A 115,343-nucleotide genomic window follows, 5' to 3' on the forward strand; every position below is an offset into this window, starting at 1 on the left:
GCGCCAGCGCCACGAAGCCGGCGCCCCAGCCGGGCAGGATCGCGTCCACCGCGGCCTGCGCGTAGCCCGGGCCTTCCTGCACCCCGCGCAGGCCGGCGAACAGGTGCTCGCCGCCGTCCGGCGCATACACGTTGTACTTGCCGGTGGCCAGGATCAGGAACGCGGTCGCGGTGCACACCATCATCGTGTCGAAATAGATCGCGAAGGCCTGCACGTAGCCCTGCTTGGCCGGATGCGAGACCTCGGCGGCGGCCGCGGCGTGCGGGCCGGTGCCCTGCCCGGCCTCGTTGGCGTAGATGCCGCGCTTGACCCCCCACTCCACCGCCAGGCCCAGCAGTGCGCCGAACGCGGCATGCGCGCCGAACGCGCTGCGGAAGATGATCGAGAACATCTCCGGCACCCGCTCGGCGTTGAGCACCATCACCACCACCGCCATCAGGATGTAGCCCAGCGCCATGAACGGCACCACGATCTCGGCGAAGTTGGCGATGCGCTTGACCCCGCCGAAGATGATCACCGCCAGCAACAGCGCCACCGTCGCGCCGATCCCCAGCTTCAGCGCCTGCACCGCCGGCAACCCCATCCACAGTCCGTCGAGCGGACCGCACAGCGGGCCGCCGCGGCAGGCGTTGACCACGCTGTCGGCGATCGCATTGGCCTGCACGCCGGGCATCAGGAAGCCGGTGGCGACGATGGTGGCGAACGCGAACAGCAGCGCGTACCACTTCAGCCCCATCGCCTTTTCGATGTAGTACGCCGGGCCGCCGCGGTAGCGCCCGTCGGCGTCCTTGACCTTGTAGATCTGCGCCAGGGTCGATTCGATGTACGAGGTGGAGGCGCCGAAGAAGCCCATCACCCACATCCAGAAGATCGCGCCCGGCCCGCCGAAGGCGATGGCGGTGGCCACGCCGGCGATGTTGCCGATGCCGATGCGCCCGGCCATCGACATCGCCAGCGCCTGGAACGAAGACACGCCGGCATCGGATTTCTGCCCGCCGATGGTCAACCGCAGCATCTCGACGAAGCCGCGCACCTGCATGAAGCGGGTGCGGATGGTGAAGTACAGGCCGGCGGCCAGGCACATGAAGATCAGCGCCTTGCTCCAGATCAAGCCATTCAATGCAGTGATGATCGATTCCACGCAGTTCCCCGAAGCGCAAGAAGGACGCCCCGCGAACGGGGCTGCCTCGATTGTGCATGAATCGGCGCTGACTGCGAAACGCAGGTCTCACTCTGGCCCGTGCAGGCGCCCGAACAGGTGCAGATCGTGCAGGCGTCCGTGCTTGCGCAGCGCGCCGCGGCGGATGCCTTCGCGGACGAAGCCGTTCTTCTCCAGCACCCGCGCCGAGGCCGGGTTGCTGTCCAGCACGCTGGTCTCGATGCGCAGCAGCCCGAGCGCGGGAATCGCCCAGTCCAGATAGGTGGCGACGATCCGCGTCATCCGTCCCTGGCCCCAGTAGCGGCGCCCCAGCCAATAGCCCAGTTCGGCGACATGCGCGCGCTCGCCGCGGCCAGGACGCAAGCCGATGCTGCCGCAGGCCTCGCCGTCGATCTCGATCGCCAGCACCGGGTGCGCCAGATCCACCACGCGCCCGCTCAGGAACGCCTCGCCGTCGGCACGGGTGTAGGGATGCGGAAAACGCTCGCTGAGGCCGCGCACCACCTGCGCATCGTCGGCATGGCGCAGCAGCGCGTCGAGATCGTCGCCGCGCCAACGGCGCAGTTGCATCCCGTCGATGCCAAGGCGCAGGTCGCGCCAGGCCGTGGCGCTGGGGTCATCGGGCATCGGCGGCGCTCCTGCAGGTCGGCAGCCGAGCATAACCGGCGATTGCGCGCAGTTGCCGCATTGCCGGTCGCTGCACGGCATGCGCGCGCCGCGCAGTGCAGCGCAACGACAAGCGGGCGCAATGACGTGCCGCCGCGGTGCGTCTTGCCGCGCGCCGGCGCGGTGCCGGCACGCACGACAGGCCGGCGAAAGGTTTGCGCGCGCTAATGCAGCGCGCCCCCTCCTCCGCGATCGTTACCGAGCCGTCCCGATGCATTCCGCGACCTCCCCCGCTGCGGCACGTATTCCGATCTTCATGTACCACAACATCGCGCAGGCGCCGCGGCAGCTGCAGGTGTACCGCAGCCTGTACGTCGCGCCGGCGCGTTTCGCGCGGCAGATGCGCCTGCTGCAGCGGCTGGGCTACCGCGGCGTGTCCATGTCCGACGCCATGCCCTACCTGCGTGGCGAACGCCACGGCCGGATCGCGGTGGTGACCCTGGACGACGGCTACCTCGACAACCTGCATGCGGCGCTGCCAGTGCTGCAACGGCTGGGCTTCAGCGCCACCGTGTACGCGGTCAGCGGCAGCATCGGCCGCCACAACACCTGGGACGCACAGAAACTCGGCATCGAAAAGCCGCTGATGAGCCTGGCCGAGCTGCGCCAGTGGCGCGCCGGCGGCATGGAGATCGGCGCGCACACGCGCTCGCATCCGCATCTGACCGCGTGCAGCGATGCCGAGCTGCGCGAGGAAATCGGCGGCTGCAAGCGCGCGCTGGAGGATCTGCTCGGCGAGCCGGTGACCCAGTTCTGCTATCCGTACGGCGACGTGGACGCGCGCGTCGCCGCGACGGTGCGCGAGGCCGGCTATGTCGCCGCGACCACCACCCGGCGCGGCCGTGCCGTGCCCGGGTCCGATCCCTGGCGCTATCCGCGCATCCAGGTGGCGCGGCATCACGTTCTGCCGCAGTTCGCGCTGCGCGCGCTGACCGGCTACGAGGATCGGCGCGCATGAAGTTCCTGTTCGTCGGCACCAATCCCGAGAACACCGGCGCGGCCACGCACTTCGTGGCGCTGGCGCAGGCGCTGGCCGGTGCCGGCCATCGCGTCGAGGTGATCGCCTGCCAGGGCGGACTGATCGCCGAGGAGTTGCAACGCAGCGGGGTGAGCGTGCATTTCGGCCACTTCCGCAACGCGCTGGATCCGGCCGGCTACGCGCCGCTGCTGCGCCTGGCGCGGGACCTGCAACCGGACTGGCTCGTCGGCAATTTCGGCAAGGAATACTGGCCGTTGCTGCTGGTCGGCCGCGCGCTCGGCATCCGCGTGGCGCTGTTCCGGCACCGCGCGCCGGCAATGCGCGCCTTCTCCGGCTACGCGATCCCGCGCCTGGCCTCGCGCTTCTTCGCGGTGTCGCGCTATGCACGGCAGGCCTACCTGGACCGCGGCGTGCCGGAGGCGCTGGTGCAGGTGCTGTACAACCCGGTGAACATGGACAACCTGCGCCCGGATCCGCGGCGCGGCCGCGAGATGCGCGCCCTGCTCGGGCTGCCCGAGGACGCGATCGTGATCGGCTACAGCGGCCGCCTGCAGCACGGCAAGGGCATCTTTCCGCTGCTGGAGGCGGCGTCTGCGGCGATGGCGATGGAACCGGCGCTGCACTGCCTGTGGCTGGGCGACGGCCCCGATGCGGCGCGCCTGCACGCGCATGCCGGCGGCCAGGCCACGTCCGCCCGGCACCGCTTCGTCGGCTGGGTCAACGACGCCACGCCCTACTACAACGCGATGTCGATACTGGCGTTTCCGTCGCTGGCGCCGGAAACCTTCGGCCGGGTCTCGGTGGAAGCGCAGGCCAGCGAAGTGCCGGTGCTCGCCAGCCGCGTCGGCGGCGTGGCCGAGACGCTGGATGCCGACGTCAGCGGCGAACTGCTGCCGCCGGGCGACGTGAACGCCTGGCGCGACGCGATCCTGCGCATGTGCGATGCGCAGCGCCGCCAGCGCATGGGCCAGGCCGGCCGCCAGTTCGTGCAGCGCCACTTCGCCGGCGCGGTGATCGCCGCGCAGTTCGTGCAGGTGCTGCAAGCGCCGCGCCGCGCGCCGCAGCGGCTGACCCAGGCGCAACCCGGCGCGCACTGACGCCAGCCGGCGGCGACCAGCGACGCCACCGCACCGGGCCGCACGCCAGCCGGCGCACCCCGCCTTGCTAGCCGCAGCGATCGCGACGCGCCGGCGCATGCGCGCCGCATGCCTCAGCCGGCGGCGGCACCGCGGCGGCGGGTGAAATACGGGTACGCCGCGACGAATGCCAGCGCAGAAGCGGTCCCGAACAGCGTGCGCAGCGCGCCGCCGACGGTGTGCGGGATCTTCCATGCATGCAGCGCGGCGTCGTACCAGACCAGCTGCAACAGCATCAGCCCGAACAGCGCCATCGGCACCCCGAACACCAGCCAGCCGAACGCCCGCACTGCCGGCCTGGTCGTGCGCTCCTGCAGCTTGCCGACGATTTCGGTCGTGGCCAGGTGGTACTGGAACGGATCGGCCGTGGAAGACAGGGGCCGCTGCGCTGGCGGCGGCTCGGGCCGCACCGGCTGGTGAGTCACCTGTTCCACCGCCGCCGGCGCGACCAGCTCGGTGACATTGGTCCTGGCCAGCAAGGCCTGCATCTTCGGATCCACGCGTTCCCCCTGAACGTTGCCGCAAGGATCCGGCCCCGGGGTGTCCCTGGATCCACACCGCCTCCCTGCATGCATAGGATGCGCACCGGCGCGGCGGCCGGCAACTCCCGCTGCGCCGCCGCGCCGCCGGCGTCCGCGCTCAGTCGTGCGCGTCCAGCCACCCCAGCACCTGCGCCGCCAGCGCCTCGGCGTTGTCGCCGTCCGCGCGCAGGTGCAGCTCCGGCTGCTCCGGCGCCTCGTACGGCGAATCGATGCCGGTGAAGTTGGGGATCTGCCCGGCGCGGGCCTTGGCGTACAGCCCCTTCACGTCGCGCGCCTCGGCCACGTGCAGCGGCACGTCGACGAAGACCTCGACGAATTCGCCCTCGGCGAAGCGCTCGCGCGCCATGCGCCGCTCGGCACGGAACGGCGAGATGAAGCTGACCAGCACGATCAGCCCGGCGTCGGCCATCAGGCGCGCCACCTCGGCGACGCGGCGGATGTTCTCCACCCGGTCCTCGTCGGTGAAGCCCAGGTCGCGGTTCAGCCCGTGCCGCACGTTGTCGCCGTCGAGGATGAACGTGTGATAGCCGAGCGCATGCAGGCGCTTGTCGACCAGATTGGCGACGGTGGACTTGCCGGCGCCGGACAGGCCGGTGAACCACAGCACCTTCGGCGACTGGCCCTTGATCCGCGCGCGCGCGGCGCGGTCCACGTCCAGGTGCTGCCAGTGCACGTTGCCGGCGCGGCGCAGCGCGAAATCCAGCGTGCCGGCGGCGACGGTGGCGTTGCTCTGCCGGTCGATCAGGATGAAGCCGCCGAGTGCGCGGTTGCGCGCGTACGGCTCGAAGACGATCGACTCGTCCAGCGACAGGTTGCAGTAGCCGACCTCGTTCAATTCCAGGCGCTTGGCCGCCAGCCGCTCCTGCGTGTTCACGTCGATGCGGTGCTTGATCTCGCTGACGCTGGCCGACACCGTGCGCGTGCCGATCTTCAGCCAGTACGGGCGCCCCGGCAGCAGTGCGGCATCGTCCATCCACAGCACGTGCGCGGCGAACTGGTCGGCCACCTCCGGCGGGTCGGCGGCGGCGGCGATCACGTCGCCGCGGCTGATGTCGATCTCGTCGGCCAGGGTCAGCGTCACCGCCTGCCCGGCCACGGCCCGGTCCACGTCGCCAGCGCCGTCGAGCACCCGTGCGACGGTGGAGCGGCGCGCCGACGGCAGCACCACCACCGCGTCGCCCGGCCGCACCTGGCCGGCCGCGAGCGTACCGGCGAAACCGCGGAACTGCTGGTTCGGGCGGTTGACCCATTGCACCGGCAGGCGCAGGCCGCTGTCGGCGTCGCGCGCGGCCAGGTCCAGACCTTCCAGGTATTCGAGCAAGGCCGGGCCGCCATACCAGGGCGTGCGCGCGGACCGCTGCGACAGGTTGTTGCCGTCGAGCGCCGACAGCGGGATGCAGTGCACCTGCGCGATGCCCAGTTGCGCGGCCAGCGCGCGGTAACTGGCGACGATCGCATCGAAGGTGGCCTGGTCGAAATCGACCAGGTCCATCTTGTTGACCGCCAGCACCACGTGGCGGATGCCGAGCAGCGAGACGATGTAGCTGTGGCGGCGGGTCTGGGTCAGCAGGCCCTTGCGCGCATCGACCAGCACCACCGCCACGTCGGCGGTGGAAGCGCCGGTGGCCATGTTGCGGGTGTACTGCTCGTGGCCGGGGCAATCGGCGACGATGAACTTGCGCTTGTCGGTATCGAAGTAGCGGTAGGCCACATCGATGGTGATGCCCTGCTCGCGCTCGGCGGCCAGGCCGTCGAGCAGCAGCGCGTAGTCGATCTCGCCGCCGCGGGTGCCGTGGCGCTTGCTGTCGGCGCTGAGCGCGGCGAGCTGGTCGTCGAACAGGCGCTTGCTGTCGTACAGCAGGCGCCCGATCAGCGTGCTCTTGCCGTCGTCGACGCTGCCGCAGGTGATGAAGCGCAGCAGCGGCTTGTGTTCGTGCTGCTGCAGGTAGGCGGCGACCGCGTCGCCGCCGGGATTCGGGATTCGGGATTCGGGATTCGCAACAGCGTCCCCACCCCTTCCTGCGTCCACGGCGGAAGACTGCCTTTCCGAATCCCCAATCCCGAATCCCGAATCCCGGCTCATCAGAAATACCCTTCCAACTTCTTCTTCTCCATCGACGCGCCCGGATCCTGATCGATCACCCGCCCCTGCCGCTCCGAGGTGGTGGTCAGCAGCATCTCGGCGATGATCTTTTCCAGCGTGTCGGCCTGCGACTCGACCGCGCCGGTCAGCGGATAGCAGCCCAGGGTACGGAACCGCACCTGTCGCCGCTGCGGCACTTCGCCGTCGCGCAGCGGCAGCCGCGCGTCGTCCACCAGGATCAGCGCGCCGTCGCGCTCCACCACCGGGCGTTCGGCGGCGAAATACAGCGGCACCACCGGAATCGCTTCGCGGTAGATGTACAGCCAGATATCCAGCTCGGTCCAGTTGGACAGCGGGAACACGCGCACGCTCTCGCCGGCATGGACCCGGGCGTTGTACAGATTCCACAGCTCGGGGCGCTGGTTCTTCGGGTCCCAGCGATGCTTGTCGTTGCGGAACGAGAACACCCGCTCCTTGGCCCGCGCCTTCTCCTCGTCGCGGCGCGCGCCGCCGATCGCCGCGTCGAACCGGCCCTGGTCCAGCGCCTGCTTCAGGCCCTGGGTCTTCATCACGTCGGTATGCACGGTCGCGCCGTGCGTGAACGGGCCGATGTCCTGGGCGATGCCGTCGGGATTGATGTGCACGCGCAGGTCCACCCCGGTTTCGGCGGCGCGGCGGTCGCGGAACGCGATCATCTCGCGGAACTTCCAGCGCGTGTCCACGTGCAGCAACGGGATCGGCGGAGGCGCCGGCGCGAACGCCTTCAGCAGCAGGTGCAGCAGCACCGAGCTGTCCTTGCCGACCGAATACAGCAGCACCGGATTGCGGAACTCGGCGGCCACCTCGCGCAGGATGTGGATGCTTTCGGCCTCGAGCCGGTCGAGGTGGGACAGGGCGGAAGAACGCATCGGGGACAACGCAAGGCTCGTTGGGAAGGGGTACGTACAGAGGGTAGCAGCGGCCGCGACGCCTGGGGCGACCGGGGCCGGCAGTGTGTGATGGGTCTGGCAGGCACTGAAATAAGCGGGGGGCATAAGCCGATAACCCCTGCTCCTTTCTGCCCCGCGCAACGAATCCCTAACATCGGTCATCCCTTCTTCCCACCCGGACCGGTCATGACCGCCGCCTCGCCCGCGTTGCCGCCCAGCCCCTTGCCCGACGAGCGCAAGGCGCTGCTGGCGCGGACGGTGGAGGGGCTGGATGCGGCCAGCCTGTGGTGGCTGTCCGGCTATGCCGCCGGCCTGGCCCAGGGCCAGGGCCATGCACCGCCCTCGCTGGCGGTGTTGCCGGGCGGCGCCGCGACCAGCCAGACCGCGCAGCGGCTGAGCATTGTCTACGGCAGCCAGACCGGCAACGCCCGCCGCGCCGCCGAGCAACTGGCGGCCGACGCCGAGGCCGCCGGGCTGACGGTCCGCCTGCTGCGCGCCGACGCCTACCCGACCCGCGAACTGGCCAGCGAGCGCCTGCTGTACGTGGTCATCAGCACCCAGGGCGAAGGCGATCCGCCGGACGACGCGATCGGCCTGGTCGAATTCCTGCAGGGCCGCCGCGCGCCCAAGCTGCCGGAACTGAAATACGCGGTGCTCGGCCTGGGCGATTCCAGCTACGCCGACTTCTGCGGCATCGGCAAGCGCATCGATGCGCGCCTGGCCGAACTCGGCGCGCAGCGGCTGCTGCCACTGGGCGAGGCCGACCTGGACATCGACACCGTGGCGACCCCGTGGCGCGCGCAGGCGCTGACGCAGGCGCGCGAGCTGCTGAAGAGCGCGGCCGCGCCGTCGGCGACGGTGACCCCGCTGCGCAGCAGCGCCGCGGCGGCGTGGAACCACGAGCGCCCGTTCGCCGCCGAGGTGCTGGCCAACCAGCGCATCAGCGGCCGCGATTTCAAGGGTCCGCGCTATGCCGCGCATGGCAAGGCCGACAAGGACGTGCGCCACCTGGAACTGTCGCTGGCCGGCAGCGGCCTGCACTACGAACCCGGCGACGCGCTGGGCATCCGCCACCGCAATCCGCCGGCGCTGGTCGAGGCCATTTTGACGGCGACGCGACTCGACGGTCATGCCGACGTCACCGTCGATGCGCAGACTCTTCCCCTGCACGAGTGGCTCGCCGCGCATCGCGAACTGACCCGGGCCTCGCGGCCGTTCCTGGCCGCGGTCGCCCGCCGCTCAGCCGCCCCGGCGCTGGAGCAGTTGCTCGACCCTACCCAGACCGCCGGTCTGGCGGCGTTGCTGGCCGATCACCAGGTGATCGACGTGCTGCGACGCTGGCCGGCGGATTGGGACCACAGCGCACTGCTGGAGGCGCTGCGGCCCCTGGCCCCGCGCCTGTATTCGATCGCCTCCAGCCGCAAGCGGGTCGGCGATGAAGTCCACCTTGCCGTCGACGTGCTGGCCTACCAGGCGCACGGCCACGCCCATGGCGGCGCGGCCAGCGGCTTTCTGGCCGCCCTGGCCGAAGGCGACAGCGCCCCGGTCTACATCGAACCCAACGAACGCTTCCGGGTGCCGGCCGACGCCAGCCGCGACATCCTGATGATCGGTCCCGGCACCGGCGTGGCGCCGTTCCGCGGCTTCGTGCAGGAACGCGCCGAGAGCGGCGCCGGCGGCCGCAACTGGCTGTTCTTCGGCGCCCGCCACTTCAACCAGGATTTCCTGTACCAGGCCGAGTGGCAGCAGGCGCTGCGCAGCGGCGAACTGCAGCGCCTGGACCTGGCGTTCTCGCGCGACGTGCAGCCGCTGCGCGACGGCAACGTGCCGGACAAGGTGTACGTGCAGCAGCGCCTGCGCGAACACGGCCGCGACGTCTACGACTGGCTGCAGAACGGCGCGCACCTGTACGTGTGCGGCGCGATCGGCATGGGCAAGGACGTCCACGCCACGCTGCAGCAGATCGTGATCGAGCACGGCGCGCGCAGCGCCGAGGATGCAGCAGCCTATCTCACGGCGCTGCAGCGGGAGGGGCGGTATGCGCGCGATGTGTATTGAGGCTGGGATTGGGGAGTCGGGATTGGGGATTCGTAAGAGCGCATTTCTGGAGTGTTGCGATCCTTTGCTGTGCTCACCCGTCGGTCCGCTTTACCAATCCCGAATCCCAAATCACGAATCCCTGCTGCCATGAGCCACTCCGTCGAAGACATCAAAGCCGAAAGCCGCCGCCTGCGCGGGTCGCTGCTGCAGAGCCTGGCCGATCCGGTCACCGGGGCGCTGCGCGAGGACGATCAGACGCTGATCAAGTACCACGGCAGCTACCAGCAGGACGATCGCGACCTGCGCGACGAGCGGCGCCGGCAGAAGCTCGAACCGGCCTACCAGTTCATGATCCGCACGCGCACGCCGGGCGGGGTGATCACTCCGGAGCAGTGGCGCAAGCTCGACGCCATCGCCACCACCTACGGCAACCACTCGCTGCGCATCACCACGCGCCAGGCGTTCCAGTTCCATGGGGTGATCAAGCGCGAGCTGAAGGCGACGATGCAGGCGATCAACGCCTCACTGATCGATACCCTGGCCGCCTGCGGCGACGTCAACCGCAACGTGCAGGTCGCCGCCAACCCGCTGGCCTCGCGCGCGCACGCCACGCTGTACGCCGATGCGGCGCGCGTGTCCGAACACCTGCTGCCCAATACCCGCGCCTACTACGAGATCTGGCTGGACGAAGAGCAGATCGTCGGCAGCGGTCAGGAACAGGAGCCGATCTACGGCGACACCTACCTGCCGCGCAAGTTCAAGATCGGCTTCGCGCTGCCGCCGATCAACGACGTGGACGTGTTCGCCAACGACCTGGGCTTCATCGGCGTGCTCGGCGCGGACGGCGAACTGGCCGGCTACAACGTCAGCATCGGCGGCGGCATGGGCGCCACCCATGGCGACGCCGAGACCTATCCGCGCGTGGCCAACGTGATCGGCTTCATCGCGCGCGACCAGCTGCTCGATGTCGCCACCGCCGTGGTCACCACCCAGCGCGATCTCGGCAACCGCACCGTGCGCAAGCGCGCGCGCTTCAAGTACACCATCGACGACCACGGCCTGGATGTGGTCGTCGCCGAGATCCAGCGCCGCGCCGGCATCGCGCTGCAGCCGACCCGCGCGTTCGCGTTCGAGCACAACGGCGACCGCTACGGCTGGAGCGAAGGCGAGGATGGCCGTGCGCACCTGACCCTGTCGCTGCCGGCCGGGCGCATCGCCGACCATGACGGCGGCGCGCGCCATCTCAGCGGCCTGCGCGAGATCGCCGAACTGCTGCAGCGCGACGGCGATGGCGCGCATTTCCGCATGACCTCCAACCAGAACCTGGTCATCGCCGGCATTCCGGCCGCGCAGCGCGAGGCGATCGACACCCTGGTGCGCGCGCACGCGCTGGACGCCGGCAACCAGGCACGCACCGCGCTGGCGCGCGCGGCGATGGCCTGCGTGGCGCTGCCGACCTGCGGCCTGGCGATGGCCGAGGCCGAGCGCTACCTGCCCGACTTCGCCGGCAAGCTGGAGCCGTTGCTGGACCGGCACGGGCTGCGCGAGGCGCCGATCCTGCTGCGCATCTCCGGTTGCCCGAACGGTTGCTCGCGGCCGTATCTGGCCGAGATCGCGCTGGTCGGCAAGGCCCCCGGCCGCTACAACCTGATGCTCGGCGCCGATCACCGCGGCCAGCGCCTGAACACGCTGTACCGCGAAAACATCGGCGAGCCGGAAATCCTCGACGCGCTGGATCCGCTGTTCGCGCGTTACGCCAACGAACGCGACGCCGACGAGGGCTTCGGCGATTTCCTGCACCGCAGCGGCCTGGTCGCGCTGCCTGCCTACCCCACCCACCGCCATCTCATTCCTTCGGAACTGCACGCATGAGCGCCCTGCCCGCCTCCGCCCACCACGATTCCGCCAACGCGCCGGCCACGGCATGGGACCTCGACGCGGTCAATGCGTTGCTGGCGCCTATGACCGCCGTGCAGCGCGTGGCCTGGGCGCTCGAACACGGCCCGGCCGAGGCCGCGCTGTCGTCGAGCTTCGGCGCGCAGTCGGCGGCGACGCTGCACCTGCTGACCCAGCAGTTGCCGGACATCCCGGTGATCCTGATCGATACCGGCTACCTGTTCGCCGAAACCTACCGCTTCGCCGACGCGCTCACCGACAAGCTCAAGCTCAACCTCAAGGTGTACCGGCCACTGGTCAGTCGCGCCTGGATGGAAGCGCGCCATGGCCGCCTGTGGGAACAGGGCATGGTCGGCATCGAGCAGTACAACAACCTGCGCAAGGTCGAGCCGATGCGCCGCGCGCTGGACGAACTGAAGGTCGGCACCTGGTTCACCGGCCTGCGCCGCAGCCAGTCCGACAGCCGCGCGCAGACCCCGTTCGTGCAGAAGCGCGGCGAGCGCTACAAGATCAACCCGATCGCCGACTGGAGCGACCGCGACCTGTGGCAGTACATGCAGCAGCACGGCCTGCCGTACCATCCGCTGTGGGAAGAAGGCTACGTGTCGATCGGCGACTTCCACACCACCCGCCGCTGGGAACCGGGCATGCGCGAGGAAGACACCCGCTTCTTCGGCCTCAAGCGCGAGTGCGGCATCCACGAGGACATCTGAGGCGAGCTTGTCGCAGGCCTCTGCGAGCCCGCGCCAGCTTTTCCTGTGGAAGCGACTTCGGTCGCGACGAACGCAGCAATGAACCTTCCGGCTTCGGGTACGGTCGGGACTGAAGTCCCTCCTACAGCGCACCCAGCAGACACCTCGCGCAGCCCCTGTAGGAGCGGCTTCAGCCGCGACAAACGAAGCGGTGAACCTTCCGGCTTCGGATACAGCCGGGACTGAAGTCCCTCCCACAGTGCACCTAGCAGACACCTCGCGTAGTCCCTATAGGAGCGGCTTCAGCCGCGACAAACGAAGCCGTGAACCTTCCGGCTTCGGATACGGTCGGGACTGAAGTCCCTCCTACAGTGCACCCAGCAGACACCTCGCGTAGCCCCTCCTGTAGGAGCGGCTTCAGCCGCGACAAACGCAGCGGCGAACCTCCCGACTTCGGACGCCGTCGGGACTGAAGTCCCTCCCACAGGGCACCCGGTGAGCCGACCGCGAGCCCCTTGTGGGAGCGACTTCAGTCGCGACGAGCAGAACGAGGAACCTTGCGGATTCTGATGCTGATGCCATCGGGACCGACGTCCTCACGCAGTACACCCAGCGAATTGGCTGCGAACCCCATGCGCCAAACAGCACCGCCTCACTCCCGCCGCAGCACCCACCACCAATCCACCGCCAGCATCAGCAACAGCGACACCCCGACCAGCGGGAACAACACGCCGCCGATCGCCAGCAGCACGAGCACGCCGCGCAAGGTGCGCCGGTCCGCCGGCAGCGGCGGCACGCCCAATCCGCCGGCCGGGCGCCGCTTCCACCACATCAGCGCGGCGCTGACGCACAACAGCAGGATGCCGATGCACGAGACGATCAGCAGCAGCTGATTGAACGTGCCGTATTGCTGCCCCAGGTGCACGTTGATACCCCATTCCAAGGCCTTCGCCATGGGCCCGTAATCGGCGTAGCGCATGTCCAGCAGCACCTTGCCGCTGTACTGGTCCAGGTGGATCACCCGCTGCTGTGCAAGATCCGGCGGATACACCGACGCGGTGTAGACACCGCGCACGCCACGCGGCAGCGCCACGCTGTAGCCGGCGGCGATACCCCGCGCCTGGAACCGCGCCACCGCCGCGTCCAGGCCGATGGCGCCGGGCGCCGGCGCCATCGCCTCCATGGCGTTCATCTCCATGCCGCCATGCGCGGCATGCTCCGCATGCGCATCGTTGCCGTTGTCCGCCACGCTCGATGCCGAAGCCGCAGCCGCATTCGCCGCCGCGGGCATCGGCATCGGCATCGCTGCAGTCTGCGGCAGCTGCGACTGCGGCAACCGCGCCTGGCGCAGCGACCAGGCCGGCACCTCTGCGTCGCTCAGGCGTTGCGTGGACATCGGCACGTCCACGCGCAGGCCAGCCGGATAGCCATAGTGGTGGCCATTGGCGAGACGGTTGACCTGCGCGCCCCAGAACCATGACCACGGCATCCCGGTCAGCGCCAGGAACAGCAGCATCGCGCCGACCACGCTGCCGGTCAGCGCATGCGTATCGCGCCAGAACACGCGTTGCGGCGGCCGTCCGCGCACCGTCGTGACGCCGCCGCGGCGGCCGCGCGGCCACCACAGGTAGACGCCAGTCAGCACCAGCAGGATCGCCCAGCCCGCGGCCACTTCGATCAGTGCGCTGGCCCACGGCCCGACCAGCGCGAGACTGTGCAGGCGCCGGATCGTCCACGCCACCGTGCCGTGCTCGGGCAAGCTGCCCAGCACGCGCGATCGATACGGATCCACGTACACCACCACGCGGCGGGCATCGGCGGTCCCCACGGTCACTTCCGCCGACGCGTCGCGCCGCAGCGGCGTGGTGTAGCGCAATGCCTGCCCAGGCTGCGCCGCCAGCGCCACCTCAAGCAGGCGCTGCGGCGCGACGGCCCGTGCCTGCGCCGGCACCTGCACCGTCTTAAGCGCACGGTGGAAGTAGCCATCGATCGGCTGCTGGTAGACGAAGGCGGCACCGGTCAGCGCCAGCCACGCCAGCAATGGCAGCACCAGCAGGCCGGCGTAGAAATGCCAGCGCCACACGGCGCGGTAGAAGCGCGCCGGCGGCGCCGCCGTCGGGTTCGGCATCGCCATCACCATCCCCAACTGAGGCTGGCGTACAACGCGCGGCCGTCGCCCGGCGAGTAGCCGGACGAGCCGCTGTCGTACCAGGCGTAGACGTAGTGGCGATCGGTCAGGTTCTTCAGCTGCAGCGACAGCTCGCGCTGCGCGCGCCATGCCCACGTCGCGCCGACATTGGCCAGCGCGTAGCCGCCGTAGCGGCCCAGCGTATTGCTGCGTTCCAGATAGTAGTCGCCCTGCGCATTGCCCCAGGCCGACAGCTTCAGCCGCGGCGTGGCCTGCCAGTCGATGCCGGCGGTGGCCAGGTAGTGCGGCACGTTCTCGATCTCCTTGCCGCGCGTGGCCGGCGCGCTCGGATCGGGCGTGACGATCAGCGCGCGCTGACGCGAATACGCCAGCCACAGCGTCCAGCGCTCGTCAGGACGCAGGGTCAGCTGCGCATCCCAACCGCGGGGCAAGGTCTTGCCGACGTTGCCGACCTCGCCGGTGCCGACCGTGCCATCGACGCCGAGGATGGTCGCCACCTCGTCGGACGCGCGCTGCTCCCAATAGGCGATGCGCGCGTCCAGTCGCTTGGCGTCGGCGAACTTCAGGCCGGCTTCCCAGCCGTCGTTGTACGACGGCGCCAGGTTGCCGGGCTGGCTGCGGTAGGCGCCGTTGCCGCTGCCGATCTGGAAGGTGCGGCCCAGGTTGGCATAGGCGCTGGTCTGCGCGGTCAGCGCGAACACCGCGCTGAGCTTGGGCTGCTTGATCGCGCCGTAGGCGTAGGCCGGGTAGCGCGCACCGCCGAGCCGGTCGCGGAAGCTACCGTCGACCCAGTCCACGCGGTAGGCCGGCACCAGTTGCAAACGCTCGAACGGGCGGATCACCGCCTGCACATAGACCCCGCGCGTTTCCAGATCGAAATCCCAGTCGCGCAGCGGCGCGGTGCGCACCCGCGCCACCGTGCGATAGCGTTGCGAGGTGTTGTCCTGCCATTGCCCGTCGACGCCGCCTTCCAGCGCGAACGACGTCGCCCAGTCCACTTCGGGACGCCAGCTGGCCTTGGCCAGGAAACCGCGCTGGGTCTCGTCGGTATCGCGCTCCTGCTGCGCGCCGGCGGCGGTGAAGCGCACCCAGCGCTGGTTCTGGTAGCGATTCCAGTACAGCGTGGCGCTGCCCTGCACGGCATCGGCCAGTTGCGCATCCAGGTGCAGGCTCACCTGCCCGGTCTGGCGTTCGCTGCGGTCGTCGCGCGCATAGTCGGGCGAGCTGCGCGATGCGCGTTGCGCGCTGGCGTAGTCCAGATAGCCCGCTTCCAGCGCTTCGTTGCGGTAGTAGCGCGCACTGAGCCCGGCCCGCCAGGCCGCGTCCGGCGCGGTGTAGAACCACTTGCCGGCGAAGGCCCGCTTGCGCGCGTCGGCATGGTCGCGGTAGCCGTCGCTGTCGCGCCAGGCGGCGAAATAGTTCTGGCTCCAGCCGCCACGTTCGATGCCCTGGCTGGCCTGCACCTCGCGCGTGCCGAAGCTGCCGGCGGTGACGCTGGCGCGGCCGTCGTTGCCACCGCTGCGGGTCAGCACATCGACGCTGCCGGCGATGGCGTTCAAGCCGTAGCGCGGATCGTTGGTGCCGCGCACGATCTCGATCGCGGCGATGTCCAGCGGAAACACCGCATCCAGGTACGGCATGCCGCCGGCGTTGTCGTTGCTGGGAACGCCGTCGATCAGCAGCTTGACCGCGTTGACCCGGCCTTCGCCGTTGAAGCCGCGGAACGAGAAACGGCCGGCGTCGGTGCCCATCTTGAACTGGGTGACCTGCACCCCGGGCGCGCGCATCAGCAGCTCCCAGCTGTAGTCCACATGCTGGTCCTGCAGCAGGTCGCCGCCGAGGATGTCCACGGAACTGAGAACGCTGCGCGCGGTCGGCAAGGACAGCGGATCGGCCCGGACCTGGACCTTGCCCAGGGTCAAGGCGGAATCGCCGACGGGCGGTTGCACGCCGCCGTCGCCGGCATGCGTCGGCAGGGAGACGCTGGCCGCGAAACAGGCGCAGCCGTACGCCGCCAGACGCGGCACGGAAAAGAAACGGATCATCGATGGCTCCATCAGCACGAAGACGCGCCGCGGCGACGCCACGGCACGAAAGAACAGCCGTTCGTGTTTCAGGAGTACAGCGGAGGCCCGCGTGCGGCGTGAGCGCGCCAGATGCCCGTGTCCACCACCGGCGCGCGCGGCGCGGCCAGCGGCACGCGCTGGCGCAACCACGGCAACACCAGCAACAGCAACGCCAGCAAGGGCAGCAGGCGCGCGGCCAGCAGGCAGTAATCGCACGCCTGCTCGTGCGCCATGCCGCCGTCGTCATGGACGCCGGCGTGGGCAGGCGACGACGCCGCAGGCAACGCAAGCACCGATTGCAGGCCGCGGCTGGTGCACAGCGCCTCCGCCGCGGCAGCGGCCCAGTCGCCGGACCGCGCCTGCTGCCAACGGCTCAGCAACGGCGCAGCCAGCATCAGCGCGATCGCCAGCAGGGCGAGCGTTCCCCAAAGCGACGTTGGCTGGCGGCGACGGATCACCGCCGCAGTCTAGGGCCTATTGCCGGGCTCGCGGAAGGCCCTGCGACAGCTTGACGCATGTGCGGCAAGGCGGGACGCGCGGTGTGCATGCCGCCGGGCGACCGCACACGGCGCGCCGATCCGGCCGCGGCAGTGACCCAGCCCCCACTTCGGCGACAGGAATCGCTTACAGCGTGGCGCGGTGCTCAAGCCCTGTGGTGCCGTGTCGATACCTGCACCGAAGCCACGCCTGTGCGTCGGCCATTCGAAGACTTCATCCGTGGAGGGACGAAGATGATTCCGAGTAAAAGCCATCCCAAGTGGGTTCCGCTGCTCCGCGGCGATACCAAGCTGCAGTTCAAGGTATTCGCCGGGAACATGATGCTGAGCCAGTGCGCGCGCAAGTTGAAAAGCGATGCGTCGCCGCAGACCGTACAGGCCTGCATCGACGAGGCGCACGCGTTCTTCAGCAAATACGAAAATCTCTACAAGGCCGAGCTGCAGGCCCACTTCTGAGGAGAAGCGACATGCTGATGACACGCGAACAAGCGGCGCAGAAGATCCAATCCGGCGCCACGCTGTACCTGGCCGGCGACCAGGCCCTGCTCGACAGCCTGCCCAAGGGCAACTGGATCGGCGGCACCATCCCCTATTTCATGGACAAGCAAGGCGGCACCCACAGCCGCGAACTGATCTTCGTCAGCGAGCAGGACCCTTGCGTCAGCGGCTCGAGCGTGCGCTGGTACGACGTGGGCGAACTGCCGTCCATCGCCAGCGACTCGCCCGATCACGGCTTCAGCGTGATCATCCTGCCGGCGACCAGCCAGGCGCACGTGCGCTATGCGCAGGATTCGCCCGACTACCCCGGACTGTTCATGAAGAACATCGTCGGCTGGGTGTCCGGCGTGGACCTGGCGGACCTGGGCAAGCTGGCGCCGCGCATCTACGACGGCACCAGCGGCAAATCCTACAGCGAAGGCTGCGTGGCGCTGCACGCGACGCTGCCGGAGGACAAGATGGTCTCGGTCGGGATCGTCAACTGCTTCGAGCAGGGCGACGGCGACGTGATCACCTTCGCGCAGGACGGCTTCGACGTCGGCCAGGCGCTGGTCAACGGCGAGCCGCGCGACTTCGCCGAGTACCTCACCGCCAACCAGATCGACGTGCGGCTGCCGCTGGTCGCCGACTACAACGGCGAGAAGATCAACGCCAGCATCCAGTCGATCGACCAGGACGGACGCAAGGTCACGCTGTACGCGCCGGTGTTCCGCGGCGTGGAGTACCGCATCGCTGCACCGGTGGCCAACTACGTCGAGGAATTCTCGCGGCAGTTGCCACAGACCGTGAGCAGCCCCGAGTTCAGCTGCAACTGCATCCTCAACTTCCTGTATTCGGAACTGGAGGGCAAGCGCACCGGCGAACTGATCGGACCGGTGACCTTCGGCGAAGTGGCCTACCAGTTGCTCAACCAGACCATGGTGTACCTGCAGATCGAGGACATGCCGACCTGAGCGCCGCACAACGGCTCCACCCGGCGGGCGCAGCGATGCGCCCGCCGTCGTTTGTGGAACGGGGCCACGCGCTTGCTTCATTTCGTAATTTCTGGAATTATCGAATTGATGGACGCCGACAGCACCGTTTCCGCCCTGCGCGCGCTCGCCCACGGGCACCGCCTGGCCGCCTACCGTGCGCTGGTCCAGGCCGGGCCGGACGGCATGGCGGTGGGCGAATTGCGCGCCGCATTGGGCCTGCCCGCGGCGACGCTGACCGCGCACCTGCACGTGCTGCGCGGGGCCGGCCTGATCGCCGACGAACGCCAGGGCCGGGTGATCCGGCTGCGCGCCGACTACGCGCGCATGTACGCGCTGATCGGCTTCCTGACCGAAAACTGCTGCGGCAATGGCAGCTGTTCCCCCGACGCTGCAGCGCCCGCCGCCGCGCGCGTGCCATAGCGCAGCGCCCTCCTCCCTATCGCACCGAGTCCCGATGAGCGCCATCACGATCTACCACAACCCCGCCTGCGGCACCTCGCGCAATGTCCTCGGACTGATCCGCAACAGCGGCGCGGAACCGACCGTGGTCGAATACCTGAAGACCCCGCCGGACCGCGCCACCCTGCAGGCGCTGATCGCAGCACTGGGCATCCCGCTGCGCGAGGCGATCCGGCAGAAGGGCACGCCCTACGCCGAACTGGGTCTGGACGACCCGGCGCTGAGCGACGACGCATTGCTCGACGCGATGCTGCAGCACCCGATCCTGATCAACCGGCCGATCGTGGTCACCGCACTGGGCACGCGCCTGTGCCGGCCGTCGGAAACGGTGCTGGAGATCCTGCCCTCGCCGCAGCGCGGCGCCTTCGCCAAGGAAGACGGCGAACCCCTGATCGACGCGGACGGCCGCCGTGTCGGTTGACCTGTCCGAGCTGCCGAACCTGGACCCGGCCGCGTTCGTGCGCCCGGATCCGCTGGCGCTGAGCGCCGCCCGCGCCACGCATCCGCCGCGCATCCTGCTGCTGTACGGCTCGTTGCGCGAGCGCTCCTACAGCAAGCTGCTGGCGCTGGAAGCGGCGCGGCTGCTGCAGGCGATGGGCGCGGAAACGCGCCTGTTCGATCCGCGCGGCCTGCCGCTGCCCGACGCCGCCCCAGACAGCGATGCGAAAGTGCAGGAACTGCGCGAGCTGACCCTGTGGAGCGAAGGCATGGTCTGGTCCTCGCCGGAACGGCACGGCGCGATGAGCGGCGTGCTCAAGGCGCAGATCGACTGGATCCCGCTCAGCCAGGGCGCGCTGCGCCCCACCCAGGGCAAGACCCTGGCGCTGCTGCAGGTGTCCGGCGGCTCGCAGTCGTTCAATGCGCTCAACCAGATGCGCGTGCTCGGCCGCTGGATGCGCCTGCTGACCATCCCCAACCAGTCGTCGGTGGCCAAGGCCTGGCAGGAATTCGATCCCCCCGGACGGATGCTTCCCTCGCCCTATTACGACCGGCTGGTGGACGTGATGGAGGAACTGCTCAAGTTCACCCTGCTCACCCGCGACCTGGCGCCGTACCTGGTCGACCGCTACAGCGAACGCCGGCCGGGCACCGATTCCCTGGCCGCGGCATCGGGCGCGGCACCGCCGGCGGTCGTTGCGTCGACGTGAAGACCGCGTCGTCAAAATGTGTGATCGGTACCATAGACTGAGCGACTCACCGTCGCCGAGCCGTTCGCATGTCTTCCGTCGCACCCGCTGCCGGCCCGGTCTATTGCGCCGCCAAGCCCGGCAACGAAACGCTGCGCCTGGACGCGTTGCATAGCTACGCGATCCTGGACACGCCGCGCGAGCCGGCCTTCGACGACATCACCCGCCTGGCGGCGATGATCTGCCAGACCCCGATCGCGGTGGTCAACCTGATCGACAGCGAGCGGCAGTGGTTCAAGAGCGAGATCGGCCTGGGCACCCGGGAAACCCCGCTGGCGACCTCGCTGTGCGCGCACGCATTGCTCGAGGACGACCTGCTGCTGGTGCCGGATACGCGCGAGGATCCGCGCTTCGCCTCCAATCCGCTGGTCACCGGCGCGGAACGCCTGCATTTCTACGCCGGCGCCTTGCTGAAGACCTCCGACGGCCTGCCGCTGGGCACCGTCTGCGTGCTCGACCGGCGCGCGCGGCAGCTGACCTACGAACAGATCGAAGCGCTGCGCGCGCTGGCGCGGCAGGCGATGGCGCAGCTGGAACTGCGCAAGGCACTGGCGCTGGCGCAGGAATCCAACCATTACCGCAGCCGCCTGCTGGCCATCGCCGGCCACGACCTGAAGACGCCGCTGCGCACGGCGTCCTATGCGTTGGCCAAGGTCCAGCGCCAGCTCGATGCGGTCGGCAGCGTGCCGCTGGACGAGGCGCGCAAGGCGCTGAACCAGGTCGCCGCCGGCCTGGACGATCTCGCCACCAGCGCGGTCGCCGGCGGTGAGCACAGCCTGCCGGTGCAGGGCGAGGTGGCCCTGGGCGAGCTGCTCGGCCCGATCCTGGACACCTGGCGGCCGCAGGCCGCGGCCAAGGGACTGCGGCTGCGCTACGTGCCGACCAAACTGCGCGTGCGCAGCCACGCCACGCTGCTGGCCACGTTGCTCGGCAACCTGCTCGGCAACGCGGTCAAGTACACCGAGCACGGCTCGGTGCTGATCGGCTGCCGGCGCCGGCGCGATCACGTGGTGGTGGAGATCATCGACAGCGGCATCGGCATGGACGGCGACAGCCTGCGCACCCTGTTCCAGGCGTTCCGCCAGGCCGATCCGCGCAGCGAAGGGCTCGGCCTGGGACTGTGGATCGTGCGCCGCACCGCCGAGACGCTGGGCTGCAGTGTCGAGGTGCGCAGCCGCCCGGGCCAGGGCAGCCGCTTCTCGGTCACGCTGCCGCTGGCGAGCGCGACCAAGGCCTGAGCGCCACCGCACCGCGCGCACCGTGGCGCGCGGCACTGCGGGTTATTCCTTCAGCACCATGTCGATGCACAACACCGCGGCCATGATCAGGATGCGCACGTCGTCCTCGCTCGGCACCGCATTCTCGATCGCGAGCATGTAGTTGTCGGCCGAGGTGAACAGCTCCTTGCCCAGCCCGGCCCACTTCTTGGACACCCGCGCCAGTTCGCGCTCGCCCTGCACGAAGCGGAAATCCCAACTGGTCCATTTGCCGCGCAGCGTGCACACCAGCTTCTCGCGCGCATCGAGCACGTCGAACTTGCCGCCGATGGAGAAGAACTTCTGGCTGAAGGAACCGACCAGGCGATCGTGCTCGTCCAGCACCTCGACCTTGGACAGGAACAGCGAGAAACCGCGCTTGACCGTCAGCACCTTCTGCCCGTTCGGGGTGCGCACCTCCACATGGAACGGGGTCATGCGCTTGTAGTCGCTGAAACGGAAGATCTTGGTGAACAGGCCCAGGTTCGGCTCGCGGCATTCGAGCACCTTCTGGTTGCTCTGCGGATCGAACACGTCGTAGTTGTTGGCGGCCTTGAACATGCCGACCTGCTCCTTGACGAAGAACAGGTTCTGCTGGAGGACGGGGTGCATGGACATCCTTGTTTCGGGTAAAAGAGCGCGCACCGTAGCGGCCGCGCGCAAGGATGGCAATGGCATGCCCGAACGGCACGGCATCGGCGCGCAGCGACGAGCGCGCCGTGTGCGCGGCGCCAGCGGCGAGCGCCGCTGCGGATATCGCCCGACTGGAGCGGCAAGCGCCAGGCGCGGCGAAGACGCCGCAGCAGCGCCGCTCAGCTGGTGATGGTCTGGGTCAGCTCTTCCCAGGTCGGCGGGGTCGGCCAGTCCGGCTCCTGGTTGCCTTCCATGACCCGGCGCAGGTCGCGGGTGTCGATCTGCGGCGCCAGCACATGCACCAGTTCCAGCGCGTAGTCGCGCAGCACGCGGTCGCGCGGCAGCACCGCCCAGGCGATGCACTCGGGGATCTCCGGCGGCGCCGGCCAGGCGCGCAGGTCGGTATCGCCGGCATGCACCGCCATTTCCGCGAGCAGGCCGACGCCGAGCCCGGCACGCACGTAGGTCTTGATCAGGTCCGCGTCGAGCGCGGTCAGGGCGATGCTCGGCTCCAGCCCGAGCCGGGCGAACGCGCGCTGCAACGAGGAGCCGGAGCGGGTCGAGGATTCGTAGCTGATCAGCGGCTGCGCTGCCAGCGCGGCCATGTCCGGCACCCGCTTGGGCACGTCCAGCGCATGCCCGCGCGGCACCAGCACCAGCCGCCGCCAGCGGTACAACGGCACCGCGATGCCGGCGCCCGGCTCGCTGCCGGCGGTGCTGACGATGGCGATGTCGGCGTCGCCCTGGCTGAGCAGGTCCAGCGCCGCGCTCTCGGCGGCCTGCTGCAGATGCACGCTGACCTGCGGATACGCCTGCTTGATCTGCGCCACCGCCGGCGGCAGCACGAAGCGCGCCTGGGTGTGGGTGGTGGTCAGGGTCAGCTGGCCCTGGCTCTCGCGGCGCTGGTTGGCGGCGTAGGTGCGGATGTTGTTGGCCTCGGCCAGCACCGCGCGGGCGCGCTCGATCACTTCGCGGCCGGCCGGGGTCACCATCTCCAGGCTGCGGCCCTTGCGCACGAACAGCAGGAAGCCGAGTTCGTCCTCCAGCTGCTTGAGCTGCTTGGACAGCCCCGGCTGGGTGGCGTGCACGCGTGCCGCGGCCAGGGTGATGTTGAGATCGGCATCGGCGATGGCGACGAGGTAGCGGAGTTGGGTCAGCGTCATCGGAGCGAGGGCGAGGCGCCGCCTGGCGGGAGCAGCCACGACTGTAGTGGAAATGGGCCTCTCACCTTATAACCGAAAGCTATCTGGTACAGGCATGAAGTCATTTCCGGAGGCTATAAGGCGGCGCTACGGTCACGCCTCCCACCTTCTTCCTGCGTTGCGACCGCCGTGAGCCCTGCCCCGATTGCGTTGTATCCGGACCTGCGCGAGCGGCCCGTGCTGGTGGTCGGCGGCGGTGCCGCCGCCGAACGCCAGGTGCAGGCGTTGCTCGCCGCCGGCGCGCTGCCGCGGCTGGGCGCGCCGGCACTGACGCCGGTGTTGCAGGCCTGGGCCGATGCAGGACGCGTCCAGTGGCTGCACGGCCGCTTCGATGCCGCCTGGCTGGATGCGGTGTGGTATCTGATCGCTGCCAGCGACGACCCCGCGGTGAACCGGCAGGCGCTGCAGGCTGCCGCCGCGCAGCGGGTGCTGGCGCAGGACGCGGTCGGCGCAGCCGATACGGCCGCAGCCACGGCGTCGGCGGACGATGCCGGCGACGGCATCGGCGCATCCGCGGCTGAAACGCAGGCGCACGCGATCCGTCCCGGCACGGTGACCCTGGTCGGGGCCGGCCCCGGCGATCCCGGCCTGCTGACGCTCAACGCGCTGCGCGCGCTGCGCAGCGCCGACGTGGTCCTGCACGACCGCCTGGTCAGCGCCGCGATCCTGGACCTGCTGCCTGGCACCGCCGAACGGATCGAAGTCGGCAAGTCGGCCAGCGGCCACAGCGTGCGCCAGGAGCAGATCCACGCGCTAATGCTGGAGCACGCGCGACGCGGGCGCCGCGTGGTGCGGCTGAAGGGCGGCGATCCGTTCGTGTTCGGCCGCGGCGGCGAGGAACTGGAATACCTGCGCGCGCACGGCGTGCCCTACGCGGTGGTGCCGGGCATCACCGCGGCGCTGGCCTGCGCGGCCTACGCCGGCATCCCGCTGACCCATCGCGAGCACGCGCAGTCGCTGCGCCTGGCCACCGCGCACTGCAAGGAATCGTTCGACACGCTGGACTGGGCCGCGCTGGCGCAGGAACGGCAGACCCTGGCGGTGTACATGGGCGTGGCCGGACTGGACACGGTGCGCGAACGCCTGCTGCGCGCCGGCCGCGCCGCCGACACGCCGTTTGCGCTGGTGGAAAACGGCTCGCGCCCGCAGCAGCGGGTGGTGGTCGGCACCCTGGCCGACCTGCCCGACACCGCCCGCGCGCACCAGGTGCGCTCGCCGGCGTTGCTGATCCTCGGCGAGGTGGCCGCGCTGGCGAGCCCCCTGCACTGGTTCGGCGCCGCACCGCTGACCGCACCGCCCTCACCTTTCCCGAAGCCGGCCGTGCCTACCCTGGCCCACGCCGCCTGACCCGCATCCCTTTTCCGGAGACCCTGCGCATGGCCATCTACGACAACATCCTCGACACCATCGGCCACACCCCGATCGTCAAGCTGCACCGCCTGCCGCCCGAGCACGTGAGCCTGTACGTCAAGGTCGAGGCGTTCAATCCTGGCGGCTCGGTCAAGGACCGCCTGGCGCTGGCGATCGTGCTCGACGCCGAGGCCAAGGGCCTGCTCAAGCCCGGCGATACGATCGTCGAAGCCACCTCCGGCAACACCGGCGTGGCCCTGGCGATGGTCGCCGCCGCGCGCGGCTACAAGTTCGTGGCGACGATGGTGGAGACCTTCTCGATCGAGCGCCGCAAGCTGATGCGCGCGTTCGGCGCCAAGGTGATCCTGACCCCGGCCGCCGAGCGCGGCAGCGGCATGGTGCGCAAGGCCGAGGAACTGGCCCAGCAGCACGGCTGGTTCCTCGCACGCCAGTTCGCCAACCCGGCCAACCCCGCCTACCACCGCAGCACCACCGCCGCGGAAATCCTGCGCGATTTCGCCGGCCGCCGGCTGGATCACTTCGTCAGCGGCTGGGGCACCGGCGGCACCCTCACCGGCGTCGGCGAAGTGCTGCGCGTGGCGCGTCCGGACGTGCGCATCACCGCCACCGAGCCGGCCGGCGCGGCCTTGCTGCAGGGCCAGGAGTGGAAGCCGCACAAGATCCAGGGCTGGACCCCGGACTTCGTGCCCGAGGTGCTCAACCGCGAGGTCTACGACGAAGTGCTGAGCGTGGAGGACACCGATGCGATCTCCGTCTCGCGCCGTCTTGCCGCCGAGGAAGGCATCTTCACCGGCATCTCCGGCGGCGCCACCGTGGCCACCGCGCTGCGCGTGGCCGAGACCGCGGCGCCCGGTTCGGTGATCCTGGCGATGCTGCCGGACACCGGCGAGCGCTACTTCTCCACCCCGCTGTTCGCCGACATCAACGAAGGCTCCGACGACGACTGGCTGGCCGGGCTGCCGTAACGGCGCGTGGTACGGCGCGGCCGCAGCGTGCGGCTGCGCTGGCCAGGCAAGCAGTATCACAGCGGCGAGGCGTCACGTAGGAGGAGCTTTCGGCTCCGCCCCGATTCCAGCGTCGGCAGGGTGCAATGTGGGAGGGACTTCAGTCCCGACGCTTTCCGGCATCGGAAAGAACACCGCTGCGTTCGTCGCGGCTGAAGCCGCTCCTACATTCGCCTTCGGACAGCCGGCGGGGTGCACTGTAGGAGGGGCTTCAGCCCCGACAGACTGAGTCCGAAGTCGAACCTCCCCACTTCGTTCGTCGCGGCTGAAGCCGCTCCTACATGCGCCTTAGGACAGCGGGCTGGGCGCACTGTAGGAGGGGCTTCAGCCCCGACAGGCTGTGCCCGAAGTCGAGCCTCCCCACTTCGTTCGTCGCGGCTGAAGCCGCTCCTACATGCGCCTTCGGAAAGCCGGCTGGGTGCACTGTAGGAGGGGCTTCAGCCCCGACAGGCTGTGTCCGAAGTCGAACCTCCCCACTTCGCTCGTCGCGGCTGAAGCCGCTCCTACATGCGCCTTCGGACAGCCGGCTGGGCGCACTGTAGGAGGGGCTTCAGCCCCGACAGGCTGTGTCCGAAGTCGAACCTCTCTCACTTCGTTCGTCGCGGCTGAAGCCGCTCCTACAATGGCAATGTCAGCGTGCGGCGTGCACGGCTTGAGGCAGCGGCAGCGCGTCCCTCTGCGCCTGATCCGCAATCGAACGCTGCGCCGCCAACGCCGAGGCGCGCAGCAACAGCTGCGCGACCACCGCCACCGCGATCACCGCCGGGGCCTTGCCGTCGATCCCGGGCAGGCCGATCGGACAGGTCAGCCGCGCCTGGGCGGCGTCGCCCAGGCCGTCGTGGCGCAATCGCGACAGGAACCGTGCGCGCTTGGAGGCCGAGCCGATCAGGCCGACGAAGCCGGCACGTCCGGCCAGCGCCGCGGCGGTGAGCCGATAGTCCAGCGCATGATCGTGGGTCAGGATCAGCAGCAGCGCGTCGTCCGACGCGGCGCCGGCGCACGCGAGCAATGCGGATTCGTCCAGATGCGCCGCGCCGGCGGCAGCCGCCAGCTCCGCGCGCGGATCGGACCAGTCCAGCGCGAACGGCAGGCCGTGCAGCGCATGCGCGATGGCGATGCCGACGTGGCCGGCGCCGAACAGATACAGCGGCGTGCGCCGTGGGCCGATCGCCTGCGCCAGCAGCGCACCGGCCGTGGGCGCCGGTGCACGCAGCGATAGCGCTTGCGGTGGCGCATCGCCGATGCGGTGATCGAGGCGGTCAGGCAGCAGACGGGTCAGCAACGTGCGTCCCAACGTCGCCTCTTGCAGCCAGTCGCTGCGCGCCGGATCCAGCCGCTCCAGCAGCAGGCGCACGCGGCCGCCGCAGCACTGGCCGAGCAGATCGTCGACCTGGGCGTGCGCTGCGCATTCGCCGCAACTGCCGCTGCAGCGCACGGCGCGCGCCGGCGCGGCCGCGCCCAGCGTGTAGTCCTGCACTCGCCAACTGCCCGGCGGTTGCGCCAGCAGTTCGCGCGCCAGCGCGCAGGCGCGCCACTCGAGCACGCCGCCGCCGATGGTGCCGATGCTGCCGTCGGCGCTCACCAGCATGCGCGTGCCGGCCTCGCGCGGGGTCGAACCGGCGGTGGCCAGCACCGTGACCAGCGCGGTCGCACCACGCGCCAACGCCGCCTCGGCCTGCAGGCTCCAGTCAGCGCGCATCGGCGTTGCCCGCCGCGATCGCGGCCAGGATCCGTTCCGGGGTGGCCGGCGCGTCCAGCGCCGGCACGCCCGCGCCCGGCACCGCCGCCGCCACGGCCTGGGTCAGCGCCGAGAACACCGAGATCGCCAGCATCAGCGGCGGTTCGCCGACCGCCTTGGAGCGATGGATGGTCGCCTCTTCGTTGCGGCCGGCCTGCCACAGGCGGATGTCCATCCGCGCCGGGCGATCGCTGGCGGTGGGAATCTTGTAGGTGGACGGCGCATGGGTCAGCAGCCGGCCGTGCGCGTCGTAGACCAGCTCCTCGGTGGTCAGCCAGCCCATGCCCTGGACGAAGCCGCCCTCGATCTGGCCCAGGTCGATCGCCGGATTCAGCGAACGGCCGACGTCGTGCAGCACGTCCACCGCCAGCACCCTGTGCTCGCCGGTCAGCGTGTCGATCACCACTTCGCTCAGCGCCGCGCCGTAGGCGAAGTAGTAGAACGGGCGGCCGCGGTGGCTGGCGCGATCGTAGTGGATCTTCGGCGTGGCGTAGTAGCCGCTGGCCGCCAGCGAGATGCGCGCCATGTGCGCCTGCCGGCACAGCACGCCGAACTCCAGTTCCAGGCTGCCGGCGACGACCTTGCCGGCAGCGAAGCGCACCTGCTCCGGCGCCACGCCGCCGCGCTCGGCGGCCAGCGCCGCCAGGCGCGCGCGGATGTCGCTGGCCGCGTTGTAGGCGGCCATGCCGTTGAGGTCGGTGCCCGAGGACGCCGCGGTGGCCGAGGTGTTGGGCACCTTGTCGGTACGCGTGGCGGTGATGCGCACGCGCTCGGTCTCGATGCCGAACACGTCGGCGACGATCTGCGCGACCTTGATCATCAGCCCCTGGCCCATCTCGGTGCCGCCGTGGTTGAGCTGCACCGAGCCGTCGGCATAGACCAGCACCAACGCGCCGGCCTGGTTGAGGTGGCTGGTGGTGAAGCTGATGCCGAACTTCACCGGGGTCAGCGCCAGGCCTTTCTTCAGCACCCGGTGGCGCGCGTTGAACGCGGCCACTGCCGCCTGGCGTGCGGCGTAATCGGTGCGCGCAGCCAGTTCCTCGATCAGCGCCGGCGCGACGTTGTCCTCCACGGTCATGCCGTACGGGGTGACGTTGCGGTCGGGCGCCGCGTACAGGTTGGCGCGGCGCACCGCCAGCGCATCGCGGCCCATCGCGGCGGCGACCGCGTCCAGCACCCGCTCGATCGCCAGCATGCCCTGCGGCCCGCCGAAGCCGCGGAACGCGGTGTTGGACACGGTGTGCGTGCGCAGCCGGTGCGAGACGATCTCCACCACCGGCAGCCAGTAGCAGTTGTCGGCATGGAACATCGCGCGGTCGTTGATCGCCAACGACAGATCGGTGGTGGCGCCGCAGCGCGAGGCCAGTTCCAGGCGCAGCGCCAGGATGCGGCCGTCGTGGTCGAAGCCGACGCTGTAGTCGACCAGGAAGTCGTGGCGCTTGCCGGTGATGCGCATGTCGTCGTCGCGGTCGTAGCGCAGCTTGGCCGGGCGCCCGGTCAGCGCGGCGACCAGCGCGCAGGCCGCGGCCGGCGCCGCCGCCTGGGTCTCCTTGCCGCCGAACGCACCGCCCATGCGCCGCACCTCCACGGTCACGTCGGCGCTGCGCAGCCCGAGCAGTTCCGCGATCAGGTGCTGCACTTCGCTCGGGTGCTGCGTCGAGGACAGCACATGCAGCTGGCCCTGTTCGCCGGGCAACGCCACGGCGATCTGCCCTTCCAGATAGAAATGCTCCTGCCCGCCGATCTCCAGCGCGCCGCTGCAGCGCCGCGGCGCCGCGGCCAGGGCGGCATCGACGTCGCCACCGCGCGCCATGCGCTGCGCCGGCTCCAGCACCGCACCGGCGGCGCGCGCCTCGGCGATGCTGAGCAGCGCCGGCAGCGGCGCGTACTCGACCAGCGCCAGCCGCGCAGCGCGCCGTGCCGCAGCGTGGCTGTCGGCAGCGACGACGAACAGCGGCTGGCCGTGATAGAGCACGTCGTCGCGCGCGAACAGCGGATCGTCGTGCGCGACCGGGGCGACGTTGTTCTCGCCGGGAATATCGGCGGCGGCGAACACCGCCACCACGCCGGGCGCCGCGCGTACCGGCGCCAGGTCCATGCGCAGCAGACGCGCATGCGCGTGTTCGCTCAGGCCGAACGCCAGGTGCAGCATGCCCGGCGGCTCGGGCAGGTCGTCGATGTAGCGCGCCTGCCCGCTGACATGCCCCTGCGCGCTGTCGTGGCGCAGCGAACGCTGCACCTGCGGCAAGGCCGCATCCGCGGTAGCCGGGACCTCAACCATCGACCAGTTCCAAGGCCAGCACCGACAGCGGTTCGTGCGGATGCGCATGCCCGATCCACAACCGCCGCAGCAGGTTCGCGGCCACCGCCAGGCGATACGCCGCCGAGCCGCGCGCATCGCTGAGCGGACTGAAGTCCTGCGCCAGCGTGGCCGCGGCGGCCTCGAGCGTTGCCTCGCTCCAGGGCTGGCCGCGCAAGGCCTGTTCGGCGCCGCGCGCACGCTGCGGAATGCCGGCCATGCCGCCGAAAGCGATCCGCGCCTGCGTCACCACACCATCGGCGATGCATAGCGCGAACGCGCCGCAGACCGCGGAGATATCGCTGTCGAAGCGTTTGCTGAGCTTGTCCACGCGATACAGCGTGGCGGCCGCCGGGCGCGGCACGTAGACGCTTTCGACGAACTCGCCGGGCAGCCGTGCCTGGCGGCCGTAAGCCAGGAAGAACTCCTCCAGCGGCAAGCTGCGCCGTGCGTCGCCACGACGCAGGGTCAGCGTGGCGCCGAGCGCGATCAGCGCCGGCGGCATGTCGCCGATCGGCGAGCCGTTGGCGATGTTGCCGCCGATGGTGCCGGCATTGCGCACCTGGATCCCGCCGATGCGCCGCAGCAGTTCGCCCAGCGCCGGGTGCAACGTGGCCAATGCGGCATGCGCTTCGCTGTAGCGCACGCAGGCGCCGATGTTCAGACCGTCGGGTGTTTCGTGCAATTCGCGCAACTCGGGGATGTCGCCGATGAACACCACATCGTCGAGCACGCGCTGCTGCTTGGTCACCCACAGGCCGACATCGGTGGCGCCGGCGACCAGGCGCGCGTCGGGACGTTCCAGCAGCAACGCCGCCAGTTCGTCGGCGCTGCGCGGGGCCACGCTGCGGCGCACGCGGCCGGCGGCCGGATCGGCGTGCGTTTGCGCCAGCGTGGTGCGGCGGCGCAGCGCGCGCAAGCCGGCGAGCGTGTCCGCATCGTCGCGCGGCGCGACCGGCACCGCCGCGCCGGCCTCCAGGATCGGGCCATAGCCGGTGCAACGGCACAGATTGCCGGCGATCACGTCGGCCACTGCCGCCTGCTCGGTGCCCAGCGCGCCGATGCTGCGCGCGTACAGCGACATCACGAACCCGGGCGTGCAGAAGCCGCATTGCGAGCCGTGGCGTTGCACCAGTTCGTCCTGCACCGGATGCAGCGCGCCCCCGGCGGCCAGGCTCTCCACGGTCAGCAGCGCCTTGCCGTCGAGCATCGGCACGAACAGGATGCAGGCGTTGAGCGCGCGCCAGCGCACCCGCTCGGCGCCGTCGGCACCGGCCAGTTCGCCGACCAGCACCGTGCACGCGCCGCAATCGCCCTCGGCGCAGCCTTCCTTGCTGCCGGTGCGGCCGAGCCGGTAGCGCAGCAGATCGAGCACGCTGGCGGTCGGATCCCCCGCATCCAGTTCCAGCACTTGCCCATCGAGCAGGAACCGCACCGCGTCCATCTCAGCTGCCCCGGTAGGTGGAATAGCCGAACGGCGAGACCAGCAGCGGCACGTGATAGTGCGCGGCATCGGCCAGGCCGAACGCGATCGGCACCACGTCCACGAACGGCGGCTCGGGCAAGGCCACACCCTGGCCGCGGAAATAGTCGGCCACCGCGAATTCCAGCCGGTAGCGGCCCGCCGCCAGCGTCAGTTCGCGCAGCGCCGGACAGCGCCCATCGGCATCGGTGACGCCGGCGTGCAGCAGCGTCTGGCCGGCGAACAGCCGCACCGCCACGCCGACGGCGGGCACGCCGCGGCTCAGGTCCAGCACATGGGTCGATAGCGTGCTCATCCGACGCGTTCCTCCAGTTGCGGCAGCGGCCATTGGCCGACGAATTCGGGTTCGGCGTAGTCCATGTAGGCGCCGACGATCGCCTCGCGGTCGTCCAGGAACAACTGGTCGGCGACCGCCTTCACCAGCCGCGGCAAGGCGTGCTTGAGTCCGGACAGCGCCGCCGCCGACAGGCCCAGGCTCAGCAGCGCGGAATAGTTGAACGCGAACAGGCCATGCAGCGCCGAAGCGTGCTCGGGCGCGCGCGGCAGCAGTTCGAAGCCCGGCCCCAGGTAGGGATGCGCGTCGAGCAGCGGCACCTCCTGCCCCTGCGGCGGACGGTAGCGGTCGCACCAGCGCGCGATGCCGTCGGCCACCGCGGCCAGCTCCGGGCGCAGCGCCGGATCGGTGACCAGGCCGGTGGACAGCACCACGAAATCGAACCGCAGGCACCCGTGCGGCGTGGTCACCAGCACGCCGTCGGCGTCCTCGGCCACGTCCTGCCAGGGGCTGCCCAGATGCAGGCGGAAATTGGGCCAGGCCGCGGCGCGTTCGAAGGTGTCGTTGGTCGGCGGCTGGTTGTGGCGGAAGAACGTGGACATCATCGCGTACTTGTCGGCATCGGGCAGCGCGGCGAAGCGCGGGATGATGCCGCTGCGTTCCATGTGCCGGATCGGGTTGACCCGCGGCAGTTCCGAGCGGCGCAGGAACACGTGCACTTCGCCGACGCCTGCGGCCAGCGCGTGCTGGGCGTTGTCGAACGCCGACGCGCCGCCGCCAAGGATGCCGATGCGGCGCCCGGCCAGCGCCGCGTAGTCGATCGCTTCGGAGGTGTGCGCGTAGCGCGAGCGCGGCAGTTTCTGCGCCACCAGCGGCGGCACGTGCCATTGCCCGCCACCCTGGATGCCGGTCGCCAGGATCACCTTGCGCGCGAGCAGGCTGTCGCCGCCGGCCAGGTGCAGCCGCTGCAGGCGCTGCGCCGGCAGCGGTTCGATCCGCAGCAGCCGCGCCTGGTTGCGCACCGGCAGGCCCAGCACCTCGCGGTACCAGCGCAGATAGTCCATCCAGTCCGCGCGCGGGATCTTGCCCAGCGCGTCCCAGCCCTGCGTGCCGTGCAGCGCTTCCCAGTAGGCACGAAAGGTCAGCGACGGCATGCCGAAGTCCAGCGCGCTCAGTTCCTTCGGCGTGCGCAACGTGACCATGCGCGCATAGGTGACCCACGGCCCTTCCAGTCCGGCGGGGTTCTCGTCGATCACCAGGAGATTGGCGATGCGCTCGCGGATCAGGCCGAATGCCGCGCCCAGCCCGCTCTGCCCGCCGCCGACGACGACCACGTCGTAGACATGCTCCGCACCATGCTGCTTCGGCCGAGTCCAATCGGAGCCGCCATGGCCAAGCCACTGCAGCTCGCGCGCGACCTGCGCCGACAACGCCTGCAAACCGCCGGCCGCCGCGGCGCTCATTGCAGGGCCTCCAGCCGCAAGCGCACGATCTTGCCGATCTCGTCGAGCGCGGTGGCGATCTCCGCGTCAGGCGTATTCGCCAGCCGCGCCTGCATCGCAGCGAGAATCCCGGCCTTGTCGGTCAACCGCACGCAGACGATGAACGGAAAATCGAAGCGCGCGCGATAGGCCGCATTGAGTGCATGGAAACGTGCGAATTCCTCCGCAGTGAGCCGATCCAGCCCGGCCTGCGCCTGCTCGGCAGCCGAGGCCGCGGTCAGGCTGCCGTCGATCGCGGCCTTGCCGGCCAGTTCCGGATGCGCGCGGATCAACGCCAGCCGCTCGTCGGCGCTGGCCGCGTGCAGCACCTGCAGCAGGCCCGCATGCAGGTCGGCGAACGGGCGCCGTGCCGCGGCCCGTTCCACCACCCACGGCGAATGCTCGAACAGCGCGTGCAGGCGCGCGACGAACTCGGCCTCGGGCAGCGCATTCCAGTCCACGCCGTTCATGCGTGGTCGCCCTGCAGCGACACATGCGCCGATACCACCTTCCAGCCGTCGGCGAAACGCACCCAGCTCTGGCTCTGCCGGCCGGGCCGGGTCGCGCCCTCGCGCAGGAATTCGGCATCGGCCGTGGCGAAGTCGCGCCCGTAGGCGACGATCTGCACGCGCAACAGGCGCCGCTGCGGCGACCCGCCGCGGCCGCGGCGGAATGCGCGGATCGCCTCGGCGCCGTACAGCGCTTCGCCGACGCCATAGCGCACCGTGGTCGGCGCATCGTGGAACAGACGGTCCAATGCGGCGACGTCGTCGGCCATCAGCGCACGCTCGTAGTCGGCGAACGCCGCCTGCACTTCGGCCAGCACCTCGGGCGCATCGACGATCATGCCGGATGCACCTGCTGCCAGTGGCGGGCGATGTCGATGCGCCGCGCGATCCAGGCCTGGCCGCTGGCCAGCGCATGATCGACGAAGCGGGCCAGCGCCAGCGCGCGTGCCGGACGTCCGGCGATGCGTCCGTGCAGGCCCACCGACATCATCCGCCCGCCTTCGGCGCACAGTTGCTCGAAGCTGTCGCGCAGGTAGCGGAAGAACGGTTCGCCGTCGGCGAAGCCGTTGTAGGCGACGAACTTCATGTCGTTGGCGTCCAGCGTGTACGGCACCACCAGCTGCGCGCGGCCGTGGCGGCGGTCGTAGTACGGCAGATCGTCGGCGTAGCTGTCGGCGTCGTAGACGAAGCCGCCCTCCTCGGCCACCAGCCGCGCGGTGTTGGGGCTGGTGCGGCCCTGGTACCAGCCCAGCGGGCGCGCACCGGTGACCTGCGTGTGCAGCGCGATCGCGGCGGCGATATGCGCGCGTTCGGTCGCCTCCGGCACCTGTTGGTAATCGATCCAGCGCAAGCCGTGGCTGGCGATCTCCCACTCGGCGTCGCGCATCGCCTGGACCGCTTCGGGATTGGCGGCCAGCGCCTGCGCCACGCCGAACACCGTCACCGGCACGCCGCGCGCGGCGAACAGCCGCTGCAGCCGCCAGAAGCCGGCGCGGCTGCCGTATTCGTACAGGCTCTCCATCGCCATCGCGCGTGCGCCAGGCTGGCTGTGCGCGCCGACCATCTCCGACAGGAACGCCTCCGAGCCGGCATCGCCATTGAGCACGCCGTTTTCGGCGCCTTCCTCGTAGTTGACGACGAACTGCAGCGCCACCCGCGCCCCGCCCGGCCACTGCGGGTCCGGCGGCTGCGCGCCGTAGCCGACCAGGTCGCGCGCCGCGCTCATCATCCCTGCGCTCCGTCGGCATGCCAGGCGGCCAGCGCCGCATCCACGCCGGCACCCGGTGCGCAGGCATGGCCCTCGGCGCGCAGCACCGCTTCTAGCGCGCCCAGGGTGATCAGCACCTTGTGCTTCATCGCGTTGTAGCCCATCGCGCCGATCCGCCACAGCTTGCCCTGCAGCGGGCCGAACGCGGTGCCGATCTCGATCTCGAAATCCTCGCGCATGCGCCGCCGCACCGCCTCGCCGTCGATGCCGGCGGGAATCGCCACACCGGTGACGTTGGTCATGCGGTAGCGGTCGTCGCCGAACACCTGCAAACCCAGCGCACGCGCGCCGGCGGCGACCGCGCGGCCGGCCGCGGCATGGCGGGCGAAGCGCGCCGGCAGGCCTTCCTGCAGCGCCACGCGCGCGCACTCGCGCGCCGCGTATAGCATGCTGGTGGCCTCGGTGTGGTGGTTCAGGCGCTTGTCGGACCAGTAGTCCATGACCATCGCCAGGTCGAAATAGTTCGAACCGATGCGCACGCCGCTGCCGTTGGCGATGTCGTCGCGGACGATGCCGCGCTCGACGTGGCGGCGCGCGAAGATCGCCTCGGCGGCGCGCGCGGACACGGTGATCGGCGCCGAGCCGGACGGCCCGCCCAGGCACTTCTGCAGGCCGCCGGTGACCACGTCCACGCCCCAGGCGTCGCTGGCGATCGGCATGCCGCCGATGGTCGCGGTGGCATCGACATAGGACAGCGCGCCGGCGGCGCGGCACAGCGCGCCGAGGCCATCCAGCGGCTGCGCCATCGTGGTCGAGGTGTCGCCATGCACGCAGGCGACCAATTTCGGCGCGAAGCGTTCGATCGCATCGGCCACCGCGTCCATCGGCACCACCTCGCCCCACGGCGCCTCCACGTTCTCGACCACCGCGCCGATGCGGCCGAGGATCTCGCCCAGCAGCAGGCCGAAGCGGCCGAAGTTCAGCACCAGCACGCGATCGCCCGGCGCCACCAGCGACACCAGCGCCGCCTCGATGCCGGCGCGCGCGGTGCCGTCGACCAGGAAGGTCCAGCGGTTCTCGGTCCCGAACAGCGGCCGGTACAGCGCCATCACCTGGTTCATGTAGCCGGTCATTTCCGGATCGAACTGGCCGAGCAGGTCGGCGGACATCGCGCGCAGCACGCGCGGATGCGCGTTGACCGGGCCCGGGCCCATCAGCAGGCGTTGCGGCGGATCGATTTCGCCGAACAGGTCGGCGTGCAGCGGGTCAACGGACAAGGGTGTCTCCCAGGGACTCGATGAAGTGCAGCATCGCCGCCACCGCCAGATCGGCATCGGCGGGATCCACGTGTTCGGCCGGGTGGTGGCTGACGCCGCCGGCGCAGCGCAGGAACAGCATCGCGGTCGGGCACAGCGCCGCCATCACCATCGCGTCATGGCCGGCGCCGGAGACCAGCCGCCGCGGCGCGATGCCCTGCGCGGCGATCGCCGCTTCCAGCGCGGCGACCAGGCGCGGAGCGCAGGGACTGGCCGGCAGGTCCTGTACGCAGTGCAGCTGCAACTGCACGCCGCGCGCGGCGGCGATGGCATGCAGGCGTTGCGTGATCGCCTCGGCCGCCGCATCGCGCACGGCGTCGTCGCCAGCACGCACGTCGATCGAGAATTCGACCCGCCCCGGCACCACGTTGACCGCGCCCGGCGCCACCTGCAGGCGCCCGACCGTGGCCACCAGGTCCGCAGGGCCGCTGCGCGCCACCTGCTCCACCGCCAGCACGCATTCGGCGGCGGCGGCCAGCGCATCGGCGCGCAGATCCATGCGCGTGGTGCCGGCATGGCCGGCGCGGCCGACCAGCAGCGCGCGATAGCGCCGCTGCGCGGCAATGCCGCTGACCGCGCCCAGCGCCAGGCCCTCGGCCTCCAGCACCGGCCCCTGCTCGATATGCGCTTCCAGATAGGCCAGCACGCTGTGCGGCGCGCGCGCCGCGTTAGGCACCATCGCAATGTCCAGGCCCCAGGCGGCTAGCGCATCGACCAGCGCGATGCCGTTGCCGTCGCTTACCTGCAGCGCCGCCGGATCCAGCGTGCCGGCGACGGCGCGGCTGCTCAGCATCGACGCCGGGAACCGCGAGCCTTCCTCGTCGCCGAAGGCGATCACTTCGATCGCGAACGGCAACCGGCGGTCCTGCGCATGCAGCGCAGCCACGCATTCGATGCCGAGCATGACCCCGAGCGGACCGTCGTAGCGGCCGGCATCGCGCACGCTGTCCAGGTGGCTGCCGATCAGCAGCGCCGGCGCCTGCGCGGCGACGCCCTCGTAGCGGCCGAGCAGGTTGCCGGCCGGGTCGATGCGGGTGTGCAGGCCGGCCTCGCCCATCCACTCGGCCACGGCCGCCACGCTGGCGCGATGCGCCGGGCTCAGCCAGCCGCGGAACAGGCCGTCGGCGGTGTCGCTATACGGCGCCACGCCGAGCGCGTCGCAGCGCGCGACCGCACGCAGGCCTGGGCGGGACCCCGGCATCAGCATGGCCGCTGCCGGCTCAGGTGCGGCCGCCGTGGTGGCCGGGATGTCGAAGGGTGTCGCGCATGACGGGGTTCGCTTGGAAGTCGGGCGGAACGGGACAGGCGATCGGCGGGAGCTTTCACCGGCGCCACGCGCGGAAAGAAGTTCTTTCAATTCAAAAACTTATTTCCAGGGAACACGGCTTTTGCCGGGCTCAATCCACTATACGAACCGCACCGAAACCGGGCAAACACCGTTTTCGCGCACAGGCAGTGCAAAAAATGCAACGCGACGACGGTCCGCGCGCTCATTCGCGTGCAGAGGATGGGATGCGTGTGCTGCGCTGTGGGCGTTCGAACGGCAGACCTTGGCTGGCGCCGGTAGGAATCGGTCGCGGCTGAAGCCGCTCCTACAGGGATGTCGTGGGCTGGCGGTGCGCGTGCCGGAGGGGCTTCAACCTCGACCGCGCTCCCGGCTAACGCGGCTCCAGGATCGCTTCCACCCGCGGCGCCAGCGCTTTCAGCATGGTCTGCGCGGCCTTGGACAGTTGCCGCTGCGGGGCCACGCACAGCGACAGCGTCATCGGCTTGGCCAGGCCTTCGCGCAGGGGTACGAAGGCCAGCCGCCCGTCGGCCAGATCGGCCAGCACATCCAGTTGCGACAGCAAGCCCACGCCCACGCCCTGGCGCACCAATGCGCGCAGCGTGCGCACGTCGTTGCAGCGGATGCAGCGGCGCGTGTCGATGTGCTGGCGCTGGTACACCACCTTGGCGTGTTCGTTGACGATCAGCGGCGCGGCCGGCAGCAGCAGGCGATGGTCGTCCAGGACCTCGTTCAATTGCAGGCTGGCCTTACCGCTGAGCGGATGCCCGACCGGCATGCAGATGCCCAGCGGAATCTCGGCGAAGGCGACCACCTCCAGATCGATGCCGCTGACCGGGTCCAACAGCAGGCCGAAGTCCACCTCCGCCGCAACGACCTTGTCGGCGACCTTCTGGTTGTCCTCGGTCTGCAGGCCGAAGGTCAGGCCCGGGTGCTCGTCGATCAGCTGCGCCAGCGCATCGACCACGATGCCCTCGCTCAACGCATCGATCATCGCGATCTCGACGTGGCCGCGGCGCAGGCCCTTCAGTTCGTCGAACTGCTCCAGCGTGCGTTGATAGCTCTTCTCCCAGCGCCGCACATCGACCAGCAGCAACTCGCCGGCGCTGGTCAGGCGCAAGCCGCTCGGCAGGCGCTCGAACAACTGCACACCCAACTCCTGCTCGGCCTTGAGGATCTGCCGGTCGATCGCCGACGCCGACACATGCAGCGCCTCGGAGGCGCGGCGGATGCTGCGCCAATGCGCCACTTCCATGAAATAGCGGGTGAAGCGGGAGAAGGTCGGCATGGCGGCTTCGGTTCCTGTGGGGCCTGGCGCTCGGCGTGGAAGCGGCTGCGTCGTCGCGCGACCGCCATAGTATGGAAGCGTCGGCGGCGGCGCGGCGTGTGCTCGCTTTGTCCCTCGCCGGCATGAAGCACACAGCGCTTCATTGCGCATGAGGATCGAAATAGGCTTCCCAGGTCGCCGCCGACCCCTGCAGCGTTGCCGCCTGCCGGAAGCGGTCCATGGCCTGGCGGCGCCTGCCGCTGTTGAGCAGCGCGACGCCGAGATTGAAGTAGGTGTTGCGGTCGTCCGAACGCAGCCGTACAGCGTGCTGCAACACCTCGACCGCATCGCCGTAGTTCCCCAGATCGCAGCGCACCGCGCCCAGGCAGGTGAGCAGCGCGATATCGTCCGGTGCCGACGCCGCTGCGGCGACGAGCAACGACTCGGCCTGTGCCAGATGCGCGGAGCAGCGCTGCGGATCGGTCATCGCCGCATCCACCAGCGCTCTGGCGCGGGCGAGGACTTCGCTGTGGTGGGACATTGCCATCGCAAGCCGCAGGCGCTGACTACCAGCCCGCGACCGCGCCATCGCTGCGCGGGTCGCTGGCGCCGCACAGCGTGCCGTCGGTCTCGCGTACCAGCGCGCCGGCGTGGCCCATCACCGACGTGAACGGCGGCAACAGTTCGACGACATGACCGGCCGCGCGCAATGCCTGCACCACGGCGGGATCGAACCGGTCCTCCAGTTTGAGCGTGGTGCTGTCCTCGCCCCAGGTGCGGCCGAGCAACCAGCGCGGCGCGCTGAGCGCTTGCTGCAACGGCATGCCGAAACGCGCATAGCGGCTGAACAGTGCCGCCTGGGTCTGCGGCTGGCCTTCGCCGCCCATGGTGCCGTAGGCCATGAGCCGGCCGTCGTCGAAGCGCGCCAGCGCCGGATTGAGCGTGTGGAACGGCTTGCGCCCAGGCGCCAACGCATTCCAACCGTCGGCGGCGAGACGGAAGCTGCAGCCGCGGTTCTGCCAGACGATGCCGCTGCGCGGCAGCACCAGCCCGGAACCGAATTCGAAATAGGTGGACTGGATGCAGCTGACCGCGCGGCCGGCGCCGTCGATCGCGCCGAACCACACCGTGTCGCCGGCCTGCGAGGGCTGCGGCCACGGCAGCGCGCGCGCGGGATCGATGCGTGCGGCCATCGCGTCGAGCGCGCCGGCATCGTCGAGCAAGGCTTGCGCGTCCAGCGTCATCCAGGCCGGGTCGCCGATGTGTGCGTCGCGCACCAGGAACGCCTGCTTGGTCGCTTCGATCAGCCCGTGCAGGTGCGCGTAGCCGTCTGCCTGGTCGACGGCCAGACGATCGAACAACGCCAGGATCAGCAGCGAGGCCAGGCCCTGGGTCGGCGGTGCGTGGTTGTACAGGCGCGCGCCGGCGATCGCCACCGACAGCGGCACGCTGGCCTCGGCTCGGTGCGCGGCCAGGTCGCTGGCGCGCAGCGGACTGCCCAGGGCCTGCAGATCGGCGGCGATGTCGGCCGCCAGCGCGCCGCGATAGAAATCGTCCAGGCCGTCCGCGGCCAGGCGCTGCAGCGTGGCGGCCAACTGCGGCTGGCGCAGCAGCTCGCCTTCGCGCAACGGCCGGCCGGCAGCTTCGAAGATCTCCGAATAGGCGCCCGGCTGCGCGCGCAGTTCGGCGCTCTTGGCCGCGGCGACGCCGGCACCGCCGAGGGTGACCGGCACGCCGGCCGCGGCGTGCTGGATGGCGTCCTCGAGCAGGCGCTGCAGCGGCAGCTGCGCGTCGCTCTGCTGCAATGCCAGCGCCCAGCCGGACACGGTGCCAGCGACGGTGTTGGCCGCGCCCGGACCGCGCCAGGGAATCGTCGCCTGCCCGGCATAGTGCTGCAGCGTGGCCGCCTGCGCGGCGCGGCCGCAGGCATCGATCGCCTGCACGCGGCCATCGGCTTCGGCGATCAGCCAGAAGCCGTCGCCGCCGATGCCGGTCATGTGCGGATAGACCACGGCCAGGCACGCGGCAGTCGCCACGGCGGCTTCCACCGCGTTGCCGCCGTCGCGCAGCACATCGCGCCCGGCCTGCGCGGCGAGATGGTGCGGCGCGACCACCATGCCGCGCCGGGAACGCAAGGTGTGCAGCATCAGCGCGGCTCCAGCGACGGCGGGGTCGAACCGATCAGGCCATCGCGTTCCAGCTGCGCGGCGAGCGCGAACAGGCGGTCCTCGCGTCCCGGCGCGGCGATCAGTTGCACGCCCAGCGGCAGGCGCCCGGGACGGTACAGCGGCGCGGCCAGCACCGGGCAACGCGCCAGGCCCAGCGGCTGGGTGAAGATGCCGAGGTTGGCGCGCGCCGACACCGCCACGCCGTCGATCTGGATCGTCTCCTGATCGATGCGCGGCGCCGCGCACGGCGTGGCCGGCGCCAGCAGCACATCGACCTCGTCCCACAGACGCTGCATCGCGCCAGCGAACCAGGCGCCGAAGCGCTGGGCATCGGCGATGGCCGCCGCCGGCAGCTGCAGGCCGGCGAGCAGGCGATCGCGCGTGGCCGGATCGAAACGCGCGCCGTGCGTGGCCAGCGCCTGGCGATGGCGATAGCCGCCTTCGGCCGCGGTCATCACGAACGCCGCGGCGCGCGCGCGTTCGGCCTGCGGCAGTTCGCGCAACGCATGGCCGCCGAGCGCGGCATGCAGCGCGGCCAGGCCGGCCTCCAGCTCCGGATCGAGGTTGCGCTGGAACCAGCCGCCCAGCCGCGCCACGCGCAACGCAGCGGTGTCCACCGGCGCCAGGCTGTGCCCGCGCATCGCCGCGTACACCGTGCGCAGGTCGGCGACCGAGGTCGCGAAGGGGCCGACCACGTCGAAGGCCTCGACGAACGGGAACACGCCGTCCATCTCCAGACTGCCGTGACTCGGGCGCAGCCCGTAGATGCCGCACAGCGCCGCCGGCACGCGGATCGAGCCGTTGGTGTCCGAGCCCAGCGCGAACGGCACCCAGCGCGCCGCCACCGCCGCGGCCGAGCCACCGGAAGAACCGCCGGCCAGGCGCTGCAGATCGTGCGGATTGGCAGTGGTGCCGTAGTGCGCGTTGACCGTCGCGAAGCCGTAGGCGAATTCGTCCATGTTGGCGGTGCCGACCAGCACCGCGCCGGCGTCGGCCAGACGCCGCACCACCGCCGCGTCGTGCGTGGCCGGCGGCACGGCGGCGCGCAACGCGGCGCCAGCCGTGGTCGGCAGACCGGCCACATCGAACAGGTCCTTGACCACGAACGGCACCCCGGCCAGCGCACCGCCCTCGCCGCCGCCGGCCAGCGCCGCCTGCACGCGCGCGGCATCGGCCTCGGCACGCGCCGGCAACGGCCGCGTCACCGCACACAACCGCGGATTCCCGCGTTCGATCTGCGCCAGCGCCTGCTGCGCGTGCCGCTGCGCGGCCGCGCCATCGGCGCGCGTGGCCGCGACCAGCGTGGCGATGGCGCCGGCGCCATCCGCGGTTGGCGGCAGCGGCGGCGCGGAGAACTCCTGCAGCAGTTGCGCGTAGCCACGCAACAGCTCGGTATTGCGCTGGATGCCGGCTTGCCACGTCTGTGGAATCTGCATGACGGTTGTCTCGATGAGTGGGGGCCGACGCGCGCTGTCGATCCGCAGAGTCGCCTGCGACGCGCGGTTCGCGCAAGACTCCCCCCTCTGCGAACAGTCGCGTTGGAACGCCTCAGCCCGGCAACGGCAGGCCCAGCGCCGGCGGCTGCGGCGCGGTCAGGCGTTCCACCAGCAGGCGTTCGATCGCGTCCACATCGACCTCGCGCACCACCTGCTGCGCCTGTTCGCCGAGGCCGGGCTGGTAGCCCGGCGCCCACGACAGGATGTCGCCGTAGCCGGCGCCGAACTCGGTGTTGGTGTCCACGTACAGCGTCTCGGTGACGGTGGCCAGTTCCGGATGCAGCCACAGCGCGGTGGCCAGCTCGTCCCACAGCGGGAAGCCGGGCTCGCGCCGGCGCAGCGCATGGCCGATCGGCGTGTCGGCGGCGCTCATCCGCGCCAGCAGCTGCGGGGTCAGCTCGGTGGCGGTGGACGGATCCACCGGCACCATCACCATCTTGCGCCACGGCGAGCGCATCACGATGCTCGCCGCTTCCGGATCCCAGCGGATGTTGAATTCGCGCCGCGGCGAATTGACGAACTCGCGCGCGAACTGCCGCGCCGACACGCTGTCGCGCCGCTGCCGCGGGTTGAGGCTGCCGCCCATGTAGACCAGTTCCTTGGCCAGCGACGCGAATTGCGGATCCAGCCGCTGCGCCAGCGCCAGATTGGTCAGCGGGCCGGTGGCGACGATGCTGACTCCGCCGGGAAACTCGCGCACCTTGCGGAGCATGAACAGCGCCGCCGGCTCGTCCGCGACGTGCACCACCGACGGATTGCCCAGCGCCAGGTCGGGCACCACGTCGTGCGCGTGGTAGCGCGGCGAACTCTGCACGGTGTCGTGCTCGATCCATTGCCGGGTCCACGCGCCCTTCCACAGCAGCTTGCCGTACAGCGCCTCCCAGCGCTCGGTGGCCAGCTCGCTGTTGAGCAGCGGATGCACCGGCCCGGGCAGCACCGGCACCTCGCCGCGCCCGGCGATTTCCAGCAGGCGGCGCGTGTGCGCCAGCGCTTCGTCGCGCCAGATGTTGCCGCTGACCACCGAGATGCCGAGCACCTCGACCTCGGGCGATTGCAGCAACAGCAGCTGCGCGGGAGTGAAGCCGTCGATGTCGTCTTCGAGGATGACGCGGCGGCGTGGCGCGAGGGAAGCAGCGGAAGCGGATGTGGGAGCGGGCATGGAATGCGTATTGGAAGAAGGAGGAAGGCGACGCGTGTACAGCGGACCAAGTGAACACCATTGCGCCAGCGCTGCACAGCCCGCGCGTTGGCGCATGCCTGCAGCGCACGCCGCCAGCAGACTGATCGCGGCCGCCGCGGCGAACGATGGCACGCTCCCCGGCTGACCTGCGGCGCGTTACAGTGGCGCTGCACGGAGCCTAGGGGACAGGAGAAGCAGGGTTGAGCGATCAAGCAAGCGGGCAGCGGCAGGACCGGTACGCGCGTATCCCGCTGCTGGTGCGCACCACATCGCCCGCGCATTTCATTGCCGCCATGCTGATCGGCGCATGGCTGCAGCACGCATTGACCCTGCCGCTGCCGCAAGGCCGTGCGCTGGCCTGGATGCAGCTGGCCGGTGGCGTGGTCGCCGTCGCCGGGCTGCTGCTGTCGCTGCTGTGTCTGGCGCTGTTCGTGCAGCGGCGCACCACCGTGCTGCCCGAACGCAATCCATCCAGCCTGGTGCTGCGCGGCCCGTACCGCTACACGCGCAACCCGATGTACGTGAGCCTGGTGCTGAGCTACGTCGGCCTGTGCGTGCAGATCGGCTGGCCGTGGGCGCTCCTGCTGCTGCCGTTGCCGTTGCTTGCCTTGCAACGCGTGGTGATCCCGTTCGAGGAGGCGCGCCTGCGCGCGCACTTCGGCAGCGCCTACGACCGCTATTGCGCGCAGGTGAGGCGCTGGCTGTAGGCTGCGCCGCATGGGGAATCGGATGCGTCGCGCTGGAGCGCAATTGCGCTCGCCTCGGCAAGTTTCCGACCCCACTACCTTGCTTGCAGGAGCGACTTCAGTCGCGACGGGCCTTGCTGGCGAAGCCCCTCGCGACTGAAGTCGCTCCCACAACCTGCAGACCGTCAGCAGAACAATCCCGCTAGCCGCGCCACCACCAGAAGGTCACCGCGGCGGCCACCAGCAGCACCAGCATGCCCCACAGCCACGCGCCGGGGCGATCGCCGCCGGCCACGGTCGGCGGCGTACCTGCGCGCGGCGCATTGCGGTCGCGGTAACGCTCGACCAATTCCTTGGCCTCGCGCAGGCGCATGCCCGGATGCTGCTCGCGGGTCAGCTTGATCGCCTGCAGCAGTTGCCCCTGGCCCAGCGCCAGCAACGCCGCCGGCGGCAACCGATCCGTGTCCGCGCGCAGCGATGCCCCGGTTGGGGTCTGGGCGGCGCCGGCGTGCCGGTCGAGCATCTCCGCGACCGCCTGCGCCGCCCCGGCCTGCAGCCACGCGTCCACCTGCAGCTTGGCGCTGCGCAGGTCCATGCCGCTCTGCGCGCGCAACAGCTTGATTGCCTTGACGATCTCGCCACGCGCCAGGGCCTCGGCGATGGGGGGTGACGGCTGGTTCCGGTTCATGTCGCAGGCGCTGAGATGAAGACGCTGCAGTCTTGCCGTTCGCCAGTTAAGCCGCCGTTGCATCGGCGCGGCGCGAACTCCACGTTCATCACGTTTCCATCATTGGAATCCCATAAAGATCCCGGCATGAAGATCGAAATCTGGCAAGGCGACATCACCGAACTGGACGTGGACGCCATCGTCAACGCCGCCAACGAATCCCTGCTCGGCGGCGGCGGCGTGGACGGGGCGATCCATCGCGCCGCCGGTCCGCAGCTGTTGGACGAATGCCTGCGGCTTCCGGAACTCAAGCCCGGCGTGCGCTGCCCGGTCGGCGAGGTTCGCGCCACCGCCGGCTACCGGCTCAAGGCACGCCATGTGCTGCACACCGTCGGTCCGGTATGGCGCGACGGCGCGCACGACGAACAGGCGCTGCTGGCCAACTGCTACTGGCGCTCGCTGCGCCTGGCCGAACAGATGGGCCTGCACTCGGTGGCGTTTCCGGCGATCAGCTGCGGCGTCTACGGGTATCCGCTGCACCAGGCCGCGCGCATCGCGGTGGCCGAAACCACCGCCTGGCAGCGCGCGCATGCGGTGCCGAAGCGGGTGATCCTGGTCGCCTACAACGAGGCCGCCTACAAGGCCTACCAGCAGGCGCTGATGCAGGTCTCGTTGCTGCAGGCGGCTCAGACACAGGTGGCCTGAGCCGCCCCCACGCTGCGACATCCGCTGGCAGGCATCGCGCTCATCCAACCTGGCCTGCATCCTGCCGTGTTTCCGCGATCGGTCCTGGCGTAGCCTGCCAAATACCTACCCAGGCCATGCGTATCGCGGTTGCCGAAAGACTCGGCACCCTACAGCAGGCATGCGGTACCGAAGCGGCGAGCCTACGATCACGCCGCCGCCAAGGTGTGGCATGCACACCGGCAGTTGGCTTACGCCAGCGACGGCCTGCAAGCTCCCCGCGCACAGCGTTGTGGCGCCATCCCCCGCTGCTCGCGCGGACATCGCCACTACCTCGCCATGCTTCGCACACTGCTGCGCAGGCGACGGCCTGAAACGTCCGCTGTAGGGATTTTCCCCTCACGCTGTCAGGGTGTGACAGCCTGCACGGGCGCGCGCTCAGATTTGCTCAGATTGGCGCGCAGTGGCGGCGATACATTGCGCCAACTTCACACTATTTTTACTTCACAATGACCAAGACCTCTTGCCGTCAGCCGCGTCCGAATGCGCTGGCGAAAGCCCTGTTCGTCCTGCCGTGGGCGACCAGCCTTGCCTTGGTCATGGCCTGCCCTGCCGCCTTCGCCCAGGATGCGAGCGCCGTCCCAACCAGTACGCCTGCCGCGGCGGCGGCGCCCATCGCCGTGCAGGCCATCCGCGTGACCGGCGTCGGCGAACATCCGCGCCAGGACATCACCCCGCAGCGCCTGCAGGCGCTGGCCGATGCGCGCCTGCGCGAACTCGGCGGCCAGGCGCTGCCGGCCCAGCTCAGCTTCGCCCAGCTGCAGCAGATCGCCGATGCCCTGACCCAGGCCTATCGCCAGGCCGGCTTCCTGGTCGCCCGCGCCTACCTGCCGGTGCAGACCATCGGCGCCGATCGCAGCGTCGAGATCCGCGTCGCCGAAGGCCGCGTCGGCAAGATCACCGTCGAGGGCACGCGCCGCTACGACGACCGCCTCATCGCCAGCCCCGCGCTGGCCCTGCAGGGCCAGATCCTGCGCCAGCAGGACCTGCAGTCGGCGCTGCTCTACGCACGCGACCTGCCCGGCGTGTCCGTCACCTCGGTGCTCAAGCCCGGCGCACAGCTGGGCGAGACCGACGTGGTGATCCAGGCCAGCGAGGACCGCCCGCTGCAGGTCAGCGTCGGCGCCAGCAACTACGGCACCGAGAGCATCGGCCGCTACCGTGCCCAGCTCGGCGTGGACTGGAACAATCCGCTCGGCCTGGGCGACCACCTCTCCGCCAGCTACGCCTATGCGCTGGATCCGGCCAACAACTGGCAAGGCAGTTTCGCCTACCAGGTGCCGATCGCCGACGTCGACGGCCTGAGCGTCAATGCCGCCTACACCCGCAGCCTGATCAACCTGGACACCGGCGCCTTCGCCGCGCTGGGCATCCAGGGCCCGACCCAGCAGAAATCGCTGGGCCTGGACTGGAAGTTCCGCAACACCGACGCCTGGCGCATGCAGGCCTGGCTGCACCTGATCCAGGAAAGCTCGCGCATCCAGGGCCTGGGCGTGCTGCTGTCCAAGCAGAAGTTCGACGTGGTCGAACTCGGCGCCGCCTTGCGCCATGACGATCGCCAGCGGCATGCGATCGACGCCCTGCAGCTCAGCGTGCGCAGCGCGCTGGACGACGACTCGCAACGCACCGACTACCTGTACGCGCAGCACGACCGCCACTTCCTGGTCGCGCGCCTGGCCTACACCCGCCTGCAGGGCCTGACCGCCACCCAGCGCCTGCAGCTGCGCCTCAACGGCCAATACAGCGACGATGCGCTCACGCCGCTGGAGCAGTTCTCGCTTGGCGGCCCGACCAGCGTGCGCGCCTTCGCGCTCGGCGGCGCGCTGGGCGACCGCGGCTTCGACTCCAGCCTGGAATACCAGATCGACGCGCCGGGCTTCGCCGGCGCCGCCTCGCCGTTCGGCGGCCGCCCCTGGGACGAACTGCTGACCGCCAGCGTGTTCTACGACTACGGCCGGGTCTATCCCAACGGGGCCAACCGTGCCGTCTACGACGCCGTCACCACCTTCCAGGGACCCGGCGTCGGCCTGAACTTCCGCCTTCCCCACTGGCAGGGCCTGTCGTTCGACCTGGCCGCGGCCAAGCCGACCGGCGGCACCGAGCCGGCCGACGGCAAGAACGTACGTTACTGGGCCCGCTTCGGCCTCACTTTCTGATCTGGGGAACGCCATGAACCGCATCTATCGCCTCGTCTTCAACCGCAATCTCGGCGTGCTCCAGGTCGCCTCCGAAGTCGCCGCCGGCCACGCCGGCGGCGGCACCTCCGGCGCCGCGCGCCTGCTGGCGCCGCTGCTGCCGCTCGCCCTGGCCTGGGCGCTGGCCGCGCCGGCGCACGCCAGCGGCCTGCCCTCGCTGTCCAGCGCCACCGGCGCCAGCGTGTCGCAGCACGGCAGCACGCTGACCATCGACCAGAACGCGGCCAAGGCCGTGCTCAACTGGAACAGCTTCAACATCGGCAAGGACGCCAGCGTGGTGTTCGCCCAGCCCTCCAGCTCGGCGGTGGCGCTCAACCTGATCGATGCCAGCCATGGCGCCAGCGCCATCGACGGCAGCCTGCGCGCCAACGGCAACGTGTTCCTGATCAACTCGGCCGGCATCCTGTTCGGCCGCCATGCCCAGGTCAATGTCGGCGGCCTGGTCGCCAGCTCGCTGGGCCTGGCCGACGACGACGGCGACGGCTACCTGCTCGGCCGCGGCGATGCCGCGGCCGCCAGCGTGATCAATCATGGACGGATCACCGCCGCCGACGGCGGCTCGGTCAACCTGGTCGGCAACCATGTCGCCAACAGCGGCACGATCAGCGCCAACGGCGGCGCCATCCGGCTGCTCTCCGCCGACCAGGTGCAGGTGACGATGGACGCGGCCGGCGCGATCGGCCTGCAGTTGCTCGCCGCCTCCACCCAGGCGGCGAGCGGCGCCGGCGCGGCCGTGGAGAACAGCGGCACGCTCACCGCCGGCGGCGGACAGATCTTGCTGCAGGCGGCCAGCACCGGCCTGTCCGAGCTGCTGGTCAACAACACCGGCGCGCTCGAAGCCTCCGCCATCGACACCTCCGGCGGCAGCATCCGGCTGGTCGCCAACGGCGGCGATGTGGCCAGCAGCGGCAGCATCGACGTCTCCGGCAGCCGCGGCGGCAGCGTGCAGGTCCTGTCCGATGCCGGCGTGACGGTCAATGGCCGCATCGATGCCCGCGGCACCGACGCCGGCGGCAGCATCCGCATCGGCGGCGGCTACCAGGGCGGCGAGAACCTGCTGCAGGCCAGCTCGGCCACGGTCGGCAGCGGCAGCGTGCTCGACGCCAGCGCCACCGCGCACGGCAACGGCGGCTCGATCGTGGTCTGGTCCAACGGCGACACCGCGGTACATGGCAGCCTGCGCGCCAATGCCGCCGGCAGCGGCGACGGCGGCAGCATCGAAACCAGCGGCCACCACGTGGACTTCGGCGGCATCGCCGTCGGCGCCAGGGCAGCCGGCAACGGCAGCGCCGGCACCTGGCTGGTGGATCCGGAAGACCTGACCGTGGACAGCGCCGCGGCCGGCACCATCGGCAGCACGCTGGACGGCGGCACCAACGTCACCCTGATCACCACCAGCACCACCGCCAGCGGCCCCGGCACCGTGACCAGCGGCAGCGGCGACATCAACGTGAACGCGGCGATCAGTTGGGGCGGCAACTCCACGCTGACCCTGGATGCCTACAACGACATCAACCTCAATGCCGCGATCACCGCCACCGGCAGCAACGCCGGCCTGGTGCTGAACTACGGCGGCTACACCGCCAACGGCGCCGCAACCAGCGGCAGCGACTACCGCGTCAACGCCCCGGTCACGCTCAGCGGCAGCAACGCCCAGCTGAGCATCAATGGCGACGCCTACACCCTGCTGCGCTCCCTGGACGATCTGCAGAACGTGGTGGGCAATACCGGCAACTACGCCCTGGCCGCGGACCTGGACGCCAGCGGCACCACCTACGGGTCGCCGATCATCGCCCGCACGGTCTCCGGCGAGTTCTCCGGCACCTTCGCCGGCCTGGGCCACACGATCAGCAACCTGAGCATCAACTCGGGGAACAACTACGTCGGCCTGTTCGGCTATGTCGGCACCGCGACCATCCGCGACCTGGGCCTGGTCAACGCCAGCGTCACCGGTAGCAACTATGTCGGCGCCCTCGCCGGCACCAGCCGGGCCACGCTCAGCAATGTCTACGCCACGGGCAGCGTCGGCGGCGCCAACTACGTCGGCGGCCTGGTCGGCTACAACGCCGACGGCACCATCACCGCCAGCCATTCCAGCAGCGCGGTCAGCGCGAGCGGAACCTATTTCGGCGGGCTGGTCGCCTACAACGGCGGCACCATCAGCGATGCGTACGCGACTGGCAACGTGAGCGGCACCTACCGCTACGCAGGCGGTTTGGTCGGGTCCAATACCGGCACCGTCAGCGCGTCCTATGCCACCGGCAATGTAACGGGCCAGGCCTATGTCGGCGGCCTGGTCGGCTATAGCTCCGGCGCCCTCGCCAACGTCTACGCCTCCGGCAATGTGTCCGCCTCCGGCAACAACGCCGGCGGCCTGGTCGGGCAGATCGTCGGCAGCTCGATCAGCGGAGCCTATGCGACCGGAAACGTCAGCGCGACGTCGGAGGTCGGCGGCCTGGTCGGCTATACCTACGAGGCGACTCTCGATCACGTCTACGCGACCGGCACGGTGACCGCCACCAATACGTCGGCGGCGTCGGTCGGCGGCCTGGTCGGCTACCACCGCTACAACTCGAGCCTCAGCAATGCCTACTGGGACGCGAGCAGTTCCGGACAGGCCAATGCGATCGGCTACAGCTTCGAGAATTCGACCTCGTCCAACGTCGCCAGCATCGGCAGCGGCAACCGCTATGCCCACGCCAGCTATGGCGCGCTGGGCACCTGGTCGCTGGTCGGCGGCACCAGCGACGTGTACGTGGCCACGGACAGCAACGGCACTGCGGCCTGGATCATGATCGAAGGGCAGACGCGCCCGTTCCTGGCCAGCGAGTACAGCACCCGCATCGGCAACGCCCACCAGTTGCAGTTGATGGCTTACAACCTGGCGGCCAGCTACACCGTGTCCACCGACATCGATGCCAGCCAGACCTCCGGCAGCAACGCCAGCGGCATGTGGAGCAGCGCCGGCTTCGATCCGGTCGGCGAAGCCACGCACGCCTTCACCGGCAGCTTGAACGGATACGGCCACACGGTGAGCGGCCTGAGCATCGCCCGCGGCGCCGAAAACAGCGTCGGCCTGTTCGGCGTGACCGGTAGCGGCAGCGCGATCCGCAATCTCGCGCTGACCGGCAGCAGCATCTCGGGCCTGGCCTATGTCGGCGGCGTGGTCGGCCAGAACGCCGGCACCCTCAGCGGCGTCTCCGCCGCGGGCAGCGTAGCCGGCACCGGCAACTTCGTCGGCGGCCTGGTCGGCTACAACGACGGCGGCGCGATCTCCGGCGCGCAGACCGCAGGCAGCGTCGTCGCCAGCGGCGGCGCATACAGCGGCAACTACGTCGGCGGCCTGATCGGCAGCAACAACGCCGGATCGGTGTCCGCCTCGTCGTCGACCAGCACGGTGTCCGGCGGCAGCACCGTGGGCGGCCTGGTCGGCAACGACTATCAGGGCACCTACGACGATGTCCGCGCCAGTGGCAACGTGACCAGCACCAGTTCCTCCACCGGCAACAACGTCGGCGGCCTCATCGGCAGCGCGACCCAGAGCAGTATCCAGAATGCCCATGCCAGCGGCGACGTCACCGCGACCACCGCCAGCGCAGGCGGCCTGGTCGGCCTCGCCGCGTCCAGCAGCATCCACAATGCCTACGCCAGCGGACACGTCTCCGGAACCAAGAGCGTCGGCGGCCTGGTCGGCCGCAGTTCCAGCACCACGATCGGCAACGTGTATGCGACCGGCGCCGTGACCGGTACCACCTACGACACCGGCGGCCTGGTCGGCAGCCTGTCCGGCGGCAGCATCGAATCGGCCTACGCCAGCGGCAACGTGTCGGGCGGGAGCTATGTCGGCGGCCTGGTCGGCTACAACGATTCGGCGAGCGTCGGCACGGTCTACGCCATGGGCAATGTCTCCGGCGACGATTACATCGGCGGCCTGGTCGGCTACAACGACGAGGGCAGCATCGCGACCGCCTACGCCACCGGCACCGCGACCGGCGACATGTATGTCGCCGGGCTGGCCGGCTACAACTACAACGGCACCATCGCCAACACCTACGCCAGCGGCAATGTCTCGGGCAGCGCGTATGTCGGCGGCCTGGTCGGCGTCAACTACAACAACACGCTGCGCGATTCCTATGCCACCGGCAGCGTGACCGGCAGCAATGCGGTCGGCGGCCTGGTCGGTTCCAATTCCAACGGCAGCATCGTCGCCAGCTTCTTCGCCACCACCGATGCCAACGGCAACGCGATCAACACCGGCTTGAACGTCGCCGGCAATGCCGGCGGCAGCATCGACGGCTACAGCGGCGGCAAGACCTGGAACCAGCTGACCACGTTGTCCACCTTCACCGACGCCGGCTGGAACATCGACGACAAGGGCGGGACCGGCCTGACCTGGCGCATGTACGAGGGCCATACGTCGCCGTTGCTGCGTGGCTTCCTGAAGTCGCTCACGGTCACCGCCACCGTCTCCGGCGCGGACAAGACCTACGACGGCACTGGCGTCAGCGGTACCACGTCCAGCTACACGGTGGGCGGCACCCCCAACAGCAACCTGGTGCTCGGTTCGTCGTTGACCTATGCGACCGCCGGCAAGAACGCGGGAACCTACACCACGGGCAATGGCGGTATCGCGGTCGGCGGGCTGTATTCCACCCAGCAGGGCTACGACATCGCCTATACGGCAACCGGCAGCATCACCATCACCCCGGCGAGCCTGACGGTCACCGCCAGCGACGCCGGCAAGACCTACGGCAGCACTGCCAGCCTCAACGGCTACAGCGTGTCCGGCCTGATCGGTGGCGACACGGTCTCCGGCGTGACCCTGAGCAGCGGCGGCTCGGCCGCCACCGCCGGGGTCGGCCGCTATGCCATCGGCGCCTCCGGCGCCAGCGGTTCGGGACTGTCCAACTACGTCATCCGCTATGTCGATGGCAGCCTGACGGTCGATCCGGCGACGCTGCGCATCGTCGCCACCGACGCCAACAAGACCTACGGCAGCAGCCTCGGCCTGAGCGGCTACACCGTGTCCGGCCTGCTCAATGGCGACGCGGTTTCCGGCGTCGACCTGAGCAGCGCCGGTTCGGCCGCCACCGCTTCGGTCGGCACCTACGCGATCGGCGCTTCCGGTGCCACCGGCGCGGGACTGTCCAACTACGTCATCCGCTATGTCGATGGCAACCTGCGCGTCGATCCGGCCACGTTGCGCATCGTCGCCACCGATGCCAGCAAGACCTTCGGCAGCAGCATCAATCTGACCGGCTACACCGTGTCAGGGCTGCTCAATGGCGACACGGTCTCCGGCGTCGGCCTGAGCAGCAGCGGTTCGGCCGCCAGCGCCGCGGTCGGCACCTACGCGATCAGCGCTTCCGGCGCCAGCGGTGCGGGGCTGTCCAACTACACCGTCAGCTATGTCGATGGCCTGTTGAGCGTGCTGCCCGGCGGCGATACCAGTCCCGGCACCGGCATTCAGTTGGGAAATTCGACGGTGCAGGCGATCAACAGTTCGGTCTCGGCGACCGCGCAAACCGGCACTACCGGCACCAGCAACGACGAGACCGCCAGGGAGCTGGCGGCGAGCGCCCAGGCCGCGGGCGGCAGCACTGCCACGGCCGCGACCGATTCCATCCTGATCGTCGATGGCGGCGTTCGCGTCCCCGCGCTCGCCTGCAGCCAGGGCAGCTCCGTCGCGCCTGCGGAAACCTGCATCATCCAGCAGTAGCCGGCAGCGGCCACGGACGCCTCGTCGAGGCGTCGCGAGGCCAGGCCGCCGCCATTCCCGCAACGCGAATGGCGGCGGTCTTCGCCAAACGGTTAAGGTCTGGCCGACAGGCACACCGTTCTCGCGCGGCAAGCCGGCGCGTGGGTTTGCCCCATCGTGTGCGGCCCGAATGTCGGCGCCGCCGCGCCGCGGAATCCGCGAGCGCGAGCGCGACGCTGCGGATCAGGCGTCGAACGCTGGCGGCAGCGGCTCGACCTGCGCCTGCGGGCGCCGCGGCAGCAGCAGCACGAAGCAGACCGGCGCGTCCGCAGCGTCCCCGGCCAGCCCCACCCAGCCGCCGAGACGCTCGGCGATCCTGCGCACCAGGTACAGGCCGAGCCCGGCGCCTGGCGTGTTCCTGGCGTTCTCGCCCCGGTAGTACTTCTGGAACAACCGCTGCCGATCGGCGGCGGCGATGCGCTCGCCCGCATTGGCGATCTCCACCCGCAGCGCTTCGCCGTGCCCGCGCACGCGGATACGGATCGGCTTGCCCGGCGGACAATGGCGATCGGCATTGGCGATCAGGTTGCGCAAGGCCACGCGCAACAGTCCGCTGTCGGTGACCAGGCTGTCGTCGTCGCTCTGGTAGTCGCAGACCACGCGCTGCGGCGGGAAGTCACGACACACCGCGTCCAGCAGATCGCGCAGCGCGCAGGGCTGCAGCCGCAGGTCCGCGGTGGTCGCGTCCATGCGGTCGGCGCCGAGGTACTCGTCCACCAGCGCCAGCAGTCGTTGCGCCGCGCCATGGATGTTGCCGCAGCGCGCGCGGTTGCGCTCTATCGGTCCCTCCAGCTTGCGCGCCAGTTGCTGCGCCGAGGTCATGATCACCGCCAGCGGCGTGCGGAATTCGTGCGACACCATCGCCACGAACTCGCGCTGCTCCTGCATCACCCTGCGTTCGGTTTGCAACGAGGCGCGCAGTTCGTCCTCCAGGCGTTGCCGCCTGCGGATCTGTCCATGCAGTTCGGCCGTGCGCAGCGCGACCTCGCGCTCCAGCTGCATGCCGTGCCGGCGCGCCAGTTCCGCTGCGGCATTGGCGTGGCGCCGCTCGCGGATGCGGCGCCGGCGCTCGTAGCGGCCAACGACCAGGAAACTCATCACGGTCATGTGCAGCATGGTGCCGACGGTGGTGGCGTACTGGGTCCACGCGTTCACCGGGACCAGGCCCAGATTGCGCAGGAATCCGAGCATCACCCCCAGGTAGAACGGGAAGAAGGCGAGCGCGAAGAACACCGCGGGCGGGTAGCGTTTCCACAGCAGGCGGAGCGCCAGCGCCGTCAGCACCGCGATGCCGAGCAAGGCCAGGGTCTGCACCGGCTGCATGCCAAGTGCGTAATGCCCGGTCGCGACGAGCGCGGCGCAGACCAGCGCGGCGGCGCACAGGAAGCGGATGGACCAGCGCGCAAACTGCGGATACAGGGCGCGCAGGTTCAACTGCCTGCTCGCGATCTGGAATCCCACCGGCAGGCTGCAGGCGATGCTGATCCCCAGCAGGCGGTCGCTCCACGCCACCGGCAGTCCCGTCACCTGCTGCACCAGGCCGATCGACATGGCCTCGTTGAGCACGCAGCCGCCGAGGTAGGCGACGAACAGGCCGCTCATGGGCGCACGCGTCACGCTCCAGAACAGCAGATGCAAGCAGATCAGCAGCAGGTAGAAGCCGAAGTACAGGCCGAACTGCAGCCCCTCGCGCCGCGACTGGTTGTCGAACGGCAGTCGCTGCCAGATGTCGAGGCGGGTGACCAGCGCGTTCTTGCTCTGCAGCCGCAGCAGGATCACGTAGTCGCCGGGACGCGACGGCGCGAACTGGAACACCGGGCTGCGGTAGTCCACTGGCCAAGCGTCGCGGCGGACGTTCTCGCCGCTATGGCCCAACGCTTGCCAAGCGCCGCCGTCGACGCTGGCGTAGGCCTGCGCATCGTCGATGACGGCATTGCTCAGTCGCAGCATCCAGCCCGCGGACGCTACACTGTCCACGCGCAACGGAACGCGCAGCCACACGGTGTTGGCGGTGAACCCGGCATTGAGACTGGCGGGCAGCCGGGTCCAGCCGGATGCCGCCGCGGCCTGGCGGGCATCCAGCCGGCCTTGCGGATCGTCCAGGCGCTGCAGGTATCCGCTCGCATCCAGATGCTCGGCCGCGGCGGTCAGCGGCAACGTTCGAGGCGGCGCCCATCCCGGTTGCGCCGCAACACAGGCCACCGCACCCCAGTACAGCCATGCGCCCACAAACCAGCGAAACCACTTCGCCATCATTTGCCATACCGCACGATCGCCGAACCCGCTTGAGTCACAGCGGCCAATGATGCACCAAGAGTTTGCCGCGATGGGCGAGGTGATCGTGCTGGAAGACGAACCCGTGCTGCGCGAGGAGCTCGGCGAGTTCCTCGCCGATCTCGGCTACGCCGCGACGTGCGCGGCCAGCGTCAGGGAATTCCGGCAACGGTTCGATCCGCTGCGCCATGGCCTGGCGGTGATCGACATCGGACTCCCCGACGGCAGCGGCCTGGACTTGATCGGCGAACTGCGGCAAGGCGCGCAACGGCTGGGCATCGTGGTGTTCAGTGCGCGCAACACCAGCCGCGATCGCGTCACCGGCCTCGACATCGGCGCCGACCACTACCTGGGCAAAGGCGCCGACCTGGACGAACTGGCCGCGACCCTGGCCGCGCTCGGCCGGCGTCTGGGCCTGCAAAAAGCGTGCTGGATGCTGGAGCTGGGTGCCGCGCGCCTGAACGTGCCCGACGCGCCGTCGGTTCCGCTCTCGCACCAGGATCTGCTGGTGCTCAAGTGCCTGATGAGCCGACCCGGCGAAAGCGTGGGCCACCGCGAAATCGCCGAGGCGCTCGGGGTGAACTTCCTCGACCACGACCGGCGCCGGCTGGACACGCAGATGTACCGGCTGCGGCGACGGGTGGAGGAGATCAGCGGGCGGCCGCTGCCGGTGAAGACGCTGCGCAACAGCGGTTACCGGTTTCATGCGCCGGCTGCGTTGAAGCCTTGAGTTCGCGGCTTGTGCGGTGTGTCGCGCCAACAAGATTTGTCAGGGACTGCGCTCCTTACCCTCCTCCGCCCCTTCGGGGCTCCTTCCCCCCGAAAAGAGTCATGGTCCCGATGGGAGAAGGAGCGTTGCAACGAAAAACGCCGGCGATGCCGGCGTTTTTCGTGGACTCTTTCTAGCGGGACCTCAGTCCTGCCACTTGCCCAGCGCGGCCAGGCCGTTTTCCTTGGCGCGGTCGTAGACCACCTGCTGCGCTTTGGCGAAGTTGCCCTTCATGTCCTGCGACCACAGCTTCAGCGCGGCCTGCTGCATCGCGCGGCCGTAGGAGAAGCTCAGCGGCCATGGCAGGGTGCCGATCTGGTTCATCGCATTGAGATGCGCGGTGGACTGCTCGTCGGTCTGCCCGCCGGACAGGAACACGATGCCCGGCAGGATCGCCGGCACGGTGCTCTTCAGGCACATCACGGTGGACTCGGCTACTTCCTCGACGCTGGCCTGCTCGTCGCAATCCTTGCCGGCGATGACCATCGAGGCCTTCAGGATGGTGCCTTCCAGCACCACGTTCTGCTCGTACAGCGCGCCGAACAGCGAACGCAGCGTGGCTTCGGTGACCTCGTAGCAGGTCTCGATGTCGTGGTTGCCGTCCATCAACACTTCCGGCTCCACCATCGGCACCAGGCCCTGCTCCTGGCACAGCGCGGCGTAGCGCGCCAGCGCGTGCGCGTTGGTCTCGATGCACACGCCCGACGGGATGTCCTCGCCGATGGTGATCACCGCGCGCCACTTGGCGAAGCGCGCGCCGAGCTTGTAGTACTCCTCCAGGCGCGCGCGCAGGCCGTCCAGGCCTTCGGTGATCAGCTCGCCCGGCATGCCGGCCAGCGGATGCGTGCCCTTGTCGACCTTGATCCCGGGAATGATGCCGTGCTCGGCCATGTACTTCGGGAACGGCACGCCGTCCTTGGTCTTCTGGCGGATGGTCTCGTCGTACAGGATCGCGCCGGAGATGTGGTCGCTCAGCTTCGGCGTGGTCAGCAGCAGCTCGCGATACGCGCGGCGGTTCTCTTCGACATTCTCGATGCCGACGCTGGCGAAGCGCTTGGCGATCGTGCTGGTGGATTCGTCGATCGCGATGATGCCCTTGCCCGGGGCGACCATCGCCTGTGCGGTTTCGGCAAGCTGTTCGATGCTCATGGAATTCCTATGGCACGGGGGGAAACCCGAAGTATATCGCGGCAAACGCTACCGATTCCTTCACGGAATGCCTGCAACCGTTTCCATCCGGTAGACGCAATCCGCGACCGCATGCGCAGTCGCGTGCACCGGCAGGCGACCGGCGGCGCCAGCCGGACAGGCAAAAAAAACCGCGCGCTGCAGACGCAGCGCGCGGTCGTGGGCCGGCGTGGCGGCGGCGCTGCGGCTACAGCTCGCCCAGGCCGCTGGCGCGGCCGTCGGGGCCGACTTCGAGCAGGCGCAGGGTGTTGGTCGCGCCATGCGTTTCCATGTGCTCGCCGCTGGTGAACACCACGCGGTCGCCGGGACCCATGCGCTCGGCCTCGACCAGCAGGCGGATCGCCGCACGCGCCGCTTCGCGCGGGGTCAGGCCGCGGCTGTCGAAGTTGATCGGGAACACGCCGCGCATCATCGCCATGCCGCGGCGCGCGCCGTCGTGGCGGGTGAACGCGTAGATCGGCATCTTCGAGCGGAACCGCGACAGGAAGCGCGGGGTACCGCCGGATTCGGTCAGGGTGACCACGCCGCTCAGGCCGATGTGCTCGGACAGGAACATGGTCGCCATCGCGATCGCCTGGTCGGCGCGCTCGAGGTTGCGCTGCGCGGCCTCGAAGTCGGTGTCCATCTCGAACTGGCGCTCGGCGCCCAGGCAGATCCGCGCCATCGCCTGCACCGCCTTGACCGGGTAGGCGCCGGCGGCGGTCTCGGCCGACAGCATCACCGCGTCGGTGCCGTCGATCACCGCGTTGGCCACGTCCAGCACCTCGGCGCGGGTCGGGATCGGGTTCTCGACCATCGACTGCAGCATCTGCGTGGCGGTGATCACCACCTTGTTCTGCGCCAGCGACTCGCGAATGATCTTCTTCTGCAGGCCCGGCAGCTCGGCATCGCCGATCTCCACGCCCAGGTCGCCGCGCGCGACCATCACCACGTCGCTGGCCTCGACGATCTCGCTCAGGTTCTCGATCGCCTCGGTGCGCTCGATCTTGGACACCAGCGCGGCGTCGCAGCCGTGCTCGCGGGCGATGCGGCGCGCGTCGTTCATGTCCTGCGCGTTGCGGCAGAACGACACCGCGATGAAATCCACGCCGATCTTGGCGACGATGCCGATCAGTTCCTTGTCGCGCTCGGTCAGCGCGCCCAGCGACAGGCCGCCGCCCTGCTTGTTCAGGCCCTTGCGGTCGGACAGCACGCCGTCGTTGAGCACGGTGTTGACGATGCGCGAACCGTCGACCTCGACCACCTGCAGCTGCAGCAGGCCGTCGTCGAGCAGCAGCACGTCGCCCGGCTTGACGTCGTTGGGCAGGCCCAGGTAGCTGACGCCGACCTCGTTTTCGTCGCCGGCCGGCGCGTTGGCGTCGGCGACCAGGTCGAAGCGCGCGCCGGCCTTCAGCGACACCTTGCCGGCGGCGAAGCGCTCGATGCGGATCTTCGGCCCCGGCAGGTCGGCGAGGATGCCCACTTCGCTGCCCACGCGCTGTGCGGCGGCGCGCACTTCGGCGGCCCGCTTGGCCTGGCCGGACGGGTCGCCGTGGGAGAAATTCAGGCGCACGACGTTGACGCCGGCGCGGAACAGGTCCTCGAGCACGCCGGGCGGATCCGTGGCCGGGCCGAGGGTGGCGAGAATCTTGGTGCGGCGCTGGCGTTCGATCATGAGACGTCGTTCCCTGGAAAAGCCGTCAAAACTAGCACAGGCGCCGCTACCGCAGGATGGCGAATCGGCATAGGCGGCTGCGGATTCATGCATGTCTTGCAGACAGTGCGGGACAGTATGCGGACTCGAGGCCGCGCCGGCGCCGCCTCGCCCGTGCCCAGCCGGCGGCGCGGGCGCGACGCCGGGCAAGCCCGGACTCAGCGCTCCTGTGCTGCTCCCGGCCCTGCCGGACGAAGCCGCCAACACCCGGACAGACACGCCACGCGGTGGCCTGGCGCTACGACCGGCGCACGCGACGCAGGCCGGCATCGCATCTGGAACCGGGAATGGAGGAAATGCGCGCGTGCCGCAGCGGCACCGCTTTTACGAATCCCCAATCCCAACTCCCCAATCCCCGCTGTCAAGCTGCCAAACCCGGCAACTGCGCCGGCACCTGCGCCAGCGCACTGGCGCCGGCCTGACGCAGCTCCGCCGCGTCGCCGAAGCCCCACAGCACGCCGATACTGCGCATGCCGTGATGGTTGGCGCCTTCGATGTCCATGCGCCGATCGCCGATCATCACGCACTGCGCCGGCTGCAGCGACAGCCGCCGCAGGGCCTCGGCGATCAGGTCCGGCTTGAAGCGGCGCTGGCCGTCGTCGCTGGCGCCGACGATCTCCTCGAAGTGCGCGGCGAACGGCAGCGTCTCGACGATGCGCCGGGCGAAGCGCTCGTTCTTCGAGGTCACCACCGCGAAGCGATGGCCGGCCGCGGCCAAGGCCGCGACCGCCGCGCCGATCGCCGGGAACACGGTGTGCTCGCGCCAGCCCTGCGCGTCGTAGCGCTCGCGGTACAGGGACAGCGCCTGCTCGACCAGCGGCGGATCGCCGTGGAAGTAGTCGTTGAAGCTGTCGCGCAACGGCGGCCCGATCCAGGCGCGCAGTTGCTGCGGCTCGGGCGCCGGGCGCCCGAGTTCGGCGAACGCGTGGCGGATGCTGCCGACGATGCCGGCCTCCGAATCGACCAGGGTGCCGTCCAGGTCGAAGAACAGGGTGTTGGCGCTCACGCGCCGCGCGCCTGCAGCGCCGCCACCGCCGGTAGGGTCTTGCCTTCCAGGAATTCCAGGAACGCGCCGCCGCCGGTGGAGATGTAGCTCACCTGCTCGGCGATGCCGTACTTGTCGACCGCGGCCAGGGTGTCGCCGCCGCCGGCGATGGAGAACGCCGGCGAGGCGGCGATGGCGCGCGCCAGGGTTTCGGTGCCATGCCCGAACGCGTCGAACTCGAACACCCCGACCGGGCCGTTCCAGACCACGGTACCGGCCTTGGCGATCAGGTCGGCGTAGTGCGCGGCGGTCTGCGGGCCGATGTCCAGGATCAGATCGTCGTCGGCGACGTCGGCCAGCGCCTTCACCGTCGCCTCGGCGTCGGGCAGGAACTGCTTGGCCACCACCACGTCGGTGGGCAGCGGGATCGCCGCGCCGCGGGCATTGGCGTCGGCGACGATCTTGCGCGCGGTGTCGAGCAGGTCCGGCTCGCACAGCGACTTGCCGACCGGATAGCCGGCCGCGGCGATGAAGGTGTTGGCGATGCCGCCGCCGACGATCAGCTGCTCGACCTTGTTGACCAGGTTCGACAGCAGCTCCAGCTTGGTCGAGACCTTGCTGCCGGCGACGATCGCCAGCAGCGGCTTGGCCGGGTGCTCCAGCGCCTTGGCCAGCGCGTCCAGCTCGGCCATCAGCAGCGGTCCGCCGGCCGCCACCGGGGCGAACCTGATCACGCCGTGGGTGGACGCCTGGGCGCGGTGCGCGGTGCCGAACGCATCCATCACGAACACGTCGCACAGCGCCGCGTACTTCTTCGCCAGCGCCTCGTCGTCCTTGCCCTCGCCGACGTTCATGCGGCAATTCTCCAGCAGCACGATCTTGCCGGGCTGCACCTCCACGCCGTCGACCCAGTCGCGCAGCAGCGGCACCTCGGTGCCGAGCAGCGCGGTCAGCCGCGCGGCGACCGGCGCCAGCGAATCGGCCTGGGTCCACGCGCCTTCCTTGGGCCGGCCCAGGTGCGAGGTCACCATCACCGCCGCGCCCTGCTCCAGCGCGTGGCGCAGCGTCGGCACCGAGGCCAGGATGCGCTGCTCGGACGTGATCTGGCCGTTGTCGTCGATCGGCACGTTGAGGTCTTGCCGGATCAGCACACGCTTGCCGGACAGGTCGAGATCGGTCATTCGCAGGATGGGCATTGTCGGTTGCTCGCTATCGTGGGGTTGCTGAGGAAGGAGGAGGCGGTGCGCAGCATAGGCGCGGCGATCGGAACGTCCGCTTTAGGCACGCTGGCGCCAGCGCGCGCGGGCGGTGCCGAGGCGGGCATTGTCCGGCGTCGGCCGCGCAGCGGCAAATCGAGACATCGCGCGGCGTGCGGCCGCGGCGCGACGGCGCGGGCAAAACCACGCGCGCACGGCGGTCGCCACGCCGCGACAGGCGCGTGGCGTGGCGGTGCCGAACCGATCAGCCCGCGCCGGGCGCGACCGGCTTGCGCAACAGGCTGAAGGCGAAACCGACCACGATCAATGCGCCGCCGACCAGCAGCGCCCACAGCAGCCAGGTCTTCCAGTCGCGCGGCGCGGCCGGCGCCTGCAGCGCGGCGGCGCCGGCCAGCGGGACCGCCGCGCCGAGCGTGGCGGTGGCCGGCGTCCATTGCGGGCCGCGTTGCGCACGCAGGGCCTGCAAGGTGGTCGCCAACGGCGCGGCAGCGCGCTGGGTGCGCGCGCTGCCGGCGGCCAGCGCATAGGGCGGCGTGCCCTGGGCCAGGAAGATCAGCGTTTCCGGCTGGTAGCCCAGGCGCAGCGCCGGCCGCTGCCGGCCCGGATCCTGCGTGGCCAGCAGCCGCCAGTAGCGGTCGCGCACCGGCTGGGTCAGCGCCTGCGGCGGCGAGCGGCTGGCGCCGGCGCCGACCTGGTAGGCCACCCACGGCCCGGCCCGGTCCTGCCACGGCGCCTCGGCACTGTCGCGGCTCTGCACGCGCCATTCGATCGCGCTGTTGCCGGGCAGCGCGATGTCGAGCTGCGCGACCGGATAGCGGCCGGGCGATACGAAGTCGAAGCTGTGCTGCGCCGGATCGGCGTGCAGCGCGTCCAGTTGCTGCCAGTGCCAGTCGGCGGCGACGGGCGCCGGCGCCAGTTCGGCTTCCACCCCGGTCAGTGTCGGCAGCGGCGGCGACGACAGCGGCAGCAGCCGCAGGTAGCGCACCTGGCGATCGATGGCGATGCGCAATTGCTGCAGGCGCTTGCCCTGGTTGGCCAGGTCGACCAGGGTCGCCTCCGGCACCAGCAGTTCCCAGTCGCGCAGATCGTCGCTGGCCTCGACCCGGTAGCGCGCCTGCCGCGGCTGCGCATCGGCGGCCCATTGCAGCGACAGCGCGCGCAACGGCTCGCGCAGCGCGCTGGCATCGATCAACCAACCCGCTTCGGCACTGGCCGTGGCGCTGCTGGCGATGCGGGTGCGGATGCGGCGCACGCTGCCGTCGGTATCGCGCTCGGCGATCAGCTCCAGGTTGTCCGCGCCGCCACCGGCCACGGCCGGCAGCGGGAACCAGGGCAGCGGCTGCCGGCGCGGCGTGGTCTCGGCCAGTTCGGCCGCGAACAGGGCCGCCGGCAGCGAGTCGCCGGCCGCGTTGAACACTTCCACGTCGCCCAGCGAGGCGAGGTGCGCGCTGCGGTACACCGCATCGTCGAGTTGCACGCGGTAGGCGCCGGCGGCCGGATCCTGCAGGGTCAGCGGCCATTGCTGCACGTAGTCGTCGCGCTGGCTGGCAGCGGAGGCCGCCACCGGCAGCAACGCCAGCAGCACAGCCGGAAAGATCAGGCGTTTCATGGATGGGCCTCCTCGGCCGGTTCGGTGGCGCGCGGCGGTGCCGGCGCGAAATAGCCGACCACGGTGCACAGCAGGCCGTAGGCGATGAACGAGGCGATGCCGGCGACGTTGCCGAGGTTGCCGCGATCCACCAGCAGCAGCTTGCCCAGCACCACCGCCATCAGCAGCGCGCCGGCCAGCCACAGGCCGCGCTGGCCGCGGCGCGAGCCGAGCACCCAGCCGAGCACGCCGAGCACGCTCCACACCACGGTCAGGCTGGTCTGCGCCACGCCGGCGGACAACAGCGACGCCCACGGCACCGGCGCCCAGTAGTGCACCGCATGCAGGGTCACGCTGGTGATCCACAGGAATCCGGCAGCGGCCAGCAGTTGCAGACGCTGGGCCCGCAACAGGGCCGGCGCGGTCGCCGACCACAGCCAGCGCGCGGCCAGCGCCACCGCCAGCAACTGGCTCAGTTCCAGCGGATTGAGCAGCGGCACCCACGGCAACGGCGCACTGGCGCCGGGCACGCACAGCGTCCACAGCCAGGCCAGGCCGAGCAGCCCGAAATAGCTGCCCTGCAGCGCCGTGCGGCAGCGGTCGAAGTCCGCCCCCAGCGGCGCGGCCAACCACGGCCAGCGCAGCAGCGACAACGCCGCCGCGGCCAGCCATGGCGCCAGCAGCAACGCCCATTGCCAGCCCTCGGCCAGGGCGAAGCGCTGCGCCAGCCAGAGGCCGAGCAAGGACAGCACCGACGGCCACACCAGCCACCAGGCGAATTGCGCCGCCCGCGCCACCCAGCCGCCGCTGCCGCGCAGGCAGATCAGGCTGCGTACGCCGAGCACCGCGAACAGGGTCCAGGCCCAGGCGCCATGCCCGGCGAACGGCTGGCCGTGCGCGTCCGCCTGCAGCACCGCCAGCGGCAACGCGAGCAGCAGCCCGCCGAGCGTGGTCGCGGCCAGCGCGCGCGCCGGCCAGCGGCGCTGCGCCTCGGCGGCCAGCCAGCCGCTGAGCGCGACGAACGCCAGCAGCAGGTCGGCCTGCGCCGCGGCCGCGACGAAGCGTTCGATCTCGGCAATGCCAATGCCGCACCACCACGCCAGGCCCCACAGGTAATAGGCCAAGGCCGGGGTGTCGGCGCCGGCACGGCGATAGCTCCAGGCGCTGGCGAGGCCGGCCAGGGCCAGCAGCGCACCGCTCATGAAGGTGGCATTGGCCACCGCCTGGGCGTCGTGCCAGGCCATGTCCAGCCCCAGCACGAAGCCGATCGCCGCGGCCAATTGCAGGCCGGCGCCGGTGAACTGCGGCAGCCAGCGCTGCTGGCGCAGTCCCAGCCACACCAGCGCCGCGCCTTCCAGCGCGAAGATGCTGGCGGTGGCGCGCGCGGACAGCGCCAGCGGCACCGCCAGCGTGGCGAAGCCCACCGCCAGCAGCGCATAGGCCTGGCCGAGCACCGCGAAGCGTTCGCGCCGGATCAGCGCCGCGGCCAGCAGCGCATACACCGCCGCCAGGCCAAGCGCGCACAGCGCCAGCGGCAGGCCTTCGCCGCGCAGCAGCCCGGCCTGCAGCGAGAACGCCACCAGCGGCGTGCCGAACACCAGGCTGCCGTCGATCAGGTTGCCGCGCGTGGCCGGCTGGCGCCGCGCGTACAGGATCGGGATCAGCAGGTAGAAGGCGAAGAACAGCAGCAGGAACGGCTCGGTGCTGGCGAACTTCGCCGGCTGGTATTGCAGCACGCCCCACAGCGTGCCGATGCCGAAGGTGAAGCCGAACCCGAGCAGGTTGAGCACCCGCCACGGCCGATACCAGGCGATCGCGAACACCGCCGCGTTCAACACCGCGTAATAGGAGAACAGCCCGACATGGTTGCCGCTGCCGGTGGACAGCCAGATCGGCGCCAGGAACCCGGCCAGCGTGGCCAGTACCGCCAGCGTGCGCGATTCCTGCACGACCGCCAGCACGCACATGCTGGCCACCAGCACGATGCTCAGCGCGAACGCGGCGCTGGCCGGAATCAGCCCGGACAGCTTGAACGCGGCGAACACCGTCAGCAGCAACACACCGATCGCGCCGCCCTGCAACGCCAGCGCGAAGCTGCGCTTGCGTTCGCGCTGGCGCCAGCCGAAGCCCAGGCCGGCCAACGCCGCGGCGGCGATGCCGGCATAGCGCAGCTGGATCGGCATGCGCAGCCAACCCTGGTCGCCGGCGTACTTCAGCAGCGCGGCGACGCCGGCCAGCAGCACCAGCATGCCGATCTTGACCGGCACGTTGCCTTCGGTGAACCAGCGCTTGGTGCCGGCCAGCAGCCGCTCGATCGGATCCGGACCGCGCGGTGCCGGCGGCAGTGGCGCGGCGACGGGATCCGCTGCCGCGTTCGCCATGGCGCTCGGCGCGAGGAACGGTGGCGGAAGCGGCGGCGGCGTAGGCGCTACCGAAGCGACAAAGGCGGCCACGGCGGACGGATGTTCCTCGGCAACACCGCCGTCGGCGAACCGCGCATCGCGCTCGCCACCGTTCTCGAAATCGGCATCGGTGTCATCGACATCGCCGGCCGCGTCGAATCGGGCTGCGGCGTGCGCCTGCGGCGCCGCGCCATGCAGGTGCGCCAGCTGCAGTTCCAGCGCCGCCACGCGCCGGCGCACGCCCGCCAGCGCCACCAGCATCACGATCATCAGGATCGGCACCGCCAATACCGCCACCACCACCAACACGATCAACGCTTCCATCCGGACTCCATGCCCAAGCCGGCACGGCGCTGGGCGGCGTACCAATGGTCCGGCGGCGCCGGTCCTGGGGCAGATGGTAGACGAGTTCGGCCTCGCCGCGGCCGCGCCGGCGGCGGCGCAACCCAGGCGCGGCAACGCATCCCGGCAATGCAGGCCGACGGAATCGGCGCTAAAGCCGGTGCATTCTCGGCCGCTACCTCCCTTATCCCACGTTGCGTCCGCTGTTCCCTCCCCTCCCACCGACAGCACCGATGAACCTGCCAGCCAAGCCCGCAGAAGCGGGAATCGACGACCATATCCGCTCCGTGGTCGGCCTGTCCGACCAACTGCTCGGGCAGCTGCGCCGTTCGTTGCAGCGCATCGACGAGATCAACCGCACCACCCATGTGATCTCGATGAATGCCCGCATCGAATCGGCACGGATCGGCCAGGCCGGGCGCGGCTTCAGCGTCATCGCGCAGGAAATGGACGTGCTGTCGCGGCGCGTCGCCGACGCCACCCAGGACCTGGACAAGGTCGCCGCCAGCACCAGCGCCGACATGCGCCACACCCTGCAGCGGCTGGAAGACGACGTGCGCCGCACGCGCCTGAGCGAACTGGCGCTGAGCAACATCGACCTGATCGACCGCAACCTCTACGAACGCAGCTGCGACGTGCGCTGGTGGGCGACCGATGCGGCCATCGTCGCTGCCGCGCGCCCTGGCCGCGGCGACGACGCACTCGCCTACGCGTCGCGGCGCATGGGCCAGATCCTGGATTCGTACACCGTCTACTTCGACCTGGTGCTGGCCGGCACCGACGGCCGCATCCTCGCCAACGGCCGGCCGCAGCAGTACGCCTCGGCCGGCAGCGACGTGTCCGGGCAGGCCTGGTTCGAAGACGCCACGCGTACCCGCAGCGGCGAGGAATTCGGCTTCCAGGACGTGCACGCCAGCACCCTGGCCGATGGCGAACGCGTGCTGGTGTACTCGTGCACGGTGCGCGACGGCGGCCGCGTCGACGGGCGCGTGCTGGGCGTGCTCGGCATCGTGTTCCGCTGGGACGCGCTGGCGCAGACGGTGGTGCAGCGCACCCCGCTGTCGGAGCAGGAATGGGGCCGCAGCCGAGTGTGCATCGTCGACCAGCGCGGCCAGGTCCTGGCCGATTCGGCCGGCCGCATGCTGCAGGAACGGATCGACTTCCCCGGCCGCGAAGCGCTGTTCAAGCAACCGCGTGGCGCGGTGCTGAGCGACCTCGACGGGCGTCCGCACTGCATCGCGCACGCAGCCTCGCCCGGCTACGAAACCTATCGCACCGGCTGGCATTCGCTGATTCTGCAGGCGCTGTAGCGCGACGCGGGCGGGCCGGCCAACGCTCAGCGCTGGCCGACCCTGATCACCACCTTGCCCTTGGCACGTCCGCGCTCGACGTAGGCCAGGGCCTGCGCGGTCGCCTCCAACGGGAACACCCGATCCATCACCGGCCTGATGCTGCCGGCCTCGATCAACGCGCCGATCTCGCGCAACTGGTCGCCGTTGGCGGTCATGAACAGGAAGGCGTAGCCGACCCCGTGCCGCCTGGCCTTTTTGCGGATGCCGCTGCTCAGCAGACGGATCGCCTGCCGCAACGGCCACGCCAGGCCTTGTCGCACGGCGAAGTCCGGGTCCGGCGGGCCGGAGATGGAAATGAGCTGGCCGCCGGGCTTCAGCACGCGCAGGGATTTCTCCAGCACGTCGCTGCCCAGGCTGTGCAGGACCACGTCGTAGCCGTGCACGACGGTCTCGAAGTCCTGCGTGCGGTAGTCGATGACGAGGTCGGCGCCCAGCGCCTTCACCCAAGCGACGTTGCCGGTGCCGGTGGTGGTCGCGACGAAGGCGCCGAGGTGCTTGGCGAGCTGGATGGCGATGCTGCCGACGCCGCCGGAGCCGGCATGGATCAGCACCTTCTGTCCCTTCTGCAGCCGCGCCATCTCCACCAGGGCCTGCCACGCGGTCAGCGCGACCAGCGGAACCGAGGCGGCCTCCTCCATGCCGAGGTTGGCAGGCTTCAATGCCAGCGCGCTTTCCTTGACCACGATACGTTCGGCGAAGCTGCCGATGCGGTTGGCACGCGCGTACACCGCGTCGCCGGGCTTGAAGCGGCGCACGCCGGCCCCGACCCGCAACACCACGCCGGCCACGTCGTGACCCAGCACCAGCGGAAACCGGTGCGGCAGGATCAGCTTGAACTCGCCCTTGCGGATCTTCGCGTCGAGCACGTTGACGCCAGCGGCATGCACCTCCACCAGCACATCGTCGTCGCGCACCTCCGGTTCGGGCAGCTCGCCGATCCGGCCCGGGTGCCTGTTGCCATAGCCGTCGATAAAGAACGCTTTCATGATGTTTCCCTGACCAGAACGAACCCGAGGACGAACACGATTTCGAGCATCACCGCGACCAGGATCCCGCGGCCGGCGTGCCCGCTGGCCAGTTCGCCGATGCCCAGCGCCGCCAGCAACGTACAGGCGGTGACGAAGCCCGCCACCAGCGCCGAACGCGCCGGCGACGGCGCCGCGCCGCGTGCCATGAAGAACATCACGCTCAGGCCCGCATACAACGCGGCCCCGCGTCGCGCCATCAGCTCGGCCGAAGGCGAAGCGCCGACGTCCCAGTTCGCCAGCATCGCACCCGGCGAGAACATCCAGGTGCAGGCGATCGCCAGGAACAGCAGCGAGGTCAGCACCGACAGCGAGCGGAAACCCGGGCGCATGACCATCACCGGTTGAGGATGCGCGACAGCACGGCCTGGTGGATCCAGCGCGGCGTCGCCCACATGAAGACCGCGTTCAACTTGTTGATCAGCCCGGGCACCACGCTGATGCGACCGGCGTCCAGCGCGCGCATGCCGGCACGCACCACCGGCGGCGTCTGCATCATCAACGCCGCGAGCTGCGGCGTGATCCGCTGCTGGGCGACGCGCGCGAAGCCGGTGTCGGTCAGCCCCGGGCACAGCGTGGTGACGGTGACGCCATCGCGCGCGAACTCGCGATGCAGCGCCTCGCCCAGGCGCAGGACATAGGCCTTAGCGGCCGAATACACCGCGAAGTCTTCCACGCCCTGGTAGGCCAGCAGGCTGGCCACCTGCAGGATCTTCCCGTGCCGGCGCCGCTGCATGTCCTGGCCGAACAGGTGGGTCATCGCGGTCAAGCTGGCGATATCCAGCTGGATCATCGACAGCACCGGCTCCAGCTCGGCCGCCAGGAACCGCCCCTGCAGCCCGTGCCCGGCATTGTTGATCAGCACCTCGACGTCGATGCCGCGCGCCTGCAGGCCGGCGTGGAGCCGGCGCACCGCCGCGATCTGCGACAGATCCACCTGCTCGACGAGGATCTCCACGCCGTGCCGCTGCCGCAACGCCTGCGCCAGCGCATCGAGCCGGTCCAGGCGCCGCGCGACCAGGATCAGTCTGTGGCCGCGTGCCGCGTACTGCCGGGCGAATTCCTCGCCGAATCCACTCGATGCGCCGGTGATCAGCACCCAGCTGTCGCGTTGCGGTTTCATGGTGATGGTCTCGATCGCGACAGGTGAGGGGCTGCAGGCTTCAGGCCGCCGGCCGGTAGCGTTCCGCGGCATTGGCCTGGCGGATGCTTCCCAGCAGCGCCTGCCTGGCGCCGTCGAGGGTGTCCCAGCGGTCGGCGTCGTGCAGCGGCGGGATGGTCACCAGTTCGCGGCGATCGAAGCCGATCAGCGCCGCATCGACCAGTTCCTCGACGTCCATCACCTCGGGCAGCGTGTTGACGTCGATGCCCGCGCGCTCCCAGATCTCGGTGCGGGTGGCCGCCGGAAGCACCGCCTGCACGTACACGCCCTTGGGCGCCAGTTCCAGGTTCATGCCCTGCGACAGGAACAGCACGAAGGCCTTGGTCGCGCCGTACACGGTCATGCCGAATTCCGGCGCCAGGCCGACCACCGAGCCGATGTTGACGATCGCGCCGTCGCCGGACTGCGCCAGCCGCGGCGCGATCGCCACCGCCAGCCGTGTCAGCGCGGAGGTGTTGAGCGCCAGCAGGCGTTCGACGCCCTCGCCCGTCTGCTCGGCGAAACCGCCGGACTGGGCCATGCCGGCGTTGTTGATGAGGATGCCGATGCGCGCGTCGTCGCGCAGGCGCGCTTCGACCTGCGCAACGTCGGCCGCTGCGGTCAGGTCAGCCTGCAGCACGTCGACCGCGACGTTGTGCTCCGCGCGCAGGCGCGCGGCGAGCGCGTCCAGGCGGGTCTTGTCGCGTGCGACCAGGACCAGGTCGTGGCCGCGCTGGGCGAAACGCTGCGCGTAGACGGCGCCGATGCCGCTGGAGGCGCCGGTGATGAGGACGGTGGAGGTGCTGCTCATGCGAGTGGTCTCTTCGGATCGGAAGGGAAAGTGCGGCCACGACGACGTGGCCGGTGGGACGACGGTGCCGCTCAGGCGCTGGCGCTTTCGGCCAGCGTCGGGTAATCGATGTAGCCCTTGGCACCGCCGCCGTAGAGCGTGGCCGGATCCGGGGCGGCCAGCGGCGCGCCGGCCTGCAACCGCTCGACCAGGTCGGGATTGCCGATGAACGCGCGGCCGAAGGCGAACAGGTCGGCGCTGCCGGCGGCGAGGCTGGCGCTGGCCAGCGCCGGGTCGTAGCCGTTGTTGGCCAGATAGGTTTGCTTGAAGCGGCTGCGCAGCGCCGCGTAATCGAACGGCGCCACGTCGCGCGGCCCGCCGGTGGCGCCCTCCACCACATGCAGGTAGACGATGCCCAACGCGCTGAGTTGCGCGGCGATGTAGTCGTACTGCGGCTGCGGATCGCTGCAGGAGATGCCGTTGGCCGGCGACACCGGCGAGATGCGCACGCCGGTGCGCTCGGCACCGATGGCCTCGGCTACCGCCGCGGCGACCTCCAGCAACAGGCGCGCGCGGTTCTCGATGGAACCGCCGTAGGCGTCGCTGCGCTGGTTGGCGCCGTCCTTGATGAACTGCTCCAGCAGGTAACCGTTGGCGCCATGCAGCTCCACCCCGTCGAAGCCGGCGGCGATGGCGTTGACCGCGGCCTGGCGGAAGTCGTCCACGATGCGTGGCAACTCGTCGCGCTCCAGCGCGCGCGGCGCGGACACGTCGGCGAAGCCGTTGTTGACGAAGGTCTTGGTGGCGGCGGCGATCGCCGAAGGCGCCACCGGCGCGGTCCCGCCGGGACGCAGGTCCACGTGCGAGACGCGGCCGACGTGCCACAGCTGCACGAAGATGCGCCCGCCCTTGGCGTGCACCGCATCGGTGACCGCGCGCCATCCGTCGATCTGCGCCGGGGTGTAGATGCCGGGCGTGTCCTGGTAGCCCTGCGCGTCCGCCGAGATCTGCGTCGCCTCGGTGATCAACAGGCCCGCGGACGCGCGCTGGGCGTAGTAGGTGGCGGCCAGTTCGCTGGGCACCAAGCCCTTGCCGGCGCGGTTGCGGGTCAGCGGCGCCATGACGATGCGGTTGGCGAGCGTCAGCGGGCCCAGCGGGTACGGCGTGAACAGTGCGGTGTCGGACATGGTGGCGTTGGTTCTCGAAGGTGGAGGCGTGCCGGCGGCGCGAAGATCGGCACCGCAATGCGGCGCGCCGCGGCGATGGACGGGCGCCCCCGGGAAACAGGTGAATCGAAGCAGCCACGTAATGATGACGAACATAATCTAACTTGTCAACGTTTTGATGATGACCAGCATCAATGTATCCTTGACCCTGGAAAAGGCGACACTGGAGGGCATCCGCGATGAAGGTCAGCAAGGCGCAGGCGCAGGCGAACCGGGCGCATATCGTCGAAACCGCGTCCGCGCTGTTTCGCGAGCGCGGCTACGAGGGGATTGGCGTGGCCGATCTGATGGCCGCCGCCGGTTTCACCCACGGCGGCTTCTACAAGCACTTCGCGTCCAAGGCCGACCTAGCGGCGGAGGCGACGGCATGCGGGATCGCGCAGACGGTGGCCCAGGTCGGTGGAATCGATACGCCGGAATTCGTCCGCCGCTATGTGTCGCGCGCGCACCGCGATACCCGCACGGTCGGCTGCACCATGGCCGCGCTGGGCGGCGACGCCGCGCGCCAGCCGGAGGCGGTGCGGGCCGCGTTCGCGGACGGCATCGAAGGCGTATTGGCGGCCCTGGAACGCGAGGACGCTGCAGCGACCGACGGCGGCCCCAACCAAGCGCGCGCCAAGCGCCTGGACATGCTGGCGCACGCCCTCGGCGCGATCGTCATGTCGCGGGCCTGCCCCGACGATTCGCCGCTGGCGGACGAGATCCTCGCCACCTGCCGCGCCACCCTGCTCGCATCGTTGGACCCGGGCCTGGAGACAGACACGCGCGGCGCGGCGTGATCGCGGCGATCGCGCGCCACACCCAGGCGCCGCGACGTCGGCACCCGGAAAACCCTCGCGAGCAGTGGGAACGGCAGGTCCGCATCTGCATCGCGGCCGTCGGTCATGGACGTTGCGTACCGAAGCGGATGCACTGGGCGCGCGGCCGGCGTGTCATCAGGCAAAAAAAAGCCCGGGCGCGTGACGCGGCCCGGGCCTGCTGCTGCGACCGCTTATTCGCGGTAGCCGCTGTCGTTCTTGTTGTGGATGATCCAGATCAGGTTGCCGCCGCTGCCCATCGACTTGCCGGCGAACACCAGGCGGCCCTGGCCCTTGTAGGCCAGTTCGTAACGGTAGCGGTCGCCGCCGTAGAAGAACGGGATGAAGGCCTTGCCGGTGACGTAGGACCCCTGGTCGGTCGGTTCGCCGATCAGGTCGGTCACCTGCTTCATCGGCATGCCGATCTTGAGCTGGGTGAACTTGCTGTCGGGTGCCGGCTTGCCGGTGATCTCGCCTTCGTAATCGTTGACGCCCTTGACGGTCTCGCCGTAACCAGCCTCGACCTGCGAGGAATTGGTAACTTCGCCATCGGCGTTCATCCAGCTTGGCGTGCCGCTATGCTTCTTCGCCATCGCCTGCATCGGCAGCGCGGCCGCCATCGCCACGGCCAGCACCAGGGCTCCCGTCCATACACGGTTGATCTGCATCTTTTCGCTCCTTGCATCCATTGAGTGCCCCCTGTCCATCGTCTGTCATGCCAGCGCGGGAACATCCGCTGGCCAGCGCCGCATTAGTGCATGCGTCGGCGCCGATGTCCACGCCTGGCGGGCGCCGCCATCGACGCTTGCCTGCATCCGCCGGGCATGCTAAAAAACGCGCCAGCGTGATGCGCATTCCAGGCGCAAGCCCATGGATCAGGCGCCACCGCCCCACCGCAAGGACGTGCCGTAATGCTCACTTACCGTCGCCCCCGTGTCCTGCCCGCGCTGTGCGCCCTGGCACTGCTGGGGAGCGCGCCGCTGGCCTCGGCCGACATGTTCGGCAGTCCCGAAGACATCGCCCGCAGTTGGCTCGGCCACGACGCCGCCGAGTTGATGATGCAGTGGCCGGTGGACCGCGGGCTGTACACCTCGGAGAACACCGAGACCCACGAAACCGCCTACACCTATAACTTCGGTGTCGAGGAGCATTACCGGACCGACTACTGGACCGAGCAGGGCGGGGTGATCGGCATGGCCCCCGGCGGCAACGGCGTGGCGCCCACGCCGATCTTCGAGCAGAACCAGCGCAGCCAGACCGTTTTCGTGCCGGCCGAACACCACTGCGAGATCACCTTCGTCGCCGATGCCGAAGGCATCATCACCCGCTACGATTTCGCCGGCAGCAAGTGCCAGCCGTATATCCGCAGCTGGGGCCGGCCGAAGAAAAAGAAATAGTCGCCGCGCGCGTTGCCGGCTTTCGATTCGCACACACAGGGGAACATCCGATGAGCGCAAAGAATTCACTCGCCCGTGTCGCCTGGTCGGCGATCGCATTGACGCTGCTGGCGCTGAGCGCCCCGGCGCTGGCCGCAGGTCCGCGCCATGGCGAGATCGTGGCGCTGGAGCCGATCGAGAACAAGAATACCGACGTGCCCGAGCGGACCAAGACCATCAAAAATGCCGCCGCCAGTCTCGGCGGCCTGGCCGGCGGCTTCCTCGGCCTGAAGAGCAAGAGCTCGGTGGGCGTCGGCACCGGGCAGGCGGCCGGCGCCGCCGCCGGCGAAACCGTGGGCGCCAAGATCGCCGGCAACGGCCCGGCCGCGCACTACATGGTGAAGATCCGCTTCGACAACAAGTCGCAGACTGTGGTGTCCAAGCCAAGCGCCGAAGTGGCCGGGCTGGCGGTCGGCAGCCGGGTCAAGGTCACCGGCAGCGGCGAGGACATGCGCATCGAGGCCGAGTGAGCAGCACCGGCGCGGCCACTGCGCCCGCGCCGCTCGGCAAGCAAAAAAAAGCGCCCTCGGGCGCTTTTTTTGTGGGCGGCGCGGCGGCTTACTTCGCCACCACCTTGACCATTTCCAGGCACTTGTTGGAATAGCCCCACTCGTTGTCGTACCAGGACACCAGCTTGACGAAGGTGCTGTCCAGGGCGATGCCCGCGTCGGCATCGAAGATCGAGGTGCGCGCGTCGCCGCGGAAGTCGGTGGCCACCACCTTGTCTTCGGTGTAGCCGAGGATGCCCTTCAGCGCGCCTTCGCTCTGCGCCTTCACTTCGGCGCAGATCTCGGCGTAGGTCGCCGGCTTGTCCAGCTCCACGGTCAGGTCGACCACCGACACGTCCGAGGTCGGCACGCGGAAGCTCATGCCGGTCAGCTTCTTGTTCAACTCCGGGATCACCACGCCCACGGCCTTGGCTGCGCCGGTGCTGGACGGAATGATGTTCTCCAGGATGCCGCGGCCGCCGCGCCAGTCCTTGTTGCTGGGGCCGTCCACGGTCTTCTGCGTGGCGGTGGCGGCGTGCACGGTGGTCATCAGGCCGCGCTTGATGCCCCACTTGTCGTTGATCACCTTGGCCAGCGGCGCCAGACAGTTGGTGGTGCAGCTGGCGTTGGAGACGATCGCCTGGCCGGCATAGGTGGCGTGGTTGACGCCGTACACGAACATCGGCGTGTCGTCCTTGGACGGGGCCGACAGGATCACCTTCTTGGCGCCGGCGTCGATGTGCTTCTGCGCGGTGTCCTTGGTCAGGAACAGGCCGGTGGATTCGATCACCACCTCGGCGCCGACCTCGTCCCACTTCAGCGCCGCCGGATCGCGCTCCTGGGTCAGGCGGATCTTCTTGCCGTTGACCACCAGGTGATTGCCGTCGACCGACACCTCGCCGTCGAAGCGGCCGTGCACCGAATCGTACTGCAGCATGTACGCCAGGTAGTCGGGCTCGAGCAGGTCGTTGATGGCGACGATCTCGATGTCGCTGCCGAAATTCTGTACCGCCGAGCGCAGCACATTGCGTCCGATGCGACCGAAACCGTTGATGCCAACCTTGATTGCCATTTCAGTAGCTCCTGCGGCCGCGCCAGACGCGGCGGATGGAAGGGGGCGAGCATTCTATCAGGCCGGCCGCATCGCGCCCGGCATGCGCTTCGACGCGTTTGATCAGGATCAAGGCGGCGCGGCGACGCCGGCAGGACACTGCGCCCACACCCAAACGAGACACCCATCATGCGCAAGACCTCCCCTCTCCTGCTGTCTGGCCTGGCGGCCGCCCTCGCGCTGTGCGCCCTGCCGGCGCTGGCGCAGTCGCAGGGCGACTGGACCGTGGGCATCGGCGCCCACCAGGTCAACCCGAAGTCCGACAACGGCAAGCTGGCCGGCGGTACCCTGCCGCTGAGCATCGGCAGCGACATCAAGCCGACCGTCACCTTCGAGTACTTCGTGCACCAGGACCTGGGCATCGAGGTGCTGGCCGCGCTGCCGTTCAAGCACGATATCGACGTCAAGGGCGTCGGCAAGGTCGGCAGCACCAAGCAGCTGCCGCCGGTGGTCTCGCTGCAGTACCACTTCAACAGCGCCGGCAAGGTGTCCCCGTTCGTCGGCGCCGGCATCAACTACACCACCTTCTTCAGCGAGGACACCACCGGCGCGCTGGCCGGCACCAAGCTCAAGCTGGAGGATTCCTGGGGCCTGGCCGCGCACGTCGGCGTGGACGTCGCGCTCACCGACAAGTCCGCGCTGCGGGTGGACCTGCGCTGGGCCGACATCGACAGCAAGGTCAAGGTCAACGGCGCCAGCATGGGCACCGCGAACATCGATCCGCTGGTGTACGGCCTGGCCTATGTGATGAAGTTCTGAGGCTGCGCGGGCGCCGCGCTTCTCTGGCAGACTACGCTCCACAAGGATGTGGATCGGTCGCCGCCGGGCCGACACTGGGATTCGCATCCGCCCATTCGCCGTCACCGGGGTCCCCAATGAAGCCACGCCTGTTCCGCCGTCTCGCCGTCGCCGCCCTTGCCGCCATCGCCCTGCCCGCCGCGGCGCAGTCGGCCGGCCACTTCACCACCAGCTACGGCATCCACGGCATGGTGCCAGGGTCCTCGAACGGCACCCTGAGCGGCAGCGAGCAGCGCTTCAGCGCCGACACCGCACCGGCGCTCTCGTTCAGCTACGAATACTTCTTCCGCGGCAACCTCGGCGTGGAGATCCAGACCCTGGTCGGGCAGCAGAAGATCGGCCTGGAACAGGGCGGCGATATCGGCAGCGCCTGGGCGCTGTCGCCGACGCTCTCGCTGCAGTACCACTTCAACGGCAACGGCGACATCTCCCCGTTCGTCGGCGTGGGCCTCAACTACACCACCTTCCTGGGCGCCGACGGCAAGGGCGCGTTCTCCCGCGACGACGTCAAGTTCAAGGACAGCGTCGGCCCGGCCGTGCATGCCGGCGTGGACTTCGCCATCGGCGAGCGCAGCGCGCTGCGCGTGGACGCGCGCTGGACCAGCATGCGCAGCGACGTGGAAGTGGACAGCGGCACGCTCGGCAAGGCCAAGCTCGACCCCATCACCTACGGCCTGGCCTACCTGCTGTATTTCTGATCCGCAGGGCCCGCAGCCGCGTCCACGCGGGCGAGGCTTAGCGGTTGCGCAACGGCGCGATGACGCGGCCATGGCAACGTCATCGGCGCCGGCTAGAATCCGCGCATGAAATCCTCTCTCTTCGTTTCCGCCGCGCTCGCCGCGGCACTGGCCGCCGCGCCGTCCGCCGCCTTCGCCTGGGGCCCGCTGGGCCATCGCTTGGTCGCAGATCTCGCCGATGCCCAGCTCACCCCGCAGGCCCGCGCGCAGGTGCAGCAGTTGCTGCAGGGCGAACCCGAGCCGACCCTGGCCGGCGTCGCCAACTGGGCCGACCAATTGCGCGAAAGCGACCCGGACATGGGCAAGCGCACCGGCCCCTGGCACTACGTCAACCTCGGCGAAGAGCAGTGCCACTACGAGGAAACCCGCGATTGTCCCGACGGCAACTGCGCGGTCGAGGCGCTGCGCCGCCAGGCCGCGATCCTCGCCGATCGCAGCCAGCCGCAGGCGGCACGGGCCCAGGCGCTGAAGTTCGTGGTGCATTTCGCCGGCGACATCCAGCAGCCGCTGCACGCCGGCTACGCCCACGACAAGGGCGCCAACACCTTCCAGATCCAGTTCGAGGGCAAGGGCAGCAACCTGCATTCGCTGTGGGACAGCGGCCTGCTGCGCAGCCGCGGCCTGGACGAGGCGCACTACCTGGCGCAGCTGCAGGCGCAACCGCTGCCGGCCCCCTCGCCTGCCGGCAGCGCGTTGCCGCCGCCGGCCGCGGCCTGGGCCGAAGCCTCGTGCCGGATCATGCTACGCCCGGGCTTCTACCCGCCCGGCGCCAAGCTGCCGGCCGACTACGTGGCGACCTGGCGCCCGGTCGCCGAAGCGCAACTGCGCCAGGCCGGCGCGGATCTGGCGGCGACGCTGAACGCTGCGCTGGCGAAGTAACGCGCGGCCCCTGCTTTTTGTAGGAGCGGCTTCAGCCGCGACAGGCCTTCCCGATAGATCCTGTCGCGGCTGAAGCCGCTCCTACAGGGATACAGGAATACAGGAATGCTGCGGGATTGCGCGGGGCCGGACCTAGCCGGCATGCCCTTGCGCCCAGCGCACGATCTCGGCAACACCGATCGCACCGCTGTGCCGCGCCAACTCGCGGCCATGCCGCAGCAAGGCCAGGGTCGGAATGCTGCGGATGCCGAAGCGCCCCGCCAGCGCCGGCTGCGCCTCGGTGTCCAGCTTGCCCAGGCGCATGCGCGGTTCCAGGTGTGCGGCGGCCGCCTCGAACTGCGGTGCCATGGTCCGGCACGGGCCGCACCACGGCGCCCAGAAGTCCACCAGCAGCGGAATGTCGCTGCGCTCGGCATGGGCGGCGAAGGTGTCCGCGGTCAGCGCGACCGGCGCGCCGACGAACAGCGCACGATGGCAACGCCCGCATTGCGGTGCCGCCGCCAGGCGTTCGCCCGGCACCCGGTTCAGCGCCTGGCAGTGCGGGCAGGCGATGTGCAGCGGATCGCTCACGCGCCGGCCTCGATGCTCTTGTCGCCGAGCAACACATTGCCGTGCGCGTCCTTGACCGTGACCTGCACGTCGATGCCTTGGCGCACGCTCTGGGTGACCACGCAGAACTGCTCGAACTGGTCGAGGATGCGCTGCAGCTGCGCGTAGTCCTGGTTGCCATCGGGCAGTTGCAGTTCCACCGATGCCTGCGGAATGCGCCAGAACCCTTCCGCGTTGCGCATCGGCGTGGCGGTGATGTGCGCGGCCACCCCGACCGGATCGTTCTTGAACTTGCGCAGCGCGAACAGCAGGCTCGCCGCCAGGCAGTTGGCGATGCTGGCCAACAGGATGCGCGAAGGGTTGGGCCCGCGCTCGTGGCCCAGCGGCGCGGTCTCGTCGCCCAGCCACGGCGCCAGATCGGTTTCGTCGAACTGGATGCGGAACGCGAAATCCGCCTCCTGTTCGAGGGTGACGCGGATCGGATCGCCGATGGTCATGCAGAACTCCTCATGCAGGTCTCCAGTGACACAGACAGGGGGAATGCCGACTCTACGCCGGCACCGGAAAGACCGCGTGGACGCGCATGCGCATCTCGCTCACGCCGGCTTGGCAGCGCGGCGCGCCAACGGGTAGTACAGCAGCGGGATCACCAGCAGGGTCAGCGCGGTACTGATCAGGATGCCGAAGATCAGCGCCACCGCCAGGCCGTTGAAGATCGGATCGTCGAGGATGAAGAAGGCGCCCAGCATCGCCGCCAGCCCGGTCAGCACGATCGGCGGCGCGCGCACCGCGCAGGCCTCCACCACCGCCTGCTCGGCGCTGCGGCCCTGCGCCAGCGCCTGGCCGATGAAGTCCACCAGCAGGATCGAGTTGCGCACGATGATGCCGGCCAGCGCGATCATGCCGATCATGCTGGTGGCGGTGAACTGCGCGCCGAGCAATGCGTGCCCCGGCAGCACCCCGATCACCGTCAACGGGATCGGCGCCATGATCACCAGCGGCACCAGATAGCTGCGGAACTGCGCCACCACCAGCAGATAGATCAGCAGCAGGCCGACCGCGTAGGCGATGCCCATGTCGCGGAAGGTCTCGTAGGTGATCTGCCACTCGCCATCCCACTTGACCGCGAAATCGCCGCTGTCGAGCGGTTGCGCGATGAAGGACTGCGCCACTGCCTGCCCGCCGACGCGCTGTCGGCGCAGCTGCCCGACCAGGTCGAACATGCCGTACAGCGGGCTGTCCAGGCGCCCGGCCTCGTCGCCGGTGACGTACACCACCGGCCGCAGATCCTTGTGCCAGATCGCACCGTCCCACGGCAGCCGCTGCACCGCGACCAGTTCCGACAACGGCACCAGCTGGCCGTCGCCGCCGCGCACATGCAGCGCCAGCATGCGCGCGACGCCGGCCTGGGCGGCCGCGGCCAGGCGCAGCCGCACCGGTTGCGGGTACTTGGAAGCGCCATCGTGCAGCCAGGTCGCGTCCACGCCCTGCACCGACGCCGCCAGCGCATCGGCGATCGCCGACTGGGTCACGCCCAGCCGCGCCGCGCGCACCCGATCGACCACGAGCGCCTCGCGCGTCGCCGCGCTTTCCACGCTGGTATCCACATCGACCACGTTCGGCGTGCGCAGGAAGCGCCGCTCCAAAGCCAGCGCCAGCTGGCGGCTGCGCGCGTAGTCCGGGCCGTACACCTCGGCCACCAGCGGCGCCAGCACCGGCGGGCCCGGCGGCACCTCCACCACCTTCAGCGCCGCGCCGTGGCGGCGCGCAATCGCCGCCAATGCCGGACGCAGCGCGCGCGCAATGGCGTGGCTTTGCCGCGTGCGCAGCTGCTTGTCGACCAGGTTCACCTGCAGATCGCCGACGTTGTTGCCGCTGCGCAGGTAGTACTGACGCACCAGGCCGTTGAAATTGACCGGCGCCGAGGTACCGGCATAGCCCTGGTAGTCGTGCACGTCCGGGGTGCGGTCGAGCACGCCGGACAGTTCGACCAGCAGCGCATCGGTGTCCTGCAGGGTGCTGCCTTCGGGCAGATCGACCACGATCTGCAATTCGGACTTGTCGTCGAACGGCAGCATCTTCATCACCACCCATTGCAACCCGACCAGCGACACCGCCAGCACCAGCAGCGCGGCGATGCCGGCGAACAGCCAGCCGCGCCGCCGCGCGCCGCGCTCGGGGGCGAGGAAGGGGTGCAGCAGTTTCGAGAAGAAGCGCTGCAGGCGCGGCGATGCAGATGGCGTGGCGCCGTCGGCAGCGGCTGGCGCCGGCGCATGCCGCGCCAGCAGCTTCAGCGACAACCACGGGGTCACGATCAGCGCGATCGCCAGCGACAGCAGCATGCCGACCGAGGCGTTGATCGGGATCGGCCGCATGTACGGCCCCATCAGCCCGCTGACGAAGGCCATCGGCATCAGTGCCGCGATCACGGTGAAGGTGGCGAGGATGGTCGGCCCGCCGACCTCGTCCACCGCCGGCGGGATCGCCTCGCGCAGGGTCTTGCCGCCGGCGCGCATGTGCCGGTGGATGTTCTCCACCACCACGATGGCGTCGTCGACCAGGATGCCGATCGAGAAGATCAGCGCGAACAGCGACACCCGGTTGAGGGTAAAGCCCATCGCCCACGACGCGAACAGGGTCAGCGCCAGGGTCAGCACCACCGCGCTGCCGACCACGACGGCCTCGCGCCAGCCCAGCGCGAACAGCACCAGCAGCACCACCGAGCCGGTCGCGAACACCAGCTTGTGGATCAGCTTGGCCGCCTTGGCGTCGGCGCTGGCGCCGTAGTCGCGGGTCACCTCGGCGTGCACGCCTTGCGGGATCGTCTCGCCGCGCAGCTGCTGCAGGCGCGCGGCGACGGCGCGGGTGATCGCGGCGGCATCGCTGCCGGGCTGCTTGGCGATGGCGAGGGTCACCGCCGGCGCGCGGCCCTGCGCCGGACCGCCGCGGCCCGCCGGTGCGCCGTACCAGACATAGCTGCTCGGCAGGTCGGCGCCGGCGCGCACCTGCGCCACGTCGCGCAGATGCAGCGGCTGGCCGTCGTGCACGCCGATCACCAGCGCCGCCACCGTGTCGGCATCGGCCAGGAAGGTGCCGGCGGCGACCGGGACCGCGCGACCGCCGCCGATGCGCTCGCCGAGCTGGCGCACCGCATTGGCCGCCTGCAGCGACTGGCTCAGGTCGGACACGGTCAGGCCGTAGGCGGCCAGCCGCGACGGATCCAGGGTCAACGTCAGCACCCGCTGCGGCGCGCCGATGCTGTAGATATCGCGCGTGCCGGGGATGCGCTTGAGTTCGCTTTCCAGGGTGTGCGCGACCTCGCCCAGGTCCACCGCGCTGCGCTGCGGATCGTCGCTCCACAACGTCACCGCCATCACCGGCACGTCGTCGATGCCCTTGGGCTTGATCAGCGGGGTGCCCACGCCCATGCCCTGCGGCAAGGCATCCAGGTTCGAATAGACCTGGTTGTACAGCCGCACCAGCGCCGCCTGGCGCGGCACCCCGACCTGAAACTCGACGGTCAGCAGCGCCTGCCCCGGGCGGCTGACCGAGGTCACGTGCTTGACTTCTTCGATCTCGGCCAGCTTCTGCTCCAGCGGCGTGCTCAGCAATTGCTCCACTTCGCGCGCATCGGCGCCGGCGAAGGCCACCGATACGGTGGCCATGGTCACGTCGATCTGCGGCTCTTCCTCGCGCGGGGTGATCGCCACCGCGGCCAGGCCCAGCAGCAGGCCCAGCAGCGCCAGCAACGGGGTCAGCGGATTGGCCTGGAACGCCGCTGCCAGACGCCCGGACACGCCCAGTCGCGCCGCCATCTCAGCGCTCCGCCAACGCGCGCCGCTGCGCGGCCAGCGCCTGTCCGGCGGCGACCGGATCGCGCGCCACGCGCTCGCCGGCCTGCAAGCCAGCCAGTACCTCGACCCGCTGCGCATCCTGCCGGCCCACGCGCAGCTGGCGCAGGCTCAGCGTGCCGGCGGCGAGCACATAGGCCGCGCTGAGTTCGCCACGCTGCAGCAACGCCGCGCGCGGGATCCACAGCGTGGCCGTGGCCGCGTCGGCGCCAGCGTCGGGGACGGCGAACGCGGCCTTGGCGGTCGTCCCCGGCGCCGGTGCCGGCGCCAGCGCGGGCAACGGCACGCGCACCGTCACGCTGTGGCTGTTCGGATCGGCGGTGGGGAACACCACCACCTGCGGCACCGTCAGCGCGCGGCCATCGTCTAGCCGCACCTGCGCGCGCGGCGCGGCGCGGATCGCCGCGGCGTCGGACTGCGGCACCTGCACGTCGATGCGCTGCGCGCCAGGCGCGTACAGCGACAGCAGGGCCTGGCCGGTCGCCACCGCTTCGCCCGGCTGCACCTGGCGTGCGCTGACCACGCCGGCGAACGGCGCGCGGATCACCGTGTAGTCGGCCGGCTGCCGCGCCTGCGCCAGTTGCGCGGCGGCGGACTGGCGCGCCGCGACCGCGGCATCGCGGGTGGCCCGGGCCTGGTCCAGTTGCGCACGCGACACGTACTGCGCGCCGGCCAGCGCGGCGTAGCGGCGGTAGCTGGCCTCGGCCTCGTCGGCGCTGGCCGCGGCCGAACGCAACTGCGCCTGTGCGCTGTCCACGCTGGCGCGCTGCTCCACCGCGCTGAGCCGCAGCAGCACCTGGCCGGCGGCGACGCGATCGTTGACGTCCACGCGCACTTCGAGCACCCGCCCGTCGGTCTGCGCCGACAGGTCGGCATGCTCCACCGCGGCGACCACGCCGTCCCAGGCGCGCGCGGCGGGATCGGCGAACGCCACCGTGTCGGTCTGCAGCGCGGGCAGCGGCGGCGGCACCGCCGAGGCGGATTCGTGGCGGCACGCCGCGAGCGACAGGCTCGCGGCCAGCGCGATCGAGAGGGCAAACGGCTTCACGCGGCGGCTCCAGGACGAGGGTTCGACGGAACCCGGTCGGTGCCAGCGAACCGTCGCTGGCTGCGAGATAAATTAGAATTTTCTTATATTAGAGTCAACTGATATTATGAGCGCCGTTCATCCACCGGAGCCCCCAATGCCCCATTCCTCCGCACAAGCCCTGGTCGACAGGGCACGCCCGCAGATCCACGAGGTCGATACCGACGCCGCCGCCACGCCGCTGCCCGGCGAATGGATCATCGACGTGCGCGAACCCGGCGAGTTCGCCGTCGGCCACCTGCCCAACGCGATCAACATTCCGCGCGGCATCCTCGAATTCCGTCTCGACACCGACCCGGCGCTGGCCCGGCGCGACCAGCCGATCCTGCTGTACTGCGCCAGCGGCGGCCGCTCCACGCTGGCCGCGCTGAGCCTGCAGCACCTCGGCTACAGCGCGGTGCGCTCGTTGAACGGCGGCTTCCTCGGCTGGACCGCGGCCGGCCTGCCGGTCGCCTTCTGAGTCCGATGGCCCGCCGCCTGCAACCCGCGATGGATCCTGCGGCGATGCGCGCGCACGCCGGCGAGGCCGCGCGCCTGCTGAAGGCGCTCGGCAACGAGAAGCGGCTGCTGTTGCTGTGCCTGCTGGTGGACCACGAACACTCGGTGGGCGAACTCAACACGCGCCTGGACCTGAGCCAATCGGCGCTGTCGCAGCACCTGGCGGTGCTGCGCGAGGACGGCCTGGTGCAGACCCGCCGCGACGGGCAGACCATCTACTATTCGCTGGTCCCCGGCCCGGCGCAGCGCATCCTCGATACCTTGCACGGCATCTATTGCAGCGCCGGCCCTTCCTCTCCCGCCAAGGCAGGCCCATGAGCCAGGTTCCCCACGTCCACCCCTTCCACCACGCCGGTTCCGGCACCTGGAGCTATCTGGTCGAAGACGGCCACGACGCCGCGGTGATCGATCCGGTGCTGGACTTCGATGCGGACACCGCCACCCTGCGCGAGGCGCCGGTGCAGGGCCTGGCCGAGCTGCTGTCCGCGCGCGGCCTGCAACTGCGCTGGATCCTGGAAACCCATGCCCACGCCGACCACGTCTCCGCGGCGCAGTGGTTCAAGCAACGCTGGCCGCAGGCGACGCTGGCGATCGGCGCCGGCATCCGCGCGGTGCGCGCGCGCTTCGCGCCGCAGTTCGGCCTGGCCGAGGACACCGGCGACGGGCGCTGCGGCTTCGACCACCTGTTCGCCGACAGCGAGCGTTTCGCGATCGGCGCGCTGCAGGCGCAGGTGATCGCGGTGCCCGGACATACCGACGACAGCATCGCCTACCTGATCGGCGACGCCTTGTTTCCGGGCGATTCGCTGTTCATGCCCGACAGCGGCACGGCACGCTGCGATTTCCCTGGCGGCGACGCGGCCACGCTGTTCCGCTCGATCCAAGCGCTCTACGCACTGCCGGCCGCCACCCGCGTGTTCGTCTGCCACGACTACGGCGCAGGCGGCCGCGCGGTCGCCTGCGAAACCAGCATCGGCGCGCAGCGCCGCGACAACATCCATGTGCGCGACGGCATCGGCGAAGCCGAGTTCGTCGCGTTGCGGCGCGCGCGCGACGCGACCTTGGCGCCGCCGCGGCTGATGCAGCCGTCGGTACGCGCCAACATCCAGGCCGGCCGCACCGACGACCTGCACGCCGCGCCGCAGTGAAGGCGGTAGGATGCGGGCATGCCGCGCACGATCGCATTGCGCTAGCGACGGCCTGCGCGCCGTGCGCGCCAGGCCAAGCCGATCGCCGCCCGTCCCCCTGATTCCCGGAGCGCCTCCATGTCCCGTTCGCTACTCCGCCTGCTGTGCCTGCTCTCGCTCGTCGTCGCCCTGGCCGTGCCGCCGGCCTGGGCACAGGCGCCGCTGACCGTGTTCGCCGCCGCCAGCCTGAAGGAATCGCTGGACGAGGCCGCGGCCGCCTACCAGCAGTCCAGCGGCACGCCGGTGCAGGTGTCGTACGCGGCCAGCTCGGCGCTGGCGCGGCAGGTGGAACAGGGCGCGCCGGCGGACGTGTTCTTCTCCGCCGACCTGGAGTGGATGGACTATCTGCAGCAGCGCCGGTTGGTGGATCCGGCGCAGCGCCGCAACCTGCTCGGCAACACGCTGGTGCTGGTCGCGCCGGTGGCGAGCGCCGCCAAGGTCGATCTGCGCAAACCCGGCACGCTCGCCGCCGCGCTCGGTGCGCAGGGCCGCCTCGCGGTCGGCCAGACCAGCAGCGTGCCGGCCGGCAAGTACGCGCGCGCCGCGCTGCAGAAACTCGGCCAGTGGGACGGCGTGCAGACGCGCCTGGCCGAATCGGAAAGCGTGCGCAGCGCGCTGATGCTGGTCGCGCGCGGCGAGGCCCCGCTGGGCATCGTCTACGGCTCCGACGCCAAGGCCGAACCGAAGGTGCGGGTGGTGGCGGTGTTCCCGGCCGACAGCCATGCGCCGATCGTGTATCCGGTGGCGGCATTGCGCGCTGGCAAGAATCCCGCCGCAGCCGACTTCGTGCGCTGGCTGGGGACCGCGCCGGCGCAGGCGATCTTCCAGCGCCGCGGTTTCTCGCTCGCGCGCTGAGCCATTGCCGTTGTTCGCATTCACGCCGCAAGAGCTCACCGCGATCGCGCTCAGCGTCAAGGTCGCACTGGTCGCGGCCTTGGGCAGCCTGCCGTTCGGCGTGGCCTGCGGCTGGCTGCTGGCGCGGCGCCGTTTCCCCGGCAAGGCGCTGCTGGATGCGTTGCTGCACCTGCCGCTGGTGATGCCGCCGGTGGTCACCGGCTATGTACTGCTGATCGTGCTCGGCACGCAGGGACCGGTCGGCGCGTGGCTGCTGGACCACCTGGGCGTGCAGTTCGCATTCCGCTGGACCGGCGCGGCACTGGCCAGCGCAGTCATGGGATTCCCGCTGATGGTGCGCGCGATCCGCCTGGCGCTGGAATCCACCGACCGCCGCCTCGAGGCCGCCGCGGCCACGCTCGGCGCCGGGCCATGGCGGGTGTTCTTCAGCATCACCCTGCCCCTGGCCTGGCCGGGGCTGGTCGCCGGCACCGCGCTCGCCTTCGCCAAGGCGCTGGGCGAATTCGGTGCCACCATCACCTTCGTGTCGAATATCCCCGGGGAAACCCAGACCCTGTCGTCGGCGATCTACGGCCTGCTGCAGGTGCCCGGCGGCGAATCGGGCATCTGGCGGCTGGCGGCGGTGGCCCTGGCGATCTCGCTGGCCGCGCTGCTGCTGTCCGAATGGCTGGTGCGGCGCCAGCGTGGGCCGGAGGCGGACGCGTGAGCCGGCGCAGCGCCGCTGCAGGCAGTCGGCCAGCGGCGAATGTCCGCGGCGCGCCGCATTCGCCGCACGATGCGAGCGTGCGCCGATGCTGAGCATCGATATCGAAGTGCAGCGCGGCCGCTTCCAGCGCCGCTTGCGGGTCGAGGAAACGGCGCGCGTGGTCGCGCTGGTCGGCCCGTCCGGCGCCGGCAAGACCAGCATGCTCAACGCCATCGCCGGCGTGCTGCGGCCGCGCAGCGGACGCATCGTCATCGACGACCGCGTGCTCTACGACAGCGCCGCCGGCATCGACGTGCCCACCCACCGCCGCCGCATCGGCTACGTGTTCCAGGACGCGCGGCTGTTCCCGCACATGGACGTCCGCCGCAACCTCGGCTACGGCCGCCACGGTCGTGGCCAGGCCGAGCGCTTCGGCTTCGAGGCGGTGGTGGAACTGCTCGGCATCGCGCCGCTGCTGGCGCGGCGCCCGGGCAATCTGTCCGGCGGCGAGGCGCAGCGCGTGGCGATCGGCCGCGCGCTGCTGTCGCAGCCGGCGATCCTGCTGTTCGACGAACCGCTGTCGGCGCTGGACGCGCAACGCCGCGGCGAACTGATTCCGTACCTGCAGCGCGTGCGCGACGAGGTGCGCCTGCCGATGCTCTACGTCAGCCACCAGGCCGAGGAAGTGGAACGCATCGCCGACGCGATCCATCGGCTGGAGTAGCGCGCCGACGCCGCGTTCACCGCCGATGGCCAGACTGTGCGCCATCGCAACGAAGCCAGGCCGCCGCCGTGCGCCGCTACCGCAAGCACGATTTCCCGCTCGACCAGGTGCGCCGGTTCCTGGAACCCGGCCCGGTGGTGCTGGTCGGTTCGGCGTGGAAAGGGCAGCGCGACATCATGACCATGGGCTGGCACATGGTGCTGGAGTTCTCGCCGTCGCTGATCGCCTGCTGCATCTCCAGCGCCAACCACAGCTTCGAACTGGTCCGGCGCAGCAAGCAATGCACGATCAACCTGCCGACCGCTGACCTGCTCGACACCGTGGTCGGCATCGGCAACAGCAGCGGCGCGCAGCTCGACAAGTTCGCGCACTTCGGCCTGACCGCGGTGGCCGGTACGCACGTCGATGCGCCGTCGATCGCCGAGTGCTATGCCAGCTTCGAGTGCCGCCTGCACGACGGCCGCCAGATCGCCAGGCACAACCTGTTCGTCTGGGAAGTGGTCAAGGCGCATGTCGCCACGTCGCCGAAACTGCCCAGGACCCTGCACTACCGCGGCGACGGCAAGTTCATGCTGTCCGGCGCGGAAGTCTCGCGGCGGCGCCTGTTCAAGCCGGAGATGCTGTAACGCGGCGGCGATCCTGCCGCCGCCCACATGGGGCATCTCTCTCGAGACGCTGCCCTTGCAGGAGCGGCTTCAGCCGCGACAGGCTCTACCGGCGACGTCTATCGCAATCGATGGCAAGCACGAATCGCTTCCGCACCCCGCAACCATGACAGCAAGACCTTCCAGCGCTCACGGTGCGGCAGCAGCTCACGCATTCAACGCGCGCTTCGACCGCCCACGCGCCCTGCCTGCACGCTGGCCTTGCCCTCGCGCACCTCGAAGGTGAACGCGTAGGCCAGCGTCACCGGCACCTCCTCCACCGACACGGCATCGTCGCAGCGTCCCTCCACCGCCGGCCGCTGCGCCGGATCGGCATAGGTGCAGATCGCCGCGGGCACGAAGCGCCAGCGCGCGACCTCCTGCTGTACCGCCTGCAGCAGATCGGCGTTGTCCGCCAGCGCGCCGGCACTGCATTCCTCGCGGTCGCGCAAGGGCTCGCTGCGCTGCACCGCGCCTTGCGCAGACAGGATCACGCGCACGCACACCGTGGTCGGCGCCAGCGTGCGCCGTGGCGAATCGGCCGGCAGCTGCGGCGTCGCCGCGTCCAGTGGCTGCGGCATGCGGAACACCTGCTGCGGCTGCATCGTGTAGGCGGTGATGGCGCCGCCCGGGGCACCATCGCCGCGTGGCGCAAGCAGGCGCTGGTCCACGGAATCCAGCCGCTGGGTCTGCTCGCGCTGCGGCTGGCTGGCGCAGCTGGCCAGGCACAGGCACGCGCTGGCCAGGCAGATCCTGTGCAGACTCATCGCTTGGCAGTCTTCAGGGACATGCCGCAATACACACGTTGGGTCGGTCCTTGTCCATCGACGGAGACAACGTCGCAGGTCTGCTCAGGCGCATCGTCCGACGTCGTATTCACCAGATACCAGCGGTAGTCCGATGCATTGGCGGCTCCTGGTGGCGCGTCCGCAGGCGTCCTCCCGGATTCGAAGGTGACCGGTATCTCCAACCGCGATGCAACGGCCCGTCCCTGCTTCTGCGCCGGAACGAAGCGCCACTGCCTGGCGGCGGCAATCGCCGCCTGGTCCAGCGCCGCATGGCCGGTGCCACGACCACGCAACTGCACGTCGCTGGCGGAACCGGTAGCGTCCACGCTGACCAACAGCGTCAGTTTTCCCGAGGCGCCCTCGTCCAGTGCGTCGCGCGGATAGGCCGGTGGCGGCATGGCCAGCGGTTTGGCCGGTGTGGCCGCATGCTTGGCGGATGTGGTCGCAGCCTCGGCTGCCGACGCGAGCAGCATTGGCGAGCGCGTTTCAGCGTTGGCCGGCGCCGCGCCTACCGCGGAAGCGGTCCCCGCCTGCGCGCCCGCATCCGGTGCTTGCGCATCCGCCAGCGCGGGCGCAATGCCGCTTCCTGCCAACGCGGACGCCGGCAGCGGTTGCAACGCCCATGCCGCGCCACCGCCGCAAAGTGTCGCCATCGCCACCACGGCGATGCCCGCACGCCGCCGCCAGCCGCTCACGGCCGGCCGCTGCAGCATCCCGATCCGCTGCCGCAAGGTATGCCCCGCCTGCCAGTGGCAGCCGACCGGCAACGCGATCGCATCCAGCTGGGTCTGCAACATCGCCTCGGCGTAGCTGCGCCGCGAGGCCGGGTGCCGCGCCAGTACCGCCGCATCGCAGGCCAGCTCCTGGTCGAAGCGGAACCGCGCCGCGGCCCAGTGCAGCAGGGGATTGAACCAGTAAGCACAGCGCAAGGCGGCCAGCAACAGGTTGTGGCGGGTGTCGCCGCGGGCGATATGCATGCGCTCGTGGGCCAGCACCAGTTCCGACTGTGCGGCCGGATAGCGCCTGGCGAAATCCATCGGCACCACCACGCGCGGCCGCCAGGCGCCGAGCACCAACGGACCATGCACCGCGTGCTGCGCGTACAGCACCCCGTCGGCGCCGAGCGACAGCCGCCCCAGGCTGCGCCGGTAGCGCTGCTGCTGCCGCCACAACGCGGCGGCCATCGCCGCCGCGCCAAGCAGCCAGAGGGCAGCGATCCACAGAGCGGCATGGTTGCTCGCCATCGTCATCGCACCCGCAGCGCCAACCGCCCCCTGCGGCAGCCCGACCCAGACCTGCGGCATCGCCAATGCCGCCGGCAGTGCCGGACGCACATCGGCGGGCAGCAGCACGGCGAGCATCGCCATCGGCACCACGCCCCACACTGCGTAGGCGATACCCGCGCCGAACATCCGCCGCAACGGCGCGCGCAGCGCCAACACCGCCACGATCGCCGCGCTGCCGGACAGCGCCGTGGCCCACATTCCCGCTACGAAGGTATCAACGCTCATCGTCCAGCTCCTGGATCAGTCGTTTGAGTTCGGCGATATCGGCGTCGCTGAGCTTGCCGCGTTCGCTGAAGTGCGCCACCAGCGGCGCGACGCGGCCGCCGAACAGGCGTTCGAGCAGGCCTTCGCTCTGTTGCTGCACCCACTGCTCGCGCTGCAGCAGCGGCGAATACAGATAGCGGCGGCCTTGTTTTTCGGCGCGGATCGCGCCCTTGTTGAGCAGCCGATTGAGCAAGGTCTTGACCGTGGGTTCGGCCCAGCCGCCATGCCCGGACAGGGCCGCGAACACCTCCTCGGCACCGAGCGGGCTGCGGTCCCACAGCACCTCCATCACCACGGCTTCGGCATCGCTGATCGACATATCGTTTACGCATGTAATTTTTAACGATTACACGGGTAATCGAATCCATTGTCAAGCGCTTTCGCCAACCGCGGAAGCACGCGATCGCGGCGCTCGCCTAAGCTATGCCGATGACCGACTCCCTCGAAGACCTCGACGCCGCTGCCGAGCTGATCCTGCAGCGCATCCCCGGCCCACTGCGCATCGGCGCGCCGCTGGGCATCGGCAAGCCGCACCGCCTGCTCAACGCGCTGTACGACCGGGTCGCCGCGAATCCGCAGCGGCCGATGCAGCTCTACACCGCGCTGTCGCTGAACCCGCCGGCGCCCGGCGGCGGACTGGAAGGCCGCTTCCTGCGCCCGTTCGTGCAGCGCCATTTCGGCGACGACTTCCCGCAGCTCAAGTACGTGCAGGCCCTGCAGCGCGATGCGCTGCCGGCGCATATCCAGGTGGAAGAGTTCTACATGCAGTCCGGCGCGCTGCTGCGCTCGACGCAGGCGCAGCGCAACTACACCAGCCTCAACTACACCCATGCGGCCGATGCGGTGGCGCAGCGCGCGCCCAACCTGATCGTGCAGAAGGTGGCGCGCGAACCCGACGGCACCCGCCTGTCGTTCTCCTGCAACAACGACATCACCCAGGACACGCTGGACGCAGTGCGCCGGCGCGGCCTGCCGCGGCCGCTGCTGGTCGCCGAGGTGGATCCGCAGCTGCCGTGGATCGGCGGCAGCGCGGCGGTGGAGCCGTCGTTCTTCGACGTGGTGGTGAACCCGCCGGGTCCGTATCCGCGCCTGTTCGGACTGCCGCGGCAGCCGGTGGCCGACGCCGACTATGCCATCGGCCTGTATGCGAGCGCGCTGGTGCGCGACGGCGGCACGCTGCAGATCGGCATCGGCACCCTGGCCGATGCGCTGTGCCATGCGCTGGTGATGCGGCACACCGACAACGCGCGCTACCGGCAGGTGCTTGCGGCGCTGGATCCGGAACTGGCAACGCACCCCGCGGTCCAGGAATGCGGCGGGCTCGCGCCGTTCTCGATCGGCCTGTTCGGCTGCAGCGAGATGCTCAACGAAGGCTTCCGCCAGCTGGTCCAGTGCGGGGTGATCAAGCGCAAGGTGCTCGACGACGCCGCGCTGATGCAGCGCGTGACCGACGGCAGCGCCGATGCCGACGACCAGGCGCGGCTGCAGCGCGACGGCGAATACCTGCAGGGCGCGTTCTACCTCGGCTCGCCCGAGTTCTACGCCTGGCTGCGCGAGATGGCGCCGGAGGCGCGCACCGGCATCGGCATGCACCGGATCAGCGCGATCAACCAGCTGTACGGCGACGAGCGACTGCGCCGCCTGCAGCGGCGCGAGGCGCGCTTCTTCAACTCGTGCATGATGGCCACCGTGCTGGGCGCGGCAGTGTCCGACGCGCTGGACGACGGCCGCGTGGTGTCCGGCGTCGGCGGCCAATACAACTTCGTGGCGATGGCGCACGCCCTGGACGACGCGCGCAGCGTGCTGATGTTCCGCGCCGTCCGCGGCGAGGCGCCCGCGCTGCACTCCAACGTGCGCTGGAACTATGGCCACACCACGATTCCGCGCCACCTGCGCGACATCTATCTCAACGAGTACGGCATCGCCGACCTGCGCGGCCTGACCGACGAAGACTGCATCGTCGGCATGATCGGCATCGCCGATGCGGCGTTCCAGCCTGCGCTGCTGGCCGAGGCCAAACAGGCCGGCAAGCTGTGCGCCGACGTCCTCGCGCGACCGCACTGGCAGCGCAACCGCGCCGAACGCGTGGGCGCCGCGCTGGCCCCGTTCCGCGCCGACGGCACCCTGCCCGACTATCCGCTGGGCAGCGACTTCACCGAGGTCGAACAGCGCCTGCTGCGCGCGCTCACCTGGCTCAAGCGCAACACCGCAAGCACCGGCACGAAGCTGGCCACCGTGGCGCGCGCGCTGCTGTCGCGCGACCCCGGCGATCCGGCCAGCCTGCAACGCATGGCGCTGGATGCGCCGCGCGGCATCGGCGAGCGCATGGAGGCGCGCCTGCTGGCCTACGCCTTGCAGCAGACCAGGCCGCACTGAACATCGCGCCGCCGCGAGGCGGCGAAGCCGGCACCACGGCCGCACACCTCGGCCATCGCCGAGGTCACCGCATCGCCACATCCACTGCGTAAGGTGGCCTCGCCCGCAGGACGCGGCAACCAACGCCCGTCCACGACGGCCACTCCATCGGCATGCCGGCCGCGCTGCGCAACGTTTCGCTGCGCGTTCGCTGGCGTGCCGGATGGCGACCGGATGCCGGACGGGGGCAGCACTTCGCTCATCTCCCCCAAAGACCAAAGGCACCTCGTTCATGCGCGGATTCCGATCGCTCGCTGTGTTGCTTTCCCTGTTGTCGTGCAACTGCCTACCCGCCTTCGCCGGCACGCAAGCCAATGGTCCCGATTCCTACAGCGGCAGCTACGACCGTCCCGGACGCCCGGCCATCGTCGGCCATCGCGGCGCGGCGGGGATTCGCCCCGAAAACACCTTGTCTTCGTTTCGCGAAGCGCTGGAACTGGGCGCGGACGCGCTGGAGACCGACGTGCACCTGACCCAGGACGGCGTGTGGGTCATCAACCACGATTTCTTCCTGAATCCGGATGTCGCACGCGACGGCGACGGCCAATGGAATGCACCCAAGACCCCGCTGTCGGCCATGACCTATGCGCAGATCGAACGCTACGACATCGGCCGCGCACGCCCGGGTTCGGCCTACGCCAGGGAGCATTCCGCGCTGGTGGCGGTCGACGGCGAGCGCGTGCCCACGCTCGATCAGCTGATCGCGCTGATCCGCGGCCACGACGACACGACCCAGTTGTTCCTGGAAATAAAATCCTTGCCGATCGTTCCCGGCTTGAGCGCCGGCCCCGAGGTGCTGGCCCGCGGGGTGGTCCAGGCGCTGAGCAAGAACGACTTCAAGCAGCGCACCTATGTGCTGTGCTTCGACTGGAACGTGCTGCGCGCGATCCACCGCCTCGACCCGTCGATCCGGCTGGTGTTCCTGAGCCAGGACGTCAAGCGTGCGCTCGCCCGCGACGACGCGCGTGCGCTGACCAACAAGGACGCGCACAGCGTGATGCAGCAGATGAGCGGCCTGGACGGACTGGGCGGACGCTCGGTCGGCGAGGCGGTCCGCGACGAAGGCGGAACCATCTGGGACATCAACTATGCCGACATCACCGCCGCCGACCTGGCCCAGGCACGCCACGACCATCTGCGACTCGGCGCGTGGACCGTGGACGATGCCGACACCGCACGCCTGCTGTACAACCTGGGCGTGGACTACATCACCACCAATCGCCCGGACGTGATGCTGCAGGCGTTCGGCAAGGATGCCGCCGTGAACGCTCCTCTGCCGCCTGGCGCCTCGCGCTAGCCGACAACGCATCCCGCCCGTTGCGCCAGCGCGACGCAGCGGGCCATGCAGAGGGTGAACATGGCAACGTGTGACGCGGCGCGGCAACAAGACGGAAAGCATTGCGTCAAGCTGCATCGGGATGATCATCACATCTTGTTCTTCGGTCTTGCCGCATGCACCTCCGTTCATCCGCCCATCCGACGCCGGATAGGGCCCGTCGCTTTGCGGCGCATGGCGCCCTGGCCAAACGTATCGAACGTATCAAACGTGCACTGCTTGGCCTGTTGGCGCTCGCGCCGCTCGCGTTGCACGCCGCACCGCGGCTCAACGAACTGCAATACATCGGCAGCCACAACAGCTACCACGCCGGCTTCGCGCCCAGCGAAGCCGAACTCTGGAAACGCACCGATCCGGCCGTGTTCGCGACTCTGGATTACCGCCATCCGCCGCTGACGCAGCAATTCGACGACGGCGTCAGGCAGATCGAGCTGGATATCTATGCCGATGCCAAGGGTGGCCGCTATGCGCACCCGGCAATCGTCGGGCAGATCGCCAAGGCCGGCCTGCCGCCGGCGCCGGCCATCGCCGCGCCCGGGGTGATGGAAACGCCGGGATTCAAGGTCATGCACGTGCAGGACCTGGACCAGCGCAGCACCTGCCAGCCGCTGGTCGCCTGCCTGCAGCAAGTGCGCGCATGGTCCACACAGCATCCGGGCCATCTGCCGGTGTTCGTGCTGCTGGAAACCGAGGAGTCGTCGTTGCAGTTGGCGTTCCCGACCGTGCAGCCCGAACCCTTCGATGCCGCCGCGATGGATGCGCTGGATGCGGAAATCCGCTCGGTCTTCCGGCCCGACGAGTATCTGAGTCCGGACCAGGTGCGCGGCACGGCGCCCACGCTCAACGCCGCGATTCTTGCGCACGGCTGGCCGTCCCTGTCCGAAGCGCGCGGCAAGATCGTGTTCCTGCTCGACCAGCATTCGGTGGGCCGGCATTACCTGCCCGGCCATCCTTCGCTGCGCGGCCGCGTGTGCTTCACCAACGCCATTCCGGGCGAAGCCGATGCGGCCTTCACCGAGCGCAACGACGGCAGCGCGGAAGAGATCGCGCGCCTGGTGAAGGCCGGATATCTGGTGCGTACGCGCACCGATGCGGACCTGAAGGAGCCGGCGCGCGGCGACACCACACGCCGCGACAGCATGCTGGCCAGCGGCGCGCAACTGCTCAGTACCGACTATCCGGACCACGAACCGGCCGCCTCCGGCTATGTGCTGCGCTTCGCCGGCGACGCGGCGGCGCGCTGCAATCCGCAATTCCCGGCGGCGCACTGCGCCGGCTACGACCTGACGCACTAACCGCGGCGGCCGTTGCGCAACGCACGCGTGATCGCGATGGCGTTCGCCGCTGGACGCGTGCGCGCGATCGGGTCCGACCGATCCACCCAGACTCCCACCCGAGCTACCGACATGCAGCGCACCCACACGATCAGCCGCTTGGCCTGCTCCATCGTACTGGCGCTGTCCGCGCCGGCATTTGCGGACACCCCGGACCAGAATCCCAAGACCCTGGCGTCGGTCAATGTGGAAGCGGACCAGACCCCGGCGCCGGGGTCGATCAACGAACAGCGCCTGTCCAACAGCGTCAACAGCGTGATGGACAAGGAGCAGATCGACGCCATTCCGTCGGCCGGCATCGCCGACGTACTCGCGCACATGCCGGGACTGTCGGCCTACAGCGACATGCACCTGGGCCAGGCCGCCACCGGCGAGAACGCCTACGTCAGCATCCGCGGCATGGACGCCAGCTACAACGCCTACACCCTCAACGGCTTCGGCATGCCCGAAACCGATTCGTCGACGCGCGCGATCTCGTTGAACATGCTGGCACCGTTCGGCATCCAGTCGGTGCAGGTGTCCAAGGCGCCGACCCCCGACATGCCCGGCGATGCGATCGGCGGCGCGATCGACATGCGCACGCCCAGCGCATTCGACTTCGACCGCGATTTCTATGCCAAGACCACCGCGCAGGGCAAGCTGAGCGCACTGGCCTCGGACCTGGGCACGAAGGACAAGGGCGGCACGCTGCAGCAGGAACTGGCCTGGAAATTCGGCGAGCACCAGGCGTTCGGCCTCTACCTCTCCGGCTACTACGGCAAGTCGAACACCCTGGCGCAGGCCACCTCGCCCAACACCCCCTACACCCCGGTCGATCCGGCGCAGGCCGATGCCACCGACCTGCGCGCTGTCGGCCCGCTGGTCGACACGCAGTACAAGTACAGCCTCTATACCAACCAGATCGAACGCTACGGCGGCAACCTCGCGCTCGATTGGCAGGGCGAGCACAGCACGCTGTACGCCCGCGCGATCTATGGCGCCTACAACGTCACCGGACAACAGGATCAGGCCGGCGCCGCATCGGCGAGCAGCGGCGGCGCGCCGATCGCGGTACGCGGCGAATACTTCAACACGCGCGACATCCAGGAAAAGCTGGCGACGCTGCAACTGGGCGGCAAGACCACGCTCGACAAGCTGCAGTTCGACTACGGCACCTCGTTCGGCCGCGGCACCCGCAACCGTCCGGACTACGTCGAAGCGAGCATGTATGCGCTGACCGCCGGCAACTACGCGTTCGACCTCAGCGACCCGACCTATCCGAACCTGGCGCCCAGCTCCGACGCGCTGAAACGCTACTTCTACGACCTGGACACGCCACACTTCTGGAAAGTGCAGGGCCACGACGCTGGCAGCCACGACAACCGCGCCAACGCGCATGTCGACATCGCCTACCGCGTGGACGACAGCGTGCTGGAGAGCGTCAAGGTCGGGCTGTCCGCCGACCATTCCGAGCGCGGCGCCTACGATCACGCCTTCTTCCACAACGACAACAACTTCGTCTACGGCGGCCCCTACTTCGGCGGCCCCGACTATCCGTTCTATGCGGCCGGCGGCCCCACCCTGTCCGCGTTGCCCGGCAAGATCGTCAACGGCGGCTTCGACGGCAGGTTCGCCGGTCCGCTCAAGATCGTGGACCGCAACTGGGTGCTGGCGCAGGCCGTGCCCTACAAGTACGTCGACGATCCCAACGGCGCAGGCGTCTACACCGCCAACGACTACAACGCCAACACCACCTCCAGTACCGAAGCGATCTATTCCGGCTATGCGATGGCCACGCTGCACCTTGGCGAGGTGACCGTGCTGCCTGGCGTGCGCTACGAACTGACCCGCTACTCGGCCGATTCCTGGCAATCCAACGGCGACGATGCCACCGGCCGCTTCGTCGGCACCGGCCGCACCTATGGCGAAGTGCTGCCGGGGATCAGCCTCAACTATCGCCCGGACGATCTCACCGTCTATCGCGCCTCGCTGCGGCGCAGTTTCAGCCGTCCGGCCTTTGGCCTGATTTCCGGCGAGACGGTGTACTCGATCGATGACACCAGCGGCAAGCTGCTGGGCATTTCCAAACCCAATCCGGATCTGAACCCGAGCAAGGCCGACAACGCCGATCTGTCCGCGGAGTTCTACGACGCGCACGGCGGCATGCTCAGCGCCTCGACCTACTACAAGCGCATCACCGGCTTCGTCTACACCTCGCAATCGTCCACCAGTAACGACAACACGCTCGGCGGCCTGGTCCCTACCGGCACCACGCTGGAAAACGGCGTGCCGGTGACCATGCCGCAGAACGGCGGCACCGCCAAGCTCTACGGCGTGGAACTGGCGTTGAGCAAGCGCCTGCAGGATTTGCCCGGCATCTGGGGCAATTTCGGCGCCACCGCCAACCTGACCCTGCAGCACAGCTCGGCCGACAGCAAGCGCGCCGACCAGCCGGAGAACACCTGGTTGCCGCGCGCACCGGAGCGCATCTACAACCTGGGCCTGTTCTACGACGACGCGCAACTGCGCGCCGACCTGAGCTACAACTACACCGGCCTGCAGCTGCTCGGCCTGACCAGCGACCGGCTCAACTACTACCTACAGCCGGTGAAGTCGCTGGACTTGAACGCCACCTACCACCTGCCGCACGGCATCGACGTCGGCGTGTCGGTCAAGAACCTGCTCGACGAAGCGACGTTCTACGAAACCCAGGGCAAGTCCAAGCGCTACCTGGCCTACGATCCCGGCGCCGACGGCGCCTACGTCGAGACCGGGCGGGTGTACATGCTGACGCTGGGCTACACCTACTGAGCGAGGCGTGCAGGCGCTGCAACGCGCTCGCGTTGTCGCGCAGCACACAGCACGCGCGAGGCGGATCTTGCGGCGATCGCTTGCCACGGATGGCACGCGCGCCGATCGAGCGGCGCCATCGCAACTGCGGCAGCGGCCTTACGCATGGCGAACTGTCGCAATGCATGACGCCGTGTGGCAACAAGATGGAAAGATGCGCGTCAAGCTGGCGGCTGATGATAGCGGGGTCTTGTTTTCCGGCTTTGCCGCATGCGCCCCTTTTCATCCGTACTGCAGGCGCTGGAATCGGTCTGTTTCACCGCACCGCCAGCGGCGCGCTCACAACGTCGCAAACGTATCGAAAGCGTCCTGCTCGGTCTGTTGACGATCGTCCCGCTCGCGCTGCACGCCGCACCCAAGCTCAACGAACTGCAGTACATCGGCAGCCACAACAGCTACCACGCCGGTTTCGCGCCCAGCGAAGCCACGTTCTGGAAACGGATGGACCCGGCATCGTTCGCGATGCTGGACTACCGCCATCCGCCAATGGCGCAACAGCTCGACGATGGCGTCAGGCAGATCGAACTGGATCTCTATGCCGATGCCAAGGGTGGCCGCTATGCGCACCCGGCGATCGTGGAACAGATCGCCAAGGCTGGACTGCCGCCAGCCCCGGCCATCGCTCCCGCCGGCGTGATGGAGAAGCCCGGAATCAAGGTCATGCATGTGCAGGACCTGGACCAGCGCAGCACCTGCCAGCCGCTGGTCGCCTGCCTGCAGGACGTGCGCGCCTGGTCCAGGCGACACCCGGGGCATCTTCCGATCTTCATCCTGCTCGAAACCAAGCAATCGCCGCTGCAGCTCGGCTTTCCCACCGTGCAGCCCGAACCGTTCGATGGTGCCGCGATGGATGCGCTGGATGCAGAGCTGCGCTCGGTGTTCGCGCCCGGCGAGTATCTGAGCCCGGACCAGGTGCGTGGCGATGCGCCCACGCTCAATGTCGCCATCCTCGCCCGTGGCTGGCCAGCCTTGGCCGAGACGCGCGGCAAGGTCGTGTTCCTGCTCGACCAACGTTCGGCCGGCAGCAGCTATCTGCCTGGCCACCCTTCGCTGCGCGGCCGGGTGTGCTTCACCAATGCCGTTGCGGGCCAAGCCGACGCTGCCTTCACCGAACGCAACGACGGCAGCGCGGAAGAGATCGCGCGCCTGGTGAAAGCCGGATATCTGGTGCGCACGCGCACCGATGCGGACCTGAAAGAACCGGCGCGCAACGACACCACGCGCCGCGACGGCATGCTCGCCAGCGGCGCACAGTTGCTCAGCACCGATTTCCCCGCTCACGAAGCGGCCGCTTCCGGCTACGTGGTGCGCTTCGATGGCGACGCGGCCGCCCGCTGCAATCCGCAATTCCCGAACGCACGCTGCGACGGCGTCGATCTGACGCATTGAATCGACGCCGCTCGCCCCGTTTCGTACCGCACCACCTCCACACACCTGTCGCAATGGAACGCATGGGCGATGCAATCGCCTGCGCCCGCATCGCCGGGGCCAGGGTACCCAAGCTCACCAACCGCGAGTTCTCTACATGCAGTCCACCCGTTCCATCAGCCGCCTGACCTACGCCATCAGCATCGCCCTGACGTTCTGCGCACCCGCGTTCGCGGAGGACGCGAGCCCACGCACCCCCACCACGCTGGATTCGGTCAACGTGCAGGCCGACCAGGCGCCCGCGCCCGGTTCGATCAACGAACAGCGCCTGTCCAACAGCGTCAACAGCGTGATGGACAAGGAGCAGATCGACGCCATTCCCTCGGCCGGCATCGCCGACGTGCTCGCGCACATGCCGGGATTGTCGGCCTACAGCGACATGCACCTGGGCCAGGCCACCACCGGCGAGAACGCCTACGTCAGCATCCGCGGCATGGACGCCAGCTACAACGCCTACACCCTCAACGGCTTCGGCATGCCCGAAACCGACTCCTCGACCCGCGCGATCTCGTTGAACATGCTGGCGCCGTTCGGCATCCAGTCGGTGCAGGTCTCCAAGGCGCCGACACCCGACATGCCCGGCGACGCGATCGGTGGCGCGATCGACATGCGCACGCCCAGCGCGTTCGACTTCAACGGCGATTTCTATGGCAAGACCACCGCGCAGGGCCAGTTCAACGCGCTCGCCTCGGACCTCGGCGGCAAGGACAAGGGCGGCACGCTGCAGCAGGAACTGGCCTGGAAGTTCGGCGACAACCAGGCCTTCGGCCTCTACGCGTCCGCCTATTACGGCAAGAACAACAACATGGCGCAGGCGCCTGCGCCCAACAGCAAATACGTTCCGGCCGATCCGGCACAGGCCAATGCCACCGATCTGCGCGATGTGGGCCCCCTGGTCAGCACCCGCTACAAGTACAGCGTCTACACCAGCCAGATCGAACGCTACGGCGGCAACCTCGCGCTCGACTGGCAGGGCGAGCATAGCGCGCTATACGCCCGTGCCATCTACGGCAGCTACCGTGTCACCGGGCAGCAGGACCAGTCCAGCGCGCGCCTGGAAACCTATCTGAACCAGCCCACGGCCGTGCGCGGCGGCTACTTCAACACGCACGACATCGACGAGAAGCTGGCGACGCTGCAAGTGGGCGGCAAGACCACGCTGGACCGCCTGCAGTTCGACTACGGCAGCTCGTTCGGCCGCGGCACCCGCAGCCGGCCGGACTACGTCTCGGCCAGCCTGTACGGTTTCACCCCCGGCAGCTTCGCCTTCGACCTCAGCGACCCGACCTATCCGAGCATCGGTCCCAGCTCCGACGCGCTGAAGAACTATTTCTACAACCTGGATTCTGCATTGCTATGGAAGGTGCAGGGCCATGACGCCGGCAGCCACGACAACCGCGTCAATGCGCACACCGACATCACCTACCACGTGGACGACAGCGTGCTGGACAGCGTCAAGGTCGGGCTGTCCGCCGACCACGCCGACCGCGGCGCCTACGACCATCCGTTCTTCCACAAGGATGGCAACTTCGTCTCCAACGGCCCTTACTTCGGCGGCCCCAACTACGCCTTCCCCACCGCCGGCGGCCCGCCGCTGAGCGCGATCCCGGGGCGGGTGACCTACGGCGCCTTCGATGGCCACTATGCCGGCCCGTTCAAGATCCTGGACCGCAACTGGATGCTGGCGCAGGCCGTGCCCTACAAGTACATCGACGATCCCAAGGGCGCCGGCGTCTATACCGCCAACGACTACAACGCCAACACCACCTCCAGCACCGAGGCGATCTATTCCGGCTACGCGATGGCCACGCTGCACGTCGGCGACGTGACCTTGCTGCCTGGCGTGCGCTACGAGCTGACCCGCTACTCGGCCGATTCCTGGCAATCCAGCGGCGACGGCATCAATGGCCGGTTCGTCGGCAACGGCCGCACCTATGGCGAAGTGTTGCCGGGGATCAGCCTCAACTATCGCCCGGACGATCTCACCGTCTATCGCGCCTCGCTGCGGCGCAGCTTCAGCCGCCCGGCCTTCGGCCTGATTTCCGGCGAGACGGTGTACACCATCGACCCCAACAACACGGTCATCGGCATTTCCAAGCCCAATCCCGACCTCAATCCGAGCAAGGCCGACAACGCCGACCTGTCCGCGGAGTTCTACGACCATCATGGCGGCGTGCTCAGCGCGGCGACCTACTACAAGCGCATCACCGGCTTCGTCTACACCTCGCAGTCGGCCACCAGCAACGACAACACGCTCGGCGGCCTGGTTCCCACCGGCACCACGTTCGAGAACGGTGTGCCGGTGACCATGCCGCAGAACGGCGGCACCGCCAAGCTCTACGGCGTGGAACTGGCGGCCAGCAAACGCCTGCAGGACCTGCCCGGCATCTGGGGCAATTTCGGCGCTACCGCCAACCTCACGCTGCAGCACAGCGAAGCGGACAGCAAGCGCCCGGATCAACCGGAAACGACCTGGTTGCCGCGCGCGCCGGAACGCATCTACAACCTGGACCTGTTCTACGACGACACGAAGCTGCGTGCGGACCTGAGCTACAACTACACCGGCCTGCAGCTGCTCGGCCTGACCAGCGACCGGCTCAACTACTACCTGCAGCCGGTGAAGTCGCTGGACTTGAATGCCACCTACCACCTGCCGCACGGCATCGACGTCGGCGTGTCGGCCAAGAACCTGCTCAATGCGGCCACCTTCTACGAGACCCAGGGCAAGTCCAAGCGCTACATGGCCTACGATCCCGGCGCCGACGGCGCCTATGTCGAGACGGGCCGGGTGTACATGCTGACGGTGGGCTACACCTACTGAGCGCGGCCTGCCTCCGGCCAAGCGCGCCGGAGGCGTCGCGGCTCGGTTCTTGGAAGCGAGACGGTTGCGCGGCCCGGCAGTGCCGGCCGCGCTGCGGTCAGCGGGCAGCCAGACATTTCACGCTGGCTAGTCGCGACGCTTAGGCATGGTGGCTGCAATTCATGCCGGAGTCGCCGATGTCCCGCCTATCGCTTCCACTCGCCTGCCTCGCCGTGCTGTTCGCGAGCGCCGTCGGCACTGCATCGGCGCAGCCGCCCGCCAAGGCCGCGGCCTCCACCGCAGCCCCGGACAGCGGCGAACGTTCGCCGCTGCGCGCACAGGTGCTGCTGGACCGCGCGCACTTCTCCCCGGGCGAGATCGACGGCCAGCCGGGCTCCAACCAGCGCCGCGCGGTCTCCGGCTTCCAGCAGGCGCGCGGACTGACCGCAAGCGGCGAACTCGACGACGCCACCTGGCAGGCGCTGGCGCAGGACAGCGCGCCCGCGCTGATCGCCTACACACTCACCGCCGAGGACGTGGCCGGTCCGTTCCCCAAGATCCCCGAGGACACCGCGGAGAAGGCCAAGCTGCCGGCGCTGGGCTACGAATCGGTGGAAGAGCGCCTGGGCGAACGCTTCCACGCCGCGCCTGCGCTGTTGCGCGCGCTCAACCCGTCGGTCGACTTCAGCCAGGCTGGCGCCAGCGTGCAGGTGCCGAACGTGCTCGGCACCGCGGCGCTGCCGAAGGCGGCCAAGCTGGTGGTCGACAAGTCCGATTCCACCGTGCGCCTGCTCGACGCCGGCGGCGCGATCCTGGCCCAGTTCCCCGCCTCCACCGGCAGCGAGCACGATCCGCTGCCGATCGGCGACTGGAAGATCAAGGGCGTGGTGCGGCAGCCGACCTTCCACTACAACCCCAAGCTGTTCTGGGACGCCGACAAGTCGGACAAGAAGGCCACGTTGGCCGCAGGCCCGAACAATCCGGTCGGCGAGGTGTGGATCGACCTGTCCAAGGACCACTACGGCCTGCACGGCACGCCGGATCCGGCGCGGGTCGGCAAGGCGCAATCGCATGGCTGCGTGCGCCTGACCAACTGGGACGCGCTGACCGTGGCCGCCGCGGTGAACGCGTCGGTGCCGGTGACCATGCAGGAGTGAGCGGATGAAGACCGTGCTCAGCCTGGCGGCGCTGGTAATGGCGGTAGCGCTCGGCTACTGGGTGCTGCGCGCCGGCGTACAGGTGCGCCCCAGCGCAGCCGCGGCCGGCGACGCAGCGGCCACGCTCGCAATGTCCCCTGCCACAGCGCCAGCAGCGGCACCGGCACAGCGCGAGGCGACCGCGCCGGCGCCTTTGCCAATGTCGATAGACACCCCGCCGGCGGCGGCGCCTGCCGCGGCCGCAGCGCCCCCCGCGGCCACGTCGGCGAACGCTTCCGACGACCTGCTGATCCCCGTACAAGGCGTGCGTCGCGACCAGCTGCAGGACACCTTCACCGACGCGCGCAGCCAGGGCCGGCACCACGACGCGATCGACATCCTGGCGCCGGCCGGCACGCCGGTGCTGGCGGTGGCCGACGGCAGCGTGGAAAAGCTGTTCGACAGCGAGCGCGGCGGCCTCACCGTGTACCAGTTCGAACCCAGCGGCCGCTACGCCTACTACTACGCGCACCTGCAGCGCTACGCGGATGGACTGGCGGAAAAACAGACGCTCCGCCGCGGCCAGGTGCTCGGCTATGTCGGCAGCACCGGCAATGCCGATCCTGGCGCGCCGCACCTGCATTTCGAGATCCACCGGCTGGGCCCGGAAAAGCAGTGGTGGAAGGGCGAATCGCTCAATCCGTATCCGCTGCTGCGCGGCGAGCAGCGCCTGTAGGCGCAGGCGCGGCCCGACGCTGCGTCTCGGGAGGCTGCGCGATCGCAGGCGCCTCCGCATCACGCCTGGACCTGCCGACGGCTCGATGCCTTGACTCGCGGGCCTCAGCCCCACCCCGCCAGGCCGGGGCGTGCCAGGGCTGGCGGCAACCCGGCAACGGCAGCTTGAACCGCACCGGACCGGCGGGGCGGCTTTCGGGCCGCCGCCGGGGTTGCCGGCCGGCCCGCCATGTCATTCGCGTGTAAAATTCCCGGTTTTACCCAGAAGCAATGGCGAAAGCTCTTCCACGGCCGCCTGTCCCGGGCCCGGCGTTCATTCGCCTCCTCGCACGTCTCACCGACGCCGACATCGCGCCGTCCAGCCCCGCGCTGGCCGACCGGCTCGGCCAATGGATCGACTGGACGCGCGCCGTGGCCGTGTCCAGGGCGCTGGACGGGAGGCTGCCCGCGATCGACGCCGACGCGCCATTCGAGGGCGCCGACGCGCACGAGTGCGCACGCGTGCGCCGCGCGCTGGAGGAGGCGATTTCCAGCGACACCGCCGCGGACGCCGGCAAGCAAGGCCCCCGGCCTGGCCATGCCGCCGACGCGAACGCGCCGCTCGACTACGCGCCGTTCCGCCAGCGTTACCTGTCGCTGCAGCGGACGATGCTGACCGCGACCGGCCGCCTGCGCGGCCAGCTGCGCGACACGCTGGCGCGGACGTCGGCCGACATGGCGCGGCTGGCGGAGGTGGATGCGGTCATGGAGCTGACCCTGAGTCCGCGCGAACAGACCCTGCTGGCTGCCGTGCCGGCGCTGCTGCAACAGCATTTCGAACGCCTGCGCGAGACCGAGCCCACCGCGGCGGCCGACACGCACACGGCGGACACCGCTCAGGCACCGACCGCCAACGCCTGGCTGGACGTGTTCCGCCAGGACATGCGCAGCGTGCTGCGCGCCGAGCTGGATGTCCGCTTCCACCCCATCGACGCGCTGCTCGCAGCGCTGCGCCCCCGCTGACCGAGACCTCATGTTCAAGAACTTCTTCAATTCCGTCGTGTTCCTGGCCGGCCTCGCCGCCGTGTGCTGGATCGGCGTGGGCTATCTCGGCACCAATCCGCTGGGCGTCGGCTTCGCGCTGCTGATCGGCGCGTGCTACGTGGCCGGCGCGCTGGAGCTGTACCGCTACCGGCAGGCCACGGCCACGCTGGTCCACGCCGTGGCCGACGCGGACGCGGCGCAGTCCGACCTGGGCGGCTGGCTGCAGCGCCTGGATCCGAGCCTGCGCAATGCGGTGCGCCTGCGCATCGAGGGCGAGCGCGTCGCCTTGCCGGCGCCGGGACTGACCCCGTACCTGGTCGGCCTGCTGGTCCTGCTGGGCATGCTCGGCACCTTCCTGGGCATGATGGCGACCCTGCGCGGTACCGGCCTGGCGCTGGAAAGCGCGACCGACCTGCAGGCCATCCGCGACTCGCTGGCCGCACCGGTCAAGGGCCTGGGCTTCGCGTTCGGCACCTCCATCGCCGGCGTGGCCAGTTCGGCGATGCTCGGCCTGCTCGCCGCGCTGTGCCGGCGCGAGCGGCTGCAGGCGGTGCAAGGGCTCGACCTGGCCATCGCGACCACGCTGCACGTCCATTCGCAGGCGTTCCAGCGCAGTGAAGCGTTCAAGCTGCTGCAGCGGCAGACGGAACTGATGCCGGCCTTGATCGACCGGCTGCAGGCGATGGCGACCGGTATCGAGCAACAGGGCGCCGCCAGCGGCGAACGCCTCGCAAGCAATCAGGACGCCTTCCACGCCAGGACCGAGGCCGCCTACACGCGCCTGGCCGGCGCGGTGGAGCAGTCGCTGCAGGCCGGCGTCGCGGAGAACGCGCGCGCGCTCGGCGCGGCGCTGCAGCCGGTGGTGCAGGCCACCCTGGACGGCCTGGCGCGCGAAACCGCGACGCTGCACGAGCACGTCGGCCAGGCCGTGCAACGCCAGCTGGACAGCCTGGCCAGCGGCTTCGAGAACGCCGCCGCGCGCGCCGCACAGGCGTGGGATGCCGCGCTGGCCGGCCAGCGCGACACCAACCAGGCGCTGGTCCAGGATCTGCGCAGCGCGCTGGACGGCTTCGGCGACAGCTTCGCGATGCGCTCGAACGGCGTGCTGGATGCCGTGTCGGCGCGCCTGGACGCCACGGCGGACGGCGCCAAGCAGGCATGGAACGATGCGCTGTCGCGCCAGCAAGAGATCAACGCGCAATTGGCAGCGCGCAACGCACAGGCGCTGGATGCGATCTCGGTACGCCTCGACGCCACCGCCGATGGCGCCAAGCAGGCCTGGAGCGATGCGCTGTCGCGCCAGGAAGCGATCAACGAACAGCTGGCGGCGCGCAACGCACAGGCGCTGGATGCGATCTCGGTACGCCTCGATGCCACCGCCGATGGCGCCAAGCAGGCCTGGAGCGATGCGCTGTCGCGCCAGGAAGACGTCAACGCCGCCCTGGCCGAGCGCAACGCAAAGGCGCTGGACGCGGCCGCAGCGACGCTGGAACAACGCGCGGCGGCGCTGGTCGAGGTCATGCAGCACTCCCACGCGCAATTGCAGGACGCGCTGCAAGCGCGCGACCAGGCGCGCCTGGCCACGTGGACCGACACGTTCGCCGCGATGGTCGCCGCCTTGAACGCGGAGTGGGAGCGCAACGGCGAGCACATCGCGCAGCGCCAGCAGGACATCTGCGCCACCCTCGAACGCACCGCAGGCGCGATCGCGGCGCAGACCCAGGCGCATGCCAGCGAGACCATCGCCGAGATCTCGCGCCTGGTGCAGACCGCGTCGGAAGCGCCGAAGGCCGCCGCCGATGTCGTCGCCGAGCTGCGCCAGAAACTCTCCGAGAGCATGGTCCGCGACACCGCGATGCTGGAAGAGCGCAGCCGCCTGCTGGACACGCTGCACACCTTGCTCGACGCGGTGAATCACGCGTCCACCGAGCAACGCACCGCGGTGGACGCCCTGGTCACCACCTCGGCGGATCTGCTCGAACGGGTCGGCACCCGCTTCACCGACCACATCGAAGCCGAGACCGGCAAGCTCGAATCGGTCGCCGCGCAGGTCGCGGTCGGCGCCACCGAAGTGGCGAGCCTGGGCGATGCGTTCGGCGGCGCGGTGGAGGCGTTCGGCCACTCGAACGCGGCGCTGCTGGAGCGCCTGCAGGGCATCGAACAGGCGCTGGACAAGTCGCTCGCGCGCAGCGACGAGCAACTGGCCTACTACGTGGCCCAGGCGCGCGAAGTCATCGACCTGAGCATGCTGTCGCAGAAGCAGATCATCGAGGAGTTGCGCCAGCTGCCCGGCCAGCACGCCGACGGCGGAGCCGAAGCGGCATGAGCGACGAGCTCGAGATCGAAGCCGACGCCGGCGCGCCGATCTGGGCCGTGTTCGGCGACCTGATGTCGGTGCTGCTGGGCGCGTTCGTGCTGATCCTGATCGGCGTGATCGGCGTGCAGCTGCAGCTGTCGCACAAATTGGACGAGGAAGTCCGGCAGCGGCAGGCCGAGGCGCGGCAACGCAAGACCCTGGAACAGGCGCTGGCCGCGCCGCTGGCTGCAGGCCGGGTGACCCTGGTCGATGGCCGCATCGGCATTCGCGGCAGCGTGCTGTTCGCGCTCAATTCCGATCAGTTGCAGCCCGAAGGACGCGAAGTGCTGAAGAGCCTGGCCGCGCCGCTGGCCGGCTACCTCAAGGCGCGCGGCGAGATCCTGATGGTCAGCGGCTTCACCGACGACCGCCAGGTGCGCGACAGCAATCGCCAGTTCGCCGACAACTGGGAACTGTCGGCGCAGCGCGCGCTGACCGTGACCCGTGCGCTGATCGACGAAGGCGTACCGGCCGATGCGGTGTTCGCCGCCGCGTTCGGCGCGCAGCAACCGGTCAGCCCGAACACCGACGAAGCCGGACGCGCCAGCAACCGGCGCGTGGAAATGGCGCCGCTGCCGAAGCTGTCCACGTCTGCCGCCAGACCGCATGCGCGATAACGCGACATCCGCGAGCGAACTGCTCGGCGCATGGCGGCAGCGGCAGGCCGAGCGCCTGGATCCGCTGCGCTTCCGCTTCATCGAAGCACTGGCGCGGCGTGTCGATACGCATCATGGCCAAGCGCGGCGCCTGCTGGAGCAGAAGCTGTCCGCGCTGCTCGACGCCTATGCCGCGGACCTGGCCAGGATGCCGGCCGCGACAACCGCCGACGCCGAAAGCGATACCGACGACGGCACGGCCATCGCCGATACCGATACCGCGCCTCCCGCGACCGCGACTGCGACCGCGCGCAGCCCGCTCGGCGAACTGCTGCAGCGGTTCGCCGGCGGCGCCGCGCATGACGCGCATGACGCGAACGACACGGCAAACGCCATGCCGCCGCAGCCTGCGCAGCAACTGCCCGCACTCGACGATGCGCGCAGACTGTGGACCGAGCTGCGCAGCCGCAGCCAGCTGCGGCAATCGCTGCAGCAGGCCCCTGCCGATGCCGGCCCGCTGAATTCCGGCGTGCTGGTGCATCGCGCGCTGGCGCTGATGCGCACCCTGTCGCCGGGCTATCTGCAGCATTTCCTCGCCTACGTCGACGCATTGTCGTGGCTGCAACAGATGCACGACGATGATGTGCTCGCGACGCAGCAGAAACCCGGCGCGGATGTCGGCAAGAAGCCGACGCGCGGCAAGCCGCGCAAGCGCGGCTGAAACACGGCCCACGCGCTGGCCGCAATGCGTGCCCGGCGCACAATCCAATCCAGGCCGATAACGCCCCTGTAGGAGCGGCTTCAGCCGCGACAGGCTGCATCCGTAAAGCCCGTCGCGGCTGAAGCCGCTCCTACAGGGGACGCGCCTGAATTGCGCAACAACGCAAGCAAGAAAAAGGCCGGCTTGCGCCGGCCTTTCTCGTTGCCGCGGAAGACGCTGCGTTACAACGCCTTCGCCGCCGCGACCACGTGCTCGGCGGTGATCTCGAAGTACTTGTACAGCTCGTCGGCCGGTGCCGAGGCGCCGAAGGTGTCGATGCCGACCACCGCACCGTCCAGGCCCACGTACTTGCGCCAGAAACCGGTGACGCCGGCCTCCACCGCCACCCGCTTGCGCACCGCGTTCGGCAGCACCGATTCGCGATAGGCCGCATCCTGGCGGTCGAACACGTCGGTCGACGGCATCGACACCACGCGGGTCTTCAGGCCCGCGGCATCCAGCACCTTCTTCGCGTCCACGGCCAGCCCGACTTCCGAACCGGTGCCGATCAGGATCACGTCCGGCGCGCCGCCCTCGGCATCGGCCAGCACGTAGCCGCCGCGTTCGATCTGCTTGATCTGCGCGTCGCTGCGCACCTGGAACGGCAGGTTCTGACGACTGAACACCAGGCAGCTCGGGCCGTCCTGGCGGGTGATCGCGGCCTTCCAGCTCACCGCCGACTCGACCGTGTCGCAGGGGCGCCATACGTCGTTGTTGGGGATGTAGCGCAACGAGGCCAGGTGTTCCACCGGCTGATGGGTCGGGCCGTCCTCGCCCAGGCCGATCGAATCGTGGGTGTACACGTGGATCGCATGCGCCGGGTTCAACGCGCTCATGCGCACGCCGTTGCGCGCGTAGTCGCTGAACACCAGGAAGGTGGCATCAAACGGGATGAAGCCGCCATGCAGCGCAAGCCCATTGGCGATCGCGGTCATGCCGAACTCGCGCACGCCGTAGTACACGTAGTTGGCGTTCGGGTCGTCGGTGGCGACCGACTTGCTGGCCTTCCACAGGGTCAGGTTGGAATGCGCCAGGTCGGCCGAACCGCCGACCAGTTCCGGCAGCAGCGGCGCGAACGCCTCGATCGCCATCTGCGAGGCCTTGCGCGAGGCGATGGTCTGCGCCTCGCTCGCCTGCTTGGCGATGTAGGCATCGGCCTGGGCGATGAAGTCCTCCGGCAACTCGCCATGCGAGCGGCGGGTCAGCTCCGCGGCCTCGGCCGGGAACTGCTTGGCGTACTTGTCGAACGCCTGCTCCCACTCGGCCTGGCGCAGCGTGCCGGCGCCACCGGCGCGCCAGCCGTCGTAAATCTCCTGCGGGATCTCGAACGGGCCGTACGGCCACTGCAGCGCCTTGCGCGCGCCTTCCAGCTCGTCCTTGCCCAGCGGCGCGCCGTGCGAGGATTCCTTGCCGGCCTTGCTCGGCGCACCGAAGCCGATGGTGGTGCGGCAGCAGATCAGGGTCGGCTTGTCGCTCTCGCCGATGGCGGCCTCGATCGCGGCCTTGATCGCGTCGGCATCCTGCCCGTCGACATCGCGCAGCACGTGCCAGCCATAGGCCTCGAACCGCGCCGGAGTGTCGTCGCTGAACCAGCCGGCGGTGTTGCCGTCGATGGAGATATGGTTGTTGTCCCAGAACGCGACCAGCTTGCCCAGGCCCCAGGTGCCGGCCAGCGAGGCGGCTTCGTGCGAGATGCCTTCCATCATGCAGCCGTCGCCCATGAACACCCAGGTACGGTGGTCGACGATCTGGTGCTCGGGGCGGTTGTAGCGCTGCGCCAGCAGCTTCTCGGCCAGCGCGAAGCCGACCGCGTTGGCGAAGCCCTGGCCGAGCGGACCGGTGGTGGTCTCCACCCCGGGGGTCTCGCTGCGCTCGGGGTGGCCGGCGGTCTTGCTGTGCAGCTGGCGGAAGCGCTTCAGCTGGTCCAGCGGCAGGTCGTAGCCGGACAGGTGCAGCAGCGCGTACTGCAGCATCGAGCCGTGGCCGTTGGAGAGCACGAAGCGGTCGCGGTTGAACCACTTCGGATTGTTCGGGTTGTGGCTGAGGAAGTCGTTCCACAGCACTTCGGCGATGTCGGCCATGCCCATCGGCATGCCGGGATGGCCGGACTTGGCGGCCTCGACCGCATCGGCGGCGAGGAAGCGGATCGCGTTGGCGAGCTGGCGGCGGGTAGGCGTCGTCATGTGGATTCTATTGGACCGGGAGCGGGCGCGGGGGCGTCGGGTCCACCATTGTCCCACAGCCCGGGGCGCAGGACAGTCACCGGACCTGGACCCGCGGCGGCGGCGGCCTGGAACGCCGCCGCGACCGGCCGATCAGCCGACCGCGGCCGCCCGTGGCGCGGCGGCGTCCCCCTCACCCTTCGCCACCAGGGTGGTCAGCGCCAGGTCGCCGGTCACGTTCAGCGCGGTGCGGCACATGTCCAGGAAATGGTTGACGCCCAGGATCATGCCGATGCCGACCGGGTCCACCCCGACCATCGCGCAGATCAGCGCCACCACCGGCAGCGAGCCGGACGGCACGCCGGCGGTGCCGATGCCGCCGAGGATGCACACCAGCATCACCATGAACTGCTGCGCGATGCTCAGCTCCACGCCGAAGAACTGGGCCAGGAAGATCACGGTGACGCCCTCGAACAGCGCGGTGCCGTTCTGGTTGGCGGTGGCGCCGACGGTCAGCACGAAGCGCGACACCTTGCTCGGCAGGCCCATCTCGTCGGCCACGCGCAGCGCGGTGGGCAAGGTCGCGTTGCTGGAAGCGGTGGAGAACGCCATCACCGTGGCCTCGCGGGTGGCGCGGAAGAACGCCAGCGGCGAGCGCCCGGCCAACTTCACCGCCAGCCCGTAGGTCACCACCATGTGCAGGCCCAGCGCCAGCACCACCACGCCGACGTAGGCGCCGAGCCGGATCAGCAGTTCGAAGCCGAACAGCGCCGCCAGGTTGAACATGAAGCAGGCCACCGCGTACGGCGCCAGGCGGATCACCAGCCCGATCAGGGTCATCGAGATCTCGAAGATGCCCTCGATGCCGCGCCGCAGCGTCGCCACCTTGGCATCGTCGCTGAGCACCATGCCCACGCCGAACATCACCGCGAAGAACATCAGCGACAGGATCGCGCCGTTGCTGGAGGCGGCGGCGACCACGTTGTCGGGCACGATCGCCAGCAGCATGTCCATGCCGCGCGGCTGCTGCTTGCTCTGGTCGACGATCTGCGCGGCGCGCTCCGCGTTCTGCTGCAGCAGTTGCTGCGCCAATGCGTGGTCCACGCCGATGCCCGGCTTGAGCACGTTGACCAGCACCAGCCCGAGCAGCACCGCGATCCCCGACAGCACCACCGTATAGCCGAGCGTCTTCCAGCCGATCCGGCCCAGCGCGCGGATGTCGCCCATCTCGGAAATGCCCATCACCAGCGCCGAGAACAGCAACGGCACGATCAGCATGAAGATCAGGCTGAGGAACAGCTTGGACAACGGCGTGGTCAGGTAGGTGGTCAGCGCCTGCACCCAGGCCGCATCGCCGCCCACGCTCATGTGCACGGCCAGACCGAACACCAGCCCGACAGCGAAGCCGATCGCCATTTTCCAATGCAAAGGCATGCCGGTCTTGGCCTTCACGGGGGTGTCGGTCATGGTGTGCGCCTTGCAGAAGGGAACTCCGAGCTTAACAAACCCGCACCGGCGGGCCGCAAGCCCGCGCCACCTGGCGAGTGCGCTGCGGGCCGCGTCGCCCAGGCCCGCGACGACGCTGCTTACGCGTCGCGCGGATACAGCGGCGGCAGTTCGTCCTTGCCGTGCTTGCGCGGCGCATCGCGCCAGCGCGGCCCGGCCCAGAACGCCTGGCGCAGCGCGGCGCGCGCGCCAGGCACATCGCCGGCACCGCCCCAACGCGCGCGTTGCAGGCGCAGCACCGCCTCGCGTTGCGCCGGATCGTCCAGGCGGGTCAGCAGCGCATCGAGATCGGCGACGCCGGCCTGCGCGCACAGGATCGCCGCGACCTCGTCCAGGCCGCCGGCATCCAGTGCCTTGCGCAGGTCGGGCAGGCCGTAGCGGGCGCGTGGCGCAGCGCCCGCCGCAGCCGGCGCAGCGTGTGCGCCGGCCGGTGCACGCGCACCGCGGCTGCGGCGCCAGGCCCAGACCAGCGTCGCCAGCCACAACAGCGCGAACAGCGCGGCAAGCGCCATCCACAGCGGCAACGACCCGGCCCACCCGGACACCGCGTGGGTCGGTGTCACCGCGTTGCCGGCCGGCGCGGCGTCCACGCGCGGCACCGCTGCGCTGGCCGGCGCGGCCGGCGCGACGGGTGCGGCACGCCCGGGCAGCACCTGCAGGTCCAGATCGGGCAAGCTGGCCTCGCGCGCGCTGCCGGCCGCCACGTCCCACCATGGCACGCGCAGCCCGCTGACCCGCAACGGCCCCGCGGTTTGCGGCACGATCGAGTAGCGCCGGGTGATCTTCAGTTGCGGGCTGCCGTCGACGAACGTCTCGTCGAACTGCGGCGGCTCGGCGAACACCTGCGCGCCATCGACGCTCGGCGTCGGCAGTTCCGGGAACTGCGCCTGGGTGGCGCCGCGCGCGCTGGCCTCGACCACGATGTCGGCGGCCTCGCCCACCGCCGCACGTTGCGGCGTGGCGGTGTAGCGCAGGCGCAGGTCGTGCAGCGGCAGCCACGGCTGCGGCGCATTGGCCGGTTGCGCGCGCACCTGCAGGGTCTGCGCCGCACTGCGCGCGCTGAGGTCGCCGCCGCGGCCGAAATAATCGTCGAAGAAGCCGCTGGGGCCGCGGCCGCGGAAGCGCGCGCCGGGCAGCGACAACGGCCCGCTGCGCTCGGGCACCAGCAGGTAGCGGCGCTCGACGATGGTGAACATGCGTCCGTCGATCTCGCGCCGGCTCTGCACATCGTCGCCGATGCGCTGCAGCGCGGCGCCGGCGGGCGGATCCAGGTCCAGTTCGCCGGAGGTCAGCGGCACGCCCAGATACAGCCGCACCACCACGCCCACGCTCTGCTGCACATACGGCTGCGCGTCGTCGGCCACGGTCTGCACGAACACGTCGGCGTTGCCGAGCTGCGCCGGATCGCCGGCGCGGGTGCTGCCGGCCGGCGCCGGCGCGGCCGCGGCGACCTGCAGCCGCAGCGGTGCGGTGCGCTCGTTGCCCACGCGCAACGACGGGATGTCGAGCGTGCCGGTGCCGCGCGGGGTCAGCGCCACGCCGAACAGCGACTTGGCCGTGACCTGGCCGTTGACCATCTGCATCTGCCGGCTGTTGACCTCGTCGCTGAGCGCGAACTGCGCGCGCAGCGGCGCGTACTCCGGCGCCGCCAGGCCCTGGTCGGTCTCGATGTTGAGGGTGACGCTCTCGCCGGCGCCGATGCTGTCGCGGTCCAGCCAGGCGCGGGTGGCGGCCGCGGCCGGCAGCGCCAGCGCGGCCAGCAGCAGCCCCGCCCACAGGGTCAGCATCGCCGACCGCATCCGCGTGGCGGACGCGTCCCGGCGCCAGCGGCGTTGCTTGCGTTCGATCATGGTCCTTCCCGCTGCCTGCGTTCGTGTTCGAGCTTGAATTTGGCGCGCAGCAGGTTGCCCGGATCGTCCGGCACCCGCCGCAGCCACGCCTCCACCGCCTGGCGCTGTTCGCGCTGCTGCGGGGTTTCCGCGGCGGCCGCGGCGGCGCGTGCGGCCGCCTCCTTGCCTGCCGCGCCCTGCTGCGCCATCGCCTGCTGCATCTGCTGGCGCTGCGCCGCGTCGGCCTGCTGCTGCGCCTGCGCATCGCCCGGCTTCGGTGGCCCCGGCGGCGGCGCATCCTTGTCCTTGGACCCCGCCTGCGACGGCGCCTTCTTCTGTCCCGGCTGGCCTTGCGCATCCGCCGGCGACGGCGCCTTGGCCTGCGACGGGTCCTGGCCCTTGGGCGCGCCGCCGGCGCCCGGCTGCGGCTGGCCCTTCTGGTTCTGCTGCGATTGGTCCTTGCCCTGCTGTCCCGGCTTGTTCTGCCCGGAGTCGTTCTGCCCGGACTGGCGCTTGCGCGCGGCATCGACCGCGGCGCGGTTGGCGATCGCATCGGCCATCTGCGGATGCTGCCGCAACGCCTTGTCGTAGGCGTCGATCGCCTCGTCGTAGCGGCCCTGGCGGGCCAAGGCATTGCCCAGGTTGTACCAGCCCTGGTCGCTGTCGATGCCCTCGAACTGCTGTTGCGCGGCGGCAAAATCGCCCTTGCGATAGGCCTGCACGCCCGCGTCCAGACGCTGCTGGCGCACCTGGTCGGGACGCCGCCACCAATCGCCGCCGACCGCCTCGGCCGCCGCCGCACGCGCCGGCAGCGGCATCGCCAACGGCAGCAGCAACACCAGCAGCAACGCAGCGCCACCGCGGCGGCGGAACGCGAACAGCGCCAGCAGCAACAGCGGCGGCAGCAGCCAATAGCCCTGATCCACCCAGACCCGTCCACTGTGCTCGCCGGCGGCCGTCGCGTCCTGCTGCTGCGCCGGTTGCAGCACGCCCAGCTCGCGCAGATCGGCATCGGTGGGCGTCAGCGCGGCGTAGCGGCCGTTGCCGGCGCTCGCCAGCGCTTGCAGCGAGCCCGGATCCAGTTGCGCGTGGCCGACGCCGCCCTGGCCATCGCGATAGGCCGCGCCCTGCGTGGTTCCCAATCCCAGCGCCGACACCCGGTAGCCCTGCCCGGCCGCGCGCGACGCGGCCTGCTGCGCCTGCGCGTCGGCCTGGTCGCTGAGCAACAGGATGTCGCCGCGGGTGAAACCGGCCTGGCGCAGCAGCTGTGC

95 protein-coding genes (2 of these 95 cut by a window edge) are annotated in these 115,343 nt (G+C 70.0%); 44 read left to right on the plus strand and 51 right to left on the minus strand.

Annotated features, from left to right (window positions below; genetic code table 11):
- Positions 1–1,141 carry the 5' portion of an alanine/glycine:cation symporter family protein gene (locus JR064_RS08305; RefSeq protein WP_179566709.1) on the minus strand. The gene continues 377 nt to the left of window position 1, outside the view, so the window shows 1,141 of its 1,518 coding nt (coding positions 1–1,141); its start codon is at positions 1,139–1,141; the stop codon falls past the left edge of the window.
- 87 nt (positions 1,142–1,228) lie between these two features.
- The gene (locus JR064_RS08310) at positions 1,229–1,786 is read right to left on the minus strand and encodes a GNAT family N-acetyltransferase (protein ID WP_206229410.1); all 558 of its coding nucleotides are present in this window, start codon (positions 1,784–1,786) and stop codon (positions 1,229–1,231) included.
- A 250-nt stretch (positions 1,787–2,036) separates the two neighbouring features.
- On the opposite strand from JR064_RS08310, the gene JR064_RS08315 reads away from it, so the two are divergent.
- Positions 2,037–2,783, plus strand: coding sequence for a polysaccharide deacetylase family protein (locus JR064_RS08315; RefSeq protein ID WP_206229411.1), 747 nt, complete (start codon positions 2,037–2,039; stop codon positions 2,781–2,783).
- A complete protein-coding gene (locus tag JR064_RS08320) occupies positions 2,780–3,901 on the plus strand; it encodes a glycosyltransferase family 4 protein (protein WP_206229412.1) in 1,122 nt (373 codons plus the stop codon). The genes JR064_RS08315 and JR064_RS08320 overlap by 4 nt, the downstream gene beginning before the upstream one ends.
- Positions 3,902–4,014: 113 nt before the next feature.
- Here JR064_RS08320 and JR064_RS08325 read toward each other — a convergent pair whose 3' ends face one another.
- From JR064_RS08325 to cysD, 3 genes are all read right to left on the minus strand, one after another.
- Positions 4,015–4,440 carry a hypothetical protein gene (locus tag JR064_RS08325; protein WP_338123878.1) on the minus strand — a complete coding sequence of 142 codons (426 nt, stop codon included), beginning with the start codon at positions 4,438–4,440 and terminating at the stop codon, positions 4,015–4,017.
- 139 nt (positions 4,441–4,579) lie between these two features.
- Entirely contained in the window at positions 4,580–6,565 is a 1,986-nt protein-coding gene (gene cysN, locus JR064_RS08330; RefSeq protein ID WP_206229413.1) for a sulfate adenylyltransferase subunit CysN, read from the minus strand.
- A complete protein-coding gene (gene cysD / locus JR064_RS08335; protein WP_425510280.1) occupies positions 6,565–7,599 on the minus strand; it encodes a sulfate adenylyltransferase subunit CysD in 1,035 nt (344 codons plus the stop codon). The genes cysN and cysD overlap by 1 nt, the downstream gene beginning before the upstream one ends.
- A gap of 81 nt (positions 7,600–7,680) precedes the next feature.
- On the opposite strand from cysD, the gene JR064_RS08340 reads away from it, so the two are divergent.
- The 3 genes from JR064_RS08340 to JR064_RS08350 all read left to right on the plus strand — a co-directional run bounded on the left by JR064_RS08340 (position 7,681) and on the right by JR064_RS08350 (position 12,143).
- Positions 7,681–9,552 (plus strand): assimilatory sulfite reductase (NADPH) flavoprotein subunit, encoded by a 1,872-nt coding sequence (locus JR064_RS08340; RefSeq protein WP_206229414.1) that lies wholly within the window; start codon positions 7,681–7,683, stop codon positions 9,550–9,552.
- A gap of 129 nt (positions 9,553–9,681) precedes the next feature.
- The gene (cysI, locus tag JR064_RS08345; protein ID WP_206229415.1) at positions 9,682–11,406 is read left to right on the plus strand and encodes an assimilatory sulfite reductase (NADPH) hemoprotein subunit; all 1,725 of its coding nucleotides are present in this window, start codon (positions 9,682–9,684) and stop codon (positions 11,404–11,406) included.
- On the plus strand, positions 11,403–12,143 hold the full coding sequence (locus JR064_RS08350; RefSeq protein WP_184414758.1) for a phosphoadenylyl-sulfate reductase: 741 nt from the start codon (positions 11,403–11,405) through the stop codon (positions 12,141–12,143). Before cysI ends, JR064_RS08350 begins: the two co-directional genes overlap by 4 nt.
- 631 nt (positions 12,144–12,774) lie before the next feature.
- Here JR064_RS08350 and JR064_RS08355 read toward each other — a convergent pair.
- The 3 genes from JR064_RS08355 to JR064_RS08365 all read right to left on the minus strand — a co-directional run bounded on the left by JR064_RS08355 (position 12,775) and on the right by JR064_RS08365 (position 16,795).
- On the minus strand, positions 12,775–14,256 hold the full coding sequence (locus tag JR064_RS08355; RefSeq protein ID WP_206229416.1) for a PepSY-associated TM helix domain-containing protein: 1,482 nt from the start codon (positions 14,254–14,256) through the stop codon (positions 12,775–12,777).
- Entirely contained in the window at positions 14,256–16,316 is a 2,061-nt protein-coding gene (locus JR064_RS08360) for a TonB-dependent receptor (RefSeq protein WP_241092931.1), read from the minus strand. Before JR064_RS08360 ends, JR064_RS08355 begins: the two co-directional genes overlap by 1 nt.
- Before the next feature lie 68 nt (positions 16,317–16,384).
- Entirely contained in the window at positions 16,385–16,795 is a 411-nt protein-coding gene (locus JR064_RS08365) for a DUF2946 family protein (RefSeq protein WP_338123696.1), read from the minus strand.
- Positions 16,796–16,852: 57 nt separating this feature from the next.
- Between JR064_RS08365 and JR064_RS23065 the strand changes: the two genes are divergently transcribed.
- The 6 genes from JR064_RS23065 (at position 16,853) to JR064_RS08395 (ending at position 21,190) form a co-directional block, all read left to right on the plus strand.
- Positions 16,853–17,290, plus strand: coding sequence for a hypothetical protein (locus JR064_RS23065; RefSeq protein ID WP_241092932.1), 438 nt, complete (start codon positions 16,853–16,855; stop codon positions 17,288–17,290).
- Between the two features lie 11 nt (positions 17,291–17,301).
- A complete protein-coding gene (locus tag JR064_RS08375; RefSeq protein WP_206229417.1) occupies positions 17,302–18,285 on the plus strand; it encodes a DUF6976 family protein in 984 nt (327 codons plus the stop codon).
- A 108-nt stretch (positions 18,286–18,393) separates the two neighbouring features.
- The gene (locus JR064_RS08380) at positions 18,394–18,726 is read left to right on the plus strand and encodes an ArsR/SmtB family transcription factor (RefSeq protein ID WP_206229418.1); all 333 of its coding nucleotides are present in this window, start codon (positions 18,394–18,396) and stop codon (positions 18,724–18,726) included.
- 34 nt (positions 18,727–18,760) lie between these two features.
- A complete protein-coding gene (gene arsC / locus JR064_RS08385) occupies positions 18,761–19,186 on the plus strand; it encodes an arsenate reductase (glutaredoxin) (protein ID WP_206229419.1) in 426 nt (141 codons plus the stop codon).
- Positions 19,176–19,913, plus strand: a complete 738-nt coding sequence (arsH, locus tag JR064_RS08390; RefSeq protein ID WP_206229420.1) for an arsenical resistance protein ArsH — start codon at positions 19,176–19,178, stop codon at positions 19,911–19,913. The genes arsC and arsH overlap by 11 nt, the downstream gene beginning before the upstream one ends.
- A gap of 68 nt (positions 19,914–19,981) precedes the next feature.
- A complete protein-coding gene (locus tag JR064_RS08395; RefSeq protein WP_206229421.1) occupies positions 19,982–21,190 on the plus strand; it encodes a sensor histidine kinase in 1,209 nt (402 codons plus the stop codon).
- A gap of 42 nt (positions 21,191–21,232) precedes the next feature.
- Here the strand turns inward: JR064_RS08395 and JR064_RS08400 are convergent, their stop codons facing one another.
- Positions 21,233–21,820 (minus strand): LURP-one-related family protein, encoded by a 588-nt coding sequence (locus JR064_RS08400; protein ID WP_179566746.1) that lies wholly within the window; start codon positions 21,818–21,820, stop codon positions 21,233–21,235.
- Positions 21,821–22,020: 200 nt separating this feature from the next.
- Positions 22,021–23,004: a LysR family transcriptional regulator gene (locus JR064_RS08405; RefSeq protein WP_206229422.1), complete on the minus strand. Its 984-nt coding sequence runs from the start codon at positions 23,002–23,004 to the stop codon at positions 22,021–22,023.
- A 168-nt stretch (positions 23,005–23,172) separates the two neighbouring features.
- Here JR064_RS08405 and cobA point away from each other — a divergent pair, with 168 nt between their 5' ends.
- Together cobA and cysK are read left to right on the plus strand one after the other, a co-directional pair.
- A complete protein-coding gene (gene cobA / locus JR064_RS08410; protein WP_206229423.1) occupies positions 23,173–24,390 on the plus strand; it encodes a uroporphyrinogen-III C-methyltransferase in 1,218 nt (405 codons plus the stop codon).
- A 29-nt stretch (positions 24,391–24,419) separates the two neighbouring features.
- Complete coding sequence (gene cysK, locus JR064_RS08415) at positions 24,420–25,379, plus strand: cysteine synthase A (RefSeq protein ID WP_179566752.1); 960 nt, start codon at positions 24,420–24,422, stop codon at positions 25,377–25,379.
- A 670-nt stretch (positions 25,380–26,049) separates the two neighbouring features.
- Here cysK and xdhC read toward each other — a convergent pair.
- The 15 genes from xdhC to JR064_RS08490 all read right to left on the minus strand — a co-directional run bounded on the left by xdhC (position 26,050) and on the right by JR064_RS08490 (position 43,100).
- The gene (gene xdhC, locus JR064_RS08420; protein ID WP_206229424.1) at positions 26,050–27,117 is read right to left on the minus strand and encodes a xanthine dehydrogenase accessory protein XdhC; all 1,068 of its coding nucleotides are present in this window, start codon (positions 27,115–27,117) and stop codon (positions 26,050–26,052) included.
- The gene (xdhB, locus tag JR064_RS08425) at positions 27,107–29,437 is read right to left on the minus strand and encodes a xanthine dehydrogenase molybdopterin binding subunit (RefSeq protein WP_206229425.1); all 2,331 of its coding nucleotides are present in this window, start codon (positions 29,435–29,437) and stop codon (positions 27,107–27,109) included. The genes xdhC and xdhB overlap by 11 nt, the downstream gene beginning before the upstream one ends.
- Entirely contained in the window at positions 29,430–30,899 is a 1,470-nt protein-coding gene (gene xdhA, locus JR064_RS08430; protein ID WP_206229426.1) for a xanthine dehydrogenase small subunit, read from the minus strand. The genes xdhB and xdhA overlap by 8 nt, the downstream gene beginning before the upstream one ends.
- A gap of 1 nt (position 30,900) precedes the next feature.
- Positions 30,901–31,266, minus strand: coding sequence for a hydroxyisourate hydrolase (gene uraH / locus JR064_RS08435; protein WP_191824418.1), 366 nt, complete (start codon positions 31,264–31,266; stop codon positions 30,901–30,903).
- Positions 31,230–32,675, minus strand: a complete 1,446-nt coding sequence (locus JR064_RS08440) for an FAD/NAD(P)-binding protein (RefSeq protein WP_206229427.1) — start codon at positions 32,673–32,675, stop codon at positions 31,230–31,232. Before JR064_RS08440 ends, uraH begins: the two co-directional genes overlap by 37 nt.
- Positions 32,672–33,163, minus strand: a complete 492-nt coding sequence (gene uraD, locus JR064_RS08445) for a 2-oxo-4-hydroxy-4-carboxy-5-ureidoimidazoline decarboxylase (RefSeq protein ID WP_179566771.1) — start codon at positions 33,161–33,163, stop codon at positions 32,672–32,674. Before uraD ends, JR064_RS08440 begins: the two co-directional genes overlap by 4 nt.
- A complete protein-coding gene (hpxZ, locus tag JR064_RS08450; RefSeq protein WP_179566773.1) occupies positions 33,160–33,540 on the minus strand; it encodes an oxalurate catabolism protein HpxZ in 381 nt (126 codons plus the stop codon). Before hpxZ ends, uraD begins: the two co-directional genes overlap by 4 nt.
- Positions 33,537–34,427 carry an allantoinase PuuE gene (gene puuE, locus JR064_RS08455; RefSeq protein WP_206229428.1) on the minus strand — a complete coding sequence of 297 codons (891 nt, stop codon included), beginning with the start codon at positions 34,425–34,427 and terminating at the stop codon, positions 33,537–33,539. Before puuE ends, hpxZ begins: the two co-directional genes overlap by 4 nt.
- Positions 34,427–35,623: a pyridoxal-phosphate-dependent aminotransferase family protein gene (locus JR064_RS08460; RefSeq protein WP_225209756.1), complete on the minus strand. Its 1,197-nt coding sequence runs from the start codon at positions 35,621–35,623 to the stop codon at positions 34,427–34,429. Before JR064_RS08460 ends, puuE begins: the two co-directional genes overlap by 1 nt.
- 52 nt (positions 35,624–35,675) lie before the next feature.
- Entirely contained in the window at positions 35,676–36,932 is a 1,257-nt protein-coding gene (locus JR064_RS08465) for an allantoate amidohydrolase (RefSeq protein WP_206229429.1), read from the minus strand.
- 451 nt (positions 36,933–37,383) lie between these two features.
- Positions 37,384–38,298 (minus strand): LysR family transcriptional regulator, encoded by a 915-nt coding sequence (locus JR064_RS08470; protein ID WP_179566781.1) that lies wholly within the window; start codon positions 38,296–38,298, stop codon positions 37,384–37,386.
- Positions 38,299–38,437: 139 nt separating this feature from the next.
- Positions 38,438–38,764: a tetratricopeptide repeat protein gene (locus JR064_RS08475; RefSeq protein WP_241092933.1), complete on the minus strand. Its 327-nt coding sequence runs from the start codon at positions 38,762–38,764 to the stop codon at positions 38,438–38,440.
- 79 nt (positions 38,765–38,843) lie between these two features.
- Positions 38,844–40,424: a gamma-glutamyltransferase family protein gene (locus tag JR064_RS08480; RefSeq protein WP_206229430.1), complete on the minus strand. Its 1,581-nt coding sequence runs from the start codon at positions 40,422–40,424 to the stop codon at positions 38,844–38,846.
- Positions 40,424–41,881, minus strand: coding sequence for an AtzE family amidohydrolase (locus tag JR064_RS08485; protein WP_191824425.1), 1,458 nt, complete (start codon positions 41,879–41,881; stop codon positions 40,424–40,426). Before JR064_RS08485 ends, JR064_RS08480 begins: the two co-directional genes overlap by 1 nt.
- Before the next feature lie 112 nt (positions 41,882–41,993).
- Positions 41,994–43,100, minus strand: coding sequence for a nucleoside hydrolase (locus JR064_RS08490; protein ID WP_206229431.1), 1,107 nt, complete (start codon positions 43,098–43,100; stop codon positions 41,994–41,996).
- A 221-nt stretch (positions 43,101–43,321) separates the two neighbouring features.
- Here JR064_RS08490 and JR064_RS08495 point away from each other — a divergent pair, with 221 nt between their 5' ends.
- Complete coding sequence (locus JR064_RS08495; protein ID WP_206229432.1) at positions 43,322–43,828, plus strand: methyltransferase family protein; 507 nt, start codon at positions 43,322–43,324, stop codon at positions 43,826–43,828.
- Between the two features lie 181 nt (positions 43,829–44,009).
- Here JR064_RS08495 and JR064_RS08500 read toward each other — a convergent pair whose 3' ends face one another.
- Positions 44,010–44,495, minus strand: coding sequence for a hypothetical protein (locus tag JR064_RS08500; RefSeq protein WP_206229433.1), 486 nt, complete (start codon positions 44,493–44,495; stop codon positions 44,010–44,012).
- A gap of 126 nt (positions 44,496–44,621) precedes the next feature.
- On the opposite strand from JR064_RS08500, the gene JR064_RS08505 reads away from it, so the two are divergent.
- The 3 genes from JR064_RS08505 (at position 44,622) to JR064_RS08515 (ending at position 53,132) form a co-directional block, all read left to right on the plus strand.
- On the plus strand, positions 44,622–45,179 hold the full coding sequence (locus JR064_RS08505) for an O-acetyl-ADP-ribose deacetylase (RefSeq protein ID WP_179566797.1): 558 nt from the start codon (positions 44,622–44,624) through the stop codon (positions 45,177–45,179).
- Positions 45,180–45,718: 539 nt separating this feature from the next.
- Positions 45,719–47,374 (plus strand): ShlB/FhaC/HecB family hemolysin secretion/activation protein, encoded by a 1,656-nt coding sequence (locus JR064_RS08510; RefSeq protein ID WP_425510284.1) that lies wholly within the window; start codon positions 45,719–45,721, stop codon positions 47,372–47,374.
- A gap of 13 nt (positions 47,375–47,387) precedes the next feature.
- On the plus strand, positions 47,388–53,132 hold the full coding sequence (locus JR064_RS08515) for a GLUG motif-containing protein (protein ID WP_206229435.1): 5,745 nt from the start codon (positions 47,388–47,390) through the stop codon (positions 53,130–53,132).
- A 222-nt stretch (positions 53,133–53,354) separates the two neighbouring features.
- Here JR064_RS08515 and JR064_RS08520 read toward each other — a convergent pair whose 3' ends face one another.
- The gene (locus JR064_RS08520; protein ID WP_241092934.1) at positions 53,355–55,328 is read right to left on the minus strand and encodes a sensor histidine kinase; all 1,974 of its coding nucleotides are present in this window, start codon (positions 55,326–55,328) and stop codon (positions 53,355–53,357) included.
- A gap of 169 nt (positions 55,329–55,497) precedes the next feature.
- On the opposite strand from JR064_RS08520, the gene JR064_RS08525 reads away from it, so the two are divergent.
- A complete protein-coding gene (locus JR064_RS08525; protein ID WP_191824433.1) occupies positions 55,498–56,175 on the plus strand; it encodes a response regulator transcription factor in 678 nt (225 codons plus the stop codon).
- A 183-nt stretch (positions 56,176–56,358) separates the two neighbouring features.
- Here JR064_RS08525 and JR064_RS08530 read toward each other — a convergent pair whose 3' ends face one another.
- From JR064_RS08530 to JR064_RS08555, 6 genes are all read right to left on the minus strand, one after another.
- A complete protein-coding gene (locus JR064_RS08530) occupies positions 56,359–57,363 on the minus strand; it encodes a class I fructose-bisphosphate aldolase (protein ID WP_179566805.1) in 1,005 nt (334 codons plus the stop codon).
- A 226-nt stretch (positions 57,364–57,589) separates the two neighbouring features.
- Positions 57,590–59,056 carry a pyruvate kinase gene (pyk, locus tag JR064_RS08535; RefSeq protein ID WP_145702518.1) on the minus strand — a complete coding sequence of 489 codons (1,467 nt, stop codon included), beginning with the start codon at positions 59,054–59,056 and terminating at the stop codon, positions 57,590–57,592.
- Between the two features lie 400 nt (positions 59,057–59,456).
- Positions 59,457–60,101 carry an HAD-IA family hydrolase gene (locus JR064_RS08540; protein ID WP_206229437.1) on the minus strand — a complete coding sequence of 215 codons (645 nt, stop codon included), beginning with the start codon at positions 60,099–60,101 and terminating at the stop codon, positions 59,457–59,459.
- A complete protein-coding gene (locus JR064_RS08545; protein WP_179566811.1) occupies positions 60,098–61,276 on the minus strand; it encodes a phosphoglycerate kinase in 1,179 nt (392 codons plus the stop codon). The genes JR064_RS08540 and JR064_RS08545 overlap by 4 nt, the downstream gene beginning before the upstream one ends.
- Positions 61,277–61,541: 265 nt before the next feature.
- A complete protein-coding gene (locus JR064_RS08550) occupies positions 61,542–62,906 on the minus strand; it encodes a DUF3999 domain-containing protein (RefSeq protein WP_206229438.1) in 1,365 nt (454 codons plus the stop codon).
- Complete coding sequence (locus JR064_RS08555) at positions 62,903–65,611, minus strand: DUF2339 domain-containing protein (protein ID WP_206229439.1); 2,709 nt, start codon at positions 65,609–65,611, stop codon at positions 62,903–62,905. Before JR064_RS08555 ends, JR064_RS08550 begins: the two co-directional genes overlap by 4 nt.
- 251 nt (positions 65,612–65,862) lie before the next feature.
- Here JR064_RS08555 and JR064_RS08560 point away from each other — a divergent pair, with 251 nt between their 5' ends.
- Positions 65,863–66,939 carry a methyl-accepting chemotaxis protein gene (locus JR064_RS08560; protein WP_206229440.1) on the plus strand — a complete coding sequence of 359 codons (1,077 nt, stop codon included), beginning with the start codon at positions 65,863–65,865 and terminating at the stop codon, positions 66,937–66,939.
- Positions 66,940–66,965: 26 nt separating this feature from the next.
- On the opposite strand, the gene JR064_RS08565 is transcribed toward JR064_RS08560, so the two are convergent.
- The 5 genes from JR064_RS08565 to JR064_RS08585 form a co-directional block, all read right to left on the minus strand.
- A complete protein-coding gene (locus JR064_RS08565; RefSeq protein WP_206229441.1) occupies positions 66,966–67,967 on the minus strand; it encodes an NADP-dependent oxidoreductase in 1,002 nt (333 codons plus the stop codon).
- Entirely contained in the window at positions 67,964–68,401 is a 438-nt protein-coding gene (locus JR064_RS08570) for a hypothetical protein (RefSeq protein WP_338123880.1), read from the minus strand. The genes JR064_RS08565 and JR064_RS08570 overlap by 4 nt, the downstream gene beginning before the upstream one ends.
- Complete coding sequence (locus JR064_RS08575; protein WP_206229442.1) at positions 68,344–69,129, minus strand: SDR family NAD(P)-dependent oxidoreductase; 786 nt, start codon at positions 69,127–69,129, stop codon at positions 68,344–68,346. Before JR064_RS08575 ends, JR064_RS08570 begins: the two co-directional genes overlap by 58 nt.
- A 40-nt stretch (positions 69,130–69,169) precedes the next feature.
- A complete protein-coding gene (locus JR064_RS08580; RefSeq protein WP_206229443.1) occupies positions 69,170–69,958 on the minus strand; it encodes an SDR family NAD(P)-dependent oxidoreductase in 789 nt (262 codons plus the stop codon).
- A 71-nt stretch (positions 69,959–70,029) separates the two neighbouring features.
- Complete coding sequence (locus JR064_RS08585) at positions 70,030–71,124, minus strand: alkene reductase (RefSeq protein WP_206229444.1); 1,095 nt, start codon at positions 71,122–71,124, stop codon at positions 70,030–70,032.
- A gap of 218 nt (positions 71,125–71,342) precedes the next feature.
- Between JR064_RS08585 and JR064_RS08590 the strand changes: the two genes are divergently transcribed.
- A complete protein-coding gene (locus JR064_RS08590; protein ID WP_206229445.1) occupies positions 71,343–71,942 on the plus strand; it encodes a TetR/AcrR family transcriptional regulator in 600 nt (199 codons plus the stop codon).
- 212 nt (positions 71,943–72,154) lie between these two features.
- Here JR064_RS08590 and JR064_RS08595 read toward each other — a convergent pair whose 3' ends face one another.
- Entirely contained in the window at positions 72,155–72,628 is a 474-nt protein-coding gene (locus tag JR064_RS08595; protein WP_425510281.1) for a hypothetical protein, read from the minus strand.
- A 243-nt stretch (positions 72,629–72,871) separates the two neighbouring features.
- Between JR064_RS08595 and JR064_RS08600 the strand changes: the two genes are divergently transcribed.
- Both JR064_RS08600 and JR064_RS08605 read left to right on the plus strand, forming a co-directional pair.
- On the plus strand, positions 72,872–73,357 hold the full coding sequence (locus JR064_RS08600) for a hypothetical protein (RefSeq protein ID WP_206229446.1): 486 nt from the start codon (positions 72,872–72,874) through the stop codon (positions 73,355–73,357).
- 50 nt (positions 73,358–73,407) lie between these two features.
- Positions 73,408–73,866, plus strand: a complete 459-nt coding sequence (locus JR064_RS08605; RefSeq protein WP_241092935.1) for a hypothetical protein — start codon at positions 73,408–73,410, stop codon at positions 73,864–73,866.
- A gap of 88 nt (positions 73,867–73,954) precedes the next feature.
- Here the strand turns inward: JR064_RS08605 and gap are convergent, their stop codons facing one another.
- Positions 73,955–74,956, minus strand: coding sequence for a type I glyceraldehyde-3-phosphate dehydrogenase (gene gap, locus JR064_RS08610; protein ID WP_184411928.1), 1,002 nt, complete (start codon positions 74,954–74,956; stop codon positions 73,955–73,957).
- A gap of 168 nt (positions 74,957–75,124) precedes the next feature.
- On the opposite strand from gap, the gene JR064_RS08615 reads away from it, so the two are divergent.
- The 3 genes from JR064_RS08615 to JR064_RS08625 all read left to right on the plus strand — a co-directional run bounded on the left by JR064_RS08615 (position 75,125) and on the right by JR064_RS08625 (position 77,409).
- On the plus strand, positions 75,125–75,754 hold the full coding sequence (locus JR064_RS08615; RefSeq protein ID WP_179566833.1) for an OmpW/AlkL family protein: 630 nt from the start codon (positions 75,125–75,127) through the stop codon (positions 75,752–75,754).
- Positions 75,755–75,870: 116 nt separating this feature from the next.
- Positions 75,871–76,491, plus strand: coding sequence for an OmpW/AlkL family protein (locus JR064_RS08620; RefSeq protein ID WP_179566835.1), 621 nt, complete (start codon positions 75,871–75,873; stop codon positions 76,489–76,491).
- Between the two features lie 105 nt (positions 76,492–76,596).
- Positions 76,597–77,409, plus strand: coding sequence for a S1/P1 nuclease (locus JR064_RS08625; RefSeq protein WP_206229447.1), 813 nt, complete (start codon positions 76,597–76,599; stop codon positions 77,407–77,409).
- A gap of 132 nt (positions 77,410–77,541) precedes the next feature.
- On the opposite strand, the gene trxC is transcribed toward JR064_RS08625, so the two are convergent.
- From trxC to JR064_RS08645, 4 genes are all read right to left on the minus strand, one after another.
- Positions 77,542–77,979, minus strand: a complete 438-nt coding sequence (gene trxC, locus JR064_RS08630; protein WP_206229448.1) for a thioredoxin TrxC — start codon at positions 77,977–77,979, stop codon at positions 77,542–77,544.
- Entirely contained in the window at positions 77,976–78,455 is a 480-nt protein-coding gene (locus tag JR064_RS08635; RefSeq protein WP_206229449.1) for an OsmC family protein, read from the minus strand. Before JR064_RS08635 ends, trxC begins: the two co-directional genes overlap by 4 nt.
- A gap of 99 nt (positions 78,456–78,554) precedes the next feature.
- Entirely contained in the window at positions 78,555–81,773 is a 3,219-nt protein-coding gene (locus JR064_RS08640) for an efflux RND transporter permease subunit (protein ID WP_241092936.1), read from the minus strand.
- A gap of 1 nt (position 81,774) precedes the next feature.
- Positions 81,775–82,857: an efflux RND transporter periplasmic adaptor subunit gene (locus JR064_RS08645; protein ID WP_206229451.1), complete on the minus strand. Its 1,083-nt coding sequence runs from the start codon at positions 82,855–82,857 to the stop codon at positions 81,775–81,777.
- A 136-nt stretch (positions 82,858–82,993) separates the two neighbouring features.
- Here JR064_RS08645 and JR064_RS08650 point away from each other — a divergent pair, with 136 nt between their 5' ends.
- From JR064_RS08650 to JR064_RS08680, 7 genes are all read left to right on the plus strand, one after another.
- A complete protein-coding gene (locus JR064_RS08650; RefSeq protein WP_191824449.1) occupies positions 82,994–83,356 on the plus strand; it encodes a rhodanese-like domain-containing protein in 363 nt (120 codons plus the stop codon).
- A 5-nt stretch (positions 83,357–83,361) separates the two neighbouring features.
- The gene (locus tag JR064_RS08655) at positions 83,362–83,712 is read left to right on the plus strand and encodes an ArsR/SmtB family transcription factor (protein WP_179566849.1); all 351 of its coding nucleotides are present in this window, start codon (positions 83,362–83,364) and stop codon (positions 83,710–83,712) included.
- On the plus strand, positions 83,709–84,542 hold the full coding sequence (locus JR064_RS08660) for an MBL fold metallo-hydrolase (RefSeq protein WP_206229452.1): 834 nt from the start codon (positions 83,709–83,711) through the stop codon (positions 84,540–84,542). Before JR064_RS08655 ends, JR064_RS08660 begins: the two co-directional genes overlap by 4 nt.
- 117 nt (positions 84,543–84,659) lie before the next feature.
- Complete coding sequence (gene modA, locus JR064_RS08665) at positions 84,660–85,436, plus strand: molybdate ABC transporter substrate-binding protein (RefSeq protein ID WP_206229453.1); 777 nt, start codon at positions 84,660–84,662, stop codon at positions 85,434–85,436.
- A gap of 10 nt (positions 85,437–85,446) precedes the next feature.
- Complete coding sequence (gene modB / locus JR064_RS08670; RefSeq protein WP_179566855.1) at positions 85,447–86,142, plus strand: molybdate ABC transporter permease subunit; 696 nt, start codon at positions 85,447–85,449, stop codon at positions 86,140–86,142.
- Positions 86,143–86,227: 85 nt separating this feature from the next.
- Positions 86,228–86,845 carry a molybdenum ABC transporter ATP-binding protein gene (locus JR064_RS08675; RefSeq protein WP_179566862.1) on the plus strand — a complete coding sequence of 206 codons (618 nt, stop codon included), beginning with the start codon at positions 86,228–86,230 and terminating at the stop codon, positions 86,843–86,845.
- 68 nt (positions 86,846–86,913) lie between these two features.
- Positions 86,914–87,471: a flavin reductase family protein gene (locus JR064_RS08680; protein ID WP_179566864.1), complete on the plus strand. Its 558-nt coding sequence runs from the start codon at positions 86,914–86,916 to the stop codon at positions 87,469–87,471.
- A 194-nt stretch (positions 87,472–87,665) separates the two neighbouring features.
- Here JR064_RS08680 and JR064_RS08685 read toward each other — a convergent pair whose 3' ends face one another.
- Genes JR064_RS08685 through JR064_RS08695 form a run of 3 tightly spaced genes read right to left on the minus strand, consistent with a single transcriptional unit; the run spans position 87,666 to position 90,146 of the window.
- Complete coding sequence (locus tag JR064_RS08685) at positions 87,666–88,250, minus strand: hypothetical protein (RefSeq protein ID WP_206229490.1); 585 nt, start codon at positions 88,248–88,250, stop codon at positions 87,666–87,668.
- A 2-nt stretch (positions 88,251–88,252) separates the two neighbouring features.
- A complete protein-coding gene (locus tag JR064_RS08690) occupies positions 88,253–89,788 on the minus strand; it encodes a TonB family protein (protein WP_206229454.1) in 1,536 nt (511 codons plus the stop codon).
- Positions 89,778–90,146, minus strand: coding sequence for a BlaI/MecI/CopY family transcriptional regulator (locus JR064_RS08695; protein WP_179566868.1), 369 nt, complete (start codon positions 90,144–90,146; stop codon positions 89,778–89,780). The genes JR064_RS08690 and JR064_RS08695 overlap by 11 nt, the downstream gene beginning before the upstream one ends.
- A gap of 110 nt (positions 90,147–90,256) precedes the next feature.
- Here JR064_RS08695 and JR064_RS08700 point away from each other — a divergent pair, with 110 nt between their 5' ends.
- From JR064_RS08700 to JR064_RS08755, 12 genes are all read left to right on the plus strand, one after another.
- Positions 90,257–92,203, plus strand: coding sequence for an acetyl-CoA hydrolase/transferase C-terminal domain-containing protein (locus tag JR064_RS08700; RefSeq protein WP_206229455.1), 1,947 nt, complete (start codon positions 90,257–90,259; stop codon positions 92,201–92,203).
- 295 nt (positions 92,204–92,498) lie between these two features.
- Positions 92,499–93,539 (plus strand): glycerophosphodiester phosphodiesterase family protein, encoded by a 1,041-nt coding sequence (locus JR064_RS08705; protein WP_206229456.1) that lies wholly within the window; start codon positions 92,499–92,501, stop codon positions 93,537–93,539.
- 233 nt (positions 93,540–93,772) lie between these two features.
- Positions 93,773–94,873: a phosphatidylinositol-specific phospholipase C1-like protein gene (locus tag JR064_RS08710; RefSeq protein WP_425510285.1), complete on the plus strand. Its 1,101-nt coding sequence runs from the start codon at positions 93,773–93,775 to the stop codon at positions 94,871–94,873.
- 111 nt (positions 94,874–94,984) lie between these two features.
- Positions 94,985–97,702, plus strand: a complete 2,718-nt coding sequence (locus JR064_RS08715; RefSeq protein WP_206229458.1) for a TonB-dependent receptor — start codon at positions 94,985–94,987, stop codon at positions 97,700–97,702.
- Positions 97,703–97,951: 249 nt separating this feature from the next.
- Positions 97,952–99,130, plus strand: a complete 1,179-nt coding sequence (locus JR064_RS08720) for a phosphatidylinositol-specific phospholipase C1-like protein (RefSeq protein WP_206229459.1) — start codon at positions 97,952–97,954, stop codon at positions 99,128–99,130.
- 136 nt (positions 99,131–99,266) lie between these two features.
- The gene (locus tag JR064_RS08725; RefSeq protein WP_206229460.1) at positions 99,267–101,990 is read left to right on the plus strand and encodes a TonB-dependent receptor; all 2,724 of its coding nucleotides are present in this window, start codon (positions 99,267–99,269) and stop codon (positions 101,988–101,990) included.
- 176 nt (positions 101,991–102,166) lie between these two features.
- Positions 102,167–103,126, plus strand: coding sequence for a L,D-transpeptidase family protein (locus JR064_RS08730; protein WP_206229461.1), 960 nt, complete (start codon positions 102,167–102,169; stop codon positions 103,124–103,126).
- Positions 103,127–103,130: 4 nt separating this feature from the next.
- On the plus strand, positions 103,131–103,841 hold the full coding sequence (locus JR064_RS08735; RefSeq protein ID WP_206229462.1) for a M23 family metallopeptidase: 711 nt from the start codon (positions 103,131–103,133) through the stop codon (positions 103,839–103,841).
- Between the two features lie 269 nt (positions 103,842–104,110).
- Positions 104,111–104,842: a DUF3348 domain-containing protein gene (locus tag JR064_RS08740; protein WP_206229463.1), complete on the plus strand. Its 732-nt coding sequence runs from the start codon at positions 104,111–104,113 to the stop codon at positions 104,840–104,842.
- Positions 104,843–104,852: 10 nt separating this feature from the next.
- Entirely contained in the window at positions 104,853–107,189 is a 2,337-nt protein-coding gene (locus JR064_RS08745) for a DUF802 domain-containing protein (protein ID WP_206229464.1), read from the plus strand.
- Positions 107,186–107,836 carry an OmpA family protein gene (locus JR064_RS08750; RefSeq protein WP_206229465.1) on the plus strand — a complete coding sequence of 217 codons (651 nt, stop codon included), beginning with the start codon at positions 107,186–107,188 and terminating at the stop codon, positions 107,834–107,836. Before JR064_RS08745 ends, JR064_RS08750 begins: the two co-directional genes overlap by 4 nt.
- Positions 107,826–108,536, plus strand: a complete 711-nt coding sequence (locus JR064_RS08755) for a DUF2894 domain-containing protein (RefSeq protein ID WP_206229466.1) — start codon at positions 107,826–107,828, stop codon at positions 108,534–108,536. Before JR064_RS08750 ends, JR064_RS08755 begins: the two co-directional genes overlap by 11 nt.
- A 221-nt stretch (positions 108,537–108,757) precedes the next feature.
- Here JR064_RS08755 and tkt read toward each other — a convergent pair whose 3' ends face one another.
- From tkt to JR064_RS08775, 4 genes are all read right to left on the minus strand, one after another.
- Positions 108,758–110,758, minus strand: a complete 2,001-nt coding sequence (gene tkt / locus JR064_RS08760) for a transketolase (protein ID WP_206229467.1) — start codon at positions 110,756–110,758, stop codon at positions 108,758–108,760.
- Between the two features lie 132 nt (positions 110,759–110,890).
- Positions 110,891–112,204: a dicarboxylate/amino acid:cation symporter gene (locus JR064_RS08765; protein ID WP_191824470.1), complete on the minus strand. Its 1,314-nt coding sequence runs from the start codon at positions 112,202–112,204 to the stop codon at positions 110,891–110,893.
- 119 nt (positions 112,205–112,323) lie between these two features.
- The gene (locus tag JR064_RS08770; RefSeq protein WP_241092955.1) at positions 112,324–114,042 is read right to left on the minus strand and encodes a BatD family protein; all 1,719 of its coding nucleotides are present in this window, start codon (positions 114,040–114,042) and stop codon (positions 112,324–112,326) included.
- 47 nt (positions 114,043–114,089) lie between these two features.
- Positions 114,090–115,343: the 3' portion of a vWA domain-containing protein gene (locus tag JR064_RS08775; RefSeq protein ID WP_206229468.1), read on the minus strand. It continues 561 nt past the right edge of the window; the window shows 1,254 of its 1,815 coding nt (coding positions 562–1,815); its start codon lies beyond the right edge, outside the window; its stop codon occupies positions 114,090–114,092.

Source organism: Xanthomonas bonasiae, from assembly GCF_017163705.1.
Classification (GTDB): domain Bacteria; phylum Pseudomonadota; class Gammaproteobacteria; order Xanthomonadales; family Xanthomonadaceae; genus Xanthomonas_A; species Xanthomonas_A bonasiae.

What these genes read in the sequence shown, in the direction of transcription:
- JR064_RS08375 (WP_206229417.1), top strand. Translation starts at nt 17,302, where the DNA reads ATGCTGATGACACGCGAACAAGCGGCGCAGAAGATCCAATCCGGCGCC.
- JR064_RS23065 (WP_241092932.1), top strand. Translation starts at nt 16,853, where the DNA reads ATGTGCGGCAAGGCGGGACGCGCGGTGTGCATGCCGCCGGGCGACCGC.
- JR064_RS08770 (WP_241092955.1), bottom strand. Translation starts at nt 114,042, where the DNA reads ATGCGGTCGGCGATGCTGACCCTGTGGGCGGGGCTGCTGCTGGCCGCG.
- JR064_RS08530 (WP_179566805.1), bottom strand. Translation starts at nt 57,363, where the DNA reads ATGAGCATCGAACAGCTTGCCGAAACCGCACAGGCGATGGTCGCCCCG.
- JR064_RS08380 (WP_206229418.1), top strand. Translation starts at nt 18,394, where the DNA reads ATGGACGCCGACAGCACCGTTTCCGCCCTGCGCGCGCTCGCCCACGGG.
- JR064_RS08350 (WP_184414758.1), top strand. Translation starts at nt 11,403, where the DNA reads ATGAGCGCCCTGCCCGCCTCCGCCCACCACGATTCCGCCAACGCGCCG.
- JR064_RS08715 (WP_206229458.1), top strand. Translation starts at nt 94,985, where the DNA reads ATGCAGCGCACCCACACGATCAGCCGCTTGGCCTGCTCCATCGTACTG.
- JR064_RS08555 (WP_206229439.1), bottom strand. Translation starts at nt 65,611, where the DNA reads ATGGAAGCGTTGATCGTGTTGGTGGTGGTGGCGGTATTGGCGGTGCCG.
- uraH (WP_191824418.1), bottom strand. Translation starts at nt 31,266, where the DNA reads ATGGCCGCTGCCGCAACTGGAGGAACGCGTCGGATGAGCACGCTATCG.
- JR064_RS08750 (WP_206229465.1), top strand. Translation starts at nt 107,186, where the DNA reads ATGAGCGACGAGCTCGAGATCGAAGCCGACGCCGGCGCGCCGATCTGG.
- cysK (WP_179566752.1), top strand. Translation starts at nt 24,420, where the DNA reads ATGGCCATCTACGACAACATCCTCGACACCATCGGCCACACCCCGATC.
- JR064_RS08545 (WP_179566811.1), bottom strand. Translation starts at nt 61,276, where the DNA reads ATGCCCATCCTGCGAATGACCGATCTCGACCTGTCCGGCAAGCGTGTG.
- JR064_RS08480 (WP_206229430.1), bottom strand. Translation starts at nt 40,424, where the DNA reads ATGCTGCACACCTTGCGTTCCCGGCGCGGCATGGTGGTCGCGCCGCAC.
- JR064_RS08470 (WP_179566781.1), bottom strand. Translation starts at nt 38,298, where the DNA reads ATGCCGACCTTCTCCCGCTTCACCCGCTATTTCATGGAAGTGGCGCAT.
- cysD (WP_425510280.1), bottom strand. Translation starts at nt 7,599, where the DNA reads ATGCCCCCCGCTTATTTCAGTGCCTGCCAGACCCATCACACACTGCCG.
- xdhC (WP_206229424.1), bottom strand. Translation starts at nt 27,117, where the DNA reads ATGCGCGCTGACTGGAGCCTGCAGGCCGAGGCGGCGTTGGCGCGTGGT.
- JR064_RS08745 (WP_206229464.1), top strand. Translation starts at nt 104,853, where the DNA reads ATGTTCAAGAACTTCTTCAATTCCGTCGTGTTCCTGGCCGGCCTCGCC.
- xdhA (WP_206229426.1), bottom strand. Translation starts at nt 30,899, where the DNA reads ATGGACGCGGTGCGGTTCCTGCTCGATGGGCAAGTGCTGGAACTGGAT.
- JR064_RS08755 (WP_206229466.1), top strand. Translation starts at nt 107,826, where the DNA reads ATGCGCGATAACGCGACATCCGCGAGCGAACTGCTCGGCGCATGGCGG.
- JR064_RS08655 (WP_179566849.1), top strand. Translation starts at nt 83,362, where the DNA reads ATGGCCCGCCGCCTGCAACCCGCGATGGATCCTGCGGCGATGCGCGCG.
- JR064_RS08310 (WP_206229410.1), bottom strand. Translation starts at nt 1,786, where the DNA reads ATGCCCGATGACCCCAGCGCCACGGCCTGGCGCGACCTGCGCCTTGGC.
- hpxZ (WP_179566773.1), bottom strand. Translation starts at nt 33,540, where the DNA reads ATGATCGTCGATGCGCCCGAGGTGCTGGCCGAAGTGCAGGCGGCGTTC.
- JR064_RS08620 (WP_179566835.1), top strand. Translation starts at nt 75,871, where the DNA reads ATGAAGCCACGCCTGTTCCGCCGTCTCGCCGTCGCCGCCCTTGCCGCC.
- JR064_RS08650 (WP_191824449.1), top strand. Translation starts at nt 82,994, where the DNA reads ATGCCCCATTCCTCCGCACAAGCCCTGGTCGACAGGGCACGCCCGCAG.
- JR064_RS08765 (WP_191824470.1), bottom strand. Translation starts at nt 112,204, where the DNA reads ATGACCGACACCCCCGTGAAGGCCAAGACCGGCATGCCTTTGCATTGG.
- JR064_RS08735 (WP_206229462.1), top strand. Translation starts at nt 103,131, where the DNA reads ATGAAGACCGTGCTCAGCCTGGCGGCGCTGGTAATGGCGGTAGCGCTC.
- modA (WP_206229453.1), top strand. Translation starts at nt 84,660, where the DNA reads ATGTCCCGTTCGCTACTCCGCCTGCTGTGCCTGCTCTCGCTCGTCGTC.
- JR064_RS08355 (WP_206229416.1), bottom strand. Translation starts at nt 14,256, where the DNA reads ATGGCGATGCCGAACCCGACGGCGGCGCCGCCGGCGCGCTTCTACCGC.
- JR064_RS08725 (WP_206229460.1), top strand. Translation starts at nt 99,267, where the DNA reads ATGCAGTCCACCCGTTCCATCAGCCGCCTGACCTACGCCATCAGCATC.
- pyk (WP_145702518.1), bottom strand. Translation starts at nt 59,056, where the DNA reads ATGATCGAACGCCAGCGCCGCACCAAGATTCTCGCCACCCTCGGCCCG.
- JR064_RS08690 (WP_206229454.1), bottom strand. Translation starts at nt 89,788, where the DNA reads ATGAGCGTTGATACCTTCGTAGCGGGAATGTGGGCCACGGCGCTGTCC.
- JR064_RS08315 (WP_206229411.1), top strand. Translation starts at nt 2,037, where the DNA reads ATGCATTCCGCGACCTCCCCCGCTGCGGCACGTATTCCGATCTTCATG.
- JR064_RS08615 (WP_179566833.1), top strand. Translation starts at nt 75,125, where the DNA reads ATGCGCAAGACCTCCCCTCTCCTGCTGTCTGGCCTGGCGGCCGCCCTC.
- JR064_RS08600 (WP_206229446.1), top strand. Translation starts at nt 72,872, where the DNA reads ATGCTCACTTACCGTCGCCCCCGTGTCCTGCCCGCGCTGTGCGCCCTG.
- JR064_RS08580 (WP_206229443.1), bottom strand. Translation starts at nt 69,958, where the DNA reads ATGAGCAGCACCTCCACCGTCCTCATCACCGGCGCCTCCAGCGGCATC.
- arsC (WP_206229419.1), top strand. Translation starts at nt 18,761, where the DNA reads ATGAGCGCCATCACGATCTACCACAACCCCGCCTGCGGCACCTCGCGC.
- JR064_RS08440 (WP_206229427.1), bottom strand. Translation starts at nt 32,675, where the DNA reads ATGAGCGCCGCGGCGGCCGGCGGTTTGCAGGCGTTGTCGGCGCAGGTC.
- JR064_RS08475 (WP_241092933.1), bottom strand. Translation starts at nt 38,764, where the DNA reads ATGACCGATCCGCAGCGCTGCTCCGCGCATCTGGCACAGGCCGAGTCG.
- JR064_RS08360 (WP_241092931.1), bottom strand. Translation starts at nt 16,316, where the DNA reads ATGATCCGTTTCTTTTCCGTGCCGCGTCTGGCGGCGTACGGCTGCGCC.
- JR064_RS08405 (WP_206229422.1), bottom strand. Translation starts at nt 23,004, where the DNA reads ATGACGCTGACCCAACTCCGCTACCTCGTCGCCATCGCCGATGCCGAT.
- JR064_RS08660 (WP_206229452.1), top strand. Translation starts at nt 83,709, where the DNA reads ATGAGCCAGGTTCCCCACGTCCACCCCTTCCACCACGCCGGTTCCGGC.
- JR064_RS08400 (WP_179566746.1), bottom strand. Translation starts at nt 21,820, where the DNA reads ATGCACCCCGTCCTCCAGCAGAACCTGTTCTTCGTCAAGGAGCAGGTC.
- tkt (WP_206229467.1), bottom strand. Translation starts at nt 110,758, where the DNA reads ATGACGACGCCTACCCGCCGCCAGCTCGCCAACGCGATCCGCTTCCTC.
- JR064_RS08585 (WP_206229444.1), bottom strand. Translation starts at nt 71,124, where the DNA reads ATGTCCGACACCGCACTGTTCACGCCGTACCCGCTGGGCCCGCTGACG.
- JR064_RS08625 (WP_206229447.1), top strand. Translation starts at nt 76,597, where the DNA reads ATGAAATCCTCTCTCTTCGTTTCCGCCGCGCTCGCCGCGGCACTGGCC.
- JR064_RS08695 (WP_179566868.1), bottom strand. Translation starts at nt 90,146, where the DNA reads ATGTCGATCAGCGATGCCGAAGCCGTGGTGATGGAGGTGCTGTGGGAC.
- JR064_RS08460 (WP_225209756.1), bottom strand. Translation starts at nt 35,623, where the DNA reads ATGGGCCCGGGCCCGGTCAACGCGCATCCGCGCGTGCTGCGCGCGATG.
- JR064_RS08395 (WP_206229421.1), top strand. Translation starts at nt 19,982, where the DNA reads ATGTCTTCCGTCGCACCCGCTGCCGGCCCGGTCTATTGCGCCGCCAAG.
- JR064_RS08500 (WP_206229433.1), bottom strand. Translation starts at nt 44,495, where the DNA reads ATGAACCGGAACCAGCCGTCACCCCCCATCGCCGAGGCCCTGGCGCGT.
- JR064_RS08465 (WP_206229429.1), bottom strand. Translation starts at nt 36,932, where the DNA reads ATGCTGATGCCGGGGTCCCGCCCAGGCCTGCGTGCGGTCGCGCGCTGC.
- uraD (WP_179566771.1), bottom strand. Translation starts at nt 33,163, where the DNA reads ATGAACGGCGTGGACTGGAATGCGCTGCCCGAGGCCGAGTTCGTCGCG.
- JR064_RS08515 (WP_206229435.1), top strand. Translation starts at nt 47,388, where the DNA reads ATGAACCGCATCTATCGCCTCGTCTTCAACCGCAATCTCGGCGTGCTC.
- cysI (WP_206229415.1), top strand. Translation starts at nt 9,682, where the DNA reads ATGAGCCACTCCGTCGAAGACATCAAAGCCGAAAGCCGCCGCCTGCGC.
- JR064_RS08720 (WP_206229459.1), top strand. Translation starts at nt 97,952, where the DNA reads ATGCGCCCCTTTTCATCCGTACTGCAGGCGCTGGAATCGGTCTGTTTC.
- JR064_RS08505 (WP_179566797.1), top strand. Translation starts at nt 44,622, where the DNA reads ATGAAGATCGAAATCTGGCAAGGCGACATCACCGAACTGGACGTGGAC.
- JR064_RS08560 (WP_206229440.1), top strand. Translation starts at nt 65,863, where the DNA reads ATGAACCTGCCAGCCAAGCCCGCAGAAGCGGGAATCGACGACCATATC.
- JR064_RS08635 (WP_206229449.1), bottom strand. Translation starts at nt 78,455, where the DNA reads ATGACCATCGGCGATCCGATCCGCGTCACCCTCGAACAGGAGGCGGAT.
- cysN (WP_206229413.1), bottom strand. Translation starts at nt 6,565, where the DNA reads ATGAGCCGGGATTCGGGATTCGGGATTGGGGATTCGGAAAGGCAGTCT.
- puuE (WP_206229428.1), bottom strand. Translation starts at nt 34,427, where the DNA reads ATGAGCGCGGCGCGCGACCTGGTCGGCTACGGCGCGCAGCCGCCGGAC.
- JR064_RS08675 (WP_179566862.1), top strand. Translation starts at nt 86,228, where the DNA reads ATGCTGAGCATCGATATCGAAGTGCAGCGCGGCCGCTTCCAGCGCCGC.
- JR064_RS08320 (WP_206229412.1), top strand. Translation starts at nt 2,780, where the DNA reads ATGAAGTTCCTGTTCGTCGGCACCAATCCCGAGAACACCGGCGCGGCC.
- gap (WP_184411928.1), bottom strand. Translation starts at nt 74,956, where the DNA reads ATGGCAATCAAGGTTGGCATCAACGGTTTCGGTCGCATCGGACGCAAT.
- JR064_RS08565 (WP_206229441.1), bottom strand. Translation starts at nt 67,967, where the DNA reads ATGAAAGCGTTCTTTATCGACGGCTATGGCAACAGGCACCCGGGCCGG.
- JR064_RS08485 (WP_191824425.1), bottom strand. Translation starts at nt 41,881, where the DNA reads ATGCAGATTCCACAGACGTGGCAAGCCGGCATCCAGCGCAATACCGAG.
- JR064_RS08550 (WP_206229438.1), bottom strand. Translation starts at nt 62,906, where the DNA reads ATGAAACGCCTGATCTTTCCGGCTGTGCTGCTGGCGTTGCTGCCGGTG.
- JR064_RS08575 (WP_206229442.1), bottom strand. Translation starts at nt 69,129, where the DNA reads ATGAAACCGCAACGCGACAGCTGGGTGCTGATCACCGGCGCATCGAGT.
- JR064_RS08490 (WP_206229431.1), bottom strand. Translation starts at nt 43,100, where the DNA reads ATGCCCGCTCCCACATCCGCTTCCGCTGCTTCCCTCGCGCCACGCCGC.
- JR064_RS08525 (WP_191824433.1), top strand. Translation starts at nt 55,498, where the DNA reads ATGGGCGAGGTGATCGTGCTGGAAGACGAACCCGTGCTGCGCGAGGAG.
- JR064_RS08740 (WP_206229463.1), top strand. Translation starts at nt 104,111, where the DNA reads ATGGCGAAAGCTCTTCCACGGCCGCCTGTCCCGGGCCCGGCGTTCATT.
- JR064_RS08590 (WP_206229445.1), top strand. Translation starts at nt 71,343, where the DNA reads ATGAAGGTCAGCAAGGCGCAGGCGCAGGCGAACCGGGCGCATATCGTC.
- JR064_RS08700 (WP_206229455.1), top strand. Translation starts at nt 90,257, where the DNA reads ATGACCGACTCCCTCGAAGACCTCGACGCCGCTGCCGAGCTGATCCTG.
- JR064_RS08595 (WP_425510281.1), bottom strand. Translation starts at nt 72,628, where the DNA reads ATGCAGATCAACCGTGTATGGACGGGAGCCCTGGTGCTGGCCGTGGCG.
- xdhB (WP_206229425.1), bottom strand. Translation starts at nt 29,437, where the DNA reads ATGGTTGAGGTCCCGGCTACCGCGGATGCGGCCTTGCCGCAGGTGCAG.
- JR064_RS08340 (WP_206229414.1), top strand. Translation starts at nt 7,681, where the DNA reads ATGACCGCCGCCTCGCCCGCGTTGCCGCCCAGCCCCTTGCCCGACGAG.
- JR064_RS08640 (WP_241092936.1), bottom strand. Translation starts at nt 81,773, where the DNA reads ATGGCGGCGCGACTGGGCGTGTCCGGGCGTCTGGCAGCGGCGTTCCAG.
- JR064_RS08730 (WP_206229461.1), top strand. Translation starts at nt 102,167, where the DNA reads ATGTCCCGCCTATCGCTTCCACTCGCCTGCCTCGCCGTGCTGTTCGCG.
- JR064_RS08605 (WP_241092935.1), top strand. Translation starts at nt 73,408, where the DNA reads ATGAGCGCAAAGAATTCACTCGCCCGTGTCGCCTGGTCGGCGATCGCA.